At 71.7% G+C, this 114,761-nt stretch carries 101 protein-coding genes, 7 tRNA genes and 1 riboswitch; of the genes, 81 read left to right on the forward strand and 27 right to left on the reverse strand.

The features are described 5' to 3' along the window. Positions 1-10: 10 nt before the first annotated feature. From BLW14_RS26515 to BLW14_RS26535, 5 genes are all read right to left on the reverse strand, one after another. A tRNA-Val gene (locus tag BLW14_RS26515) sits at positions 11-82 on the reverse strand. 22 nt (positions 83-104) lie between these two features. Continuing rightward, positions 105-176 (reverse strand) — tRNA-Val (locus tag BLW14_RS26520). Between the two features lie 37 nt (positions 177-213). Then, positions 214-285: transfer RNA gene (locus BLW14_RS26525), tRNA-Val, on the reverse strand. Between the two features lies 1 nt (position 286). Then, positions 287-360 (reverse strand) — tRNA-Cys (locus tag BLW14_RS26530). A 37-nt stretch (positions 361-397) separates the two neighbouring features. Further along, positions 398-470: transfer RNA gene (locus BLW14_RS26535), tRNA-Gly, on the reverse strand. A gap of 163 nt (positions 471-633) precedes the next feature. Between BLW14_RS26535 and BLW14_RS26540 the strand changes: the two genes are divergently transcribed. From BLW14_RS26540 to BLW14_RS26550, 3 genes are all read left to right on the forward strand, one after another. Continuing rightward, entirely contained in the window at positions 634-1,671 is a 1,038-nt protein-coding gene (locus tag BLW14_RS26540; protein ID WP_093709675.1) for a chorismate-binding protein, read from the forward strand. Further along, entirely contained in the window at positions 1,668-2,489 is an 822-nt protein-coding gene (locus BLW14_RS26545) for an aminotransferase class IV (protein WP_093709676.1), read from the forward strand. Before BLW14_RS26540 ends, BLW14_RS26545 begins: the two co-directional genes overlap by 4 nt. Before the next feature lie 75 nt (positions 2,490-2,564). Further along, positions 2,565-3,401, forward strand: a complete 837-nt coding sequence (locus tag BLW14_RS26550) for a GNAT family N-acetyltransferase (protein WP_093709677.1) — start codon at positions 2,565-2,567, stop codon at positions 3,399-3,401. Between the two features lie 16 nt (positions 3,402-3,417). Here BLW14_RS26550 and BLW14_RS26555 read toward each other — a convergent pair whose 3' ends face one another. After that, positions 3,418-3,933, reverse strand: coding sequence for a DsbA family protein (locus tag BLW14_RS26555; protein ID WP_093709678.1), 516 nt, complete (start codon positions 3,931-3,933; stop codon positions 3,418-3,420). A gap of 172 nt (positions 3,934-4,105) precedes the next feature. Here BLW14_RS26555 and BLW14_RS26560 point away from each other — a divergent pair, with 172 nt between their 5' ends. From BLW14_RS26560 to BLW14_RS34610, 3 genes are all read left to right on the forward strand, one after another. Then, positions 4,106-4,567, forward strand: a complete 462-nt coding sequence (locus BLW14_RS26560) for a hypothetical protein (RefSeq protein WP_177154105.1) — start codon at positions 4,106-4,108, stop codon at positions 4,565-4,567. Between the two features lie 237 nt (positions 4,568-4,804). Beyond that, positions 4,805-5,776, forward strand: coding sequence for an acetylxylan esterase (locus BLW14_RS26565; RefSeq protein WP_093709679.1), 972 nt, complete (start codon positions 4,805-4,807; stop codon positions 5,774-5,776). A 157-nt stretch (positions 5,777-5,933) separates the two neighbouring features. Continuing rightward, positions 5,934-6,089 (forward strand): hypothetical protein, encoded by a 156-nt coding sequence (locus BLW14_RS34610; RefSeq protein ID WP_165946260.1) that lies wholly within the window; start codon positions 5,934-5,936, stop codon positions 6,087-6,089. Positions 6,090-6,093: 4 nt separating this feature from the next. On the opposite strand, the gene BLW14_RS26570 is transcribed toward BLW14_RS34610, so the two are convergent. Both BLW14_RS26570 and BLW14_RS26575 read right to left on the reverse strand, forming a co-directional pair. After that, entirely contained in the window at positions 6,094-6,669 is a 576-nt protein-coding gene (locus tag BLW14_RS26570; protein WP_093709680.1) for a CGNR zinc finger domain-containing protein, read from the reverse strand. Positions 6,670-6,862: 193 nt separating this feature from the next. Next, the gene (locus BLW14_RS26575) at positions 6,863-7,276 is read right to left on the reverse strand and encodes an SsgA family sporulation/cell division regulator (RefSeq protein ID WP_003987206.1); all 414 of its coding nucleotides are present in this window, start codon (positions 7,274-7,276) and stop codon (positions 6,863-6,865) included. Between the two features lie 189 nt (positions 7,277-7,465). Here BLW14_RS26575 and BLW14_RS26580 point away from each other — a divergent pair, with 189 nt between their 5' ends. Both BLW14_RS26580 and BLW14_RS26585 read left to right on the forward strand, forming a co-directional pair. Beyond that, positions 7,466-7,957, forward strand: coding sequence for a TIGR02611 family protein (locus BLW14_RS26580; RefSeq protein WP_093709681.1), 492 nt, complete (start codon positions 7,466-7,468; stop codon positions 7,955-7,957). Positions 7,958-8,012: 55 nt separating this feature from the next. Continuing rightward, positions 8,013-8,084, forward strand: a tRNA-Val gene (locus tag BLW14_RS26585). A 57-nt stretch (positions 8,085-8,141) separates the two neighbouring features. Here BLW14_RS26585 and BLW14_RS26590 read toward each other — a convergent pair. After that, positions 8,142-10,622: an SCO7613 C-terminal domain-containing membrane protein gene (locus tag BLW14_RS26590; protein ID WP_093710854.1), complete on the reverse strand. Its 2,481-nt coding sequence runs from the start codon at positions 10,620-10,622 to the stop codon at positions 8,142-8,144. 140 nt (positions 10,623-10,762) lie between these two features. Here BLW14_RS26590 and BLW14_RS26595 point away from each other — a divergent pair. After that, positions 10,763-10,834, forward strand: a tRNA-Val gene (locus tag BLW14_RS26595). A gap of 69 nt (positions 10,835-10,903) precedes the next feature. Here BLW14_RS26595 and BLW14_RS26600 read toward each other — a convergent pair. Then, positions 10,904-11,629 carry a 3'-5' exonuclease gene (locus BLW14_RS26600; RefSeq protein ID WP_093709682.1) on the reverse strand — a complete coding sequence of 242 codons (726 nt, stop codon included), beginning with the start codon at positions 11,627-11,629 and terminating at the stop codon, positions 10,904-10,906. Positions 11,630-11,818: 189 nt separating this feature from the next. Here BLW14_RS26600 and BLW14_RS26605 point away from each other — a divergent pair, with 189 nt between their 5' ends. From BLW14_RS26605 to thrS, 3 genes are all read left to right on the forward strand, one after another. Further along, the gene (locus BLW14_RS26605) at positions 11,819-12,385 is read left to right on the forward strand and encodes a DUF4365 domain-containing protein (protein WP_093709683.1); all 567 of its coding nucleotides are present in this window, start codon (positions 11,819-11,821) and stop codon (positions 12,383-12,385) included. Continuing rightward, positions 12,385-13,572 (forward strand): serine/threonine-protein kinase, encoded by a 1,188-nt coding sequence (locus tag BLW14_RS26610; RefSeq protein WP_093709684.1) that lies wholly within the window; start codon positions 12,385-12,387, stop codon positions 13,570-13,572. Before BLW14_RS26605 ends, BLW14_RS26610 begins: the two co-directional genes overlap by 1 nt. A 101-nt stretch (positions 13,573-13,673) precedes the next feature. Beyond that, the gene (thrS, locus tag BLW14_RS26615) at positions 13,674-15,650 is read left to right on the forward strand and encodes a threonine--tRNA ligase (protein WP_093709685.1); all 1,977 of its coding nucleotides are present in this window, start codon (positions 13,674-13,676) and stop codon (positions 15,648-15,650) included. A gap of 98 nt (positions 15,651-15,748) precedes the next feature. Here the strand turns inward: thrS and BLW14_RS26620 are convergent, their stop codons facing one another. Then, positions 15,749-16,426 carry a potassium channel family protein gene (locus BLW14_RS26620; RefSeq protein ID WP_093709686.1) on the reverse strand — a complete coding sequence of 226 codons (678 nt, stop codon included), beginning with the start codon at positions 16,424-16,426 and terminating at the stop codon, positions 15,749-15,751. Positions 16,427-16,492: 66 nt separating this feature from the next. On the opposite strand from BLW14_RS26620, the gene BLW14_RS26625 reads away from it, so the two are divergent. Next, the gene (locus BLW14_RS26625) at positions 16,493-17,053 is read left to right on the forward strand and encodes an HIT family protein (RefSeq protein WP_018524199.1); all 561 of its coding nucleotides are present in this window, start codon (positions 16,493-16,495) and stop codon (positions 17,051-17,053) included. Positions 17,054-17,122: 69 nt separating this feature from the next. On the opposite strand, the gene BLW14_RS26630 is transcribed toward BLW14_RS26625, so the two are convergent. Both BLW14_RS26630 and BLW14_RS26635 read right to left on the reverse strand, forming a co-directional pair. Next, positions 17,123-18,778 (reverse strand): hypothetical protein, encoded by a 1,656-nt coding sequence (locus tag BLW14_RS26630; protein ID WP_093709687.1) that lies wholly within the window; start codon positions 18,776-18,778, stop codon positions 17,123-17,125. A gap of 154 nt (positions 18,779-18,932) precedes the next feature. Continuing rightward, positions 18,933-21,140, reverse strand: a complete 2,208-nt coding sequence (locus BLW14_RS26635; RefSeq protein ID WP_093709688.1) for an elongation factor G-like protein EF-G2 — start codon at positions 21,138-21,140, stop codon at positions 18,933-18,935. A gap of 377 nt (positions 21,141-21,517) precedes the next feature. Here BLW14_RS26635 and pgsA point away from each other — a divergent pair, with 377 nt between their 5' ends. The 15 genes from pgsA to BLW14_RS26710 all read left to right on the forward strand — a co-directional run bounded on the left by pgsA (position 21,518) and on the right by BLW14_RS26710 (position 36,703). After that, on the forward strand, positions 21,518-22,168 hold the full coding sequence (gene pgsA / locus BLW14_RS26640) for a phosphatidylinositol phosphate synthase (RefSeq protein ID WP_093709689.1): 651 nt from the start codon (positions 21,518-21,520) through the stop codon (positions 22,166-22,168). After that, positions 22,165-23,100 carry a phosphatidylinositol mannoside acyltransferase gene (locus BLW14_RS26645; RefSeq protein WP_093709690.1) on the forward strand — a complete coding sequence of 312 codons (936 nt, stop codon included), beginning with the start codon at positions 22,165-22,167 and terminating at the stop codon, positions 23,098-23,100. Before pgsA ends, BLW14_RS26645 begins: the two co-directional genes overlap by 4 nt. Beyond that, a complete protein-coding gene (locus BLW14_RS26650) occupies positions 23,097-24,257 on the forward strand; it encodes a glycosyltransferase family 4 protein (RefSeq protein ID WP_093709691.1) in 1,161 nt (386 codons plus the stop codon). The genes BLW14_RS26645 and BLW14_RS26650 overlap by 4 nt, the downstream gene beginning before the upstream one ends. Before the next feature lie 41 nt (positions 24,258-24,298). Continuing rightward, positions 24,299-24,847, forward strand: coding sequence for a LemA family protein (locus BLW14_RS26655; RefSeq protein WP_093709692.1), 549 nt, complete (start codon positions 24,299-24,301; stop codon positions 24,845-24,847). Positions 24,848-24,996: 149 nt separating this feature from the next. Continuing rightward, positions 24,997-25,917: a pyridoxal 5'-phosphate synthase lyase subunit PdxS gene (gene pdxS / locus BLW14_RS26660; protein ID WP_018524206.1), complete on the forward strand. Its 921-nt coding sequence runs from the start codon at positions 24,997-24,999 to the stop codon at positions 25,915-25,917. A 6-nt stretch (positions 25,918-25,923) separates the two neighbouring features. Beyond that, on the forward strand, positions 25,924-26,517 hold the full coding sequence (gene pdxT, locus BLW14_RS26665; RefSeq protein WP_093709693.1) for a pyridoxal 5'-phosphate synthase glutaminase subunit PdxT: 594 nt from the start codon (positions 25,924-25,926) through the stop codon (positions 26,515-26,517). 61 nt (positions 26,518-26,578) lie between these two features. After that, complete coding sequence (locus BLW14_RS26670) at positions 26,579-27,331, forward strand: YebC/PmpR family DNA-binding transcriptional regulator (protein ID WP_026242824.1); 753 nt, start codon at positions 26,579-26,581, stop codon at positions 27,329-27,331. A 125-nt stretch (positions 27,332-27,456) separates the two neighbouring features. Beyond that, positions 27,457-28,023: a crossover junction endodeoxyribonuclease RuvC gene (gene ruvC, locus BLW14_RS26675; RefSeq protein ID WP_093709694.1), complete on the forward strand. Its 567-nt coding sequence runs from the start codon at positions 27,457-27,459 to the stop codon at positions 28,021-28,023. Then, a complete protein-coding gene (gene ruvA, locus BLW14_RS26680) occupies positions 28,020-28,646 on the forward strand; it encodes a Holliday junction branch migration protein RuvA (RefSeq protein ID WP_093709695.1) in 627 nt (208 codons plus the stop codon). The genes ruvC and ruvA overlap by 4 nt, the downstream gene beginning before the upstream one ends. A 76-nt stretch (positions 28,647-28,722) precedes the next feature. Then, entirely contained in the window at positions 28,723-29,796 is a 1,074-nt protein-coding gene (gene ruvB, locus BLW14_RS26685; protein ID WP_093709696.1) for a Holliday junction branch migration DNA helicase RuvB, read from the forward strand. Positions 29,797-29,961: 165 nt separating this feature from the next. After that, positions 29,962-30,444, forward strand: a complete 483-nt coding sequence (gene yajC / locus BLW14_RS26690; RefSeq protein ID WP_093709697.1) for a preprotein translocase subunit YajC — start codon at positions 29,962-29,964, stop codon at positions 30,442-30,444. A gap of 148 nt (positions 30,445-30,592) precedes the next feature. Next, positions 30,593-32,335 carry a protein translocase subunit SecD gene (gene secD / locus BLW14_RS26695; RefSeq protein ID WP_093709698.1) on the forward strand — a complete coding sequence of 581 codons (1,743 nt, stop codon included), beginning with the start codon at positions 30,593-30,595 and terminating at the stop codon, positions 32,333-32,335. Position 32,336: 1 nt separating this feature from the next. Further along, positions 32,337-33,446 carry a protein translocase subunit SecF gene (gene secF, locus BLW14_RS26700; RefSeq protein ID WP_093709699.1) on the forward strand — a complete coding sequence of 370 codons (1,110 nt, stop codon included), beginning with the start codon at positions 32,337-32,339 and terminating at the stop codon, positions 33,444-33,446. Continuing rightward, positions 33,443-33,994 carry an adenine phosphoribosyltransferase gene (locus tag BLW14_RS26705; RefSeq protein ID WP_093709700.1) on the forward strand — a complete coding sequence of 184 codons (552 nt, stop codon included), beginning with the start codon at positions 33,443-33,445 and terminating at the stop codon, positions 33,992-33,994. Before secF ends, BLW14_RS26705 begins: the two co-directional genes overlap by 4 nt. Positions 33,995-34,144: 150 nt before the next feature. Next, complete coding sequence (locus BLW14_RS26710) at positions 34,145-36,703, forward strand: RelA/SpoT family protein (RefSeq protein ID WP_093709701.1); 2,559 nt, start codon at positions 34,145-34,147, stop codon at positions 36,701-36,703. 222 nt (positions 36,704-36,925) lie between these two features. On the opposite strand, the gene BLW14_RS26720 is transcribed toward BLW14_RS26710, so the two are convergent. The 3 genes from BLW14_RS26720 to BLW14_RS26730 form a co-directional block, all read right to left on the reverse strand. Further along, positions 36,926-37,531 carry an ALF repeat-containing protein gene (locus BLW14_RS26720; protein WP_093709702.1) on the reverse strand — a complete coding sequence of 202 codons (606 nt, stop codon included), beginning with the start codon at positions 37,529-37,531 and terminating at the stop codon, positions 36,926-36,928. A gap of 200 nt (positions 37,532-37,731) precedes the next feature. Beyond that, the gene (locus BLW14_RS26725) at positions 37,732-38,961 is read right to left on the reverse strand and encodes a DUF349 domain-containing protein (RefSeq protein WP_093709703.1); all 1,230 of its coding nucleotides are present in this window, start codon (positions 38,959-38,961) and stop codon (positions 37,732-37,734) included. 173 nt (positions 38,962-39,134) lie between these two features. Continuing rightward, positions 39,135-39,935, reverse strand: a complete 801-nt coding sequence (locus BLW14_RS26730; protein ID WP_093709704.1) for a peptidylprolyl isomerase — start codon at positions 39,933-39,935, stop codon at positions 39,135-39,137. A gap of 149 nt (positions 39,936-40,084) precedes the next feature. On the opposite strand from BLW14_RS26730, the gene BLW14_RS26735 reads away from it, so the two are divergent. From BLW14_RS26735 to BLW14_RS26750, 4 genes are all read left to right on the forward strand, one after another. Continuing rightward, positions 40,085-40,780 (forward strand): MBL fold metallo-hydrolase, encoded by a 696-nt coding sequence (locus BLW14_RS26735; protein ID WP_093709705.1) that lies wholly within the window; start codon positions 40,085-40,087, stop codon positions 40,778-40,780. Positions 40,781-40,793: 13 nt separating this feature from the next. Beyond that, entirely contained in the window at positions 40,794-42,056 is a 1,263-nt protein-coding gene (gene hisS, locus BLW14_RS26740) for a histidine--tRNA ligase (protein ID WP_093710855.1), read from the forward strand. Positions 42,057-42,333: 277 nt separating this feature from the next. After that, positions 42,334-42,969 (forward strand): vitamin K epoxide reductase family protein, encoded by a 636-nt coding sequence (locus tag BLW14_RS26745; protein WP_018524222.1) that lies wholly within the window; start codon positions 42,334-42,336, stop codon positions 42,967-42,969. Positions 42,970-43,052: 83 nt separating this feature from the next. Next, positions 43,053-44,429, forward strand: coding sequence for a replication-associated recombination protein A (locus BLW14_RS26750; protein WP_093709706.1), 1,377 nt, complete (start codon positions 43,053-43,055; stop codon positions 44,427-44,429). A 24-nt stretch (positions 44,430-44,453) separates the two neighbouring features. Here the strand turns inward: BLW14_RS26750 and BLW14_RS26755 are convergent, their stop codons facing one another. Then, positions 44,454-45,155 carry a DUF2470 domain-containing protein gene (locus BLW14_RS26755; RefSeq protein ID WP_177154106.1) on the reverse strand — a complete coding sequence of 234 codons (702 nt, stop codon included), beginning with the start codon at positions 45,153-45,155 and terminating at the stop codon, positions 44,454-44,456. 188 nt (positions 45,156-45,343) lie between these two features. Between BLW14_RS26755 and rpsD the strand changes: the two genes are divergently transcribed. Beyond that, positions 45,344-45,958: a 30S ribosomal protein S4 gene (gene rpsD / locus BLW14_RS26760; RefSeq protein WP_093709707.1), complete on the forward strand. Its 615-nt coding sequence runs from the start codon at positions 45,344-45,346 to the stop codon at positions 45,956-45,958. A gap of 28 nt (positions 45,959-45,986) precedes the next feature. On the opposite strand, the gene BLW14_RS26765 is transcribed toward rpsD, so the two are convergent. Next, on the reverse strand, positions 45,987-48,218 hold the full coding sequence (locus tag BLW14_RS26765) for an ATP-binding protein (RefSeq protein ID WP_093709708.1): 2,232 nt from the start codon (positions 48,216-48,218) through the stop codon (positions 45,987-45,989). A gap of 215 nt (positions 48,219-48,433) precedes the next feature. Between BLW14_RS26765 and BLW14_RS26770 the strand changes: the two genes are divergently transcribed. The 14 genes from BLW14_RS26770 (at position 48,434) to nusB (ending at position 61,660) form a co-directional block, all read left to right on the forward strand. Next, on the forward strand, positions 48,434-48,874 hold the full coding sequence (locus BLW14_RS26770; protein ID WP_093709709.1) for a DUF948 domain-containing protein: 441 nt from the start codon (positions 48,434-48,436) through the stop codon (positions 48,872-48,874). A 7-nt stretch (positions 48,875-48,881) separates the two neighbouring features. Continuing rightward, positions 48,882-49,235 (forward strand): DUF6167 family protein, encoded by a 354-nt coding sequence (locus BLW14_RS26775; protein WP_093709710.1) that lies wholly within the window; start codon positions 48,882-48,884, stop codon positions 49,233-49,235. After that, on the forward strand, positions 49,235-51,904 hold the full coding sequence (alaS, locus tag BLW14_RS26780) for an alanine--tRNA ligase (RefSeq protein WP_093709711.1): 2,670 nt from the start codon (positions 49,235-49,237) through the stop codon (positions 51,902-51,904). The genes BLW14_RS26775 and alaS overlap by 1 nt, the downstream gene beginning before the upstream one ends. 8 nt (positions 51,905-51,912) lie before the next feature. Beyond that, positions 51,913-52,386, forward strand: coding sequence for a Holliday junction resolvase RuvX (gene ruvX / locus BLW14_RS26785; RefSeq protein WP_177154244.1), 474 nt, complete (start codon positions 51,913-51,915; stop codon positions 52,384-52,386). A gap of 95 nt (positions 52,387-52,481) precedes the next feature. Further along, positions 52,482-54,242: an endolytic transglycosylase MltG gene (mltG, locus tag BLW14_RS26790; RefSeq protein WP_177154107.1), complete on the forward strand. Its 1,761-nt coding sequence runs from the start codon at positions 52,482-52,484 to the stop codon at positions 54,240-54,242. Then, positions 54,239-55,066, forward strand: a complete 828-nt coding sequence (locus BLW14_RS26795) for a shikimate dehydrogenase (protein WP_093709714.1) — start codon at positions 54,239-54,241, stop codon at positions 55,064-55,066. The genes mltG and BLW14_RS26795 overlap by 4 nt, the downstream gene beginning before the upstream one ends. Positions 55,067-55,211: 145 nt before the next feature. Beyond that, positions 55,212-56,396 carry a chorismate synthase gene (aroC, locus tag BLW14_RS26800; RefSeq protein ID WP_093709715.1) on the forward strand — a complete coding sequence of 395 codons (1,185 nt, stop codon included), beginning with the start codon at positions 55,212-55,214 and terminating at the stop codon, positions 56,394-56,396. Next, positions 56,393-56,935 carry a shikimate kinase gene (locus BLW14_RS26805; protein WP_093709716.1) on the forward strand — a complete coding sequence of 181 codons (543 nt, stop codon included), beginning with the start codon at positions 56,393-56,395 and terminating at the stop codon, positions 56,933-56,935. The genes aroC and BLW14_RS26805 overlap by 4 nt, the downstream gene beginning before the upstream one ends. Then, complete coding sequence (gene aroB / locus BLW14_RS26810) at positions 56,932-58,026, forward strand: 3-dehydroquinate synthase (protein ID WP_093709717.1); 1,095 nt, start codon at positions 56,932-56,934, stop codon at positions 58,024-58,026. The genes BLW14_RS26805 and aroB overlap by 4 nt, the downstream gene beginning before the upstream one ends. After that, entirely contained in the window at positions 58,023-58,463 is a 441-nt protein-coding gene (gene aroQ, locus BLW14_RS26815; RefSeq protein ID WP_018524238.1) for a type II 3-dehydroquinate dehydratase, read from the forward strand. The genes aroB and aroQ overlap by 4 nt, the downstream gene beginning before the upstream one ends. 125 nt (positions 58,464-58,588) lie before the next feature. Further along, on the forward strand, positions 58,589-59,443 hold the full coding sequence (locus tag BLW14_RS26820) for a Pro-rich N-terminal domain-containing protein (protein ID WP_093709718.1): 855 nt from the start codon (positions 58,589-58,591) through the stop codon (positions 59,441-59,443). A 59-nt stretch (positions 59,444-59,502) separates the two neighbouring features. Then, positions 59,503-60,609, forward strand: a complete 1,107-nt coding sequence (locus BLW14_RS26825) for an aminopeptidase P family protein (RefSeq protein WP_093709719.1) — start codon at positions 59,503-59,505, stop codon at positions 60,607-60,609. Between the two features lie 50 nt (positions 60,610-60,659). Further along, the gene (efp, locus tag BLW14_RS26830; protein WP_018524241.1) at positions 60,660-61,226 is read left to right on the forward strand and encodes an elongation factor P; all 567 of its coding nucleotides are present in this window, start codon (positions 60,660-60,662) and stop codon (positions 61,224-61,226) included. A gap of 2 nt (positions 61,227-61,228) precedes the next feature. Continuing rightward, positions 61,229-61,660, forward strand: a complete 432-nt coding sequence (gene nusB / locus BLW14_RS26835) for a transcription antitermination factor NusB (protein WP_018524242.1) — start codon at positions 61,229-61,231, stop codon at positions 61,658-61,660. A gap of 167 nt (positions 61,661-61,827) precedes the next feature. On the opposite strand, the gene bldD is transcribed toward nusB, so the two are convergent. Further along, a complete protein-coding gene (gene bldD / locus BLW14_RS26840; protein WP_018103903.1) occupies positions 61,828-62,328 on the reverse strand; it encodes a transcriptional regulator BldD in 501 nt (166 codons plus the stop codon). A 222-nt stretch (positions 62,329-62,550) separates the two neighbouring features. Here bldD and pyrR point away from each other — a divergent pair, with 222 nt between their 5' ends. The 14 genes from pyrR to BLW14_RS26910 all read left to right on the forward strand — a co-directional run bounded on the left by pyrR (position 62,551) and on the right by BLW14_RS26910 (position 79,206). Continuing rightward, entirely contained in the window at positions 62,551-63,135 is a 585-nt protein-coding gene (gene pyrR / locus BLW14_RS26845; RefSeq protein WP_018524243.1) for a bifunctional pyr operon transcriptional regulator/uracil phosphoribosyltransferase PyrR, read from the forward strand. Positions 63,136-63,220: 85 nt separating this feature from the next. Next, entirely contained in the window at positions 63,221-64,258 is a 1,038-nt protein-coding gene (locus tag BLW14_RS26850) for an aspartate carbamoyltransferase catalytic subunit (protein WP_256333023.1), read from the forward strand. Between the two features lie 2 nt (positions 64,259-64,260). Further along, on the forward strand, positions 64,261-65,547 hold the full coding sequence (locus tag BLW14_RS26855; protein ID WP_093709720.1) for a dihydroorotase: 1,287 nt from the start codon (positions 64,261-64,263) through the stop codon (positions 65,545-65,547). Further along, entirely contained in the window at positions 65,544-66,119 is a 576-nt protein-coding gene (locus tag BLW14_RS26860; protein ID WP_093709721.1) for a PH-like domain-containing protein, read from the forward strand. Before BLW14_RS26855 ends, BLW14_RS26860 begins: the two co-directional genes overlap by 4 nt. Further along, complete coding sequence (carA, locus tag BLW14_RS26865) at positions 66,116-67,255, forward strand: glutamine-hydrolyzing carbamoyl-phosphate synthase small subunit (protein ID WP_093709722.1); 1,140 nt, start codon at positions 66,116-66,118, stop codon at positions 67,253-67,255. The genes BLW14_RS26860 and carA overlap by 4 nt, the downstream gene beginning before the upstream one ends. Then, positions 67,248-70,556 (forward strand): carbamoyl-phosphate synthase large subunit, encoded by a 3,309-nt coding sequence (gene carB / locus BLW14_RS26870; RefSeq protein WP_093709723.1) that lies wholly within the window; start codon positions 67,248-67,250, stop codon positions 70,554-70,556. Before carA ends, carB begins: the two co-directional genes overlap by 8 nt. Before the next feature lie 56 nt (positions 70,557-70,612). Next, positions 70,613-71,722, forward strand: coding sequence for a quinone-dependent dihydroorotate dehydrogenase (locus BLW14_RS26875; protein ID WP_093709724.1), 1,110 nt, complete (start codon positions 70,613-70,615; stop codon positions 71,720-71,722). Next, entirely contained in the window at positions 71,719-72,558 is an 840-nt protein-coding gene (gene pyrF, locus BLW14_RS26880) for an orotidine-5'-phosphate decarboxylase (RefSeq protein WP_093709725.1), read from the forward strand. The genes BLW14_RS26875 and pyrF overlap by 4 nt, the downstream gene beginning before the upstream one ends. 245 nt (positions 72,559-72,803) lie before the next feature. Continuing rightward, positions 72,804-73,127 (forward strand): integration host factor, encoded by a 324-nt coding sequence (locus tag BLW14_RS26885; RefSeq protein ID WP_018524251.1) that lies wholly within the window; start codon positions 72,804-72,806, stop codon positions 73,125-73,127. A gap of 38 nt (positions 73,128-73,165) precedes the next feature. Beyond that, positions 73,166-73,780: a guanylate kinase gene (gmk, locus tag BLW14_RS26890; protein ID WP_093709726.1), complete on the forward strand. Its 615-nt coding sequence runs from the start codon at positions 73,166-73,168 to the stop codon at positions 73,778-73,780. A 94-nt stretch (positions 73,781-73,874) separates the two neighbouring features. Beyond that, complete coding sequence (gene rpoZ / locus BLW14_RS26895) at positions 73,875-74,147, forward strand: DNA-directed RNA polymerase subunit omega (protein ID WP_003970369.1); 273 nt, start codon at positions 73,875-73,877, stop codon at positions 74,145-74,147. Between the two features lie 144 nt (positions 74,148-74,291). Then, entirely contained in the window at positions 74,292-75,494 is a 1,203-nt protein-coding gene (gene coaBC / locus BLW14_RS26900; protein WP_093709727.1) for a bifunctional phosphopantothenoylcysteine decarboxylase/phosphopantothenate--cysteine ligase CoaBC, read from the forward strand. A 241-nt stretch (positions 75,495-75,735) separates the two neighbouring features. After that, on the forward strand, positions 75,736-76,944 hold the full coding sequence (metK, locus tag BLW14_RS26905; RefSeq protein WP_093709728.1) for a methionine adenosyltransferase: 1,209 nt from the start codon (positions 75,736-75,738) through the stop codon (positions 76,942-76,944). Positions 76,945-77,073: 129 nt separating this feature from the next. Continuing rightward, entirely contained in the window at positions 77,074-79,206 is a 2,133-nt protein-coding gene (locus BLW14_RS26910) for a primosomal protein N' (protein WP_093709729.1), read from the forward strand. A 188-nt stretch (positions 79,207-79,394) separates the two neighbouring features. Here the strand turns inward: BLW14_RS26910 and BLW14_RS26915 are convergent, their stop codons facing one another. Continuing rightward, the gene (locus tag BLW14_RS26915; protein WP_093709730.1) at positions 79,395-79,871 is read right to left on the reverse strand and encodes a hypothetical protein; all 477 of its coding nucleotides are present in this window, start codon (positions 79,869-79,871) and stop codon (positions 79,395-79,397) included. 243 nt (positions 79,872-80,114) lie between these two features. On the opposite strand from BLW14_RS26915, the gene fmt reads away from it, so the two are divergent. The 4 genes from fmt to BLW14_RS26935 all read left to right on the forward strand — a co-directional run bounded on the left by fmt (position 80,115) and on the right by BLW14_RS26935 (position 84,569). Continuing rightward, a complete protein-coding gene (fmt, locus tag BLW14_RS26920) occupies positions 80,115-81,047 on the forward strand; it encodes a methionyl-tRNA formyltransferase (protein WP_093709731.1) in 933 nt (310 codons plus the stop codon). A 121-nt stretch (positions 81,048-81,168) separates the two neighbouring features. After that, entirely contained in the window at positions 81,169-82,602 is a 1,434-nt protein-coding gene (locus BLW14_RS26925; RefSeq protein WP_093709732.1) for an RsmB/NOP family class I SAM-dependent RNA methyltransferase, read from the forward strand. A 114-nt stretch (positions 82,603-82,716) separates the two neighbouring features. Then, positions 82,717-83,400, forward strand: coding sequence for a ribulose-phosphate 3-epimerase (gene rpe, locus BLW14_RS26930; protein WP_093709733.1), 684 nt, complete (start codon positions 82,717-82,719; stop codon positions 83,398-83,400). Between the two features lie 152 nt (positions 83,401-83,552). Next, positions 83,553-84,569: a sugar-binding transcriptional regulator gene (locus BLW14_RS26935; protein ID WP_093709734.1), complete on the forward strand. Its 1,017-nt coding sequence runs from the start codon at positions 83,553-83,555 to the stop codon at positions 84,567-84,569. Between the two features lie 75 nt (positions 84,570-84,644). On the opposite strand, the gene BLW14_RS26940 is transcribed toward BLW14_RS26935, so the two are convergent. Continuing rightward, complete coding sequence (locus tag BLW14_RS26940; protein ID WP_093709735.1) at positions 84,645-85,667, reverse strand: terpene synthase family protein; 1,023 nt, start codon at positions 85,665-85,667, stop codon at positions 84,645-84,647. Between the two features lie 306 nt (positions 85,668-85,973). On the opposite strand from BLW14_RS26940, the gene BLW14_RS26945 reads away from it, so the two are divergent. From BLW14_RS26945 to BLW14_RS26960, 4 genes are all read left to right on the forward strand, one after another. Continuing rightward, positions 85,974-87,440: a GuaB1 family IMP dehydrogenase-related protein gene (locus tag BLW14_RS26945; RefSeq protein WP_018524260.1), complete on the forward strand. Its 1,467-nt coding sequence runs from the start codon at positions 85,974-85,976 to the stop codon at positions 87,438-87,440. Between the two features lie 135 nt (positions 87,441-87,575). After that, complete coding sequence (locus BLW14_RS26950) at positions 87,576-88,031, forward strand: Lrp/AsnC family transcriptional regulator (RefSeq protein WP_093709736.1); 456 nt, start codon at positions 87,576-87,578, stop codon at positions 88,029-88,031. Between the two features lie 287 nt (positions 88,032-88,318). Further along, complete coding sequence (locus BLW14_RS26955; protein WP_093709737.1) at positions 88,319-89,116, forward strand: carbon-nitrogen hydrolase family protein; 798 nt, start codon at positions 88,319-88,321, stop codon at positions 89,114-89,116. Between the two features lie 53 nt (positions 89,117-89,169). After that, positions 89,170-90,870, forward strand: a complete 1,701-nt coding sequence (locus BLW14_RS26960; protein WP_093709738.1) for a flavin monoamine oxidase family protein — start codon at positions 89,170-89,172, stop codon at positions 90,868-90,870. 61 nt (positions 90,871-90,931) lie between these two features. Here BLW14_RS26960 and BLW14_RS26965 read toward each other — a convergent pair whose 3' ends face one another. The 3 genes from BLW14_RS26965 to BLW14_RS26975 form a co-directional block, all read right to left on the reverse strand. Beyond that, positions 90,932-93,709, reverse strand: coding sequence for a CDP-glycerol glycerophosphotransferase family protein (locus BLW14_RS26965; RefSeq protein ID WP_093709739.1), 2,778 nt, complete (start codon positions 93,707-93,709; stop codon positions 90,932-90,934). Positions 93,710-94,346: 637 nt separating this feature from the next. Continuing rightward, on the reverse strand, positions 94,347-95,714 hold the full coding sequence (locus tag BLW14_RS26970; protein WP_093709740.1) for a uracil-xanthine permease family protein: 1,368 nt from the start codon (positions 95,712-95,714) through the stop codon (positions 94,347-94,349). Between the two features lie 152 nt (positions 95,715-95,866). Next, entirely contained in the window at positions 95,867-97,093 is a 1,227-nt protein-coding gene (locus BLW14_RS26975; protein ID WP_093709741.1) for an MFS transporter, read from the reverse strand. Positions 97,094-97,213: 120 nt separating this feature from the next. Between BLW14_RS26975 and BLW14_RS26980 the strand changes: the two genes are divergently transcribed. Continuing rightward, positions 97,214-98,407: an ROK family transcriptional regulator gene (locus tag BLW14_RS26980; protein ID WP_093709742.1), complete on the forward strand. Its 1,194-nt coding sequence runs from the start codon at positions 97,214-97,216 to the stop codon at positions 98,405-98,407. Between the two features lie 40 nt (positions 98,408-98,447). On the opposite strand, the gene BLW14_RS26985 is transcribed toward BLW14_RS26980, so the two are convergent. Further along, the gene (locus tag BLW14_RS26985; protein ID WP_093709743.1) at positions 98,448-100,793 is read right to left on the reverse strand and encodes a chitinase C-terminal domain-containing protein; all 2,346 of its coding nucleotides are present in this window, start codon (positions 100,791-100,793) and stop codon (positions 98,448-98,450) included. Between the two features lie 274 nt (positions 100,794-101,067). Then, positions 101,068-101,198: riboswitch (FMN riboswitch) on the forward strand. Positions 101,199-101,355: 157 nt separating this feature from the next. Here BLW14_RS26985 and ribD point away from each other — a divergent pair. From ribD to BLW14_RS27035, 10 genes are all read left to right on the forward strand, one after another. Next, entirely contained in the window at positions 101,356-102,456 is a 1,101-nt protein-coding gene (gene ribD, locus BLW14_RS26990; protein WP_093709744.1) for a bifunctional diaminohydroxyphosphoribosylaminopyrimidine deaminase/5-amino-6-(5-phosphoribosylamino)uracil reductase RibD, read from the forward strand. Further along, entirely contained in the window at positions 102,457-103,074 is a 618-nt protein-coding gene (locus BLW14_RS26995; protein WP_093709745.1) for a riboflavin synthase, read from the forward strand. Next, positions 103,071-103,715 carry a nicotinamide mononucleotide transporter family protein gene (locus BLW14_RS27000; RefSeq protein ID WP_093709746.1) on the forward strand — a complete coding sequence of 215 codons (645 nt, stop codon included), beginning with the start codon at positions 103,071-103,073 and terminating at the stop codon, positions 103,713-103,715. Before BLW14_RS26995 ends, BLW14_RS27000 begins: the two co-directional genes overlap by 4 nt. Continuing rightward, positions 103,712-105,010 (forward strand): bifunctional 3,4-dihydroxy-2-butanone-4-phosphate synthase/GTP cyclohydrolase II, encoded by a 1,299-nt coding sequence (locus BLW14_RS27005; RefSeq protein ID WP_093709747.1) that lies wholly within the window; start codon positions 103,712-103,714, stop codon positions 105,008-105,010. The genes BLW14_RS27000 and BLW14_RS27005 overlap by 4 nt, the downstream gene beginning before the upstream one ends. Positions 105,011-105,050: 40 nt before the next feature. Then, on the forward strand, positions 105,051-105,536 hold the full coding sequence (ribH, locus tag BLW14_RS27010) for a 6,7-dimethyl-8-ribityllumazine synthase (protein ID WP_018524272.1): 486 nt from the start codon (positions 105,051-105,053) through the stop codon (positions 105,534-105,536). 34 nt (positions 105,537-105,570) lie between these two features. Beyond that, entirely contained in the window at positions 105,571-105,843 is a 273-nt protein-coding gene (locus BLW14_RS27015) for a phosphoribosyl-ATP diphosphatase (protein ID WP_093709748.1), read from the forward strand. Positions 105,844-105,906: 63 nt separating this feature from the next. Continuing rightward, on the forward strand, positions 105,907-106,755 hold the full coding sequence (hisG, locus tag BLW14_RS27020) for an ATP phosphoribosyltransferase (RefSeq protein WP_018524274.1): 849 nt from the start codon (positions 105,907-105,909) through the stop codon (positions 106,753-106,755). Between the two features lie 23 nt (positions 106,756-106,778). After that, entirely contained in the window at positions 106,779-107,243 is a 465-nt protein-coding gene (locus BLW14_RS27025; protein WP_093709749.1) for a PH domain-containing protein, read from the forward strand. Positions 107,244-107,630: 387 nt separating this feature from the next. Next, the gene (locus BLW14_RS27030) at positions 107,631-108,992 is read left to right on the forward strand and encodes a hemolysin family protein (protein WP_093709750.1); all 1,362 of its coding nucleotides are present in this window, start codon (positions 107,631-107,633) and stop codon (positions 108,990-108,992) included. Then, complete coding sequence (locus BLW14_RS27035; protein WP_093709751.1) at positions 108,989-110,086, forward strand: hemolysin family protein; 1,098 nt, start codon at positions 108,989-108,991, stop codon at positions 110,084-110,086. Before BLW14_RS27030 ends, BLW14_RS27035 begins: the two co-directional genes overlap by 4 nt. Before the next feature lie 59 nt (positions 110,087-110,145). Here the strand turns inward: BLW14_RS27035 and BLW14_RS27040 are convergent, their stop codons facing one another. Together BLW14_RS27040 and BLW14_RS27045 are read right to left on the reverse strand one after the other, a co-directional pair. Further along, the gene (locus BLW14_RS27040) at positions 110,146-112,050 is read right to left on the reverse strand and encodes an AAA family ATPase (protein WP_177154109.1); all 1,905 of its coding nucleotides are present in this window, start codon (positions 112,048-112,050) and stop codon (positions 110,146-110,148) included. A 395-nt stretch (positions 112,051-112,445) separates the two neighbouring features. Continuing rightward, positions 112,446-113,027 carry a uridine kinase family protein gene (locus BLW14_RS27045; protein WP_093709753.1) on the reverse strand — a complete coding sequence of 194 codons (582 nt, stop codon included), beginning with the start codon at positions 113,025-113,027 and terminating at the stop codon, positions 112,446-112,448. 189 nt (positions 113,028-113,216) lie between these two features. Here BLW14_RS27045 and BLW14_RS27050 point away from each other — a divergent pair, with 189 nt between their 5' ends. Next, positions 113,217-114,569, forward strand: coding sequence for a peptidase C39 family protein (locus BLW14_RS27050; RefSeq protein WP_093709754.1), 1,353 nt, complete (start codon positions 113,217-113,219; stop codon positions 114,567-114,569). Positions 114,570-114,761 lie beyond the last annotated feature (192 nt).

The following is a 114,761-nucleotide window of genomic DNA, read 5'->3' on the forward strand; positions in this document are numbered from 1 at the left end:
TTCGTGACAGTGCGCGATACTGGGATTGAACCAGTGACCTCTTCCGTGTCAGGGAAGCGCTCTCCCGCTGAGCTAATCGCGCAGGTGAACCTGCGTGTACTGCGTGCGCGATACTGGGATTGAACCAGTGACCTCTTCCGTGTCAGGGAAGCGCTCTCCCGCTGAGCTAATCGCGCGGGTGATCCTCGCGGACCGACGATCCTTGCGGATCAGTGGACGATACTGGGATTGAACCAGTGACCTCTTCCGTGTCAGGGAAGCGCTCTCCCGCTGAGCTAATCGTCCTTGGAGGTGGAGACGGGATTTGAACCCGTGTAGACGGCTTTGCAGGCCGTTGCCTCGCCTCTCGGCCACTCCACCAGGGGCGGGAGACCGGTGAAGATCCCCACCTTCTGCGAGCGGACGACCAGGTTCGAACTGGCGACCTCAACCTTGGCAAGGTTGCGCTCTACCAACTGAGCTACGTCCGCTTGTCATTCCCGGTCCGCTTGCGCGTCCCGGCGACGTGTTGAACTCTAGCGGATTCCGGGGCCAGTACAAAAACGCGTTTGTGCAGCGTGCTGAGGTGCGCTCGCCCCGGCGCGGCTCACCGCGCGCCGCCCTACACTCACGAACGTGCACGACCTCGCTCCCATGGCCCGCTTCGGCGGCCTCTTCGCCTCCGGTCTGCGGGACGTGACCAGCGATCCCGCGGCCCTCGACTCGTCCGGATTCTGGGCGGTGTGCGCCGGTTTCGAGGGCTCCCTGCTCTGTGCCCGCTTCGACACCGTGCGCCCCGAGGCCGTGCCCGCCCCGGTCCCCGGCGCCTGGCGCGGCCCCGCGGCCGGCGACTGGACCACCTCGCTCGACCGGAACGCCTACACCGAAGGCGTACGACGCATCCGCGCGTACATCGCGACCGGCGAGGTCTACCAGGCCAACCTCTGCCGCGTCCTGAGCGCTCCGCTGCCCGACGGGGGCGCGGCGGACGTGGACGCCCTCACCGCCCTGCTGGCGCGCGGCAACCCCGCCCCCTACGCAGGAACGATTCGGCTCCCCGCGCACGGCGTCGAGATCGCCACCGCGTCCCCCGAACTCTTCCTCCGCAGGGACGGCCGCACGATCGAGTCCGGGCCCATCAAGGGCACCGGCCGCACCGAGGCCGACCTGCTCGACAAGGACCACGCCGAGAACGTGATGATCGTCGACCTGGTCCGCAACGACCTGGGCCGGGTCTGCGCCACCGGATCGGTCACCGTCCCCGACCTGTGCGCCGTCGAGAAGCACCCCGGCCTCGTCCACCTCGTCTCCACCGTGCGCGGCCGCCTCGCCGACGGCGCCGGCTGGCCGGAGATCCTCGCCGCCGCCTTCCCGCCCGGCTCGGTCACCGGCGCGCCCAAGTCCAGCGCCCTGCGGATCATCCGCGAACTGGAGACCGCCCCGCGCGGCCCGTACTGCGGCGGCATCGGCTGGGTGGACGCCGACCGGGGCACCGCCTCGCTCGCCGTCGGCATCAGGACCTTCTGGACCGACCGCACCGGACCCGCCCCCCTCCTGCGCTTCGGCACCGGCGCCGGCATCACCTGGGGCTCCGATCCGGAACGCGAATGGGACGAGACCGAACTCAAGGCGTCCAGGCTGCTCGCTGTAGCGTCGGGCGCATACGAAGCAACCGGAAGGACCGCACCATGAGGATCTGGGTCAACGGCGAGCTGCGCCCCGCCGACGACGCCCGGGTGTCCGTGCTCGACCACGGACTCACGGTCGGCGACGGCGTCTTCGAGACGCTCCGGGTCACCCGGGGCCGCCCCTTCGCCCTCACCCGCCACCTCGACCGCCTCACCCGGTCCGCCCGGGGCCTCGGCCTTCCCGACCCCGACCTCGACGAGGTGCGCCGCGCCTGCGCCGCCGTCGTCGACGCCAACCCGGTGGAGCTCGGCCGGCTGCGGATCACGTACACCGGCGGCATCTCGCCGCTCGGCTCCGACCGGGGCGACGAGGGCCCCGGCCTGGTCGTCGCGCTCGGCGGGGTGAGCCGCCGCCCCGACACCACGGCCGTCGTCACCGTGCCGTGGACCCGCAACGAACGCGGCGCGCTCACCGGCCTCAAGACCACCTCGTACGCGGAGAACGTCGTCGCCCTCGCCCGCGCCCACGAGCACGGCGCGTCCGAGGCGCTGTTCGCCAACACCGCGGACCGGCTCTGCGAGGGCACCGGCTCCAACGTCTTCGTCGTCCTCGACGGGCAGCTCCACACCCCGCCCGTCGCCTCGGGCTGCCTCGCCGGCATCACCCGGGCGCTCGCGGTGGAGTGGACCGGGGCGCAGGAGACCGACCTGCCGTTCGACGTCCTGGACCGGGCCGAGGAGATCTTCCTGACCTCCACCCTGCGTGACGTCCAGGCCGTGCACCGGGTCGACGGCCGCGAGCTGCCCGGCGTGCCCGGACCGGTGACCGCGAAGGCGATGCGCGTGTTCGACGAGCGGGCCGCGGACGACATCGACCCGTGATCGTCGCGGCCGCCGCCCGCCCGGTCTCGGCAAATTCGGGTGACAGGCCCACGCACGGGGGATAGAACCCCTCTGATGACGACGACACTGCGGCCGTCCGGGCCGATCCAGCCAGGCGCCGACGGCGCACAGCGGCGCGCGTACGACGTGTGCGACAACGGGCGCCCCGTCGGCTCCGTGACGCTCACCCTCGAACCGGGGGCGGGCGGGGCCACGGGGGCCGTCAAGGACCTGCGGATCGACGAGGCCGTCCGCCGCCGGGGCAGGGGCACCATCGCCGCGCTGGCCGCGGAGGAGATCCTGCGCGGGTGGGGCTGCACACAGGTGTTCACCGAGGTGGCCGCCGGTGACATGGCAGGGCAGCGGATGGCCGACGCCCTCGGCTACACCGAGCGCAGCCGGCACATGCTCAAGACCCTGCCCGAGCAGCCGCCGGTCCTGCCCGCCGGTCTCACCGGGCGCCCGATGACGCCCGAGGAGTTCGCGGTCTGGGAGGGCGAGGCGGTCGCCGGGTATGCGGAGAGCCTGATCAGCCGGGGCTTCCCCCGGGAACGGGCGCTGGAGATGTCCCGCGCCTCCCACGCCCGCTACCTGCCGGACGGCCTCGCCACCGAGGGGGCGCGGCTGGACCAGCTGATCAACGAGGGCGGGATCGTGGGCAACGTCTGGGTGTCGCCGTTCGAGATGCACCCCGGTCTGCGGGTCGCCTACGTCTTCGACGTGGAGGTGCGCGAGGCCTTCCGGGGACGCGGCTACGGGCGGGCGCTGATGCTCCAGGCCGAGCGGATAGCCCTGGAGGCGGGCGAGACGCGGATCGGCCTGCACGTCGTCACGGCCAACACCCCGGCCCTGCGGCTGTACGAGTCGCTCGGCTACGAACTCACCAGGTCCTACCCGGCCAAACCGTTGTAGGGCGCCCGCCCGGGCCTCAGCCCTCCCCGGCGAGCAGCCGGTCCGCGATCTCCTCGATCCGCTCGCGGAGCCCCTCCTGGCTCTTGCCGCCGTCCAGCCGTTCCCCGTCGATGACGTACGTCGGCGTGCCGGTCACCCCGATCGCCTTGCCCTCGGCCTGGTCCGCGTCGACGATCAGCATGTGCCGGCCGTCGATGAGCGCGGTGTCGAACTCCTCGGCATCGAGACCCAGCTCCCCGGCCACCTCGACCAGCAGCTTCTCGCCCCGCGCCCCGAGGCCGTCGGTTCGGGCGAGGACCGCCTCGATGTAGGACCATCCGCTGCCCTGGACCACGGCCTCCTCGGCGGCCTGCGCGGCGGCGTACGCGTGCTTGTGCTTCTCCAGCGGGAAGTGCCGCAGCCGGATCTCCAGCCGGTCGCCGTACCGGGCCCGCAGGGCGTGCACATCGGTGAGGGCGAGATGGCAGTCGGGGCACTGGAGCTCGCACCAGACGTCGAGGACGACCGGTGCGGCGGTGGAGGAATCGCTCATGGGGCCAGTCTCGCAGGGCGCGCGCCCCCGCCTCCTCCCGGCACCGCCCGTACGGCACCTGGGGAGGAGCCCGGCCCCTGAGATCTCCCTGATACGGACCCGGGGCATGGCCGCCCGCCGGGTGACCGGTGCAGGATGGAAGGGACGTATCCCCCCGCGCCAGGAGGCACCGATGCTTGCCGAGACCATTTGCTCCGCGGTGTCCGCGGCGGGCCTGGGCATCGCGGCCGTCACCGCGTACCGCAAGCGGTTCCTCACCGCGACGAGGATCGCCGCCTACTCGCTGGTGCCGGTCGGCCTGGTGCTGACGGGCGTCGTGAAGTGGGTGTCGGACATCGCCTTCAAGCCGAGCGTCTGGCTGGGCTTCGGCCTGCTGGGCGTGGCCTGGCTGCTGTTCATGATCACGCGTGCGGTCGAACGCAGGGGCGGCGGCAGCCGCAAGGAGCGCCGGGCGGCTGCCCGCGCCGCCCGGGACGAGGCAGTGGCCCCGGGGGCATCGGCCCCCTCGCTCGGCGCCGGCTCGTCGGCCGCGGGCACGCGCCCGCGGAGCAAGCAGGAGAAGCAGTCGGCCGCGTCCGGATCCGGTGACGACTTCAGCGACATCGAGGCCATCCTCAAGAAGCACGGCATCTGACCCCGGAGCCGTCCGGACCCGTCCGGAGCGCCGAGCCCCGCCGCACCCCCGCGGCGGGGCTCACGTCGTCTCACCAGGTGAATCGTTTCGCGGGGGACTCCTTGACCATGCCTCGCGAGGCCGCATAGCGTCCCGCTGGGCCGTGAATCCATTCGCTCCGGCCCCACGAAACCGGGGGCGGGACGCGTGGCGCGTGCGGCGGACGGCCCCCTTCCGCATGCCCGAGACGGAGACGCCATGGCCCTGTTCGACCTGCCCCTGGACCAACTGCGCACCTACCGCCCCGACCCCGACGAGCCGGAGGACTTCGACGCGTTCTGGCAGCTCACCCTCGAAGAGGCCGCCGCCCACCCGCTGGACGCCGAGTTCGCGCCGTACGACGGTGCGCTGGCCGCCGTCGACTCGTACGACGTGTCATTCGCCGGCTGGGGCGGGCACCGGATACGTGCCTGGCTGAACGTCCCCGCGGGCGCCGAGGGCCCCCTGCCGACCGTCGTGCACTACCTCGGCTACAGCGGCGGGCGCGGGCTGCCCCACGACCACCTGGTGTGGCCCTCGGCCGGCTGGGCCGCGCTGATCGTGGACACCCGGGGTCAGGGCGCCGTCAACCACCACTCGGCGGGTGCCACCCCGGACCCGTACGGCGCCGCAAATCCGCAGGCGCCCGGCTTCATGACCAACGGCATCCTCGACCCGGAGACGTACTACTACCGCCGCGTCTACACCGACGCGGTGCGCGCCGTCGAGGTCGCGCGCAGCCACCCGGCCGTCGACCCCGCCCGCATCGTCGTGAACGGCGCCAGCCAGGGCGGCGGCATCACGCAGGCCGTGGCGGCCCTCAGCCCGCACGTGAAGGCCGCGTTCGTCGACGTTCCGTTCCTGACGCACTTCCGGCGTGCCGTGGAGATCACCGACGAGGACCCGTACCAGGAGATCGTCCGTTTCCTCGCCACCCAGCACGGCGCGGGCGCCCAGGTGTTCCGCACCCTGTCGTACTTCGACGGCGTCAGCTTCGCCGCCCGGGCAACCGTGCCCGCGCTCTACTCGGTCGCCCTGATGGACGCGATCTGCCCGCCCTCCACGGTCTTCGCCGCCTACAACCGCTGGGCCGGGCCCAAGGAGATCGAGATCTACCCCTGGAACGGCCACGAGGGCGGCACCGGCGTCCACCGCCAGGCCCAGCTGCGGAAGCTGCGCGAACTCCGCTGAGCCGCCGGACCGAGGCGGGGGGAGCGGAGGGTTGGAAAGCATGTCGGGCGATCGGACGCCGGAGCGATTAACGACGCCCCCATGACGGGTGAACTCCCCTCCTGAAGAGGCATGTTGGTACGCGGCACCCTTCGGACTGCGTCATGATCGTCCCGAAATGGTGGACACCTCCCGGGGCGACGCCCCCGCACCCCCTGGCGAAGAGCCGCGCGGCTGCCTCTTCGCGCTTTCCCAGCCCCCTCTGATGATCTTCCTCACGGTCATCGGCACCCTGCTGCTGATGGCCGCGTTGCACGATCTCTTCATGCTGTGAGCGGTCAGCCGGCCGCTTCCCTGCGGCGCGCCCGGTACGCGGCCACGTGCAGACGGTTACCGCAGGTGCGGCTGGAGCAGTAGCGGCGGGAGCGGTTGCGCGAGAGGTCGACGAAGGCGTGCCGGCAGTCCGGTGCCTCGCACCGCCGCAGCCGCTCCGTCTCGCCCGCCACGATGATGAAGGCGAGGGCCATGCCGCAGTCCGCCGCCAGGTGATCGGCGATCGAGGCGTCCGGCGAGAAGTAGTGCACGTGCCAGTCGTAGCCGTCGTGGGCGGTGAGCTGCGGCGTGGTGCCGGCGGCCGCGACCAGGGCGTTCACCAGCCCGGCCGCGGTCCGCGCGTCCCCGGCCGCGAAGACCTCCGCGAACCGGGCGCGCACGTCGTGCACGGCCCGCAGGTCCTTCTCGTCGAGCGCGCCGACCCCGCTGACCCGGTGGCGTACGGCGAACGTGTGGAGCGCCGCGGTGTCGGGCAGCCCGTCGGCGGGTGCCCCGTCCCCTTCCGGTTCGCTCTCCGGCGCGGTGTTCACCAGATCGACCACTAGGTCGAGGGCGATCCGGGTGTCGTGGGGGATCAGCACGCTTTCGCTCCCTGGCCTCCGGCGGACGGGTGCCCGCCGATGCCGGACGACTCTACTGGCTCGGCCGGAACGCGGACCGGCGCCGGTCACCACGGTGGATCCGTGGTCACCGGCGCCGGTGTCAGCCGTATGAGGTTGTCCGCGCGACGCCGTCTCCCCGAGTCGGACGGCGTCGTGCAGCTCTCGGCCTGGCTCAGTTCTCGGCCAGGATGTGTGAGAGCTCCGTATCGAGGTCGAAGTGACGGTGTTCGGTGCCCGGTGGAACCGCGGCGTCGGTCCGCTTGAGGAACGACTCCAGGGCCCGTGCCGGGGCCTCGAGCAGTGCTTCGCCCTCTGGGGAGCTCAGCGCGATACAGACGACGCCCTGGCCGTGACTACGGGATGGCCAGACGCGGACGTCTCCGGTGCCGGTGGGCCGGTGCAGCCCCTCGGCAAGGAGGTCACGGGCGAAAACCCACTCGACCGTCTCCTCCGCTCCGGTGTGGAAGGTGGCGTGCACGGCATACGGATCGGCCGTGTCATACCGCAGGCCCGCGGGTACAGGCAGTGAGGACTCGCTCGACACAACGAGGCGCAGGTGCAGCTCGCAGCTGACCGTGGTGTTCATAAGCGCCAGGGCCTTTCGCTCAGTGTGCGCTCGGGGATTCGCACGTCGGCGAAATCGACATGCCACCTACGGTGCCGTTGTAAACCCCTCTGACCGTTTTGTGTTTCTTCGGGTAGCTCGTACAGCGGTGTGTAACTTTGGGTCATGCGGCCATTCCAGTGACGCGCGGCGGTCCGGTAGGTTGAGCCCATGAATGCGGAGAGTGACGAGCGGGACGGTGCCGCCGCGGCGGCGGAACCGGCTTCCGCGGCGGGGGAAGCGCCCCGCGACGCGACGGGGGACGTCATACCGGGAGTGACCAAGGAGGACCCGCCGCTCGGTTCCAGGGCGCCCGGCTTCATCAAGGCGTCCAGGGCGCTCCACCTGAGCTGGCAGGTCGGCGTCTTCGTGGTCGGCCTCGCGGTCGTGGTGGCCGGCATCATCATGCTGCCGCTGCCCGGTCCCGGCTGGCTGGTGATCTTCGGAGGCATGGCGATCTGGGCGACCGAGTTCGTCTGGGCCCAGCTGGTGCTGCGCTGGACCCGGCGCAAGGTCACCGAGGCCGCCCAGCGGGCGCTCGACCCCAAGGTCCGCCGGCGCAACATCATCCTCACGGTCGTCGGGCTCGTGATCATCGCGGTGCTCGTCGGGATCTACGTGTGGAAGTTCGGGATAGTCATGCCCTGGAAGATCCACGAGTGACCCCCGAGGTGGTCACGGGGCACCGCTGACATGGGGTAATGTTCGGCGTGCGCCCGGGCGATTAGCTCAGTGGGAGAGCGCTTCGTTCACACCGAAGAGGTCACTGGTTCGAACCCAGTATCGCCCACCCCGGACCGACGGCCCGGAAGCTTTCGAAGCTTCCGGGCCGTCGGCGTTCGCATGCTCAGTGCATCCGCCCCAGCGCCTCCTTCACCCGCCGGGCGTCGCGCAGCCGCTTCTCGTACGTCGCCCCCACCGCGAGCAGCAGCACCCCGGCCAGTGCCGGCGCCACCCATCGCGGCAGCGCGCCCACGACCTGCACCACGTACGGCGTCAGCTCGTGCAGCGCGTCCAGCGCCAGCACCGTGCCCCCCAGCACCAGCAGCGCCTGCAGCCGCAGCCGCGCACCCGTCAGCGTGATCACCAGGGCCGCCACCCCCAGGAGCAGCGGACGCGTCCAGTGCGGGTCCGCCCAGGCCGCGGCCAACGACGGCACCAGCGTCATCGAGAGCCCCGCCCCGTACGCCGTCCACGACGAGGCCGACGGGTCCCGGCGGCGGCGCAGCACCCCGACCACCAGCGCCGGCACGGTCACCGGCAAGGTGTACGCCTCCGGGGCCGACACCCCGGACAGCGAGAGCCGCACCCAGGCCGCCAGGACGAACAGCCCCGTCGCCAGGTACCCCGCGAACGGACGGCGCTCCGGCCGCAGCGCCGTCCCCGCCGCCAGCACCCCGCACAGCGCGAGCACCAGCGCCAGGAAGCGCGCGTCACCCGCCGCCGCCGCGACCGCCGCCGCACCCGCCGCCGCGCCGGTCACCTCGACGGGCAGCGCCACCGGGTGCCCCTTCAGCCGGGCGCCCAGCAGCACCGTCACCGCCGGGACCACCAGCAGCAGCGGAGCGGTCTCGTACACCGCCAGCTCCAGCGAGGCCCCAAGCGCCGCCGGCAGCACCGCGGCGCACACCACGGCAGCACACGCCGACGCCCGCACGGCCACCGCCGACGCACCCTCCTGCCGGTCCAGCGCGACCGCCAGCACCAGGAACACCGCCACCAGCAGACCGAACGCCGTGTACGTGGCCGCCTCGGTCGCCAGCGCCAGCAGCCCGGCCCCCACCGCACCGCCCGTCCCGACCACCCCGGCCGTCCGCGCCACGCCCGGCGCACCGCCCCGCAGCGCGCCCACCACGACACCGAACGCCGCCACCACCAGGACCAGCTGCACCGCGAGCGCCGCCGCGAAGGAAAGGTCCAGAGCCGCCGGCAGCACCATCAGCCCCGCCCAGCCCAGTCCCACGGCCGCCGAGCCCGCCGCACCGCGCCAGGCCGGCCCGGGCGCCGTCACCGGCCCGGCCCACCGCGGCAGCCCCTCCCACCACCGGAACGCCGCGCCGCAGGCCACGGCCGCGAGCAGCAGCACCACCGGGGCGTACGCCATCTCCGCCCACGGCAGGTCCGTCGCCCCCACCGCCCCCCGGACCCCGTCGCGCGGAACGCCCGACCACAGCGCGCCCAGCCGGGCCACCGGGCCCGCCGCGACCACAGTCACCGGGGGCAGCGACACCAGCACCGCGCCGGCCGTCACCGACCCGGACGCCCATCGGAGCCCCCGGACCGCCCCGGCCCCCAGCGGAGCCCGTACGGCGAAGAGCAGCACCCCGGCGCACAGCAGGTACGCCGGCACCGGCCAGCCGTCGGGCAGTCCGGCGGCGGGCACTCCGCCCACCGCTGCCACGGCCGCCAGCCCGGCGACCACACCCCCGGCCACCGCGAACGGCAGCCGAGCACCACGGGCACCCGCAACGGCGAGCGCCGCACCCGCCAGCAGCAGTGCCCCCGGCGCCACCGCGTCCGCCGGCCCGGACGCCGTCAGCGACTCCCCGAGCGCCAGCAGCAGCCCGGCCCCGCCCGTCGCACACAGGGCGACACACGCCATCAGCCGCACCGAAGCCCGCCCTGCCCGCAGGGCCACCACACCGTCCAGAGCGGCCGTCGCCAGCAACGCCCCGGAGAACCACAACGGGCCGCCGCCCGCCGCCCACGTCCACAGCACCAGCGGCAGCTGCGCGGCGAACACCGCCAGCGGCAGCGGCAGCCGCAGCCGGTCCAGCAGCAGCCCGTAGACCGCCCACAGCACCGCGAGCACCGCAGCGGCGGTCCCCGCGTACCCCGCACCGTCCGCACCCAGCATCGCCGCCACGTACAGCGCGTACGCGTCGAGCACCATCAGCACCGAGGTCAGGGCCGCCAGCGCCTCCGCCGTCGAGGACAGCTTCCGCCGCAACAGCAGCGCCGGCGCGCCCAGCCCCGCGGCCGTCAGGGCCGTCAGGACCGCGCTGCGCCCGCCGATCCCCATGTCACCCCAGCTCACCAGCGTGAACGCCAGCGCGGCGACCGTCAGCAGCAGCCCGCCGAGGACGAGCAGCACGTTCTGCACGCCGCGCGCGGGAGCCGGGGCGACCGGCGGGCCGAACGCCCCCGCCGCGGGGCCCGCGGACTCCGGCCGCGGGCCGGGACCGGCGGCGGGCGGCGCCGTGGCGGTGCTCAGCACCTGCACCAGCCAGGCGCGTCGGGTCAGCAGCTGGGCCCGGCGGGCGTCGAGCCGGACCAGTTCACTATCGAGGAGCGCCAATTCCTCGGCGGGCGGCGGCACATGTTCCATGGACGCGAGTGTGCTGCGCGCCACGCCCGGCGGACATGGGCACACGTACTCAGATCCCCGCCTGAGTACGAGCACGGCGCGGGCCGGACGGCATGGTTTGAACCACGGCCGCCCGGCCCTGTATGGTTCAACCCGTTCCCGGGCGATTAGCTCAGTGGGAGAGCGCTTCGTTCACACCGAAGAGGTCACTGGTTCGAACCCAGTATCGCCCACCCCGGGAGAGGCCGGTCCGTCAGCACCACCGACGGGCCGGCCTCTGCGTGTCCGGCCGCTCCCGCCCGTCACGCCGCCGTACGCAGCTCCGGGCGCAGCGGCCAGGCCGGGTTCACCGTCTCCGGTGTCCCGCTCCGCGCGAACCACGCCTGGAGCCCCCGCGCCTGCGCCGCGTGCCACACCGCCTGGAGCGTGTGCAGCTCCGCCGGCGTCAGCCGCTCCAGCCTGGCCGTGAACCGGCGTCCCACCGCCCGGACCAGCTCCAGCGAGGCCGCCGCGTCCGCCGCCGCGTCATGCGCGCCGTCCAGCAGCACCCCGTACAGCTCGCACAGGTCCGTGAGCGTGCGCCGGCCCTTGCGGTAGCGGTCCAGATGCTTGTCCAGCACCCGGGGATCCAGCACGCACAACGGCGACGCCTCCAGATACGCGCCCAGCGACGAGGCGCGATGCCGCTTCAACTCCCGGTCGAGCAGCGTCAGGTCGAACGGCGCGTTCATCACCACCAGCGGCCGGCCCGCCGCGCACTGCTCCGCCAGCGCCCGGGCCATCTCCTCCACCGCCGGCGCCGGCCACCGGCCGTTGCGCTGCAGATGGTCGTCGGTCAGCCCATGGATCTCCGTCGCACCCGGGGGCACCGGCACCCCCGGGTTCACCAGCCAGCGGGTGACCCGCACCGGGCCGTCCGCCCGGTCCTGGACGACGAGGGCGGCCGAGACGATCCGGTCCTCCTCGACGTCCACACCCGTGGTCTCCGTGTCGAAAGCGGCCAGCGGTCCTTCGTACCAATGAGTCATCCCCGAACTCCTCGCGCACGCGCGGCAGATGGCGTGATACCCCTGCCCGGTTCGGTGATACCCGCACCCTTTGCCTGATACGCCGTTTGCGGGCTGCTCCATACGGTGACAACACAAGTACCGGCAGCGGAAGTTGACCGCCCGGCATCTCTCATCCCCATCGGTACGGCCCGGAAGGCTTACGGAGCCATGGCGCTCGCGCAGCCCGAACCGAGCGGGCTGCTGCCCCAGCGGACGGCACCGCTGCGCGGAGCACTCGCCACCACCGCCTGCATGGAGACCCTCCAGGTGGGCTACCTCCACGCCGTCGCCGCCGCGGCGGGCTGCTCGCTGTCGCAGCCCTTCCCCGACAACGGCATCGACTGGCACGTCAGCCACGGCGCCCCCGGCCATGTCGTCGACGACGAGGTGACCATCAAGGTCCAGCTGAAGTGCACCTACCAGATACCGTCCCGGCCACCCGGCCGGACCTTCTCCTTCACGCTGGACAACGCCCACCTCGTGAAGCTCGCCCGGACACCCGTCTCGGTGCACAAGATCCTCGTCGTGATGCTCGTACCGCGCAGCCAGGACGACTGGCTGCGCGCCGGACCCGACAGCCTCGACCTGCGGCACTGCTGTTACTGGACCAACCTGGCCGGCCACCCCGTGACCGGCCGCCACCGGACCACCGTGCGGCTCCTGACCTCGCGCGTCTTCGACGACCGGGCGCTCTGCGAGATCATGACCCGCGTCGGGGCGGGAGGGAGACCCTGATGCACGAGCCCGTAGACCTCCACGGCGAGGCCGCCGCACCCTCCTGGGCGCTGCCCGACCCGGCCCACGTCGAGCCGGCCGTCCTGGGCGCCCTGCTCGCCCGGCACGGCTGGCAGCGGCGCGGCGGGGGAGAGGGCCCGTACAGCCGCTGGACGCCGCCCGGCGGCGCCGCCAGCCTGCTCGTCCCCCGCACCAGGGCCTTTCCCGACAGTGAGGACCTGCTGGGCGAGGCCCTGACCGCGCTCGCCCGCAGTGCCCACCCTTCCGCCCGCGAGGTCCTGGTCGCCCTCACCGTCCCCAGCGACGAGATCCGCTGGCGGCGCGAGGTCCCGGAACCCGCCGCCGGGGCGGCCGACTGGCTCGGCGCCGAACGGCTGCACGGCGCCGCCCGGCAGATCCTGCTCGCCGGCGCCCTCGCCGTACGCGGCCGGGCCGGCTACCACGGCGCCCGCCGCCGCAGGCGCGCCCTCGCCGCCCTCGGCCCCGTCCTCGTCGGCCCCGCCCCCGGTGGCCGCACACTCACCGCGTTCGTCCCCGTCGCACCGGGCCGACCCGTCGCCGTACGCCTCCACCACGCCCTGCACGCCACCCGCGAGGCCGTCGACTACCAACGGGCCACCGGCGGCATGGAAGCCTTCGACAACGCCGTCGCGGCGGGCGTCAGCCGCGAACTCACCGAGGCGCTCGTCGCCCTCGTCCGCGGCTCCGAGGGCGCCGCCGTCGCCCTGGACTGGGCGCCCGCAGCCGGAACGCCCGACGGCTGCCCCGCCCGCCCCGAGCCCGTCGAGTTCTCCCCGGGCGACCTGCCCGCCCTGCGCCGCGCCAGTGCGCGCTACCTGCGCGACGAGCCCGCCGTCACCGTACGGATCACCGGCGCCGTCGTCCGGCTGCGCCGGTCCGGGCCGCGCGGGGCCGGGATCGCAAGGCTGCGGGTGCTCGCCGGCGCCGAGGTGCCGCACGTCAGGATCGAGCTGGACGAGGAGGCGTACCGGATCGCGGGCCAGGCCCACCTGGTCGGGCTGCCGGTACGGGTGGAGGGGCGGCTGGAGAGCCGGGGCGGCTTCCGGCGGCTGACCGGGGCCTCGCACGTCGTCCCCGTGCAGGTCGACGACGAGGAGCGCGACCGGCTGATGAAGTCCCTCCAGGAGAACGTGGACTCGTTCGAGGAGGCGTGCGCGGGGGAGTAGGCCGGAAACCGGCCCTTTCGCAATGGGGGCCCTCGGCTCGGTACGATTCCCTCTGCACGCGCCAGAGGAGTGCGGTGCGCCCCCTGAGTCAGGAGAGACCGGTGTCAGACGTCCGTGTGACCATCCAACGCGATTCCGAGCGGGAAGAGCGCGTGGTGACGACGGGCACTACGGCGGCCGACCTCTTCCCCGGTGAGCGCACCATCGTCGCGGCCCGCGTCGGCGGCGAGCTGAAGGACCTCGCGTACGAGCTCAAGGACGGCGAGACCGTCGAGCCCGTCGAAATCTCCTCCGAGGACGGCCTCAACATCCTGCGCCACTCCACCGCGCACGTCATGGCCCAGGCCGTGCAGGAGCTGCACCCCGAGGCCAAGCTCGGCATCGGCCCGCCGGTCAAGGACGGCTTCTACTACGACTTCGACGTCGAGAAGCCGTTCACGCCCGAGGATCTCAAGGCCATCGAGAAGAAGATGCAGGAGATCCAGAAGCGGGGCCAGAAGTTCTCCCGCCGGGTCGTGACGGACGAGGCCGCCCGCGAGGAGCTGGCAGACGAGCCGTACAAGCTGGAGCTCATCGGCATCAAGGGCTCCGCCTCCTCGGACGACGGCGCGGACGTCGAGGTGGGCGGCGGCGAGCTGACCATCTACGACAACCTCGACCCGAAGACCGGCGAGCTCTGCTGGAAGGACCTCTGCCGGGGTCCGCACCTGCCGACCACCCGGTTCATCCCGGCGTTCAAGCTGATGCGGAACGCCGCCGCGTACTGGCGGGGCAGCGAGCGCAACCCGATGCTCCAGCGCATCTACGGCACCGCCTGGCCGACCAAGGACGAGCTGAAGGCGCACCTGGAGTTCCTGGAGGAGGCCGCCAAGCGGGACCACCGCCGCCTGGGGGCCGAACTGGACCTCTTCTCCTTCCCGGACGAGATCGGCCCCGGCCTCGCCGTCTTCCACCCCAAGGGCGGCGTCATCCGCCGGGCCATGGAGGACTACTCGCGCCGCCGCCACGAGGAGGAGGGCTACGAGTTCGTCTACTCGCCGCACGCCACCAAGGGCAAGCTCTTCGAGAAGTCCGGCCACCTGGACTGGTACGCCGACGGCATGTACCCGCCCATGCAGCTCGACGAAGGGGTGGACTACTACCTCAAGCCGATGAACTGCCCGATGCACAACCTGATCTTCGACGCGCGCGGCCGTTCGTACCGTGAACTGCCCTTGAGGCTGTTCGAGTTCGGCACGGTGTACCGGTACGAGAAGTCGGGTGTCGTGCACGGCCTGACCCGCTCGCGCGGCTTCACGCAGGACGACGCGCACATCTACTGCACCCGTGAGCAGATGGCGGAGGAGCTGGACCGGACGCTCACCTTCGTCCTGAACCTGCTCCGTGACTACGGGCTCACCGACTTCTACCTGGAGCTGTCCACCAAGGACGAGACCAAGTTCGTCGGGTCGGACGAGACCTGGGAAGAGGCCACCGAGACGCTGCGCCAGGTCGCCGAGAAGCAGGGCCTGCCCCTGGTTCCGGACCCGGGCGGGGCCGCGTTCTACGGCCCGAAGATCTCGGTGCAGGCGCGGGACGCCATCGGGCGGACCTGGCAGATGTCGACCATCCAGCTCGACTTCAACCTGCCGGAGCGGTTCGACCTGGAGTACACCGGTCCGGACGGCTCCAAGCAGCGCCCGGTCATGATCCACCGTGCCCTGTTCGGCTCCATCGAACGCTTCTTCGCGGTGCTCCTGGAGCACTACGCGGGTGCGTTCCCGGTCTGGCTGGCCCCGGTCCAGGCGGTCGGCATCCCGATCGGCGACACCCACATCCCGTACCTCCAGGAGTTCGCGGCGGAGGCCCGGAAGGAGGGCCTGCGCGTTGAGGTGGACGCGTCGTCGGACCGGATGCAGAAGAAGATCCGCAATCACCAGAAGGCCAAGGTGCCGTTCATGATCATCGTCGGCGACGACGACATGAACGCGGGCACGGTGTCGTTCCGGTACCGCGACGGTTCGCAGGAGAACGGCATCGCCCGTGACGAAGCGATCGCCAAGCTCGTTGACGTGGTGGAGCGTCGCGTGCAGGTGTGAGTGTTCCCCGCACGAGCGGGGGTGACCCGCGGGATCACCGCAAGCTTGGCAACGAGCTTTACTGCTCCCCGCGCAAGCGGGGATGAGCCCCCGGTGAGCTACGAGCTCGCCGGGGGCTCCTTCTCGTCCTCCCGCCGGAACGCCTGGATCAGCCAGGACGAGAACGCACCCGTCACCGCGCCCAGCAGCCCCAGGCCGCAAGCCATCAGGCCCGCCGCGATGATCCGGCCCGCCGTCGTGACCGGCACGGCGTCCCCGTAACCCACCGTCGTCAGCGTCGCGCACGCCCACCAGACGGCGTCCCCGAACGTGCGGATCGAGGCGCCCGGGGCGTCGTGCTCCCAGTGGTAGACGCTGAGGGCCGCCGAGAAGCCGAGGAGCACGGCCGTCATCCCGGCGTACGCGATCACCCGCGCGTACAGGCCGAGGCGCGGCCGGTCCCGCTTCTTCTGGACGGCCGTATAGACCTGCACCATCCGCAGCGGGCGCAGCAGCGGCAGGATCAGGACGAGGGTGTCGAGCCAGTGGACGCGCGGGAAGCGGTGGCCCAGGCGGCTGAGCCGGAGGCGTACCGCGTAGTCGACGATGAACAGCAGCCAGGTCGCGCCGACGAGGGCGAGGGACAGGTCGTGCCAGGGCTGGGCGTCGCGCGGGGCGAGGACGCGGAAGGCGTACCCGGCGAGGAAGACGAGTGAGGCGGAGAGGAGCGGGATCTCGGTGCGTCGCTCCCATTGGGTGAGGGCGGGAGGGGGCGGGGCCGGGGTGCGCGCGCTCATCGGCCCAGCATCGCGGTACGTGAGCGGGATCGGCCCCGGCGACACGCTCCGCGCAGGTGACGCAATATGCTGGCCGGCATGACGAGTGAGCCGGAGCAGCAGATCGGAGTGGGGACGCCCGACGCGTTCCAGCGCCTGTGGACGCCCCACCGGATGGCGTACATCCAGGGGGAGAACAAGCCGACCGGCCCGGACGCGGGGGACGGCTGTCCGTTCTGCGGGATTCCGGCGCTGTCGGACGAGGACGGGCTCGTCGTCGCGCGCGGTGCGAAGGTCTACGCCGTGCTGAATCTGTATCCGTACAACGGCGGGCATCTGCTGGTGGTGCCGTACCGGCATGTCGCGGACTACACGGAGCTGGACGGTCCGGAGACGGCGGAACTGGCCGATTTCACGAAGCGGGCGATGACCGCGCTGCGGGCGGCTTCGGGTGCGCACGGTTTCAACATCGGGATGAACCAGGGCGAGGTCGCGGGGGCGGGGATCGCCGCGCATCTGCACCAGCACCTGGTGCCACGGTGGGGCGGTGACGCCAACTTCATGCCGGTGGTGGGGCACACCAAGGTGCTGCCGCAGCTGCTGGCGGACACGCGGAAGATGCTGGCGGACGCCTGGCCGGCCGCTTGATTCGTTCCCGCTCGCAGTGCGGGGCGCCCCGGATTCCTTCCGGGGCGCCCCGTTCGCGTACGCGGGTGGTCATGCGTCGTAGAGGTCGGCCTTGCCGGGGGTGGGCTGCTGGACGAGGCCGCTCAGGACCGACGAGCGGTTGTTGAAGCGCTCGGTGTCCACTCCGTGCTCCTCCAGGACCTTGATCGCCGCGTTGTGCACGACGCGCAGGACGGGGGTGGCGGCGCGCATGGCGTCGTCGGCCATGAAGCGGTGGCGCCAGGGCTTCTCGGCCCAGGCGTGGCGGAGCCCGAAGGGTTCGGGCAGGGCGATCTTGCCGCCGAGGTAGTCCAGGACCGGCGGGTACCAGGTGAAGGGGGCGCGCAGTGCGAGCCGGGTGACCTCGTGGGCGTCGACGAGGGCGAGGGTGATGTCGCGGGTCTCCCAGAACCGGACGGTCTTGTTGACGGTCCTGGTCTTTGCGGCGGGCTTGCTGGTGAAGAGGGAGTGGACGGGGCCGAGGGCGTGTCCGGTGACCTCGATGCGCAGGGTCTCGAAGAGGACGGTGACCGTGATCATCATGGTGATGACGAGCTGGCCGTCCCAGAGGGTGAACTGGACGCCGAGGTAGTGCCGGTCGCCGCCGCCGAACTGCTGGTGGTTGCAGATCCGCTGTATCTCGTGGGGCTTGATCTGGAAGGTGGCGACGTCCTCGCCCTCGCGGCGGGTGACGGCGTCGGCGTTCTCCCCGACGGGGGTGACGATCCAGTGGGTGACGGAGGGGGTGGGGAAGCCGCCGGTGTTGAGGGGGCCGCGTTCGAGCAGTTTCAGCTGGTCGTGGATGACGCGGATGACGTCCCAGCTGCGGAACTGGTGGATCTCCTTGCCGGGGTCCTTGGGGACGAGGTCCTCGGCGAGCTGCCAGCTGCCCCAGCGGGTGCCCATGCCGAGGATGCCCTTGGGTCCGGCGTAGAAGACGGAGTTGGACTGCTGTTCGGCGGAGAGCTTCTCCAGGCCTTGCCGCAGGGCCTCGCGGGCGGTCTCGCTGGGATTCTTCGGGACGGCTTCGGGGATCTTGGCGACGACGCCGCCGCCGGAGAGCAGGCCCTCCCAGCGGGCGCGCATGTCCTGGGCGGACTTCTCCGCGATGCGTTTGGCGATGTACCAGCCGATGACGGGGGCGACGACCATGGCGCGGAGGTAGAGCCCGAGGAATCCGGTCATCGGGAGCTTGATCAGGAGGAAGATCACGCCGATGCCGACGAGGGGGAGCAGGCTGTTGCCGAGGGCGGTGAGGAGCTTGTCCTTGGTCTTGGCGAAGCTGTCGCGGACCCGGAAGGCGATGACCCACATCAGCATGCCGGGCAGGAACAGGAAGCCGAACAGGGCGGTGACGGCGGTGAGTCTGGTGTCGCGGGCCTTGCGCAGGCGGCTCGCGGAGAGGCAGTGCTCGACGACGGTCTGCGGGTCGCTGCCGAAGGACTGGATGAGCGCTTTACGGGCTCCGCCGAGCATGCGTTCCTGGACGGCGCGGGAGAACGCCTCGCCGAGGTTCGGCTTGAAGTAGTCGGAACGGCCCTTCTTCACCTCGGACTTGTGCCACTCGCTGTTGGCCTTGAGGAGGTCCTCCACCGGGCTGTCGCGGTACGCCGCGGAGGCGAGGGCGTTGGTCGCCACCGCCGCGCCTGCCGACCCCTGGAGCGGAATCTGCGCTCCGGGAGAGAAATCGAATCCGTTGCTGGCCACTGTCGCCCCCACTCGCCACCGAAGAACCGCTCCTGCGGCTGTTTCCCAACTGCCGTGCCCGGCACACTTTCTGAGCTGGGGTCTCAGCGTATCGTCCGGATACGTCCGTCGTCCGGCCCTGTGGACAACGTCCTGGGGGAGCGGCTCTTTCGCGTCACCCCTGCTGGGCGTGGACGCGGCCGGCGAGCTGGGCGGGCATGGGCTCGTGGCGGGCGTACGCGCGGTCGAAGCGGCCGGTGCCGTGGGTCAGCGAGCGCAGGTCGACCGCGTACCGGCCGATCTCCAGTTCGGGGACGTCGGCGCGTACGAGGGTGCGTCCGGTGCCCGTCTGTTCGGTGCCGGTGACCCGGCCGCGGCGGCCCGAGAGGTCGCTCATCACGGGGCCGACGTAGTCGTCGGGAACGAGGACGCGGACCTCGGCGACGGGCTCCAGGAACCGGACGTGCGCCTCGGCGGCGGCCTCGCGCAGGGCCAGGGCGCCGGCGGTCTGGAAGGCGGCGTCGGACGAGTCCACGGAGTGGGCCTTGCCGTCCCGCAGGACGACCCGGATGTCGACGAGCGGGTGCCCGGCGGCGACGCCCCGGGCGGCCTGGGCGCGGACGCCCTTCTCGACGGAGGCGATGAACGGTCGGGGCACGGCGCCGCCGACGACCCGGTCGACGAATTCGATGCCGGAGCCGGCGGGCAGGGGTTCGACATCGATCTCGCAGACGGCGTACTGACCGTGGCCGCCGGACTGCTTCACGTGGCGGCCGTGTCCGGTGGCGGGTCCCGCGAAGGTCTCGCGGAGTGCGACGCGGTGCGGGACGGTGTCGACCTGGACCCCGTAGTGGTCGCGCAGCCGGTCAAGGGCGACGTCGAGGTGCGCCTCGCCCAGGCACCACAGGACGAGCTGGCCGGTGTCCGGGTTCTGTTCGAGGCGCATGGCCGGGTCCTCGGCGACGAGGCGGGCCAGGCTGTGGGAGAGCTTGTCCTCGTCGGCCTTGCTGTGGGCGCGGAGGGCCAGCGGCAGCAGGGGGTCGGGGGTGGTCCAGGGTTCGAGGAGCAGCGGGTGGCCGGTGCCGGAGAGGGTGTCGCCGGTCTCGGCGGTGTCGAGGCGGGCGACACAGGCGAGGTCCCCGGCGACGCACGCGTCGAGGGGACGCTGCTGTTTCCCGAAGGGCGAGGTGAGGGCGCCGACGCGGGTCCGGTCCTGGTGGCAGGGGCGGTCCTCGTGGGCGGGGCCGTCGAGGCCGTGGCCGTAGACGTGCACGGTGTCGTCGGGGCGCAGGATGCCGGAGAAGACGCGGACGAGGGAGAGCCGGCCGACGTAGGGGTCGGAGGAGGTCTTGACGACCTCGGCGACCAGGGGGCCGTCGGGGTCGCTCGTCAGGGCGGGGAGCGGGGAGCCGTCCGGGGTGGTGACGGTGGGCAGCGGGTGTTCGAGCGGGGTCGGGAAGCCGCGGGTGATCAGGTCGAGGAGTTCGACGGTGCCGATGCCCTGGCGGGCGCCGTCGGCCGCGGGCGCGGCGGCGAGGACGGGGTGGAGGGAGCCGCGGGCCACGGCGCGTTCCAGGTCGCGGACGAGTGTCTCGGTGTCGATGGTCTCGCCGCCGAGGTAGCGGTACATCAGGGTCTCGTCCTCGCTCTCGGCGATGATCCCCTCGATGAGCCGGGCCCGGGCCTCGGCGAGGGGTGTCCGCTCGTCGCCGGCGGGCGGGTGCTCGGCGCGCTCGCCGCCGGAGTAGTCGAGGATCCGCTGCGAGAGCAGGCCGGTGAGGCCGGTGAGCGGGGCGTGCCCGTCGGCGGCCTCCGGGCCGAGCACGGGCAGGTAGAGGGGGAGTACGGCGTCGGGGTCGTCGGCGCCGAAGAGTTCACCGCAGAGCCGGGTCATCGCGTCGAACGGGGTGCGGGCGGTGTCGAGGTGGGTGACGACGATGGCGCGGGGCATGGAGACGGCGGCGCACTCCTCCCACAGGGCACGGGTGGTGGCCGCCACGGCCTCCGCCTCCTGGGCCGCCGATACGACGAAGAGGGCCGCGTCCGCAGCGCGCAGCCCGGCCCTGACCTCCCCGACGAAGTCGGCGTAGCCGGGGGTGTCCAGCAGGTTGATCCGGTGGCCGTCCCAGTCCAGCGGAACCAGGGAGAGCCGGACGGACCTGTTCCGGCGGTGCTCGATCTCCTCGTGGTCGGAGACCGTGGTGCCGTCCTCGACCCGGCCAGGCCGGTTGATCGCGCCGGCGGTCTGCGCGAGCGCCTCGACGAGGGTGGTCTTGCCGGAGCCGCTGTGGCCGACCAGTGCCACGTTGCGCAGGTCGCGGGGACGGCCGGCCCGCGGTGCTCCTCCGGCGGCTCCGGTGTGCGCGTGTACCTTGTCGCCCATGGTCGTGCCTCCTGTCGGCCGGTACGGGCACGCACTCAGGGGCCGGCGCGGCGGCTGCGGCGACGCCCGCGGTATTCCGAGCTTGGCACTCCCCGCGGACCGCGTCCATACGGGTGTCCGGGGTGCCCGGACGGTGCCGGTCCCCCGGCGTGACTACGATGGGCGCGGAGGGTGCTGAGGGCCCTGGCCGGGCTCGCGGCGCCCGGCACGCACGTCTGCGGCGTTGCCGAAACGCCTTCATGGCTCCGCCATGGAGACGCTCCGGCGCCTTGCAGCCGCGCGGACCGGACACCGCCCCCCGAGCCAACCAAGACCTTCAGCACCCTCCAGCCGGTGGCCGACGGGGCCAAGCGGCCCACCTACCCCTCGGGAAGGCCATGCTGAACAAGTACGCGCGTGCCTTTTTCACGCGTGTCCTCACGCCGTTCGCCGCACTGCTGCTCCGCCTGGGCGTGAGCCCGGACGCGGTCACCCTGATCGGTACGGCCGGGGTGATGGCCGGTGCGCTGGTCTTCTTCCCGATGGGGGAGTTCTTCTGGGGCACGATCGTCATCACGATCTTCGTGTTCTCCGACCTCGTCGACGGGAACATGGCACGCCAGGCCGGCATCTCCAGCCGGTGGGGCGCGTTCCTGGACTCCACGCTCGACCGGGTCGCAGACGGCGCGATCTTCGGCGGCTTCGCCCTCTGGTACGCCGGCAGCGGCGACGACAACGTCCTGTGCGCGGTCGCGATCTTCTGCCTGGCGAGCGGTCAGGTGGTCTCGTACACGAAGGCGCGCGGTGAGGCGATCGGTCTGCCGGTGGCGGTCAACGGGCTCGTGGAGCGTGCCGAGCGCCTGGTGATCTCGCTGGTGGCGGCCGGTTTCGCGGGGCTGCACAAGTTCGGCGTGCCGGGCATCCAGGTGCTGCTGCCGATCGCGCTGTGGATCGTCGCCGTCGGCAGCCTGGTGACGCTGGTCCAGCGCGTCGTCACCGTCCGCCGCGAGGCCGCGGAGGCGGACGCGGCCGACGCGGCCTCGCGGTGAGCGGCGCCGGCGCCGACGCGCGGCCCGGCGCGAAGGAGCGGCTGAGCGACGCGCTGTACGGGCTGGGCTGGGCGGCGGTCAAGACGCTGCCCGAACCGGCCGCCCGGGCCCTCTTCCGCACGCTCGCCGACCAGGTGTGGAAGCGCCGCGGCAAGAGCGTGCTGCGCCTGGAGGCGAACCTGAAGCGGGTCGTGCCGGACGCCGCCCCGGCGAGGCTCGCCGCCCTGTCGCGCGCCGGGATGCGCTCGTACATGCGGTACTGGATGGAGTCGTTCCGGCTGCCCACCTGGAGCCCGGAGCGGATCAAGGCGTCCATCGACGTGACGGACGCGCACCGGCTGACGGACGGGCTCGACTCGGGGCGCGGGGTCATCCTCGCCCTGCCGCACCTGGGGAACTGGGACCTGGCGGGGGCGTGGGTCACCACCGACCTGAAGGTGCCGTTCACGACGGTAGCCGAGCGGCTGAAGCCGGAATCGCTGTACGACCGGTTCGTCGCCTACCGCGAAGGCCTGGGCATGGAGGTGCTGCCGCACAACGGCGGCGCCGCGTTCGGAACGCTGGCCCGGCGGCTGCGGTCGGGCGGTCTGGTCTGCCTGGTCGCGGACCGCGATCTGTCGGCGTCGGGGGTCGAGGTGTCGTTCTTCGGCGACACGGCCCGGATGCCGGCCGGCCCCGCGCTGCTCGCCCAGCAGACCGGCGCGCTGCTGCTGCCGGTGACGCTCTCGTACGACGACACGCCGGTGATGAAGGCGCGCATCCATCCGGCGGTCGAGGTGCCGGAGTCAGGTGACAGGACGGGGAAGACGTCCGTCATGACACAGGCTCTGGCCGACGCGTTCGCCCTGGGCATCGCCGAGCATCCGGAGGACTGGCACATGCTCCAGCGGCTCTGGATCGCCGACCTCGAACCCCGCGGAGACCAGCAGTGAAGATCGGCATCGTCTGCCCGTACTCCTGGGACGTACCGGGCGGAGTGCAGTTCCACATCCGCGACCTGGCCGAGCATCTGATCCGGCTCGGCCACGAGGTGTCCGTGCTGGCGCCCGCCGACGACGAGACGCCGCTGCCTCCGTACGTGGTCTCCGCGGGCCGGGCCGTACCGGTCCCGTACAACGGCTCGGTGGCCCGGCTGAACTTCGGGTTCCTGTCGGCGGCGCGGGTGCGGCGGTGGCTGCACGAGGGCACCTTCGACGTCATCCACATCCACGAGCCGACCTCGCCGTCGCTGGGGCTGCTGACGTGCTGGGCGGCGCAGGGCCCGATCGTCGCCACGTTCCACACGTCCAACCCGCGCTCCCGGGCGATGATCGCCGCGTACGCGATCCTGCAGGCCGCGCTGGAGAAGATCAGCGCGCGGATCGCGGTCAGCGAGTACGCCCGCCGCACCCTCGTCGAGCATCTCGGCGGGGACGCCGTGGTCATCCCGAACGGCGTGGACGTCGACTTCTTCGCCCGCGCCGAGCCCAGGCCCGAGTGGCAGGGCGGCACGATCGGCTTCATCGGCCGCATCGACGAGCCCCGCAAGGGCCTGCCCGTCCTGATGCGCGCGCTTCCCGCGATCCTCGCCGCCCGCCCCGACACCCGGCTGCTGGTGGCGGGCCGGGGAGACGAGGAGGAGGCCGTCGCCTCGCTGCCGAAGGAGATGCGCGCGCGTGTGGAGTTCCTCGGCATGGTGAGCGACGAGGACAAGGCGCGGCTGCTGCGCAGCGTCGACGTGTACGTGGCGCCCAACACCGGCGGCGAGAGCTTCGGGATCATCCTGGTCGAGGCCATGTCGGCGGGCGCACCGGTCCTCGCCAGCGACCTGGACGCCTTCGCGCAGGTCCTGGACCAGGGCGCGGCGGGCGAGCTGTTCGCCAACGAGAACGCCGACGCGCTGGCCGGGGCGGCGATCCGGCTGCTGGGCGACCCGGAGCGGCGCGCCGAGCTGAGCGAGCGCGGCAGTGCCCATGTCCGGCGCTTCGACTGGTCGACGGTCGGGGCGGACATCCTGGCGGTGTACGAGACGGTGGCGGACGGCGCGGCCTCGGTCGCGGCGGACGAACGCACGGGTCTGCGCGCCCGGTTCGGGCTGGCGCGGGAGTAGCGGGCCGGGCGGGCTCCCGCTCCCCGGTAGCCTTGCCGCCCGTGACCGTAACCCTCATCATCTGGGCCGCCGTCGTGCTCGTCGCGATCGGCCTGTACCTCAGCTGGACCGCGGGCCGCCTAGACCGGCTGCACACCCGTATCGACGCGGCCCGGGCGGCCCTCGACGCGCAACTGCTGCGCCGGGCCTCGGTCACCCAGGAGCTCGCCACCTCCGGGGTCCTCGACCCCGCCGCGTCGATCGTGCTGTACGAGGCGGCGCACGCCGCCCGGCAGTCGCCCCAGGACCATCGCGAGGTCGCCGAGAGCGAGTTGAGCGCCGCCCTGCGCGCGGTGTTCGGCGAGAGCGCGCAGGTGGAGGCGGTGCGCGAGATCCCCGGCGGTCAGGAGGCGGCGTCCGAACTGGCGGCCGCGGTACGGCGGGTGCCGATGGCGCGCAGGTTCCACAACGACGCGGTCCGGGCGGCGCGGGCGCTGCGGCGCCACCGCACGGTGCGCTGGTTCCGGCTGGCGGGGCACGCGCCGTTCCCGCTGGCGTTCGAGATGGACGACGAGCCGCCGGTGGCCCTGGCGGACCGCCCCGGCAGCTGACGGACAGTGGCCCCTTCCCGTACACGGGGGCGCGGGCCAAAACGATCCACCGGCCTCTCATTGGCCCTTGCTGTGGACTGGTTCCGGGGAGTTTGCTCGGAGTGCGTCATTCGGCGCTCCCGCATTCGCTCCCCCCAGTGAGGTCATCCGTGTCCACGCTTCCCAGCACCCCGCAGTCCGCCGACAACCCGGCCACCGGCACCGCCCGCGTCAAGCGCGGCATGGCCGAGCAGCTCAAGGGCGGCGTGATCATGGACGTCGTCAACGCCGAGCAGGCGAAGATCGCCGAGGACGCGGGCGCCGTGGCCGTCATGGCCCTGGAGCGGGTGCCGGCCGACATCCGCAAGGACGGCGGCGTGGCCCGGATGTCGGACCCGAACATGATCGAGGAGATCATCGAGTCGGTGTCCATCCCGGTGATGGCCAAGTCCCGCATCGGTCACTTCGTCGAGGCACAGGTCCTTCAGTCCCTCGGCGTCGACTACATCGACGAGTCCGAGGTGCTGACCCCGGCCGACGAGGTCAACCACAGCGACAAGTTCGCGTTCACCACCCCGTTCGTCTGCGGCGCCACCAACCTGGGCGAGGCGCTGCGCCGTATCGCCGAGGGCGCGGCCATGATCCGCTCCAAGGGCGAGGCCGGTACGGGCAACGTCGTCGAGGCGGTCCGCCACCTGCGCCAGATCAAGAACGAGATCGCCCGGCTGCGCGGCTACGACAACAACGAGCTGTACGCCGCCGCCAAGGAGCTGCGCGCCCCCTACGAGCTGGTCAAGGAGGTCGCCGAGCTGGGCAAGCTGCCCGTCGTGCTGTTCTCCGCGGGCGGCGTGGCCACTCCGGCCGACGCGGCGCTGATGCGCCAGCTCGGTGCCGAGGGCGTCTTCGTCGGCTCCGGCATCTTCAAGTCCGGCGACCCGGCCAAGCGCGCCGCCGCCATCGTGAAGGCCACCACCTTCTACGACGACCCGAAGATCATCGCGGACGCGTCCCGGAACCTGGGCGAGGCCATGGTCGGCATCAACTGCGACACGCTGCCCGAGACCGAGCGCTACGCCAACCGCGGCTGGTAGTCACCGATGAGCGACACCCCTGTGATCGGAGTCCTGGCCCTCCAGGGCGACGTGCGGGAACACCTGATCGCCCTGGCCTCGGCGGACGCCCTGGCCAGGCCGGTCCGGCGTCCCGAGGAACTGGCCGAGGTCGACGGGCTGGTCCTGCCCGGCGGCGAGTCCACCACCATGTCCAAGCTGGCCGCCCTGTTCGGCATGCTGGAGCCCCTGCGCGAGCGGATCGCGGCCGGGATGCCGGTCTACGGCACCTGCGCCGGGATGATCCTGCTCGCCGACAAGATCATCGACCCCCGCTCGGGCCAGGAGACGCTGGGCGGCATCGACATGATCGTGCGGCGTAACGCTTTCGGGCGGCAGAACGAGTCCTTCGAGGCGGCCGTCGAGGTCGCCGGGATCGACGGCGGACCCGTGGAGGGGGTCTTCATCCGGGCCCCCTGGGTCGAGTCCGTGGGCGCCGCGGCCGAGGTCATCGCGGAGCACGGCGGCCACATCGTGGCCGTACGGCAGCAAAACGCCCTCGCCACGTCATTCCATCCGGAACTGACCGGGGACCACCGCCTCCACGCGTACTTCACCGAGATGGTGCGCGCGGCCGGGTGACTCGATCCCGGTAGGATCTCTCGGGTTCGTACGGAATTTGGTGACGCGAAGGAGAAGGCAGATGTCCGGCCACTCTAAATGGGCTACGACGAAGCACAAGAAGGCCGTGATTGACGCCAAGCGCGGCAAGCTCTTCGCGAAGCTGATCAAGAACATCGAGGTCGCGGCCCGCACCGGCGGTGTGGACCCCGAGGGCAACCCGACCCTCGTGGACGCGATCCAGAAGGCGAAGAAGAGTTCGGTCCCGAACAAGAACATCGACTCCGCGGTCAAGCGCGGCGGCGGTCTCGAAGCGGGCGGCGTCGACTACCAGACGATCATGTACGAGGGTTACGGGCCCAACGGTGTCGCGGTGCTCATCGAGTGCCTCACCGACAACCGCAACCGTGCCGCGTCCGACGTACGGGTCGCCATGACGCGCAACGGCGGCTCGATGGCCGACCCGGGTTCCGTCTCGTACCTCTTCAACCGCAAGGGCGTCGTCATCGTCCCCAAGGGCGAGCTGACCGAGGACGACGTGCTCGGTGCCGTCCTGGAGGCGGGCGCCGAGGAGGTCAACGACCTCGGCGACAGCTACGAGGTCGTCAGCGAGGCCACCGACATGGTCGCGGTCCGCACGGCGCTCCAGGAGGCGGGCATCGACTACGACTCGGCCGAGGCCAACTTCCTGCCCACCATGCAGGTCGACCTCGACGAGGAGGGCGCCCGCAAGATCTTCAAGCTGATCGACGCGCTGGAGGACAGCGACGACGTGCAGAACGTCTTCGCCAACTTCGACGTCAGCGACGAGGTCATGGCGCAGGTCGACGCCTGAGCCGCGTTCTGACAGGGCTGTTGTGGACGGGCCGGCGGGGACACACCCCGCCGGCCCGCCGCATTGTCGGTGCCGACCGATAGCCTGCTGGAACAGTTGACCGATCGGCAGGGAGGGGGCGGACCGTGCGGGTGCTCGGCGTGGACCCAGGTCTGACCAGGTGCGGGGTCGGCGTCGTCGAAGGCGTCGCGGGGCGGCCCCTGACCATGCGCGGCGTGGGCGTCGTGCGCACCCCCGCCGACGCGGAGCTCGGCGACCGGCTCGTGGCGATCGAGCGCGGCATCGAGCAATGGCTCGACGAGCACCGCCCCGACTGCGTCGCCGTGGAACGGGTCTTCGCCCAGCACAACGTGCGCACGGTGATGGGCACCGCCCAGGCCAGCGCCGTCGCCATGCTCTGCGCGGCCAGGCGCGGCCTCCCGGTCGCCCTGCACACCCCGAGCGAGGTCAAGGCCGCCGTCTCCGGCAGCGGACGCGCCGACAAGGCACAGGTGGGTGCCATGGTGACCCGGCTCCTGCGGCTGGACGCCCCGCCGAAACCGGCCGACGCCGCCGACGCCCTGGCGCTCGCCATCTGCCACATCTGGCGCGCCCCCGCCCTCAACCGCCTCCAGCAGGCGCACGCGGCCGCCGCCCGCACCCCGCGCGTCCCGCGCACCGCAGCCGTTCCCGTCCGGAAGGTCCCCCGATGATCGCCTTCGTCAGCGGCCCCGTCGCCGCGCTCGCCCCGACCACGGCCGTCATCGAGGTCGGCGGCATCGGCATGGCCGTCCAGTGCGCCCCGAACACCCTGGCCTCCCTGCGCATCGGCCAGGAGGCGAGGCTCGCCACCTCCCTCGTCGTCCGCGAGGACTCGCTGACCCTGTACGGCTTCGCCGACGACGACGAACGGCAGGTCTTCGAGCTGCTCCAGACCGCCAGCGGCGTCGGGCCCCGGCTCGCCCAGGCCATGCTCGCCACGCACACCCCGGACGCCCTGCGCCTCGCCGTCGCCACCGGTGACGAGAAGGCCCTCACCGCCGTGTCCGGCATCGGCAAGAAGGGCGCCCAGAAGCTCCTGCTGGAACTGAAGGACCGGCTCGGCGACCCGGTCGGCGCCCACGCCCCCGGCCAGGGCATCGGCACCGCCGTCTCCTCCTCCTGGCGCGACCAGCTCCAGGCCGCCCTCATCGGCCTCGGCTACGCGACCCGCGAGGCGGACGAGGCGGTCGCCGCCGTCGCACCGCAGGCCGAGGAGGCCCTCGCCGCCGGCGGGACGCCGCCCGTGCCGCAGCTGCTGCGTGCCGCCCTCCAGACCCTCAACCGGGCACGCTGAGCGGCGCGGGCCACCCTTCTCCGCCCGGCCGGCCACCCCCGGCCGGGCACCGATACATCCGAGGCGGACAGACGAGATGAACTGGGACGACACCGGCGCCGGCATGGACGACCGGCTCGACGAGCGGCTGGTCGACGCCGGCGCGGACGGCGACGACACCGCGGTCGAGGCGGCGCTGCGACCCAAGGACCTCGACGAGTTCGTCGGCCAGGAAAAGGTGCGCGAACAGCTCGACCTCGTCCTCAAGGCCGCCCGAGCCCGCGGCGCCACCGCCGACCACGTGCTGCTCTCCGGCGCGCCGGGCCTCGGCAAGACCACCCTGTCCATGATCATCGCGGCGGAGATGAACGCCCCGATCCGGATCACCTCGGGCCCCGCCATCCAGCACGCCGGCGACCTCGCGGCGATCCTCTCCTCGCTCCAGGAGGGCGAGGTGCTGTTCCTGGACGAGATCCACCGCATGTCCCGGCCCGCCGAGGAGATGCTGTACATGGCCATGGAGGACTTCCGGGTCGACGTGATCGTCGGCAAGGGCCCCGGCGCCACCGCCATCCCGCTCGAGCTGCCCCCCTTCACCCTCGTCGGGGCGACCACCCGGGCCGGCCTCCTGCCACCCCCGCTGCGCGACCGCTTCGGCTTCACCGGCCACATGGAGTTCTACGCCCCCGCCGAACTGGAACGGGTGATCCACCGCTCCGCCCGCCTGCTCGACGTCGAACTGGACGCCGAGGGCGCCGCCGAGATCGCCGGGCGCTCCCGGGGCACGCCCCGTATCGCCAACCGGCTGCTGCGCCGCGTGCGGGACTACGCCCAGGTCAAGGCCGACGGCCGGATCGACCGGGAGATCGCCGCGGCGGCCCTCGGGGTGTACGAGGTCGACGCCCGGGGTCTCGACCGGCTGGACCGGGCGGTGCTCGGCGCGCTGCTGAAGCTGTTCGGCGGCGGCCCGGTCGGCCTGTCCACGCTCGCGGTGGCCGTGGGGGAGGAGCGCGAGACCGTCGAGGAGGTCGCAGAGCCCTTCCTCGTACGGGAGGGACTGCTGGCCAGGACGCCGCGCGGGCGGGTCGCCACACCCGCGGCGTGGGCCCATCTGGGAATGGTGCCGCCGCAGCACGGCGTAACGGGACAACAGGGCCTGTTCGGGGCGTGATGAGTCACAGGTTGACCGGAAGCGGAACCACGGTGCCATGCTGGGCGTTGTTCCATCGATGCGGACTCGCTTAGACTCCGCCGATGCCGCCCTTAAAGGGTCGGTGTGCCCACCCCCGTAGACCAGGCCGCTTTCCAGTGCGGTCGTGCGAAGGAAACTCGTCCCGTGAATCCCGTGACTCTCCTCCCCTTCATCGTGCTCATCGGGGCCATGTTCCTGATGACGCGGTCCGCCAAGAAGAAGCAGGCGGCGGCTGCGGCCATGCGCAATGAAATGCAGCCCGGCACCGGCGTCCGGACGATCGGGGGCATGTACGCCACCGTCAAGGAGCTTCACGACGACACGGTCCTCCTCGAGGTCGCTCCCGGCGTACACGCCATCTACGCCAAGAACGCCATCGGCGCCGTCCTCGACGACGCGGAGTACAACCGCATCGTGCACGGTGACACTCCGGAGCTGGACGTCGACGGCGCGGTCGTTCCCGACGACGCCTCCTCGCTGACCGGGCTCGACGACGCCGAGTCCGACGACGCCAAGACCGACCTGGTCAAGAAGACCGACTCGGACAAGGGCGACGAGGACGAGGCCAAGGCCGAGGACGAGAAGAAGTCCGACGGCAAGGCCGACGGCGAGGCCGACGCGAAGTAGCACACACGACGCGGGGCGGCCGTGAGCCGACAGGCATCCGGCCGGCCCCGGTCCGTGCGCTCCTTCGCGGGGGCGGGCCCCCACTAAACTTCGTGGCCGCTCGGGCGCATACCCGGCGCGGGGCGGTTGGACAGGGAGAAACGACAAGGTGGCAGCACCGAAGAAGGGCCGGGGCGCGGCCGGCGGTCAGGGGAAGCCAGGGCGTGCCCTGGCGCTGATCCTGATCGTCATGGCCGCCCTCACGGGCGGGATGTTCCTGGCCAAGCAGCCGACGCCGCGACTCGGCATCGACCTTGCGGGCGGTACCTCCATCACGCTGGAGGCCAAGGCCGAGCCGGGCCAGGAAAAGGCGGTCAACAAGACCAACATGGACACCGCGGTCGAGATCATGGAGCGCCGCGTCAACGGTCTTGGTGTCTCCGAGGCCGAGGTCCAGACCCAGGGCACGCGCAACATCATCGTCAACATCCCCAAGGGCACGAACTCCGCCCAGGCCCGGGCACAGGTCGGCACCACGGCCAAGCTGTACTTCCGGCCCGTGCTGACCGTCACCCAGGGCACTCCCACCCCCGAGCCCAGCGCCTCGCCCTCCGGCAAGGCCAGCGGCTCCCCCTCGCCGAAGGCGTCCGCCTCCGCCTCCGAGAAGGCGACGGACGGCGACAAGGCCGCCAGCCCCTCCTCGAAGCCGTCCGCGTCCGCCACCACTCAGGGCCGCGCGGTCACCGGCGCCCTGAAGGCCGACTCCTCGCCGTCGCCGAAGGCCAGCGAGTCCGCGTCCGCCGAGGACCAGGCGGCCGCAGCGAAGCTCCAGAAGCAGTTCCAGGAGCTCGACTGCTCCAACAAGGCGTCGCGCGCCAAGGCCGCCCAGGGCAGCAAGGCAGGCGACACGGTCGTCGCCTGCGGCCAGGACGACAACATGAAGTACGTCCTCGGCCCGGCCGAGGTCTCCGGCACCGAGGTCAAGAGCGCCAAGGCCGCCTTCGACCAGCAGCGCGGCATGTGGATCGTCCAGATGGAGTTCACCGGCAAGGGCTCCAAGCAGTTCCAGACGATCACCAAGAAGCTCTCCGCGCAGCAGGAGCCGCAGAACCAGTTCGCCATCGCGCTGGACGGCGAGGTCGTCTCCGCCCCCCGCGTCAGCGAGCAGCTGAGCGGTAGCGCCGAGATCTCCGGCAGTTTCCAGCAGGACACCGCCGAGGCCCTGGCCAACCAGCTCTCCTACGGTGCGCTCCCGCTCTCCTTCAAGGAGCAGAGCGTCACCACCGTCACCGCCGCCCTCGGCGGCGAGCAGCTGCGGGCCGGGCTCATCGCCGGCGCCATCGGCCTCGCCCTCGTGGTCATCTACCTGGTGGCCTACTACCGAGGCCTGGCGTTCATCGCCCTGCTCAGCCTCCTGGTCTCCGGCATCCTCAGCTACACGATCATGTCGCTGCTCGGCCCGGCCATCGGCTTCGCGCTGAACCTTCCGGCCGTCTGCGGTGCCATCGTGGCCATCGGTATCACCGCCGACTCGTTCATCGTGTACTTCGAACGCATCCGGGACGAGATCCGCGAGGGCCGCACGCTGCGGCCCGCGGTGGAGCGCGGCTGGCCGCGTGCCCGGCGCACCATCCTGGTCTCGGACTTCGTGTCGTTCCTCGCCGCGGCCGTCCTGTTCGTGGTGACCGTCGGCAAGGTCCAGGGTTTCGCGTTCACGCTGGGTCTCACCACCCTGCTCGACGTCGTCGTGGTGTTCTTCTTCACCAAGCCGCTCATGACGATCATGGCGCGCAAGAAGTTCTTCGCCAGTGGTCACCCGTGGTCCGGTCTGGACCCGAAGCGTCTCGGTGCCAAGCCGCCGCTGCGCCGCTCCCGCCGTACCAACGCCCCCACCGAACCGAAGGAGGCGTGAGATGTCGCGACTCGGGAATCTCGGCGCCCGTCTCTACCGAGGCGAGGTCGGCTACGACTTCATCGGCAAGCGCAGGATCTGGTACGGCGTCTCGGTCCTGATCACCATCACGGCGATCGTCGGCCTGGCCGTCAGCGGCCTGAACATGGGCATCGAGTTCAAGGGCGGTGCCGTCTTCACCACCCCGAAGACGAGCGTGTCCGTCGACCACGCCGAGGAGGTGGCGTCGGAGGCATCCGGCCACCAGGCCATCGTCCAGAAGCTCGGCAACGGCGGTCTGCGCATCCAGATCACCGAGGTCGACACCGCCAAGTCGGACCAGATCAAGGACAAGCTCTCCGAGGAGCTGTCCGTCCCCTCGGAGAAGATCGCCGCCGACCTGGTCGGCCCCAGCTGGGGCGAGCAGATCGCGAACAAGGCCTGGACCGGCCTCGGCGTCTTCATGGTCCTGGTCGTGATCTACCTGGCCATCGCCTTCGAGTGGCGGATGGCCGTCGCGGCCCTGGTCGCGCTGATCCACGACATCACCATCACGGTCGGCGTCTACGCCTTGGTCGGCTTCGAGGTCACCCCGGGCACCGTGATCGGTCTGCTCACCATCCTCGGTTACTCCCTCTACGACACGGTCGTCGTCTTCGACAGCCTCAAGGAGGGCACGAAGGGGATCACCAAGCAGACCCGGTGGACGTACAGCGACGTCGCCAACCGCTCCATCAACAGCACGCTGGTCCGTTCGATCAACACCACCGTCGTGGCGCTGCTGCCGGTCGCCGGTCTGCTGTTCATCGGCGGCGGTGTCCTCGGTGCCGGCATGCTGAACGACATCTCGCTCGCCCTCTTCGTCGGCCTCGCGGCCGGTGCGTACTCCTCGATCTTCATCGCCACCCCGCTGGTCGCCGACCTCAAGGAACGCGAGCCGCAGATGAAGGCCCTGAAGAAGCGGGTCCTCGCCAAGCGCGCGGCCGCCTCCGCCAAGGGCGAGGCCACCGAGGCGGAGCAGGCCGACGAGGACCTGACCGACACGGACGACGCCGCGCCCGCCGGTGCGGTCGTCGGCCAGCGCCAGCAGCCCCCCAGGGGCCACGGCCGCACCTCGGAGAAGCGTCGATGACCAGCACCGCCGAGAGCACGAGGGAACTCCTGCTCAGCCGCATCCGTGACGTGGCGGACTACCCGAAGCCGGGCGTGATGTTCAAGGACATCACGCCGCTGCTGGCGGACCCGGTCGCGTTCACGGCCCTGACCGACACCCTCGCGGAGCTGTGCCTGCGGCACGGCGCCACGAAGATCGTCGGCCTGGAGGCCCGCGGCTTCATCCTGGCCGCACCCGTCGCGGTCCGGGCCGGCCTGGGCTTCGTACCCGTCCGAAAGGCCGGGAAGCTGCCGGGAGCCACGCTCAGCCAGGCGTACGAGCTGGAGTACGGCACCGCGGAGATCGAGATCCACGCGGAGGACCTGTCGCCGGAGGACCGCATCATGGTCATCGACGACGTCCTGGCCACCGGCGGCACCGCCGACGCCTCCCTGGAGCTCATCCGCCGGGCCGGCGCCCAGGTCGCCGGAGTCGCCGTCCTCATGGAGCTGGGCTTCCTGGACGGCCGGGCCCGGCTGGCCGACGGCCTGCGCGGGGCTCCGCTGGAGGCCCTGATCACGGTCTGAGGACCGCCCGCACCACCGTCGAGGGGCACCCGGGAACATCCGGGTGCCCCTCGACGTTGTCAGGGCTCTCACGGTCCCCGGGGGAGGACGAGCCGTCGGGTCGTTACGATGGCCCTTCCGGGTGTGTCCGGATCCGCACGAGGAGCGCTCTTGCCAGACGAGGCCCAGCCAGTCGCCGCCCCGCAGCCCGACAAGCCCGAGGCGGCCCCCGTCACGCCCGCGACGCAGCAGCCCGCGGAGAAGCCGAAGCCCCCGGCGCCCCAGCCCGGCACGGGCGCGGCGTCCGCCGAGGCCGGCGGACCCGTACCCGCTTCGCCCGCCCAGCCGGCCGAGCCCGCCCCGACCGCGCCCAAGCCGCCGGCCAAGCCCGCGGCCGGGTCCCCGGCCCCGACCGGCCCGGCGTCCCGCTCGGGCGGCTCCTCCAACCGCGTCCGGGCCCGGCTCGCCCGCCTCGGCGTCCAGCGCTCCAGCCCGTACAACCCGGTCCTCGAACCGCTGCTGCGCATCGTCCGCGGCAACGACGCCAAGACCGAGACGTCCACGCTGCGCCAGATCGAACGGGCGTACCAGGTCGCGGAGCGCTGGCACCGCGGCCAGAAGCGCAAGAGTGGCGACCCGTACATCACGCACCCGCTCGCCGTGACCACGATCCTCGCCGAGCTGGGCATGGATCCGGCCACCCTGATGGCGGGGCTGCTGCACGACACGGTGGAGGACACCGAGTACGGCCTGGACACCCTGCGCCGCGACTTCGGCGACCAGGTCGCCCTGCTCGTCGACGGCGTCACCAAGCTCGACAAGGTCAAGTTCGGCGAGGCCGCGCAGGCCGAGACCGTGCGCAAGATGGTCGTCGCCATGGCCAAGGACCCGCGCGTCCTGGTCATCAAGCTCGCCGACCGGCTGCACAACATGCGCACCATGCGGTATCTCAAGCGGGAGAAGCAGGAGAAGAAGGCCCGCGAGACGCTGGAGATCTACGCCCCGCTCGCCCACCGCCTGGGCATGAACACCATCAAGTGGGAGCTGGAGGACCTCGCCTTCGCGATCCTCTACCCCAAGATGTACGACGAGATCGTGCGGCTCGTGGCCGAGCGCGCCCCCAAGCGCGACGAGTACCTCGCCATCGTCACCGACGAGGTCCAGGCCGACCTGCGCGCCGCCCGTATCAAGGCCACCGTCACCGGACGCCCGAAGCACTACTACAGCGTCTACCAGAAGATGATCGTGCGGGGCCGCGACTTCGCCGAGATCTACGACCTTGTGGGCATCCGGGTCCTCGTCGACACCGTCCGCGACTGCTACGCGGCGCTCGGCACCGTCCACGCGCGATGGAACCCGGTCCCCGGCCGGTTCAAGGACTACATCGCGATGCCCAAGTTCAACATGTACCAGTCGCTGCACACCACGGTGATCGGTCCCAGCGGCAAGCCCGTCGAGCTCCAGATCCGTACGTTCGACATGCACCGCCGCGCCGAATACGGCATCGCCGCGCACTGGAAGTACAAGCAGGAGGCCGTCGCCGGCGCCTCCAAGGTCCGTACCGACGTCCCCAAGAACACCGGCCGGGGCCAGGACACGGTCAACGACATGGCGTGGCTGCGCCAGCTCCTGGACTGGCAGAAGGAGACCGAGGACCCCAGCGAGTTCCTGGAGTCGCTCCGCTTCGACCTCTCGCGCAACGAGGTCTTCGTCTTCACGCCGAAGGGCGACGTCATAGCGCTGCCGGCCGGGGCGACCCCGGTGGACTTCGCGTACGCCGTCCACACGGAGGTCGGCCACCGCACGATAGGCGCACGGGTCAACGGACGGCTCGTGCCGCTGGAGTCGACGCTCGACAACGGCGACCTGGTGGAGGTCTTCACCTCCAAGGCGGCCGGTGCCGGGCCCTCCCGCGACTGGCTGGGCTTCGTCAAGTCGCCCCGGGCCCGCAACAAGATCCGAGCCTGGTTCTCCAAGGAGCGGCGCGACGAGGCGATCGAGCAGGGCAAGGACGCCATCGCGCGGGCCATGCGCAAGCAGAACCTGCCGATCCAGCGCATCCTGACCGGCGACTCGCTGGTCACCCTGGCGCACGAGATGCGCTACCCCGACATCTCCTCGCTGTACGCCGCGATCGGCGAGGGCCACGTCGCCGCCGCGGGTGTCGTGCAGAAGCTGGTCCAGGCCCTCGGCGGCGAGGACGCGGCCAACGAGGACCTGGAGGAGAGCACCCCGCCCTCCCGCAGCCGCAACAAGCGCCGCTCCAACGCCGACCCCGGCGTCGTCGTCAAGGGTGTCGACGACGTGTGGGTCAAGCTCGCCCGCTGTTGTACGCCCGTGCCCGGCGACCCCATCATCGGCTTCGTCACCCGGGGCAGCGGCGTCTCCGTGCACCGCGCCGACTGCGTGAACGTCGACTCGCTCTCGCAGCAGCCGGAACGGATCCTGGAGGTCGAGTGGGCGCCCACGCAGTCCTCGGTCTTCCTCGTCGCCATCCAGGTCGAGGCCCTGGACCGGTCCCGGCTGCTGTCGGACGTCACCCGGGTGCTGTCCGACCAGCACGTCAACATCCTGTCCGCCGCCGTGCAGACCTCACGCGACCGGGTCGCCACCTCGCGCTTCACGTTCGAGATGGGCGACCCCAAGCACCTGGGCCACGTCCTGAAGGCGGTACGGGGTGTGGAGGGCGTGTACGACGTCTACCGGGTCACCTCCGCCCGCAGGCCGTAGGGCGTGTCCGCGAAGTCCCGTCTGGCCCGCGACGCCCGGAACGCTCTCTCGCCGCACCGGCCGAGATCCCGAGTACGTCCTGTACGAGGGATCGCGGCCGGCACGCCGAGAAATGGGGTCTCCCCTGTTCGAGCGAAGCCGAGAACTCGGGGATGCACCAGACGCCGCGGGCCACGCCCTTCGGGCGTACGACGGGTTTTTGCGGACACGCCCCAGGGGGCCCTACGCGTCGACCTCGTACTGGCCGTACTCCAGGAAGTAGCGCATCTCCTCGGGCGTGCCCTGGATGGCCTCGATGACGGCGGCACGCATCGCGTCGCTGATGCCGGGCCGGGCGAGGATGGTGAAGAGGGCGACCTGGTCGTCCTCGGCCTGGGCGAGGCGGTAGCCGGTCTCCAGCCACTGGCGGGTCTTGACCGGGTCGTCGCTGTCGAGGAGCGCGTTGATCTCCTTGGTGACGCGCTTGCCGGAGTCCGGGTCGGCGAGGATGCGGAACAGCGCGACGCGGTCGTCCATCGCCTGCGCCGCCGCGTAGCCGGTCTTCAGCCACTCGCGCATCCGCGCCACGTCATGGCTGTCGAGGAGCGCGTTGACCTCCTTGATGACGCCCTTGCCGGAGTCCGGGTCGGCGAGGATGCGGAACAGGGCGACGCGGACGTCGTCGTCGGACATCTCGTCCACCGGGACGTCGGGGCTCCAGACGGCCGGCGCGACGGCGGTGGCGGTGGCCGGGGACGCGGTCCCGGCGGCGAAGGCCGGGCCGGACAGCAGGAGGACGGGGGCCAGGGCGGCGGCCGCGGCGGTCAGCGCCACGCGGGACGATCTCATCGAAAACCTGCCTCAACTAAGGGAACGTACAAGGGAATCCGGCTGGCCTCGCGGCCTGCCGGCGGGAAGAGCATCACCCCTGGGAGCGTCCCGATTCATTGCCTGATCCCGGCAGTCGTCGCCCCCTCGTCGCTGCCCTGCGCATGACGAAAGGGCCCTCCCGCGTGTATGCGGAAAGGCCCCTTCGACGGTGCGGGCTGTCAGCCGCCGAACTCCTCCAGGCCCTTGAGCGCCTGGTCGAGCAGGGCCTGCCGGCCCTCCAGCTCACGGGCCAGCTTGTCCGCCCGGGCGTTGTTGCCCGAGGCACGGGCCGTGTCGATCTGTCCGCGCAGCTTGTCCACGGCAGCCTGGAGCTGACCGGTCAGACCCGCGGCGCGGGCCCGCGCCTCCGGGTTCGTCCGGCGCCACTCGGACTCCTCGGCCTCCTGGAGCGCGCGCTCCACCGCCTGCATCCGCCCCTCGACCTTCGGACGGGCGTCACGCGGCACGTGACCGATGGCCTCCCAGCGCTCGTTGAGGGCCCGGAACGCGGACCTGGCCGCCTTCAGGTCCGTCACCGGCACCAGCTTCTCGGCCTCGTCGGCGAGCTCCTCCTTGAGCTTGAGGTTCTCGCCCTGCTCCGCGTCCCGCTCCGCGAAGACCTCGCCGCGGGCGGCGAAGAAGACGTCCTGGGCACCGCGGAAACGGTTCCACAGGTCGTCCTCGGCCTCGCGCTGGGCGCGGCCCGCCGCCTTCCACTGGGTCATCAGGTCGCGGTAGCGGGCGGCCGTCGTCCCCCAGTCCGTCGACCCGGAGAGCGCCTCGGCCTCGACGACCAGCCGCTCCTTGACCTTGCGGGCATCCTCGCGCTGGGCGTCCAGCGAGGCGAAGTGGGCCTTGCGGCGCTTGGAGAACGCCGAGCGGGCGTGCGAGAAACGGTGCCACAGCTCGTCGTCGGACTTGCGGTCGAGCCGGGGCAGGCCCTTCCACGTGTCCACGAGGGCGCGCAGCCGCTCGCCCGCGGAACGCCACTGCTCGCTCTGCGCCAGCTCCTCGGCCTCGGCGACCAGGGCCTCCTTGGCGTGCTTCGCCTCGTCGGCCTGCTTCGCCTTCTGTGCCTTGCGCTCCTCGCGCCGCGAGTCGACCGTCGCGACGAGCGCGTCCAGCCGCTTGCGCAGCGCGTCCAGGTCGCCGACGGCGTGGTGCTCGTCGACCTGGCCGCGCAGGTGCTCGATGGCGGTCGTCGCGTCCTTCGCGGACAGATCGGTGGTCTTCACCCGCCGTTCGAGGAGGCCGATCTCGACCACAATGCCCTCGTACTTGCGCTCGAAGTAGGCCAGGGCCTCCTCCGGTGAACCGGCCTGCCACGATCCGACGACCTGCTCGCCGTCGGCTGTACGCACGTACACGGTGCCCGTCTCATCGACACGGCCCCACGGGTCGCTGCTCACAGCGCCTCCTCCACCTGATGCCCGCGAGGGGATCACCCCCCTGGCATCGTCCACAGTTTCCTGGGGCGGGCAGCGCCCGCCCTGCACGACGCCAATCTAGGCGACGGGCCGCCCGGCTGTCCGCACTCGGCGAGGCCGGATTTATTCGGCCCCACCGCGCGTACGCACCGGGATCACACCTTGTCGACGGTGAGCTTCGAGATGTCCACGGCCTTCTTCGGCGCACCGTCGGCGCCGCCGCCCTCCACACCGGCCTTGCCGATGGCCTCGACGGCCTTGAGGGACTTCGCGTCCATCGTGCCGAACGGCGTGTAGCTGGGCGGCAGTTTGCTGTCCTTGTAGACGAGGAAGAACTGGCTGCCGCCGGTGTGCGCCTGGCCGGTGTTGGCCATCGCCACCGTGCCCGCCGGGTACGTCACCGAGCCGTCCGCGCCCGCCTTGCCCAGCGCGGTCAGGTTCTCGTCGGGGATCGTGTATCCGGGGCCGCCCGTACCGTCGCCCTTGGGGTCGCCGCACTGAAGGACGAAGATGCCGTCCGTCGTCAGCCGGTGGCACTTCGTCCCGTCGAAGAACTTCTTGTCGGCCAGCGACTTGAACGAGTTCGTGGTGTGCGGGGTCTTCGACGCGTCCATGGTGAACGCGATGTCGCCCTGGCTCGTCTTGAGCGACATCGTGTACCGGGCCTTCTTGTCGATCTTCATCGCCGGCTCCGGCTTCGCCTCCTCCGTGGGCGAGGCGGAGGGCGAGGCCTCGGCGGACGGGCTCTGACTCGCCGCGGCGTCCGTCTTGTCCTTGTCGTCGTCCCCGCCGGCGGCGAGGTACGTGGCACCGCCGATGACCGCCACCACGGCGACCGCCGAGGTGATGACGAGCGTCAGCCGCCTCGTCCGGCGGCGCGCCTCCTCCCGGCGCTGCTGCTGCCGCTCGTACTTCTCCCTGGCGAGCTGCCGCCGCCGCTGATCGCTGGTGACCACCGGGTGTTCTCCCTTGTACGTCGTGTGTTCGAGCCTGGGTTGCCCCGTACCGTATATGGGTTAGCTGTGGAATGAGGAGCGCCGGTAGGCTCTGAACTGCTGCGACCTCGCAGCCGCCCCTTTCTGTAGGACGACCATTAAGGACGATCGTGCTGATTGCCGGGTTCCCCGCCGGGGCCTGGGGGACCAACTGTTATCTGGTCGCCCCCGCCGCGGGTGAGGAGTGCGTGATCATCGACCCGGGCCACCAGGCCGCCTCCGGAGTCGAGGAGACGCTGAAGAAGCATCGGCTGAAGCCCGTCGCCGTCGTCCTCACCCACGGACACATCGACCACGTCGCCTCGGTCGTCCCGGTGTGCGGCGCGCACGACGTCCCCGCCTGGATCCACCCCGAGGACCGCTACATGATGAGCGACCCGGAGAAGGCCCTCGGCCGCTCCATCGGGATGCCGCTCATGGGCGAGCTGACGGTGGGGGAGCCGGACGACGTCCAGGAGCTGACCGACGGCGCGCGGCTGCGGCTCGCGGGCATGGAGTTCGGCGTCTCGCACGCGCCCGGCCATACCAAGGGGTCGGTGACGTTCAGGATGCCCGAGACCCCCGAGGTACCCCAGGTCCTCTTCTCGGGCGACCTGCTCTTCGCCGGCTCCGTCGGACGCACCGACCTGCCCGGCGGCGACCACGCCGAGCTCCTCGAGTCGCTGGCCCGTGTGTGCCTGCCGCTCGACGACTCGACCGTGGTGCTGTCCGGCCACGGCCCCCAGACGACCATCGGCCGCGAGCGTGCCACCAATCCGTTCCTGACCGGAATGAACGGTGTGGACGCGCCCCGGCGAGGAATGTGACGAGAGCGGAATCGTGAGCACCTTCAAGGCCCCCAAGGGCACGTACGACCTGACCCCGCCGGACTCCGCGAAGTACCTCGCGGTGCGTGAGGCCATCGCCGCGCCGCTGAAGAACTCCGGCTACGGCTACATCGAGACCCCGGGTTTCGAGGACGTGGCCCTGTTCTCCCGCGGCGTCGGCGAGTCCACCGACATCGTGACCAAGGAGATGTACACCCTCACCACCAAGGGCGGCTCCCAGCTCGCCCTGCGTCCCGAGGGCACCGCGTCCGTGCTGCGCGCCGCCCTGGAGGCCAACCTCCACAAGCTCGGCAACCTGCCGGTCAAGCTCTGGTACTCCGGCTCGTACTACCGCTACGAGCGCCCGCAGAAGGGCCGCTACCGCCACTTCTCGCAGGTCGGGGCCGAGGCCATCGGCGCCGAGGACCCGGCGCTGGACGCCGAGCTGATCATCCTGGCCGACCAGGCGTACCGTGCGCTGGGCCTGCGCGAGTTCCGCATCCTGCTGAACTCGCTGGGCGACAAGGAGTGCCGTCCCGTCTACCGCGACGCGCTCCAGGGCTTCCTGCGCGAGCTGGACCTGGACGAGGAGACCCGTCGGCGCATCGAGATCAACCCGCTGCGGGTCCTCGACGACAAGCGCCCCGAGGTCCAGAAGCAGCTGACCGGCGCCCCCGTGCTGCGCGACTTCCTGTGCGACGCCTGCAAGGCGTACCACGAGGAGGTGCGCGACCTGCTCAACGAGGCGGGCGTGATCTACGAGGACGACGAGAAGCTCGTCCGCGGCCTCGACTACTACACGCGCACCACCTTCGAGTTCGTCCACGACGGCCTCGGCTCGCAGTCGGCGGTGGGCGGCGGCGGCCGCTACGACGGCCTCTCCGAGATGATCGGCGGCCCGGCACTCCCGTCGGTCGGCTGGGCGCTCGGCGTGGACCGCACGGTCCTCGCGCTGGAGGCCGAGGGCATCGAGCTGGAGCTGCCCTCCACCACCAGCGTCTTCGCCGTCCCGCTGGGCGAGGAGGCCCGCCGGGTCCTGTTCGGCGTGGTCACGCGGCTGCGCCGGGAGGGCGTGGCCGCGGACTTCGCGTACGGCGGCCGGGGCCTGAAGGGTGCGATGAAGAGCGCCAACCGCTCGGGCGCCCGGTTCACGATCGTGGCCGGTGAGCGCGACCTGGCCGAGGGCCACGTCCAGCTCAAGGACATGGAGTCCGGCGAGCAGACGCCCGTCCCGGTGTCCGATGTCGTCGAGACGGTGCGCGCGCGCCTGGCGTGAGGCGTTCCCGGGGGCGGCGGGTCCGCCTCCGGGACCACGTCAACGTGATGGGTGCGGATTCATCCCGCACGGTGATTCCGTCCGCGCTCTCGGTGACGCCCGGGTGACGGCCCGGCGGGCGGTGATCGCCCTCGTCGCGGCTGCGGGGCGGGGATTCCGCTCCCGCGCCGCCCCGTATTCACGCGCACGTCTTTATGTGCATCGAACGGAAGAGCGGCCCGGCCGTGCGGCACAATGACCCTGCCCCAGCAGGCCACCCAGTGACGGAAACGGCGATATGACGACTGCAGCGGTTGACCATCCCTCCTCCGACCAGGACGAGCGCGGCGGGAAGCGGACCATCGGCGGCAGTCGCGCGCTGGCCATCCTGCTGATGATCACGGGTGCCGCCGGTACGCTCGCCGCATGGGTCATCACGCTGGACAAGCTCAAGATGATGGAGGACCCGTCCTTCGTCCCGGGCTGCAGCCTCAACCCCGTGGTGGCCTGCGGCAACATCATGAAGAGCGAGCAGGCGTCCGCCTTCGGCTTCCCCAACCCCTGGCTCGGCATGGTCACCTACCCGGTGATCATCGGCATCGGCCTGGCCCTGCTCGCCGGGGCGCGCTTCCGCCCCTGGTACTGGCTCGGCATGAACGCGGGCACGCTGTTCGGCGTCGGCTTCTGCACCTGGCTCCAGTACCAGTCGCTGTACAACATCAACTCGCTGTGCCTGTGGTGCTGCCTGGCCTGGGTCGCCACCATCCTCATGTTCTGCTACGTCACCACGCACAACATCCGGCACGGGATCATCCCCGCGCCCTCCTGGCTGCGCAACGGACTCACCGAGTTCCACTGGGTGCCCCCGGTGCTGTGGATCGGCATCATCGGCATGCTCATCCTCACCCGCTGGTGGGACTTCTGGACCAGCTGACCCGCTGACCTGAGCCTTCCACGGCTCCGGGCCGGACGACCGGCCCGGAGGCGTTGTCAGTGGGGTGGCATAGGCTTCGAGACGTGGAGCCCGACCTCTTTACCGCAGCTGCCGAAGACCGCCAGGAGAAGGATCCGTCCAGCAGCCCTCTCGCTGTCCGGATGCGTCCGCGTACGCTCGACGAGGTCGTGGGCCAGCAGCACCTGCTGAAGCCGGGCTCGCCGCTGCGCCGCCTGGTCGGCGAGGGCAGCGGGGGACCGGCCGGACCCTCGTCGGTGATCCTCTGGGGCCCGCCCGGCATCGGCAAGACCACCCTCGCGTACGTGGTCAGCAAGGCGACGAACAAGCGGTTCGTCGAGCTCTCCGCCATCACCGCGGGCGTCAAGGAAGTGCGCGCCGTGATCGACGGCGCCCGCCGCGCCACCGGTGGCTACGGCAAGGAGACCGTCCTCTTCCTCGACGAGATCCACCGCTTCTCCAAGGCCCAGCAGGACTCCCTGCTCCCCGCCGTGGAGAACCGCTGGGTCACCCTGATCGCCGCGACCACCGAGAACCCGTACTTCTCGATCATCTCCCCGCTCCTCTCGCGCTCGCTGCTGCTGACGCTGGAGCCCCTGACCGACGACGACCTGCGCGGTCTGCTGCGCCGCGCCCTCACCGACGAGCGCGGGCTCGGGGGCGCGGTGACGCTGCCGGAGGACGCGGAGGAGCATCTGCTGCGCATCGCGGGGGGCGACGCGCGCCGGGCGCTGACCGCCCTGGAGGCGGCTGCCGGGGCCGCGCTGTCCAAGCAGGAGCCGGAGATCACGCTCCTCACGCTGGAGGAGACGGTCGACCGGGCCGCCGTGAAGTACGACCGGGACGGCGACCAGCACTACGACGTGGCGTCCGCGCTGATCAAGTCGATCCGGGGCTCCGACGTCGACGCGGCCCTCCACTACCTGGCCCGCATGATCGAGGCGGGGGAGGACCCCCGGTTCATCGCCCGCCGGCTGATGATCTCGGCAAGCGAGGACATCGGCCTCGCCGACCCCACCGCCCTGCCCACCGCGGTCGCCGCGGCCCAGGCGGTGGCCCTGATCGGCTTCCCGGAGGCGGCGCTCACCCTCAGCCACGCCACCATCGCCCTTGCGCTGGCCCCCAAGTCCAACGCGGCCACGCTGGCGATCTCCGCCGCCCGTGAGGACGTCCGCAAGGGGCTGGCCGGCCCGGTCCCGGCGCATCTGCGCGACGGCCACTACAAGGGCGCGGCCAAGCTCGGCCACGCCCAGGGCTACGTCTACCCGCACGACGTCCCCGGCGGCATCGCCGCCCAGCAGTACGCGCCGGACGCCGTGAGCGACAAGCGCTACTACCTCCCCACCCGCTACGGCGCCGAGGCACGGTACGCGGATGTGGTGGACCGGGTCAGGGAGCGGCTCGGCCGGACGGACACCGAGGACGGGGCGGGACCGGCCTGACCCGGACCGGTCAGGGGACGCCCCTCAGTGCGCCGCCGCCGCGAAGAGGGTGTGCATGGCCTGGCTGAGTTCCACCACGTCCCGCACCGGCTCGGGGAACTCGAAGCGGGCGTCGAAGCAGCCCCCCTCCTGCTCGCAGAAGCGCACCCGCAGCCCGAACCGGTCAAGGACCAGCGGCACCACGGCCGGCCGGTGCTCGGGGCAGGAGCACACGGCCCGCTGCCCGAGCAGTTCGCACAGCGACGCCAGCTCCTCCGTGTGGGACGAGTAGAGGTGCTGGAGCAGGTCGGCCTCGTGGAGGGCGAGCGGGTCGGGGGCCGCGTCGCGGAAGCCGTCCGCGTCGACGCACTCCACCCCCCACAGGTCGTCGATGTGGGCCTCGCCCGTCTCCAGGCGCAGCATCATCCGCCCGGGGCCCGCCATGCCGGGCACGGAGGTCAGCCGGCCGCTGACCCGGGCACGGCCGCGGATACGGTGGGGGACGGAGACCGGGGCGACATCCGTGATCTCCAGCACGGCCGGCAGCTCGTCGTCCTGGGCGTGCGCGGAGGCCCGTACGGCCGGGGAGTCCGCGGGGAACTCCAGGAACAGGTCTCCGTCGGGCCCCACGCCCCGGGACAGCGGCATGAGCTGGTCCGAGCCGGCGGATTCGAGCCCGGGCACGAGCAGTACGGCGGAGCAGGTACTCTGTACGAGAGTTCGTGTGCGCTCGGCTGCTGACGGCATCCGTGTGATTTCAAGCCCGCTGGGACGCGGCTGACCACGATCTGATCGGTCCTCCGTCATCTCGACGCCATCAGGCGCGTCGATGCTGTCTGTGCTGTCCGTGACGTGTGTGGTGTTCCCAGGGCGAGACATGCGATCTCCTTGAGTAAGGTGAGCCTAACCTAACCTACAACGGAGGTCTGGAGAACGTGCCTAATCAGTCGCGTCCCAAGGTCAAGAAGAGCCGTGCGCTCGGCATCGCGCTGACGCCGAAGGCGGTCAAGTACTTCGAGGCCCGCCCCTACCCGCCGGGCGAGCACGGCCGCGGCCGCAAGCAGAACTCGGACTACAAGGTCCGTCTGCTCGAGAAGCAGCGTCTGCGTGCGCAGTACGACATCAGCGAGCGCCAGATGGCGCGTGCCTACGACCGCGCCAAGAAGGCCGAGGGCAAGACGGGCGAGGCGCTGGTCGTCGAGCTCGAGCGCCGCCTCGACGCGCTGGTCCTGCGCTCCGGTATCGCGAAGACGATCTACCAGGCCCGCCAGATGGTCGTCCACGGCCACATCGAGGTCAACGGTGGCAAGGTCGACAAGCCGTCGTTCCGCGTCCGCCCGGACGACGTCGTCCAGGTCCGCGAGCGCAGCCGCTCCAAGGTCCCCTTCCAGGTGGCCCGCGAGGGTGGTTACGACACCGACGGCGAGACCCCGCGCTACCTGCAGGTGAACCTGAAGGCCCTGGCCTTCCGCCTTGACCGGGACCCGAACCGCAAGGAAATCCCCGTGATCTGCGACGAGCAGCTCGTCGTCGAGTACTACGCCCGCTGATCCAGGCGTAGCCGCTCTTCACAGGAGCTCAGGCCCGCCCCTTCCCGGTCCCCGGGGAGGCGGCGGGCTTTCGCGTTCTGCCGGGCGGGGGCACCGCGGCCCCGGCCGGCTCCCCGCCCCCGCCCTCCTCCGGCTCGCGCCCGCCGGGCCGCGCCAGGAGCGCCCGGGCGACCGCCGCGTCGGGCCCCAGCTCCCCGCCCGCGCCCAGGGCCGCCGCGTACCGCGTCCCGCCCAGCTCGCGCCGGGCCAGCTCCTCGCAGCGGGCCCTCGGAGCCCCGTAGTGCGCCGAGCCGAACAGTGGCAGCCCCACCGATGGCCAGATCCGGTCGGCAGCCCCCTGGAGCAGCGCCGCCTCGGCCGCGTCGCCCTCGGTCACCGTGACGAGGGCCAGCAGTTCCAGGGCGAGGACGGTGCCGAGCAGGTCGTGGAACGCGTGGCTGATGGACAGCGACTCCTCCAGCAGCTCCCGGGCCCGCTCCGGGCGCCCGCGGTGGAGGGCCGCGTAGGCCAGGACGTACAGCGCGTAGCTCAGGGCCCACCGCTCGCCGTGGTCCTCGCAGATGTCCCGGACCTCCTCGCAGATCGCGGCGGCCTGCTCCGGGTCGCCCAGGAAGCCGGTGGACATGGCCAGCTCGACCTGGGCCATCAGCACGTTGCTGTTCAGCTCGCCCAGCTCACGGTAGCGGCCGAGCGCGTCGTCCAGCAGGTCCCGGGCGCGTTCCATGTCGTCGGTGACCAGAGCCAGGCAGCCGGTGCGGTGCACGGCGTACGCGGCCGCGGTGGCGTCGCCCGCGGCCTCCGCCTCCTCCCGGCACTCCGTCAGGGCGGAGATCGCGCCCACCGGGTCGCCCTGGAGGACCGCGACGTAGCCGAGCACCCAGAGGGCCTTGAGCCGCGAGGCGTCGTACGGGGTCTCCTCCTCCAGGACGTGGTCCAGCCAGTGCCGGCCCTCGGACAGCCGCCCGCAGCCGACCCACAGGAACCAGAGCGTGGCCGCCAGGTACTGGGCGAGGTGCGCCTCCTGCGGGGTCTCCAGCGAACACTCCATGGCCCGGCGCAGGTTCGGCAGCTCGCTCTCCACCCGGGCCGCGACCTCCGCCTGCCGGGGGCTGAACCAGTCCAGCTCGCACCAGGTCGCGAGCCCCAGGAACCAGTCCCGGTGCCGGCGGCGCAGCCGGTCGGTGTCCCCGGTGGCGGCCAGCCACTCGGCGCCGTACTCGCGGACCGTGTCCAGCATCCGGTAGCGGGTGCCCACGGGGGAGTCCTCGCGCAGCACCACGGACTGCGCCAGCAGCCCGGAGAGCACGTCGAGCACCGAGTCGGCGGGCAGGTCGGGGCCGCTGCAGATGTACTCGACGGCCTCCAGGTCGAACTGCCCGGCGAAGACCGAGAGCCGGGCCCACAACAGCCGCTGCGGCGGGGCGCACAGCTCATGGCTCCAGCCGATGGCCGTGCGCAGCGTCTGGTGCCGGTCCAGGGCGCCCCGGGCACCGCCGGTCAGCAGCCGGAAGCGGTCGTCGAGGCGTTGCAGCACCTGCTCGGTGGACAGGGCCCGGAGCCGTCCGGCCGCCAGTTCCAGGGCCAGCGGGATGCCGTCCAGCCGGCGGCACAGCTCCTGGGCCGGGCCGCGGCTGCGGTCGGTCAGCCGGAAGTCCGGGCGCACCCCGGCGGCCCGTTCGGCGAACAGCCGGAGGGCGTCCTCGTCCGTCATGGTGGCGAGCGGGTGGACGGCCTCGCCGTCCAGTTCCAGCGGCAGCCGGCCTGCCGCGAGCACCCGCAGCCGCGGGGCGCGCCGCAGCAGCTCCCGTACCAGGGCGGCGCAGTCGTCCACCAGGTGTTCGAAGCCGTCGAGGACCAGCAGGAGGTCGCGGTCGGCGCAGTGCTCGACGAGGGCGGCGCGGGGCGGCCTGGCGGTGTGGTCGTTGAGGCCCAGGGCGTCGGCCACGGCGTGCTCCAGCAGCCCGGCGTCGTGGACGGTGGACAGCTCCACCAGCCACACCCCGTCGCAGTACCGTTTCTCCAGCAGCGCCGCGGCCCTGGTGACCAGCCGGGTCTTGCCGACGCCGCCCACCCCGGTGACCGTGACGAGCCTGGAGTCCTCCAGCGACCGCGCCAGGGCGGCCAGTTCGTTCTCGCGGCCCACGAAGTCGTTCAGCTCGGCGGGCAGATTGCCCGGGTGCGGGAGCGGGCCGGTGTCGCGGGCGGCGTCCGGGGTACCGGGGTCGTCGTCGGGCGAGTAGGGGCGCTGAGGGCGTCGCATGAAACACGCAGAGTACTGGCTTGAAAGCACTCCGTACAATCTCGTCTCCCGGAGCCCGTCGCCCGGCCGGTCGGGCGGTGCGGGGTGTGAGCCCCGGCGCGATAGGCTCGGGGGAAGGTGACCGGCCACCACGCGGGCCCTCGCCGCAGAGCAAGCGAACAAGACAGAGACAGACGACAAGCCAGAGAGCGCGGTGCACTGTGTCCGGTGGTGAGGTGGCCGGGATCCTGGTGGCGGTCTTCTGGGCGATCCTGGTTTCGTTCCTCGCCGTCGTGCTGGTGAGGCTCGCCCAGACGCTCAGGGCGACCACCAGACTCGTGGCGGACGTGACCGAACAGGCCGTCCCCCTGCTCGCGGACGCCTCCGCGACCGTACGCTCCGCGCAGACCCAGCTCGACAAGGTCGACGCCATCGCGACGGACGTACAGGAAGTCACCTCCAACGCCTCGGCGCTCTCCACCACCGTCGCCTCCACCTTCGGCGGCCCCCTGGTCAAGGTCGCGGCGTTCGGCTACGGCGTACGGCAGGCCATCGGCCGCCGCTCCGCCCCCGAACCGGAGACGCGCTCCAGGCGCGCGGTGATCGTCGGCCGGACCGTGCCGTCGGCGCGCGGCAGGAAGCGCAACGGCCGAAATTCCCGCGGATCTAAGGACTGACGCAGCGATGTTCCGCCGTACGTTCTGGTTCACCGCCGGCGCAGCCGCCGGGGTGTGGGCCACCACCAAGGTCAACCGGAAGATCAAGCAACTGACCCCCGAGAGCCTCGCGGCGCAGGCCGCGGACAAGGCGATCGTCGCCGGTCACAAGCTCAAGGACTTCGCGCTGGACGTCCGCGAGGGCATGGTCAGGCGCGAGGCCGAACTCGGCGAGGCGCTGGGCCTGGAGGCCCCGGACGCCCCCGAGCTCCCCGTGCGGCGCCACCTCGCCGTCGAGGCGGCCGAGCCGGAGACGCACCGGCCCCCCGCCACGTACCGCAAGCTCCCCTACCACTCGTACAACCGGAATGAGGACCACTGATGGAGTCGGCAGAAATTCGTCGCCGCTGGCTGAGCTTCTACGAGGAGCGCGGTCACACCGTTGTCCCTTCGGCGTCGCTCATCGCGGACGACCCGACTCTGCTGCTGGTCCCCGCCGGCATGGTGCCCTTCAAGCCCTACTTCCTCGGTGAGGTCAAGCCGCCCGCCCCGCGCGTCACCAGCGTGCAGAAGTGCGTGCGTACGCCGGACATCGAGGAGGTCGGCAAGACCACCCGGCACGGCACGTTCTTCCAGATGTGCGGCAACTTCTCGTTCGGGGACTACTTCAAGGAAGGCGCCATCGAGTACGCCTGGGAGCTGCTGACCAGCTCCGTGGCGGACGGCGGCTTCGGGCTCGACCCCGAGCGCCTGTGGATCACCGTCTACCTGGACGACGACGAGGCCGAGGCCATCTGGCGCGACAGGATCGGCGTCCCGGCCGAGCGCATCCAGCGCCTGGGCAAGAAGGACAACTTCTGGTCCATGGGCGTCCCCGGCCCGTGCGGACCCTGCTCCGAGATCAACTACGACCGCGGCCCCGAGTTCGGCGTCGAGGGCGGCCCGGCCGTCAACGACGAGCGGTACGTGGAGATCTGGAACCTGGTCTTCATGCAGTACGAGCGCGGTGCCGGCGACGGCAAGGACGACTTCCCGATCCTCGGCGACCTGCCCTCCAAGAACATCGACACCGGTCTCGGCCTCGAACGCCTCGCGATGATCCTGCAGGGCGTGCAGAACATGTACGAGACCGACACGCTCCGCGTCGTCATGGACCGCGCCACCGAGCTGACCGGTGTGCGCTACGGCGCGGCCGACGCCACCGACGTCTCGCTGCGCGTGGTCGCCGACCACATCCGCACCTCCGTCATGCTCATCGGTGACGGCGTCACCCCCGGCAACGAGGGTCGCGGCTACGTGCTGCGCCGCATCATGCGCCGCGCCATCCGCAACATGCGCCTGATGGGCGCGACCGGCTCCGTCGTCAACGAGCTGGTCGACGTCGTGATCAACACGATGGGACAGCAGTACCCGGAGCTGATCACCGACCGCAAGCGCATCGAGACCGTCGCGCTCGCCGAGGAAGCCGCGTTCCTGAAGGCCCTCAAGGGCGGCACCAACATCCTGGAGACCGCGGTCACCGAGACCAAGGCCTCCGGCGGCACGGTCATCGCCGGCGACAAGGCGTTCCTGCTCCACGACACCTGGGGCTTCCCGATCGACCTGACCCTGGAGATGGCCGCCGAGCAGGGGCTCTCCGTGGACGAGGCGGGCTTCCGCCGCCTGATGCAGGAGCAGCGGGACAAGGCCAAGGCCGACGCCAAGGCCAAGAAGACCGGCCACGCCGACCTGTCCGCGTACCGCGAGGTCGCCGACAACTCCGGCGTCACCGAGTTCACCGGCTACACCATGACCGAGGGCGAGTCGACGATCGTCGGCCTCCTCGTCGACGGCGTCCCCTCGCCCGCCGCCACCGAGGGCGACGAGGTCGAGGTCGTCCTCGACCGCACCCCGTTCTACGCCGAGGGCGGCGGCCAGCTCGCGGACCAGGGCCGCATCCGGCTCGACAGCGGCGCCGTCATCGTGGTGCGCGACGTCCAGCAGCCGGTTCCGGGCGTCTCCGTGCACAAGGGCTCCGTCCAGGTGGGCGAGGTGACGGTCGGCGCGTCCGCGTACGCGAGCATCGACTCCACCCGCCGCCGCGCCATCGCCCGCGCCCACAGCGCCACGCACCTCACGCACCAGGCGCTGCGCGACGCGCTCGGCCCGACGGCCGCGCAGGCCGGGTCGGAGAACTCCCCGGGCCGCTTCCGCTTCGACTTCGGTTCGCCCGCCGCCGTCCCCGGCACGGTCCTGACCGACGTCGAGCAGAAGATCAACGAGGTCCTGGCCCGCGAGCTCGACGTGCAGGCCGAGGTCATGTCGATCGACGAGGCGAAGAAGCAGGGCGCCATCGCGGAGTTCGGCGAGAAGTACGGCGAGCGGGTCCGCGTCGTCACCATCGGCGACTTCTCCAAGGAGCTGTGCGGCGGTACGCACGTCCACAACACCGCCCAGCTCGGGCTGGTCAAGCTGCTCGGTGAGTCCTCCATCGGTTCCGGCGTGCGCCGCATCGAGGCCCTGGTCGGCGTCGACGCGTACAATTTCCTGGCCAAGGAGCACACGGTCGTCGCCCAGCTCCAGGAGCTGGTCAAGGGCCGCTCCGAGGAGCTCCCGGAGAAGATCGCGGGCATGCTTGGCAAGCTGAAGGACGCCGAGAAGGAGATCGAGAAGTTCCGCGCGGAGAAGGTCCTCGCGGCCGCCGCCGGTCTCGTGGACTCCGCGAAGGACGTCCGTGGCGTCGCCCTGGTCACCGGCCAGGTCCCGGACGGCACGTCGGCCGACGACCTGCGCAAGCTCGTCCTCGACGTGCGCGGCCGCATCCAGGGCGGCCGCCCGGCCGTCGTCGCGCTTTTCACGACGGCCAACGGGCGTCCGCTGACCGTCATCGCGACCAACGAGGCGGCCCGCGAGCGCGGCCTCAAGGCCGGCGACCTCGTCCGTACCGCCGCGAAGACCCTCGGCGGCGGTGGCGGCGGCAAGCCGGACGTCGCCCAGGGCGGCGGCCAGAACCCCGACGCGATCGGTGACGCCGTCGCCGCCGTCGAACGCCTCGTCACCGAGACGGCGTGACCACGGACATGCCGCAGATGCGCCGCGGTCGCCGGCTGGCGATCGACGTCGGTGACGCCCGGATCGGGGTCGCCTCGTGCGACCCCGACGGGATCCTCGCGACGCCGGTGGAGACCGTGCCGGGACGCGATGTCCCGGCCGCCCACCGGCGGCTCGGCCAGATCGTCGCGGAGTACGAGCCGATCGAGGTCGTCGTCGGTCTGCCGCGCTCCCTGGGCGGCGGCGAGGGCCCCGCGGCCGCCAAGGTCCGCGCCTTCGCCGATGTGCTCGCCCGAGCGGTCGCACCCATTCCGGTGCGGTTGGTGGACGAGAGGATGACCACAGTGACGGCCAGTCAGGGGCTGCGCGCCTCGGGCGTGAAGTCCAAAAAGGGCCGTTCCGTCATCGACCAGGCTGCCGCTGTGGTGATCCTGCAGAACGCTCTGGAGTCGGAGCGCTCTTCGGGTCGTCCGCCGGGCGAAGGCGTCGAAGTGGTGGTCTGATCGCAATACGGTAACGTTCCGCGCGATGCGGCGGTGTTCGAACAAACACCGCACAGCAAAGAGGCGGAACAGCGTCTCGCGGCTCAAGGGGATCGATGACTGAGTATGGCCGGGGCCCCGGCTCCGAACCGTGGCATCCCGAGGACCCCTTGTACGGGGACCAGGGATGGGGCGGCCAGCAGGCTGCCCACGGCCAGGCCCAGTACGACAGCCAGAACCAGTACGGCGACGGCACGAACCAGTACGGCGCCCAGCCGCAGTACCCGCAGGGCCAGTACGACCCGTACCAGCAGCAGCCGCACGACCCCTACGCGCAGCAGGACCCGTACTCCCAGCAGCAGGACCCGTATGCCCAGCAGCAGTACCAGCAGCAGGCGTACGGGCAGCAGCAGCCGCAGGACCCGTACGGCGGGCAGCCGCAGCAGCCCCAGCCCGGCTACGACACCGGCTGGGACACGGGCCAGCAGGCGATGCCGCCGTACGAGGGCCAGCCCGTCGCCACGTACGGCTACGGCGAGACGAACGACTACTACGGCACCCCTGAGGCATACCCGCCCCCGCAGCCCCCGGGCCGCCGCGAGGCCGCACCGTCCCAGGCACCGGAGCAGACTCCGGACTGGGAGCCGGAGGAGCCGCCGGAGGAGACCCACCCCTTCTTCACGGGCGTGGACGAGAAGGACGGCCGCAAGGCGCCCCGGGACGACGACTACGACGACGACGAGGACGACCGCGACAGCGGCGGGGGCGGCGAGCGCCGGGGCAAGGGCAAGAAGAAGAAGGGCCGCAGCGGCTGCGCGTGCCTGGGCGTCTCCCTCGTCCTGATCGTCGGCGTCGGCGGAGCGGGCTACTTCGGCTACTCGTTCTACCAGGACAAGTTCGGTCCCGCCCCCGACTACTCGGGCAGCGGCTCGGGCTCGGTCGAGGTGGAGATCCCGAAGGGCGCGTACGGGTACGACATCGGCAACATCCTCAAGAAGGCGGGCGTCGTGAAGAGCGTCGACGCCTTCGTCTCGGCGCAGAGCGAGAACCCGAAGGGCAAGGGCATCCAGGCGGGGGTGTACCTCCTGCATTCGCAGATGTCGGCGTCCGAGGCCGTGAAGATGATGGTCGACCCGAAGAGCCAGAATCTTCTGATCATCCCGGAGGGCACGCCGAACCGGCTGGTGTACGCCTCCATCGACAAGAAACTGGACGTCGCCAAGGGAACGACCGCCAAGGTGGCCAAGAAGGAGTCGGGCAGCCTCGGCCTGCCGGGCTGGGCACAGAACCACAAGGGTGTCCTGGACCCCCTGGAGGGCTTCCTCTACCCGGCCGCGTACCCGGTCACCAAGGGCATGAAGCCGGAGGCCGTCCTCAAGTCGATGGTTTCCCGCGCCGACGAGGAGTACAAGAAGAGCGACGTCGAGGCCAACGCCAAGAAGCTGAAGCTCGACAGCCCCTGGCAGCTGATCACCGTCGCCAGCCTCGTCCAGGCCGAGGGCAAGTACAAGCACGACTTCGACAAGGTCGCGCGGGTCGTCTACAACCGGATGAAGCGCGACAACCCCCAGACCTGGGGGCTCCTGGACTTCGACTCGACTGTCAACTACGCGAAGAAACAGAGCACCCTGGACACCGGAGCCGTCTCGGACCTGCGGGAGTTCAAGCACCCGTACAACACGTACTACATCCACGGCCTGCCCCCCGGACCCATCAACAATCCGGGTGACGCGGCGCTCCAGTCGGCGATCAAGCCCACTCCCGGGCCCTGGAACTACTTCGTCTCGGTGACCGAGGACAAGACGGTCTTCGCCGTGACCAACGAGGAGCACGAGCGGAACCGGGAGAAGTACAAGGAAGAACAGGCGAAGCAGTGAGCGATCAGCACCGCGCCGCCGTCCTCGGCTCGCCCATCGCCCACTCGCTCTCCCCGGTCCTGCACCGGGCCGCGTACGCCGAACTCGGCCTCGGCGACTGGTCGTACGACCGCTTCGAAGTCGATGAGCAGGCGCTGCCCGGGTTCATCGAAGGGCTGGACGGGAGCTGGGCGGGGCTCTCGCTCACCATGCCGCTCAAGCGCGCGGTCATCCCGCTGCTGGACGGCATCAGCGACACCGCCGCCTCCGTCGAGGCCGTGAACACAGTGGTCTTCGGCGAGGACGGCCGCCGCACCGGCGACAACACCGACATCCCCGGCATGGTCGCCGCCCTGCGCGAACGCGGCGTCGAGAAGGTGGAGTCCGCCGCCATCCTCGGGGCCGGGGCGACCGCCTCCTCCGCGCTGGCCGCGCTGTCCGGGATCTGTGCCGGACCCGTCACCGCGTACGTCCGCAGCGCGGCCCGCGCCGACGAGATGCGCGGCTGGGGCGAACGGCTCGGCGTCGACATCCGGATCGCCGACTGGGCCGAGGCCGACCGGGCGCTGACCGCGCCCCTCGTCATCGCGACCACCCCCGCAGGCGCGGCCGACGCGCTGGCCGGGGCCGTACCGGAGCGGCCCGGCACACTCTTCGACGTGCTGTACGAGCCGTGGCCGACCCGGCTCGCGTCCGCCTGGGCCGAACGCGGCGGCGCAGTCGTCGGAGGTCTCGACCTCCTCGTGCACCAGGCCGTCCTCCAGGTCGAGCAGATGACGGGCCGCTCGCCCGCGCCGCTCGCCGCCATGCGCAAGGCCGGGGAAGAGGCGCTGGCCGCCCGCTGATGCCCGCCCGGCCCCGCCGCGTCGTCCGTCTGCTGGACCGGCGGCGGGCCGAGGGGCGCGTCCGTGGGAGGATCGGGGGCGGCGGGCCAGGGCCGCGCACCCGGTCGCGCCGCTGGGTTTTCAGGCGCGAGCATGAGGAGCACCGTTGAGCAGGTTGCGTTGGCTGACCGCGGGGGAGTCGCACGGCCCCGCACTGGTGGCGACGCTGGAGGGCCTTCCCGCCGGCGTCCCGGTCACCACGGAGATGGTGGCGGACGCGCTCGCCCGGCGGCGGCTCGGTTACGGCCGCGGTGCGCGGATGAAGTTCGAGCAGGACGAGGTCACCTTCCTCGGCGGCGTCCGGCACGGCCTCACCATGGGCTCCCCGGTCGCCGTGATGGTGGGCAACACCGAGTGGCCCAAGTGGGAGCAGGTCATGTCGGCCGATCCGGTCGACCCCCAGGTGCTGGCCGAGCAGGCCCGTAACGCCCCGCTGACCCGGCCCCGGCCCGGCCACGCCGACCTCGCCGGCATGCAGAAGTACGGCTTCGACGAGGCCCGGCCGGTCCTGGAGCGCGCGAGTGCCCGGGAGACCGCCGCCCGCGTGGCCCTCGGTGCCGTCGCCCGGTCCTACCTCAAGGAGACCGCGGGCATCGAGATCGTCAGCCACGTCGTGGAGCTGGCCGCCGCCAAGGCGCCGTACGGGGTCTACCCCGTCCCCGCCGACGTGGAGCGGCTCGACGCCGACCCGGTGCGCTGCCTCGACGCCGACGCGAGCAAGGCGATGGTCGCCGAGATCGACCAGGCCCACAAGGACGGCGACACCCTCGGCGGTGTCGTCGAGGTGCTGGCGTACGGCGTGCCCGTCGGGCTCGGCTCGCACGTTCACTGGGACCGCCGGCTCGACGCCCGCCTCGCCGGCGCGCTCATGGGCATCCAGGCCATCAAGGGTGTCGAGGTCGGCGACGGCTTCGACCTCGCCCGGGTGCCCGGCTCCAAGGCGCACGACGAGATCCTGGCCACCGAGGACGGCATCAAGCGCGCTTCCGGCCGGGCCGGCGGCACCGAGGGCGGGCTCACCACCGGCGAGCTGCTGCGCGTCCGCGCCGCCATGAAGCCGATCGCGACCGTGCCGCGCGCCCTGGCCACCGTCGACGTGGTGACCGGCGAGGCCGCCAAGGCCCACCACCAGCGCTCCGATGTCTGCGCCGTGCCGGCCGCCGGCATCGTCGCCGAGGCGATGGTCGCCCTGGTCCTGGCCGACGCCGTCGCTGAGAAGTTCGGCGGCGACAGCGTCACCGAGACCCGCCGCAACGTCCGGTCGTACCTCGACAACCTCCAGATCCGATGAGCGGTCCCCTGGTCGTCCTCGTCGGACCCATGGGTGTCGGCAAGTCCACGGTCGGCGAGCTGCTCGCCGGCCGGCTGGGCACCGGCTACCGGGACACCGACGCGGACGTGGTGGCGACGGCCGGCAAGCCCATCGCGGAGATCTTCTACGACGAGGGCGAGGACCACTTCCGCGCGCTGGAGCGGGACGCCGTCCGCGCCGCCGTCGCCGAGCACACCGGCGTCCTCTCGCTCGGCGGCGGGGCCGTCCTCGACGAGTCGACCCGCGCGCTGCTCGCCGACCGGCCGGTCGTCTACCTCTCGATGGACGTCGACGAGGCGGTCAAGCGGGTCGGGCTCAACACCGCCCGCCCGCTGCTCGCGGTCAACCCACGCCGGCAGTGGCGCGAGCTGATGGAGGCCCGCCGGCACCTCTACACCGAGGTCGCCCGCACGGTCGTCGCCACCGACGAGCGCACACCCGAAGAGGTCGCCCAGGCGGTCCTCGACGCACTGGAGCTGCCGGACGGGGCCCCGTCCGGCCGGGAGAACACACCATGACCCAGCAGGCACCCACCCGCGTCCGCATCGCAGGCAGCGCGGGCACCGACCCGTACGAGGTACTGATCGGCAGGCAGCTCCTCGGCGAGCTGCCCGGGCTCATCGGTGAGCGGGCCAAGCGCGTCGCGGTCCTCCACCCCGAGGCGCTCGCCGAGACCGGCGAGGCGGTCCGCCAGGACCTCGCCGAACACGGCTACGAGGCCATCGCGATCCAGCTGCCCAACGCCGAGGAGGCCAAGACCGTCGAGGTCGCCGCCTACTGCTGGAAGGCGCTCGGCCAGACCGGCTTCACCCGCACCGACGTCATCGTCGGCGTCGGCGGCGGCGCCACCACCGACGTCGCGGGCTTCGTCGCCGCGTCCTGGCTGCGCGGGGTGCGCTGGATCGCCGTACCGACGACCGTGCTCGGCATGGTCGACGCGGCCGTCGGCGGCAAGACCGGCATCAACACGGCCGAGGGCAAGAACCTCGTCGGCGCCTTCCACCCGCCGGCCGGCGTCCTGTGCGACCTGGCCGCCCTGGAATCGCTCCCGGTCCACGACTACGTCTCCGGCATGGCGGAGATCATCAAGGCGGGCTTCATCGCGGACCCGACGATCCTCGACCTGATCGAAGAGGACCCGCAGGCCGCCCGTACGCCCGCCGGACCGCACACCGCCGAACTGATCGAGCGCTCCATCCGGGTCAAGGCCGACGTGGTCTCCAGCGACCTCAAGGAGTCCGGACTCCGCGAGATCCTCAACTACGGCCACACCCTGGGCCACGCGATCGAGAAGAACGAGCGCTACAAGTGGCGCCACGGCGCCGCCGTCTCGGTCGGCATGGTCTTCGCCGCCGAACTCGGCCGCCTGGCCGGCCGCCTGGACGATGCCACCGCCGACCGGCACCGCGCGATCCTGGAGTCCGTCGGGCTGCCGCTCACCTACCGCGGTGACCAGTGGCCCAAGCTGCTGGAGAACATGAAGGTCGACAAGAAGTCCCGCGGCGACCTGCTGCGCTTCATCGTCCTGGACGGCCTCGGCAAGCCCACCGTCCTGGAGGGCCCCGACCCGGCCGTGCTGCTCGCCGCCTACGGGGAGGTCTCCGCGTGACGCGCCGGGTCCTGGTGCTCAACGGCCCCAACCTCGGCCGGCTCGGCTCCCGCGAGCCCGACGTCTACGGCTCCACCTCGTACGCCGGACTGGTCGAGGCCTGCCGCACGCTCGGCAAGGAGCTCGGCTTCGACGCCGACGTGCGCGAGACCAACGACGAGGGCGAGCTGATCCGCTGGCTCCACGAGGCCGCCGACGGCTCGATCCCGGTCGTCATCAACCCGGGTGCCTTCACGCACTACTCGTACGGCATGCGGGACGCGGCCGCCCAGCGCACCGCGCCGCTGATCGAGGTGCACATCTCGAACCCGTACGCGCGGGAGGAATTCCGCCACACCTCGGTGATCGCCCCGGTCGCCACCGGGACCGTGGCCGGATTCGGCATCGGCTCCTACCGGCTCGCGCTGCGCGCCCTGGCGGACGAACTCACCGACTGAACAGGGCTGTCCAGGGGTACCGGGCACCTCAGACCCTCCCCGGCCGTTGTCCGTGTGGCGGCCGGGGAAGGTACGGTTGCCGTTGCACCAGCGCCAGTTGCCTGTACGAGACGGAGTTGCACCGGATGCAGCACGCAGTGGGGGCCCCGCTGCCTCCGCCCCAGGGTCCCGGAAACGGTCCCGTCGGCTGGCCGCACCAGGCCCAGCACCCCGGCCCGCCGCCCCAGCCCCCGGCCGGCCCGCCCGCCGGGCACCCCGTACCGCCGCCCGCGGGCCCGCCCGCGCCGCAGGGCCAGGGGTGGAACGGACCGGCGCCGCAGCAGGCCCCGCCCCCCGTCTCCCGCGAGACCACCGGGCACATCCAGCTCCCGCCGGGCAGGCCCGTACCCCTGCCCGCCCCGCCCGCCGAACCCGGCACGGGCAATGCGACGCTCGCGGTGCTCCTGATCGGCCCGGCGGGCGCCGGCAAGACCACAGTGGCCCGGCTCTGGGCGGCCCGCCGCCGGGTGCCCACCGCCCACGTCAGCCTCGACGACGTCCGCGAATGGGTCTGCTCCGGCTTCGCGGACCCGCAGGCCGGGTGGAACGACCAGTCGGAGGCCCAGTACCGCCTGGCCCGCCGCACCTGCGGATTCGCCGCCCGCAACTTCCTGGCCAACGGGATCTCCTGCATTCTCGACGACGCCGTCTTCCCGGACCGGCCCGTCGTCGGTCTCGGCGGCTGGAAGCGCCACGTCGGCCCCGGGCTGCTGCCGGTCGTGCTGCTGCCCGGCCTGGAGGTCGTCCTGGAGCGGAACGCCGAGCGCAGCGGCAACCGCCGCCTCTCCGACGAGGAGGTGGCCCGCATCCACGGCCGGATGGCCGGCTGGTACGGCTCCGGGCTGCCGATCATCGACAACTCGACGTACGACGTGGAGACCACCGCCCGGGTCCTGGACGACATACTCGCCCGCTCCCTGGCCAGCCCTCCCACCTGGTGAGATCCCCGGTCGGGTGCGCTGACCGGGCGGGCCCGCCGCCCCGCTCGTACGCTCGACGCATGTCAGAGGTGTACGCCGTCCGACGCGGGCTGCTCCGCGACCGGTGCGCCGCAGTCGGATCCGCGGCCGCCCTGGTGTCCCGTCCCGCCAACGTCCGCTACCTGGCCGGGGGAGCGCCCCCGGGTGCCGTGCTGCTGCTCGGCCCCGGCGAGGACGTCCTCCTCTGCCCCCGCCCGCCGACCGGCGACCCGGCCGACGGGCGCACCGACGAACACCTGCGCGTCGACCTGCTGCCGGTGGCCGGCGGGGATCCGGTGGTCGCCGCGGCGGACCTCGCCACCGCGGCCGGCGCGGAGTCGCTGGCCGTCGAGGAGCACGACCTGACGGTCGCCCGGCACCGGGCGATGGCCTCGGTCGCCCCGAAGCTCCGGCTGGCCGATCTCGGCGCCACCGTCGAGCAGTTGCGCATCGTGAAGGACGAGGAGGAGATCGGCTGCCTGCGCATCGCGGCCGAGATCACCGACCAGGCGCTGGGCGAACTCCTCGAATCGATCCTCGTCGGCCGCACCGAACGGCATCTGGCGCTGGAGCTGGAGCGCCGGCTGGTGGACCACGGCGCCGACGGCCCCGCCTTCGCGACCTCCGTGGCGACGGGCCCGAACTCCGGCCGGGGCCGCCACCGGCCCACGGACCGACGGGTCGAGGAGGGAGATTTTCTCTCCGTCTGCCTGGGCGCGAACTACCACGGCTACCGCTGCGAGATCGGCCGGACCTTCGTCATCGGAACGGCGCCCGCCGACTGGCAGATCGAGCTGTACGAGCTGGTTTTCGCCGCTCAGAGGGCCGGCCGCGAGGCTCTGCTGCCCGGCGCCGAGTACCGCGACGTCGACCGCGCCGCCCGCCATCTCCTGGACTCCGCGGGCCACGGCGAGGGCCTCGCGCCCTTCACGGGCCACGGGGTGGGGCTCGAAATCGACGAGGACCCGCAGCTGGCACCCGCCGCCATGGGTAAACTGGACGCTTGTGTGCCGGTCACCGTCGAACCGGGGGTCCACCTCCCGGGCCGGGGCGGGGTCCGGATCGATGACACGCTCGTCGTGCGCCCCGAGGCGGACGGCGGACCCGAGCTACTCACCATTACGACCAAGGAACTGCTCGCGCTCTAGCGCGCGTCCTCGGTCGTTCCACCAGCTTCAGTCCAGGAGATTCCGCAACCGTGGCTTCCACGAACGACCTCAAGAACGGCATGGTGCTCAAGCTCGACGGAGGCCAGCTCTGGTCCGTCGTCGAGTTCCAGCACGTCAAGCCCGGCAAGGGCCCGGCCTTCGTGCGCACCAAGCTCAAGAACGTGCTGTCCGGCAAGGTCGTCGACAAGACGTTCAACGCCGGCGTGAAGGTCGAGACGGCCACCGTCGACCGGCGCGACATGCAGTTCTCGTACATGGACGGCGAGTACTTCGTCTTCATGGACATGGACACGTACGACCAGCTCATGGTCGACCGCAAGGCCGTCGGTGACGCAGCCAACTTCCTGATCGAGGGCTTCACCGCCTCCGTCGCCCAGCACGAGGGCGAGGTGCTCTACGTCGAGCTGCCGGCCGCCGTCGAGCTGACCATCCAGCACACGGACCCGGGCGTCCAGGGTGACCGCTCCACCGGTGGCACCAAGCCCGCCACCCTGGAGACCGGCTACGAGATCGGCGTGCCGCTCTTCATCAGCACGGGCGAGAAGATCAAGGTCGACACCCGCTCCGGCGACTACCTCGGCCGGGTGAACAGCTAACCGTGGCTGCCCGGAACACGGCCCGCAAGCGCGCCTTCCAGATCCTCTTCGAGGCCGACCAGCGCGGCGAGTCCGTGCAGACGGTCCTCGCGGACTGGGTGCGGCACTCGCGGTCCGACACCCGTCAGCCGCCGGTCACCGAGTACACGATGGAGCTCGTCGAGGGGTACGCGCAGTACGCGGACCGGATCGACGACCTCATCGTCACCTACGCCGTGGACTGGGAGCTCGACCGCATGCCGGTCGTCGACCGGAACATCCTGCGGCTCGGTGCGTACGAGCTGATCTGGGTCGACGCGACCCCGGACGCGGTGGTGATCGACGAGGCGGTGCAGATCGCCAAGGAGTTCTCCACCGACGACTCCCCGTCCTTCGTGAACGGCCTGCTGGCCCGTTTCAAGGACCTCAAGCCGAACCTCCGCCGGGAGCAGTGAGAGACCCGGCGGCGTTCCGCCGACGAAGGGCCCATGGCTGAAGCCGTGGGCCCTTCGGCATGTCCGGGCCCGGCCGAGCTGTGGCACGGCGTACGAAAAGCCGGGCCCGGCGGGGCACCTCTGAGGGGCCCCGCCGAACCCGGCGGCACGTTTCTTCGAGGGGCTGCTCAGCCCTCGTCGTGGGCGACGGCGCGGCGCGCGTCCGCGTCGAGCACGCCCCAGCTGATCAGCTGCTCCGTCAGCACGGACGGCGACTGGTCGTAGATCACGGCCAGCGTGCGCAGGTCGTCCTGGCGGATCGACAGCACCTTGCCGTTGTAGTCGCCGCGCTGGCTCTGGATCGTCGCCGCGTAACGCTGGAGGGGGCCGGCCTTCTCCGGCGGCACGTGGGCCAGGCGCTCCAGCTGGAGGACGAGCTTCGGCGGCGGCTCGGCGGCACCGCCGGGCGTCGTGCCCGGCAGCAGCTCCTGGACCGGGACGCCGTAGAAGTCCGCCAGCTCGGCAAGGCGCTGCACGGTCACGGCACGGTCGCCGCGCTCGTACGAACCGACCACGACGGCCTTCCAGCGGCCCTGGGACTTCTCCTCCACGCCGTGGAGGGAGAGGCCCTGCTGGGTGCGGATGGCGCGGAGCTTGGCCCCGAGCTGTTTTGCGTATTCGCTGGACATAAGGCTCCCCGGACGCTGGAACGTTCGCGGCTCGGCCGCGTGGCTGGTAACTCACTGTGAGGTTACGCAGCGTTACTTGGCCGCGTCAAGCTGAGATGGTCCGTACCGGCTCTCCCCGGGGGTGGGGCAGAGGTCCCGTACGGGCCCTGGTAACGTGGATGACGCAATTTTCGACGTCCTTTAAGGTCCGTCCCGTGAGGCGGAGAAGGAGGTCCGTTTCTTATGGACGCACAGCACGACGCCACCGGCAATGCGGCACGCCCCGTTCTGGAGGCTCCCGACATCGCCCGGGTACTCACCCGTATCGCCCACGAGATCGTCGAACGCGCCAAGGGCGCCGACGACGTGGTGCTCCTCGGCATCCCGACCCGCGGGGTCTTCCTCGCCCGCCGGCTCGCCGCCAAGCTCGAAGAGATCACCGGCTCCACGATGCCGGTCGGCTCCCTCGACATCACCATGTACCGCGACGACCTCAGGCTGCGCCCCGCGCGCGCCCTGGCCCGCACCGAGATCCCCGGCGAGGGCATCGAGGGCCGCCTGGTCGTCCTGGTCGACGACGTCCTCTTCTCCGGCCGCACGATCCGCGCCGCCCTCGACGCGCTCGGCGACATCGGCCGGCCCCGCGCGGTGCAACTCGCGGTCCTCGTCGACCGCGGCCACCGCGAACTGCCGATCCGCGCCGACTACGTCGGCAAGAACCTCCCCACGTCGCTGCGGGAGACGGTCAAGGTCCAGCTCGCCGAGGAGGACGGCCGCGACGCCGTGCTGCTCGGGGTCGAGCAGGCCGCCCCCGCGGTCGAGCGTTAGCTCCCCGTCCGTACGGCCGCCCGCCGTACGGCGGCTTCCGCGCGCCCGCATGCCTGAAACCTCCAGCCACCCGGAGAACACCCAGATGAAGCGTCACCTCATCTCGGCCGCCGACCTCACCCGCGACGACGCCGTCCTGATCCTCGACACCGCCGAGGAGATGGCCCGGGTCGCGGACCGGCCGATCAAGAAGCTCCCGACCCTGCGCGGCCGTACCGTCGTCAACCTCTTCTTCGAGGACTCGACACGAACCCGCATCTCCTTCGAGGCGGCCGCCAAGCGGCTCTCCGCCGACGTCATCAACTTCTCCGCGAAGGGCTCCTCCGTCTCCAAGGGCGAGTCGCTCAAGGACACCGCTCTGACCCTGGAGGCGATGGGCGCCGACGCCGTCGTCATCCGCCACGGCGCCTCCGGCGCCCCGTACCGGCTGGCCACCTCCGGCTGGATCGACGGCGCGGTCGTCAACGCCGGCGACGGCACCCACGAGCACCCCACCCAGGCCCTCCTGGACGCCTTCACGATGCGCCGCCGGCTCGTCGGCGCCGACGCCGGACTCGGCAAGGACCTCGACGGCCGCCGGATCACCATCGTGGGCGACATCCTGCACAGCCGGGTCGCCCGCTCCAACGTCCACCTGCTCAACACGCTCGGCGCCCACGTCACCCTCGTCGCCCCGCCCACGCTGGTCCCGGTCGGCGTCGAGCAGTGGCCCTGCGACGTCAGCTACAGCCTCGACGACGTGCTGCACCGGTCCGACGCTGTGATGATGCTGCGTGTGCAGCGTGAGCGGATGAACGCCGCGTACTTCCCGACCGAGCGCGAGTACTCGCGCCGCTACGGCCTGGACGGCGAGCGCATGGCGAAGATGCCGGAGCACGCCGTCGTCATGCACCCCGGCCCCATGGTCCGCGGCATGGAGATCACCGCGGAGGTCGCCGACTCCGACCGCTGCACGGTCGTCGAGCAGGTCGCCAACGGCGTCTCCATCCGCATGGCCGTGCTCTACCTGCTGCTCGGCGGCTACGAGTCGGCCCACCCGTCGCCCACCACCACCCTTGATCGAAGCGCTGCGCGCCTCCCTGGCAGCACCCCCACCGCCGCCCGTACCGAGGAGAACAAGTAACCATGAGCAAGATCCTTATCCGCGGTGCGAAGGTACTCGGCGGCGACCCGCAGGACGTCCTCATCGACGGCGAGACCATCGCCGCCGTCGGCACCGGCCTCGACGCCGGTGACGCCACCGTGATCGAGGCCGCGGGCCAGGTCCTGCTGCCCGGCCTCGTCGACCTCCACACCCACCTGCGCGAGCCCGGCCGCGAGGACTCCGAGACCGTCCTCACCGGCACCAGGGCCGCCGCGGCCGGCGGCTTCACCGCCGTGCACGCCATGGCCAACACCTTCCCGGTCGCCGACACCGCCGGCGTCGTCGAGCAGGTCTGGCGGCTCGGCAAGGAGTCCGGCTACTGCGACGTGCAGCCCGTCGGCGCCGTCACCGTCGGCCTGGAGGGCAAGCAGCTGGCCGAGCTGGGCGCCATGCACGACTCCGCCGCCGGGGTGAAGGTCTTCTCCGACGACGGCAAGTGCGTCGACGACGCGGTCATCATGCGCCGCGCCCTGGAGTACGTGAAGGCCTTCGACGGCGTCGTCGCCCAGCACGCCCAGGAGCCCCGCCTCACCGAGGGCGCCCAGATGAACGAGGGCGTCGTCTCGGCCGAGCTGGGCCTCGGCGGCTGGCCCGCCGTCGCCGAGGAGTCGATCATCGCGCGCGACGTGCTGCTCGCCGCCCACGTCGGCTCCCGGGTGCACATCTGCCACCTGTCGACCGCCGGCTCCGTGGAGATCGTGCGCTGGGCCAAGTCCAAGGGCTGGAACGTCACCGCCGAGGTCACCCCGCACCACCTGCTCCTCACCGACGAGCTCGTCCGGTCCTACAACCCGGTGTACAAGGTGAACCCGCCGCTGCGCACCGAGGCCGACGTCATGGCCCTGCGCGAGGCCCTCGCCGACGGCACCATCGACTGCGTCGCCACCGACCACGCCCCGCACCCGCACGAGGACAAGGACTGCGAGTGGGCCGCGGCCGCCATGGGCATGGTGGGCCTGGAGACCGCGCTCTCCGTCGTCCAGCAGACGATGGTCGAGACCGGGCTGCTCGACTGGGCCGGTGTCGCCGACCGCATGTCGGCGCGCCCCGCGGCCATCGGACGGCTCGAAGGACACGGCCGCCCCGTCTCGGCGGGTGAGCCTGCCAACCTCACGCTGGTCGATCCGGCATACCGTGGAGAGGTGGACCCCGCGGGCTTCGCCTCCCGCAGCCGCAACACCCCGTACCAGGGGCGCGAGCTGCCGGGCCGAGTGACCCACACCTTCCTGCGGGGCCGTGCCACGGTCGTCGACGGGAAGCTCGCGTGACAACACAGACCCTGTACCAACTGGCCGCCGGGCAGAAGTCGGCGGAAGTGACCGACTGGTCGGCCCGGATCAGCTGGGTGATCGGACTCGTCGTCCTCGTCGTGTTCGTCTACTGGCTGATGCGCCAGGGGTGGAAGTGGCGCGGAAACCTCCAGTCCGACCTGCCCGCCCCGGCCACCGCGCCCGAGGGCTTCGGGGACGGCGAGAAGCTGCTCACCCTCTCCGGCCGCTACCACGCGTCGACCACGGCCGGGCAGTGGCTCGACCGGATCGTCGCCCACGGCCTCGGCACCCGCAGCCGCGTCGAGCTCACCCTCACCGCGGACGGCCTCGACGTCGTACGGCCCGGCGCGGCGGACTTCTTCGTCCCCGCCGCCGACCTGCGCGGCGCCCGCACCGAAAAGGCACTGGCGGGCAAGGTCCTGCCCGAGGGCGGCCTCCTCGTCATCACCTGGGCGCTCGGCGACCGGCTGATCGACTCCGGATTCCGCTCCGACCACTCGGCCGAACACCCCGCGTGGGTCGACGCCGTCAACCACCTCACCAGCACTACGGAAGGCATCGCACGATGACGACCTCCACCCGGGGAGCCCAGGTTCCCGCCGTACTCGTCCTGGAGGACGGCCGCATCTTCCGCGGCCGCGCCTACGGGGCTGTGGGGGAGACCTTCGGCGAGGCGGTCTTCTCCACCGGCATGACCGGCTACCAGGAGACGCTGACCGACCCCTCGTACCACCGCCAGGTCGTCGTGATGACCGCCCCGCACGTCGGCAACACCGGCGTCAACGACGAGGACCCCGAGTCGAAGCGGATCTGGGTCTCCGGCTACGTCGTCCGCGACCCCGCCCGCACCCCCTCCAACTGGCGCTCCCGCCGCACCCTCGACGAGGAGCTGGCCAACCAGGACGTCGTCGGCATCAGCGGCGTCGACACCCGCGCCCTCACCCGCCACCTCCGGGAGCGCGGCGCCATGCGCGTGGGCATCTTCTCCGGCGCTGCCGTCACCGACGAGGCCGCGATGCTGGCCCGCGTCCAGGAGGCCCCCGAGATGAAGGGTGCCGACCTGTCCGCCGAGGTCGCCACCAAGGAGGCGTACGTCGTCCCCGCGCTCGGCACCAAGAAGTTCACCGTCGCCGCGGTCGACCTCGGCATCAAGGGCATGACCCCGCACCGGATGGCCGAGCGCGGCATCGAGGTGCACGTCCTGCCCGCCACCGCCACCCTTGAGGAGATCTACGCGGTCGCCCCCGACGGCGTCTTCTTCTCCAACGGCCCCGGTGACCCGTCGACGGCCGACCACCCGGTCGCCCTGATGCAGGGCGTTCTGGAGCGCGGGACCCCGCTCTTCGGCATCTGCTTCGGCAACCAGATCCTGGGCCGCGCGCTCGGCTTCGGCACGTACAAGCTGAAGTACGGCCACCGCGGCATCAACCAGCCCGTGCAGGACCGCTCGACCGGCAAGGTCGAGGTCACCGCGCACAACCACGGCTTCGCCGTCGACGCCCCCCTCGACAAGGTCTCCGACACCGCCTACGGGCGCGCCGAGGTCTCCCACGTCTGCCTGAACGACCAGGTCGTCGAGGGCCTCCAGCTCCTCGACCGGCCGGCCTTCAGCGTCCAGTACCACCCCGAGGCGGCCGCCGGCCCGCACGACGCCGCGTACCTCTTCGACCGCTTCGTTTCCCTGATGGAGGGCCAGCGTGCCTAAGCGCTCCGATATCCAGTCCGTCCTGGTCATCGGCTCCGGCCCGATCGTCATCGGGCAGGCCGCCGAGTTCGACTACTCCGGCACCCAGGCATGCCGCGTGCTCAAGGCCGAGGGCCTGCGCGTCATCCTGGTGAACTCCAACCCCGCGACGATCATGACCGACCCGGAGATCGCCGACGCCACGTACGTCGAGCCGATCACCCCCGAGTTCGTCGAGAAGATCATCGCCAAGGAGCGCCCCGACGCGCTGCTCCCGACCCTCGGCGGCCAGACCGCGCTGAACACGGCGATCTCCATGCACGACAACGGTGTGCTGGAGAAGTACGGTGTCGAGCTCATCGGCGCCAACGTCGAGGCCATCAACAAGGGCGAGGACCGCGACCTCTTCAAGGGCGTCGTCGAGGCCGTCAAGGCGAAGATCGGCTACGGGGAGTCCGCCCGCTCGGTCATCTGCCACTCCATGGACGACGTCATCGCCGGCGTCGACACCCTCGGCGGCTACCCCGTCGTCGTCCGTCCCTCCTTCACCATGGGCGGCGCCGGTTCCGGCTTCGCCCACGACGAGGAGGAGCTGCGCCGCATCGCCGGCCAGGGCCTCACGCTCTCCCCGACCACCGAGGTGCTCCTGGAGGAGTCCATCCTCGGCTGGAAGGAGTACGAGCTGGAGCTGATGCGCGACCGCAACGACAACGTCGTGGTCGTCTGCTCCATCGAGAACTTCGACCCGATGGGCGTCCACACCGGTGACTCGATCACCGTCGCCCCGGCGATGACGCTCACCGACCGCGAGTACCAGCGGCTGCGCGACATCGGCATCGCGATCATCCGCGAGGTCGGCGTCGACACCGGCGGCTGCAACATCCAGTTCGCGATCGACCCGTCCGACGGGCGCGTCATCGTCATCGAGATGAACCCGCGCGTCTCCCGCTCCTCGGCGCTCGCCTCCAAGGCCACCGGCTTCCCGATCGCCAAGATCGCCGCCAAGCTGGCCGTCGGCTACACGCTCGACGAGATCCCCAACGACATCACCGAGAAGACCCCGGCCTCCTTCGAGCCGACCCTCGACTACGTCGTCGTCAAGGCCCCGCGGTTCGCCTTCGAGAAGTTCCCCTCCGCCGACTCCACCCTCACCACCACCATGAAGTCGGTGGGCGAGGCCATGGCCATCGGCCGGAACTTCACCGAGGCCCTCCAGAAGGCCCTGCGCTCCCTGGAGAAGAAGGGCTCGCAGTTCACCTTCACCGGCGAGCCCGGCGACAAGGCCGAGCTGCTGGCCGAGGCGGTCCGCCCGACCGACGGCCGGATCAACGCCGTCATGCAGGCGATCCGGGCCGGCGCCACCCAGGAGGAGGTCTTCGACGCCACGAAGATCGACCCCTGGTTCGTCGACCAGCTCTTCCTGATCAAGGAGATCGCCGACGAGCTGGCCGCCGCCGACAAGCTCGGCCCCGAGCTGCTCGCCGAGGCCAAGCGGCACGGCTTCTCGGACGTCCAGATCGCCGAGATCCGCGGCCTGCGCGAGGACGTCGTCCGCGAGGTGCGCCACGCGCTCGGCATCCGCCCGGTCTACAAGACGGTCGACACCTGCGCCGCCGAGTTCGCGGCGAAGACGCCGTACTTCTACTCCTCCTACGACGAGGAGAGCGAGGTCGCGCCCCGCACCAAGCCCGCGGTCATCATCCTGGGCTCCGGGCCCAACCGCATCGGCCAGGGCATCGAGTTCGACTACTCCTGCGTCCACGCCTCCTTCGCGCTCAGCGACGCCGGCTACGAGACCGTGATGGTCAACTGCAACCCGGAGACGGTCTCCACCGACTACGACACCTCCGACCGCCTGTACTTCGAGCCGCTGACGCTGGAAGACGTGCTGGAGATCGTGCACGCCGAGTCCCTGGCGGGCCCGATCGCGGGCGTCGTCGTCCAGCTCGGCGGACAGACCCCGCTGGGCCTGTCCCAGGCGCTCAAGGACAACGGCGTGCCCGTCGTCGGCACCTCCCCGGAGGCGATCCACGCCGCCGAGGACCGCGGCGCCTTCGGCCGCGTCCTGGCCGAGGCCGGCCTGCCCGCCCCCAAGCACGGCACCGCGACCACCTTCGCCGAGGCCAAGGAGATCGCCGACGAGATCGGCTACCCCGTCCTCGTACGCCCGTCGTACGTGCTCGGCGGGCGCGGCATGGAGATCGTGTACGACGAGACCCGGCTCTCCGCGTACATCGCCGAGTCCACCGAGATCAGCCCCACCCGGCCGGTCCTGGTCGACCGCTTCCTCGACGACGCCATCGAGATCGACGTCGACGCCCTCTACGACGGCACCGAGCTCTACCTCGGCGGCGTCATGGAGCACATCGAGGAGGCCGGCATCCACTCCGGCGACTCCGCCTGCGCGCTGCCCCCGATCACCCTCGGCGGCCATGACGTCAAGCGGCTGCGCGCTTCCACGGAGGCCATCGCCAAGGGCGTCGGCGTCCGCGGGCTGATCAACATCCAGTTCGCGCTCTCCGGCGACATCCTCTACGTCCTGGAGGCCAACCCGCGCGCCTCGCGGACCGTCCCCTTCACCTCGAAGGCGACCGCGGTCCCGCTCGCCAAGGCCGCCGCCCGGATCTCGCTGGGCGCGACCGTCGCCGAGCTGCGCCAAGAGGGCCTGCTGCCGAAGACCGGCGACGGCGGCACGCTGCCGCTGGACGCGCCGATCTCCGTCAAGGAGGCCGTCATGCCGTGGTCGCGCTTCCGCGACATCCACGGCCGCGGCGTCGACACCATCCTCGGCCCGGAGATGCGCTCCACCGGCGAGGTCATGGGCATCGACTCGGTCTTCGGCACCGCGTACGCCAAGTCGCAGGCCGGCGCCTACGGGCCGCTGCCCACCAAGGGCCGCGCCTTCATCTCGGTGGCCAACCGCGACAAGCGCTCGATGATCTTCCCGGCCCGCGAGCTGGTCGCCCACGGCTTCGAGCTGCTGGCCACCTCCGGCACCGCCGAGGTCCTCAGGCGCAACGGCATCAACGCCACGGTCGTGCGCAAGCTCTCCGAGGGCGAGGGCCCGAACGGCGAGCGGACCATCGTCCAGCTGATCCACGAGGGCGGTGTCGACCTCATCGTCAACACCCCCTACGGGACCGGCGGCCGCCTCGACGGCTACGAGATCCGCACCGCGGCCGTCGCCCGCTCCGTGCCCTGCCTGACCACGGTCCAGGCGCTCGCCGCGGCGGTCCAGGGCATCGACGCCCTCAACGGCGGAGACGTCGGCGTCCGTTCCCTCCAGGAACACGCGGAACACTTGACCGCGGCCCGCGACTAGGAAGCCCACAAGGGGGACACCGGAAACGGTGTCCCCCTCTTCATGAGGACACCGTGATGTACAAGTTCTTCTTCCAGCTGGTCTTCAAGCGCATGGACCCCGAGCGCGCCCACTACCTGGCCTTCCGCTGGATCCGCCTGGCCGCACGCGTCCCCGTGCTGCGCACCTTCGTGGCCGCCGCCCTCGCCCCCCGGTACAAGGAGCTGCGCACCGAGACCCTGGGCCTGCGGATGCACGGCCCCTTCGGGCTCGCCGCCGGCTTCGACAAGAACGCGGTCGCGATCGACGGCATGGCGATGCTCGGCTTCGACCACGTCGAGATCGGCACCGTGACCGGCGAGCCGCAGCCCGGCAACCCGAAGCAGCGCCTGTTCCGCCTGGTCGCGGACCGCGCGCTGATCAACCGCATGGGCTTCAACAACGAGGGCTCGGCCGCCGTCGCCGCCCGGCTGGCCGCGCGCAACCCGGTCTTCCGCACCACCGTCGGCGTCAACATCGGCAAGACCAAGGTGGTCACCGAGGCCGACGCCGCCGCCGACTACGTGAAGTCCACCGAGCGTCTCGCCGCCCACGCGGACTACCTCGTCGTCAACGTCTCCTCGCCCAACACCCCCGGCCTGCGCAACCTCCAGGCCACCGAGTCGCTGCGCCCGCTGCTCACCGCCGTGCGCGAGGCGGCCGACCGCACCGTCACCCACCGCCGCGTCCCGCTGCTCGTCAAGATCGCCCCGGACCTCGCGGACGAGGACGTCGACGCGGTCGCCGACCTCGCCGTCGAACTGGGCCTGGACGGCATCATCGCCACCAACACCACCATCGCCCGCGACGGCCTCGGCCTGCAGTCCCCGGCGGCCCTGGTGAAGGAGACCGGCGGCCTGTCCGGCGCGCCCCTCAAGGAACGCTCGCTGGAGGTCCTGGGCCGCCTGTACGGGCGCGTGGGGGACCGGATCACCCTGGTGGGCGTCGGCGGCATCGAGAACGCCGAGGACGCCTGGCAGCGCATCCTGGCCGGCGCCACCCTCGTCCAGGGCTACAGCGCCTTCATCTACGAGGGCCCGTTCTACGCCCGCGCCATCCACAAGGGCCTGGCCGCGCGCCTGGCCGCCTCCCCGTACGCCACGCTCGCCGACGCCGTCGGCGCGGAATCCCGGAAGGCAGCGAAATGACTCTGGAACCCTTCGGCGCCCGGCTGCGCCACGCCATGGACACCCGAGGCCCGCTCTGCGTCGGCATCGACCCGCACGCCTCCCTGCTCACCGCCTGGGGGCTGAGCGACGACATCGCGGGCTTGGAGCGCTTCACCCGTACGGTCGTCGAGGCGCTGGCCGACCGGGTCGCCGTGCTCAAGCCGCAGTCCGCGTTCTTCGAGCGCTTCGGCTCGCGGGGCGTCGCCGTCCTGGAGAAGGCCGTCGAGGAGGCCCGCGCGGCCGGCGCCCTGGTCCTGATGGACGCCAAGCGCGGCGACATCGGCTCCACCATGGGCGCCTACGCGGCGACCTACCTGGACAAGGACTCGCCGCTGTTCTCGGACGCGGTCACCGTCTCGCCGTACCTCGGCTTCGGCTCGCTGCGGCCCGCGCTCGACGCGGCGGCGGTCTCCGGCGCCGGCGTCTTCGTCCTCGCGCTGACCTCCAACCCGGAGGGCGCCGAGGTGCAGCGCGCCACTGCCGCCGACGGCCGTCCGCTGGCCCAGTTGATGCTCGACCACATGGCCGCCGAGAACGCGGGCGCCGAGCCGCTCGGCTCGGTCGGCGCGGTCGTCGGGGCCACGCTCGGGGACGCGGGCGTGGATCTGGCGATCAACGGACCGCTGCTCGCCCCGGGCATCGGCGCCCAGGGGGCGACGCCGGCGGATCTGCCGGGTGTCTTCGGGGACGCGGTCCGCAATGTGGTGCCCAGCGTCAGCCGGGGCGTGCTGCGCCACGGCCCGGACGTGGCGGGGCTGCGCGGGGCCGCGGAACGCTTCGCGGACGAGGTCCGCGCGGCCGTCTCGGACCGCTGACACTGCCACGTAACCGTGGGTTGACGGAATCCTGAGAAAAAAACTCGGTGGTTATGCCCGAAAAGTCCTGGTCGGCAGAGGCTGACCAGGACTTTTCGTCTGTTCTCGCTGACTCCGGCGGCCTTGGCCGCTAGTCTCCGTCGAGAGCCGACGAGCACGGGTTGTTCGCGGCTCAGCAGGTGAGGGGCGTTCCCGCCGCCTCACTGGTCCGTATCCGACAGATCGACATCCGAGGTGACGTAGGCGTGGCTCTTCCGCCCCTTACCCCTGAACAGCGCGCAGCCGCGCTCGAAAAGGCCGCCGCGGCTCGCCGGGAGCGGGCCGAGGTCAAGAATCGACTGAAGCACTCCGGCGCCTCCCTCCACGAGGTCATCAAGTCGGGCCAGGAGAACGACGTCATCGGCAAGATGAAGGTCTCCGCCCTGCTGGAGTCCCTGCCCGGTGTGGGCAAGGTCCGTGCCAAGCAGATCATGGAGCGGCTCGGCATCTCCGAGAGCCGTCGCGTGCGGGGTCTTGGCTCCAACCAGATCGCATCCCTGGAGCGTGAGTTCGGCGGCAGCGCCGCCTGACGTTCTCAGGCACCCCTGAGAAGCTGGATAATCGCTTCATGGCTGCAACATCCCGGGGGACGTCCCCCGTACCCCCGGACGTACGTCCGCGGCTGACCGTGCTCTCCGGCCCCTCGGGGGTCGGCAAGAGCACGGTCGTCGCGCATATGCGCAAGGTCCACCCCGAGGTGTGGCTCTCGGTGTCGGCGACGACCCGCAGGCCCCGCCCCGGCGAACGCAACGGCGTCCACTACTTCTTCGTGGACGACGAGGAGTTCGACAAGCTCATCGCCAACGGCGAACTGCTGGAGTGGGCCGAGTTCGCCGGCAACCGCTACGGCACCCCGCGCCGCGCCGTGCAGGAGCGACTGGAGGCGGGCGAGCCGGTGCTCCTGGAGATCGACCTCCAGGGCGCCCGGCTGGTCCGCCAGTCCATGGCCGACGCCCAGCTGGTCTTCCTCGCGCCGCCGAGCTGGGATGAGCTGGTGCGCCGGCTCACCGGCCGGGGGACCGAGGCGCCCGAGGTGATCGAACGCCGGCTCGGCGCCGCCAAGGTCGAGCTGGCCGCCGAATCGGAGTTCGATACGACGCTTGTCAACACCTCCGTCGAGGATGTGGCACGTGAGCTGCTAGCCTTGATGCTGGAGGCTTCCGGCCACCGCGTCGGCGAGTGACCACCGGCAGCGGGGGCCGCGCCGGCAGAGCCGGCGACCGAGCCCCTGACTGTCAAAGATTTCTTTGATCTTCATCCCCTTCGGAAGGCAGAGCGTGTCCTCTTCCATCACCACGCCCGAGGGCATCATCAACCCGCCGATTGATGAGCTCCTCGAAGCAACCGACTCGAAGTACAGCCTCGTGATCTACGCCGCCAAGCGCGCGCGCCAGATCAACGCGTACTACTCGCAGCTCGGTGAGGGCCTCCTCGAGTACGTCGGCCCGCTCGTCGACACCCACGTGCACGAGAAGCCGCTCTCGATCGCGCTCCGCGAGATCAACGCGGGCCTGCTGACGTCCGAGGCCATCGAGGGCCCCGCGCAGTAAGCAGCGGCGACGCACTTCACCCCGGGCCCGGCGGACATCCGCCGGGCCCGAGGTGTGTCCGGGCCGACCGCCCCGCGCCCCGGGCCGTGAGGCAGCATGGGGACGTACGTACGCAGGGTGCGTAACCGAGTGCGGGGAGACGCAGTGGACAAGCCGAAGGTCGTTCTGGGGGTCAGCGGCGGCATCGCCGCGTACAAGGCGTGCGAGCTGCTGCGCCGGCTGACCGAGTCCGGCCACGACGTACGGGTCGTCCCCACCGAGTCCGCCCTGCACTTCGTCGGCGCGGCCACCTGGTCGGCGCTCTCCGGCCATCCGGTCTCCACCGAGGTCTGGAACGACGTTCACGAGGTGCCGCACGTACGGATCGGGCAGCACGCCGACCTCGTCGTCGTCGCCCCGGCCACCGCCGACATGCTGGCCAAGGCCGCCCACGGGCTCGCCGACGACCTGCTCACCAACACCCTGCTCACCGCCCGCTGTCCGGTCGTCTTCGCCCCGGCCATGCACACCGAGATGTGGGAGCACCCCGCCACCCAGGAGAACGTCGCGACCCTGCGCCGCCGCGGCGCCGTCGTCATCGAGCCCGCCGTCGGCCGCCTCACCGGCGTCGACACCGGCAAGGGCCGGCTCCCCGACCCGGGCGAGATCTTCGAGGTCTGCCGCCGGGTCCTCGCCCGCGGCACGACCGCTCCCGACCTGGCGGGCCGGCACGTGGTGATCAGCGCCGGCGGTACGAGGGAGCCCCTCGACCCCGTCCGCTACCTCGGCAACCGCTCCTCCGGCAAGCAGGGCTACGCGCTCGCCCGCACCGCCGTCGCCCGCGGCGCCCGGGTCACCCTCGTCGAGGCCAACACCGGACTGCCCGACCCGTCCGGCGCCGACGTCGTCCACACCGGCACCGCCATCCAGCTGCGCGAGGCCGTGCTGAAGGCGGCACGGGACGCAGACGTCGTGGTCATGGCCGCCGCCGTCGCCGACTTCCGGCCCGCCCAGTACGTCAGCGGGAAGATCAAGAAGAAGGACGGCCAGGAGCCCGCCCCCATCACCCTCGTCCGCAACCCGGACATCCTCGCCGAGGTCGCCGCCGAGCGCGCCACGCCCGGGCAGATCGTCGTCGGCTTCGCCGCCGAGACCGACGACGTGCTGGCCAACGGCCGTGAGAAGCTGCGCCGCAAGGGCTGCGACCTGTTGGTGGTCAACGAGGTGGGGGAGCGCAAGACCTTCGGCTCCGAAGAGAACGAGGCCGTGGTGCTCGCCGCCGACGGGGCCGAGACTCCGGTGCCCCACGGGCCCAAGGAGGCACTCGCCGACACGGTCTGGGACCTCGTCTCGGCCCGCCTCGGATGAATTCCCGGTGACACGCCGGGGCCGGCACGACCCGTGCGACACGGGCGCGGACCGTGTGGGCGACGGGCTTCCGGGGCCTTCCGGCCCTGGTGGGACACGTCACAGCACGGTCAAAGGGCGAGACACGTTGTCCGGCGCCCCGGCCCGACCGATAAACTGCACTCCGGACCGTGCCCGGGCGCAGCTCCCGGACCGTCCGGCCAATGATCAGCCAGCAGCCGCTGCAACCCCAGGGAGCGATGTGTCCCGCCGTCTCTTCACCTCGGAGTCCGTGACCGAGGGCCACCCCGACAAGATCGCCGACCAGATCAGCGACACCATTCTCGACGCGCTCCTGCGCGAGGACCCGTCCTCCCGCGTCGCCGTCGAGACCCTGATCACCACCGGTCTGGTGCATGTCGCGGGTGAGGTCACGACCAAGGCCTACGCCGACATTCCGACGCTGGTCCGCAACAAGGTCCTGGAGATCGGCTACGACTCCTCCAAGAAGGGCTTCGACGGCGCCTCCTGCGGCGTCTCGGTGTCCATCGGGGCCCAGTCACCGGACATCGCCCAGGGCGTCGACACCGCGTACGAGAAGCGGGTCGAGGGCGATGAGGACGAGCTCGACAAGCAGGGCGCCGGCGACCAGGGCCTGATGTTCGGCTACGCCTGCGACGAGACCCCCGAGCTCATGCCGCTGCCGATCTACCTCGCGCACCGGCTCTCCCGTCGCCTGTCCGAGGTCCGCAAGAACGGGACCATCCCGTACCTGCGCCCCGACGGCAAGACCCAGGTCACCATCGAGTACGACGGCGACAAGGCCGTCCGTCTCGACACCGTCGTCGTCTCCTCGCAGCACGCCAGCGACATCGACCTCGACTCGCTGCTCGCGCCCGACATCCGCGAGTTCGTCGTCGAGCACGTGCTGAACCAGCTCATCGAGGACGGCATCAAGCTCGACACCGAGGGCTACCGCCTCCTCGTCAACCCGACCGGCCGCTTCGAGATCGGCGGCCCGATGGGCGACGCCGGCCTGACCGGCCGCAAGATCATCATCGACACCTACGGCGGCATGGCCCGCCACGGCGGCGGTGCCTTCTCCGGCAAGGACCCGTCGAAGGTGGACCGCTCGGCCGCCTACGCGATGCGCTGGGTCGCCAAGAACGTCGTCGCCGCCGGCCTCGCGGCCCGCTGCGAGGTCCAGGTCGCCTACGCGATCGGCAAGGCCGAGCCGGTGGGCCTCTTCGTCGAGACCTTCGGCACCGCCGCGGTCGAGACCGAGAAGATCGAGCACGCCATCGGCGAGGTCTTCGACCTCCGCCCGGCCGCGATCATCCGCGACCTCGACCTGCTGCGCCCGATCTACGCCCAGACCGCCGCGTACGGTCACTTCGGCCGCGAGCTTCCCGACTTCACGTGGGAGCGCACGGACCGGGTGGACGCGCTGCGCGCCGCCGCGGGTCTGTAGGGACGGCCCAGGCAGTCTCCCGCCGGAGCCCGGACGCCGTCACGGTGTCCGGGCTCCGGCGTTTCGATGCCCGGGGGTTACGGGGAAGGGCGGGCGCCGTTGTCCGAGGCGTCTGGTAGGGATGGAGCTGTGAGCAGCGAGAACGAGCGGTCCGACGAGCCCGGGCCCGGGGCGCCGGAACAGCTGGCGCTGATCCGGGAGACCGTGCGCCGGGCCGACGTGCCGCGCGCCAAACCGCGCACCTGGCGCGGGGCGGCCCTCGCCGAGGAGCTGCCCGTCGCCCGCGTCCTCGTCAACAAGGGCGCGCTCCACCTCGACCAGTACTTCGACTACGCCGTCCCCGAGGAACTGGACGCAGACGCGCAGCCCGGGGTGCGGGTGCGGGTCCGGTTCGGTGCCGGGGGCCGCAACGTGCGCGGCGGCCGGCGCGAGGGCGGCGGGCTCATCGACGGCTTCCTCGTCGAGCGGCTGGCCGAGTCCGACTACAACGGGGCGCTCGCCGCGCTCGCCTCCGTCGTCTCCCCGGAGCCGGTCCTCGGCCCGGACCTCCTCGCCCTCGCCCGCGCCGTCGCCGACCGGTACGCGGGCAGCCTCGCGGACGTCCTCCAGCTCGCCGTCCCCCCGCGCAACGCGCAGGCCGAGTCCAAGCCGTCGCCCGCGCCCCTGCCCGCCCCCGCGCGGCCCGCACCCGGCAGCTGGGAGCGGTACGAGCAGGGGCCCGCCTTCCTGTCCGCGCTGGCCACCGGCGGCGCCCCCAGGGCCGTGTGGACCGCGCTGCCCGGACCGCACTGGCCCGCCGAGATCGCCACGGCCGTCGCCGCGACCCTCTCCTCCGGGCGCGGCGCCCTCGTCGTCGTCCCCGACGGGCGGACCGCCGCCCGGGTCGACGCCGCGCTCACCGCCCTGCTCGGCGAGGGGCGGCACGCGCTGCTCACCGCTGGCTCCGGGCCCGGCCGGCGCTACCGGGAATGGCTCGCCGTGCGGCGCGGGTCCGTCCGGGCGGTGGTGGGGACCAGGGCCGCGATGTTCGCGCCGGTCGCCGATCTCGGGCTCGTCGTCATCTGGGACGACGGCGACTCCAGCCACAGCGACGACCGCGCCCCCTTCCCCCATGTCCGCGAGGTCCTGGAGCTGCGGGCCACGCACGGGCGGTGCGCGTTCCTGCTCGGCGCCCTCAGCTGCACCGTGGAGGCCGCGCAGCTCGTCGAGAGCGGCTGGGCGCTGCCGCTGCGCGCCGGCCGGGAGCAGCTGCGGGCGGCGGCGCCCGTCATCCGTACCGTGGGCGACGGCGAACTCGCGCGGGACGGGGCGGCGCGGGCCGCCCGGCTGCCCAGCCTCGCCTGGCAGACCGTCCGGGACGGGCTGCGCACCGGTCCGGTGCTGGTCCAGGTGCCCCGCCGGGGTTACGCCCCCAGGCTCGCCTGCGAGCGCTGCCGGGAGCCCGCCCGGTGCCGGGAGTGCGCGGGGCCGCTGGAGGCGCCCGACGAGCGGGACCTGAACTGCGCCTGGTGCGGGCGGGCCGAGACGTCCTGGCACTGCGTGGCCTGCGGCGGGCGGCGGTTGCGCGCCCAGATCATCGGTGCCCGGCGCACGGCGGAGGAGCTGGGCCGGGCGTTCCCGGCCGTGCCGGTCCGGACGTCCGGGCGCGACCATGTGCTCGACGCGGTGCCGGACCAGCCCGCGCTCGTCGTCAGCACGCCGGGCGCCGAGCCGGTCGCGGAGGGCGGGTACGCGGCGGCGCTGCTGTTGGACGGCTGGGCGATGGTCGGCCGCCCCGACCTGCGCGCCGGCGAGGAGGCCCTGCGCCGCTGGACGGCTGCCTCCGCGCTGGTCCGGGGGCGGCCCGAGGGCGGCACGGTGGTCGTCGTCGCCGAGCCGACGCTGCGGCCGGTGCAGGCGCTGGTTCGCTGGGACCCGGTGGGGCACGCCCGGCGGGAGCTGGCGGAGCGGGCCGAGCTGGGCTTTCCGCCGGTGTCCCGGATGGCGTCGCTGACCGGGCCGCCGGAGGCGCTGGCGGCGTTCCTCGCGGGGGCGGAGCTGCCCGCGGACGCGGAGGTGCTTGGCCCGGTACCGGTGCCGGCCGCGGAGCCGGGGCGGCCCCGGCGGGCGTTCGAGGCGCCGGCGGGGGAGGTCTGGGAGCGGGCGCTGGTGCGGGTGCCGCCCGGGAGTGGGGCGGCGTTGGCCGGGGCGTTGCGCGCTGCGCGCGTGGCGCGGGGTGGGGGTGCGGTGCGGGTGCGGGTGGATCCGGTGGACATCGGCTGAGGTCTTTGTCCTCAAGCGCCGGACGGGCTGGGTTCGCGCGGGCACGACCGAGGCTGCGGGTGCGCCTCGGCCGGGGCTTGTCCTCAATCGCCGGACGGGCTGGAATTGCGGCCGCGGGCGCTTTCTGGCTGATTGCGAGTGGGGGTCCGTGCCGCGAAGGCAGCACGGACACCCCCACTCGGCCCCGGTCAGCCGTTGCGGGGCCCCGGGAATGGGTTGGGACGGTCCGTCGGGGGTTGGGGGGTGCGGGCGGCCGGGACGGTGGGGGCGCGTTGGGGGACCACCTCCGCGGTCTCGGCCGCCGTCGGCTGGGGGGTCGTCCGCCGGGTGCCGTAACGGCGGTGGACGGCCTGCTTGGTGACCCCGAGCGCGGAGCCCACCGCGTCCCAGGAGAAGCCCAGCGAGCGGTCGAAGTCCACGGCCGCCGTGACCAGCGTCTCGACGCTGTCCCGCAGTTCCTGGGCCAGTCTGACCGTGGGGGCCGGGGCCCTCCCGTAGACGACGAAGCCCGCGGACGGGCCGGAGCGGCGCGGACGGTAGACGTTGCCCAGCTGTGCGGTGAGCGTGCGCAGTGCGTCCACCTGCCGCCGGACCCGCTCGATGTCCCGCACCAGGAGGTGCAGGCTGGCCCGCGCTTGGGCGTCATGGGTTGCGTGGTCGGCCATGAAGAAGCCTCTCGAACCGGCGTTGAAAGGGATCGGGCCGCACCAGGGCGGCTCGCTTCGGTCAATCTCTCTTGACCAACGCCGCACCCGTGGATCTGGTCACGCTCAGGGGGCGTATGGGCACGTGCAAGGGGCGCGCAAGTGCGCGTACGCCCCCCGGGCCCCGGGCCCATAGACTTGTGCGTTGCTCGTCACCGTAACGTTTCGGCCTGAGAGTCCGGCCTGAGAGGCAGTCAGCCACCCATGAAGCTCGTCTTCGCCGGCACCCCCGAGGTAGCCGTTCCCGCCCTGGACGCCCTGATCGCCTCCGGCCGCCACGAAGTGGCCGCCGTCGTGACGAGGCCCGACGCGCCCGCGGGGCGCGGCCGGCGGCTGGTGGCCAGCCCGGTCGCCCAGCGTGCCGAGGAGGCCGGGATCGAGGTGCTCAAGCCCGCGAGGCCCCGGGACGAGGACTTCCTCGCGCGACTGCGGGAGATCGCGCCGGACTGCTGCCCGGTCGTCGCGTACGGCGCGCTGCTGCCCAAGGCTGCGCTCGGCATCCCGGCCCGTGGCTGGGTCAACCTGCACTTCTCGCTGCTGCCCGCCTGGCGCGGCGCGGCCCCCGTGCAGCACGCGGTGATGGCCGGCGACGAGGTCACCGGCGCCTCCACCTTCCTCATCGAGGAGGGGCTCGACTCGGGGCCGGTCTACGGCGTCCTCACCGAGGAGGTCCGCCCGACCGACACCAGCGGCGACCTGCTGACCCGGCTGGCGTTCGCCGGTGCCGGGCTGCTCGCCGCGACCATGGACGGCATCGAGGACGGCACCCTGCACGCCGTGGAGCAGCCCGCCGACGGGGTCACCCTGGCCCCCAAGATCACCGTCGAGGACGCCGAGGTGCAGTGGTCCGCGCCCGCCCTGCGCGTCGACCGTGTCGTCCGCGGCTGCACGCCCGCCCCCGGCGCCTGGACGCTGTTCCGGGGCGAGCGCCTGAAGCTGGTCCAGGCGACCCCGGCCGTGGACCGGTCCGAACTCGCGCCCGGTGAGCTGTCGGTGGGCAAGAACAACGTGTTCGCCGGCACCGGGTCGCACGCGGTGGAGCTGCTCTGGGTGCAGCCGCAGGGCAAGAAGCCGATGCGCGCCGCGGACTGGGCGCGCGGGGTCCGCATCGTCCCCGGCGAGCTGCTCGGGAACTAGGCCCGTCCGGCGGATCAGGGTCGGACAGGCCCTGGCGGACAGCGCCGGCGGGCGGGCGGCACGGCACGGGGACGTAGGCTTGCAGGGTTCGTCCTCTCACCTCCAGCGGAGCACCTTTCACGTGAACGACCAGCCGCGTCGCCGTCCCGCCAAGCCGCACCGCCGCCCCAAGAAGGACCCGGTCCGCTTCCTCGCCTTCGAGGTCCTGCGGGCCGTCGACGAGCGCGACGCGTACGCGAACCTCGTCCTGCCCCCGCTGCTGAAGAAGGCCCGCGCCAAGGGCGACTTCGACCACCGGGACGCGGCCCTGGCGACCGAGCTGGTCTACGGCACGCTGCGCCGGCAGGGGACGTACGACGCGATCGTCGCCGCCTGTATCGACCGGCCGCTGCGCGAGGTCGACCCGCCGGTCCTGGACGTGCTGAACATGGGCGTGCACCAGCTCCTCGGTACCCGCATCCCGACCCACGCGGCGGTCTCCGCGAGCGTGGAGCTGGCCCGGGTGGTGCTGGGGGAGGGGCGGGCCAAGTTCGTCAACGCGGTGCTGCGCAAGGTCTCCGCGGACGACCTCGACGGCTGGGTGGCGAAGGTGGCCCCCTCGTACGAGGACGACGCCGAGGACCACCTCGCGGTCGTCCACTCCCACCCGCGCTGGGTCGTCTCGGCGCTCTGGGACGCGCTCGGCGGCGGCCGGGCCGGTATCGAGGACCTGCTGGAAGCGGACAACGAGCGCCCCGAGGTCACCCTGGTCGCCCGCCCCGGCCGCTCCACCACCGCCGAACTCACCGAGGAGCTCGGCGAGGAGAACGCGCTGCCCGGCCGCTGGTCGCCGTACGCCGTACGGATGGCCGAGGGCGGCGAGCCCGGCGCGCTGACCGCCGTGCGCGACGGCCGGGCCGGGGTCCAGGACGAGGGCAGCCAGCTCGTGGCGGCGGCCCTCGCTGCCGCCCCGCTGGAGGGCCGCGACTCCCGCTGGCTGGACGGCTGCGCGGGCCCCGGCGGCAAGGCCGCCCTGCTCGCCGCCCTCGCCGCGGACCGCGGCGCCGCCCTGCTGGCCGCCGAGAAGCAGCCGCATCGCGCCCGCCTCGTGGAACGCGCGCTGGCCGGCAACCCCGGCCCGTACCAGGTGGTCACCGCCGACGGCACCCGGCCGCCGTGGGGGCCCGGGACCTTCGACCGCATCCTCATGGACGTGCCCTGCTCCGGTCTCGGCGCGCTCCGCCGCCGTCCCGAGGCCCGCTGGCGCCGCCGTCCGGAGGACCTGGAGGGCTTCGCGCCGCTCCAGCGCGGACTGCTGCGCGAGGCGCTGAAGGCCGTACGCGTCGGCGGCGTCGTCGGCTACGCGACCTGCTCGCCGCACCTCGCGGAGACCCGGGTCGTCGTCGAGGACGTGCTCAAGGGACGCGGCGGGGAGCCGTTCGAGGCCGAGTGGATCGACGCCCGCCCGCTGATGCCGGGCGTGCCCGCGCTGGGCGACGGGCCCGACGTCCAGCTCTGGCCGCATCTGCACGGCACCGACGCCATGTACCTGGCGCTGCTCCGCCGTACCGGCTGATCACGGGCCCCGCAGCGGGGTGAAACGCCGGGAATGCGCGAACCGTAATGATCCCGTGAGGCTTTGGAGCGCACCGAGGCGGGGAAGTGACGCAGAACATGGCAGGCTTGGCCCATGGCCCAGATCAACCCGAGTATTCTCTCCGCCGACTTCGCGCGCCTCGCCGATGAGGCGAAGGCCGTCGAAGGTGCCGACTGGCTCCATGTCGATGTCATGGACAACCACTTCGTGCCCAATCTGACCCTCGGCGTTCCGATCGTGGAATCGCTCAGCAGGGCCACGGACACACCGCTGGACTGCCATCTGATGATCGAGGACGCGGACCGCTGGGCGCCGCAGTACGTCGAGGCGGGCGCCGGGTCGGTCACCTTCCACGCGGAGGCCGCCGCGGCCCCCGTCCGGCTGGCCCGGGAGATCCGCGCCAAGGGGGCCCGCGCGTCCATGGCGCTCAAGCCGGCGACGCCCATCGAGCCGTACGAGGACCTGCTCCCCGAGCTCGACATGCTGCTGATCATGACCGTGGAGCCGGGCTTCGGCGGCCAGTCGTTCCTGGACATCATGCTGCCGAAGATCCGCCGCACCCGTGAGCTGATCTCCAAGCACGGCCTCGACCTGTGGCTCCAGGTCGACGGCGGCGTCTCCGAGTCCACCATCGAGCGGTGCGCCGAGGCCGGTGCCGACGTCTTCGTGGCGGGCTCCGCCGTGTACGGCGCCCAGGACCCGGCCGCCGCGGTGCGGGCCCTGCGGGCCAAGGCCGACGGGGCCATCGGCTCGGCCGGCTGGGCCTGCGCGCACTGAGTCCGCGGCGGCGCGGGCGCGCGGGCAGCGCGTCGGCCGGGCCAAGGGCAGATGAACGGGGTCCGACGGGACCGGTCAGGGATCGCCGTATCTGACAGGATGAACGGTGTATCAAGAGCGTGAACAGCAGTGAGGAGAACGCGGTGTCTGCAATGTCGGCGGGCCGGTCCGCCCTGCGGATGGGGCCCGCGGAGCTGGTCCAGGCGGCGGCCATGGCCCGCCGCTTCTACCTCGAGGGCAAGTCCAAGATCCAGATCGCCGAGGAGTTCGGCGTCAGCCGCTTCAAGGTCGCCCGGGTCCTGGAGACCGCTCTGGAGCGTGACCTCGTACGGATCGAGATCCGCGTCCCGGCGGAGCTGGACGCCGAGCGCTCCGACGCGCTCCGCGCCCGCTACGGCCTGCGCCACGCGGTCGTCGTCGAGTCCCCGGCGGAGGAGCAGGACGACGCTGCGGACCCGGAGAACCTCGGCGAGGTCGCGGCCGACCTGCTCGGCGAACTGGTGACCGAGGGCGATGTGCTCGGGCTCGCCTGGGGCCGCTCCACCATCCACATGGCCGCCGCCCTCGACCGGCTGCCCCCGTGCACGGTCGTGCAGCTCACCGGGGTGTACGACGCCGGCACCGCCGAGCGCGGTTCGGTGGAGGCCGTGCGGCGCGCCGCCCAGGTCTCCGGCGGCGAGGCCCACCCGATCTACGCGCCGATGCTGCTGCCGGACCCGGCGACGGCCGCCGCGCTGCGCAACCAGACCGGGATCGCCCGCGCCTTCGAGTACTTCGACAAGGTGACGGTCGCGGCCGTCTCCATCGGTTCCTGGGAGCCCGGGATCTCGACCGTGCACGACATGCTCTCCGACGAGGAGCGCCGGCACTACGCCTCGCTCGGCGTCGCCGCCGAGATGTCGGCCCACCTGTTCGACTCGGACGGCCGCCGGGTCGGCCGGGACCTCGGCGAGCGCTGCATCACCGTCGAGGCGGACCGGCTGCGCCGGATCCCCGAGGTGGTCGCCATCGCGGGCGGGCAGCGCAAGGCCGCCGCGATCGGCGCGGTGCTGCGGTCCGGCCTGGTCACCAGCCTGGTCACGGACACGGCCGCCGCCGACTACCTCCTCACCGAGTCCGCCGCCCCGCGCCGGCCGGCCCTGGAGCGCGCCGACCCGGACGGCGACTGACCGTACGGCCCGCGGGCACACGGGAGAGGGGCGGGCGGCCGCGGACCGCCCGCCCCTCTCCCGTACAGCCGGTGCTCAGTCCTGGGAGACGCCCAGTACCGTGGACTCCAGATACTGCTCGGGCTGCTCGTACTGGCTGACGTCGGCCGGGTTGTAGCGGGGCGTCTGGCGGGACCAGTCGAGATTGCCGCGCATCCAGCTGCGCATGCCGTCGAGGTACGGCTCCAGCATCGGCGTCAGCTGCGGATAGGCCTCCAGCAGCTCGGACTCCGCCTTGAGGAAGCGCTCGGTCTCGACGGCGATCTCCGCGCAGACGTGCTCCAGCGCCTCCTGCTTGCCGTAGCCGCGGTGGTGGCGGACCAGGTGGACGAGGTTGTGGATGTCGCCGAGCACCTGCTCCTTCTCGTACGAATACACGTCATTGGCCCAGCAGACGTGGTTGCAGGACGCCTCCAGCGCGGTGATGAACCGGGGGTCGTTGTGGATCGAGGAAGGTGCCTCGATGCCCGCGACGATCTCTATCAGGTCCATGCAGACGATGATCGCGCCGGTGTGGCGGCGCTTCTCTATGTACAGCTCCTCCGACGGCACCACGCCCGCCGCCCGGTTCCCGGCCTCCCAGGTGGTGGCGGTGGTGAGGTACTTCTTCAGGTGCCAGGCGAACCTGCGCCGCCAGTGGACCGCCGCGGTCGGCGTCGTACGTTGCCACAGGTCGATGAGGGCGACCACGGCGGCGGGCAGCTCCTCGTTCTCCATGACGCCGGTACGGGTGCCCTCGACCACGGCGAGCATCAGGGCGACGACGTCCCGCACCCGCTCGGGGCTGCGCCCGAGATGGCCGTCGTCGAGCTGGTCGTCGACGAGGAAGAGCCAGACGAACCAGTCGGCCACCAGGTCCAGGTTCTCACTGTCGGCGGTCGGGTAGACCATTCCGACGAACGCGCCGAAGTCCGCCTGCTCGAAGCGCTCCCTGGCCGAATCCCGGTGCACCAGACCGGTGTTGCGGGTCCAGGCGTCCAGATGTTCCCGTACGTGCGCGACGTGCGTGTTCGTCCGCTGGGGGAACGGGCAGTAGATGTCCGGCAGTTCGATCTCCACGGGCGGGTTGTGATCCTCTCCGGTCGTACGGGTGACGGAAGTTGAGCATGCTCCGTCCGTTCCTCCGGGGCGTTGCGGTGACCCACGGGACCTGCGCGTTTGAAGCTACCTGACCCCTTGTCACCAGGTCCAGAGAAGATGATCGGGAATGGTTGAAAGCTGTTCGGGTAAGGTCCCCGGGTAAGGCAGGTTCCACTTGCCCGGGACTCCCGCAGCGGTCCTTTGGAGGAACATACGAGGGCGGGGGTCATTTGCTGTGTCTTCGTGGAAGCGACCTGCGCCATTTCGTATGAAAAAATGAGTGTTATGCGTTTTCTTGAGCCCGGCACCGGTCGCTACACAGAGTCCCCCTCGGTCCCGTACGACCTCACGTACGACGACGTCTTCATGGTTCCGGGCCGGTCGGCGGTCGGATCGCGCCAGGCCGTCGACCTCTCCTCGCCCGACGGCAGCGGCACCACCATCCCGCTCGTCGTCGCGAACATGACCGCCATCGCGGGCCGCCGGATGGCCGAAACCGTCGCCCGCCGCGGCGGCATCGTCGTCATCCCGCAGGACATCCCGATCGAGGTCGTCACCGAGGTCATCTCCTGGGTGAAGACGCGCCACCTGGTCCTCGACACCCCCATCGAGCTGTCGCCGGGCCAGACCGTCGCCGACGCGCTGTCCCTGCTGCACAAGCGCGCGCACGGCGCAGGAGTCGTCGTCGACGCCGACCGCCGCCCCGTCGGCGTGGTCACCGACCACGACCTGACCGGAGTGGACCGCTTCACCCAGCTCTCCGAGGTCATGTCCAAGGACCTGGTCCTGCTGGACGCGGACATCGACCCGCGCGACGCCTTCAACAAGCTCGACGGCGCCAACCGCAAGCTCGCCCCCGCCGTCGACGCGGACGGCCGCCTCGTCGGCATCCTCACCCGCAAGGCCGCCCTGCGCGCCACGCTCTACACCCCCGCCACCGACGCGGACGGCAAGCTGCGGATCGCCGCCGCCGTCGGCATCAACGGCGACGTGGCCGGCAAGGCCAAGCAGCTCCTCGACGCGGGCGTCGACACCCTCGTCGTGGACACCGCGCACGGCCACCAGGAGTCCATGATCAGCGCCGTGCGCGCGGTCCGGGCGCTGGACCCGCAGGTCCCGATCGTGGCGGGCAACATCGTCGCCGCCGAGGGCGTGCGCGACCTCATCGAGGCCGGCGCGGACGTCATCAAGGTCGGCGTCGGACCCGGTGCCATGTGCACCACCCGGATGATGACCGGTGTGGGCCGGCCCCAGTTCTCCGCCGTACTGGAGTGCGCCGCCGAGGCGAAGAAGTACGGCAAGCACGTCTGGGCCGACGGCGGCGTCCGCCACCCGCGCGACGTGGCCATGGCCCTCGCGGCCGGCGCGTCCAACGTGATGATCGGCTCCTGGTTCGCCGGTACGTACGAGTCCCCGGGCGACCTCCAGCAGAGCGCCGACGGCCGCTTCTACAAGGAGTCCTTCGGCATGGCGTCCGCGCGCGCCGTGAAGAACCGGACCTCCGACGAGTCCGCGTACGACCGGGCCCGCAAGGCGCTCTTCGAGGAGGGCATCTCCACCTCGCGGATGTTCCTGGACCCGGCGCGCCCCGGCGTCGAGGACCTGATCGACTCGATCATCGCGGGCGTCCGCTCCTCCTGCACGTACGCGGGCGCGGCCTCCCTCGCCGAGTTCGCCGAGAAGGCCGTCGTCGGCATCCAGAGCGCGGCCGGCTACGCCGAGGGCAAGCCGCTGCACGCCAGCTGGAGCTAGGGCCTGTCCCATCCGGCCCTGATCCGCCGGACAACCCCTGACCCGTGGTCTACTGCCGGGGGGCGGCACGCGCCGTCCCCCGGCATCGTCATGCCCGGCTCCGCCCGCGCCCCGCAGAGAAGTGACCCGTACGACGTGCGACTGAACGACCTCGACGAACGCATCGTCCACGCCCTGGCCGAGGACGCCCGCCGCTCCTATGCCGACATCGGCTCGATCATCGGCCTGTCCGCGCCCGCCGTGAAACGCCGCGTGGACCGGCTGCGCGCGGAGGGAGCCATCACCGGGTTCACCGTGCGGGTCGACCCGGCGGCGCTCGGCTGGGAGACCGAGGGGTACATCGAGATCTACTGCAGCCGCAACACGTCCCCGGACTCGATCAAGCAGGGCCTCGCCCGGTATCCCGAGGTCGCCTCGGCGTCCACGGTCACCGGCGACGCGGACGCGCTCGTCCAGGTCTTCGCGGCGGACATGCGGCACTTCGAGCAGGTGCTCGAGCGGATCGCGGGGGAGCCGTACGTGGAGCGGACGAAGTCCGTGCTGGTGTTGTCGCCGCTGCTGCGGCGGTACTCGTCGGGGTCGCCGGGGTAGCGGGTCCCTGCGGGGCGGCCGGATCATCGGCCGGTGACGTCGGGTGGGCCGGGTCCTCCGGCGACGGTTCCGTCCTCAAACGCCGGACGGGCTGGATCGGGGGGCCCGGTCGCGAAGCGCGGGCCGGGCTGGAATGGGCGCTGGTGTCGTGCAACGAATCGCCGCGCCCCGCGCGATCCGCGCAACGGATCGGCCGTCGGTGCGCAACGGTCGCGCCTTGTCCGGGCCCAACGGCGGAACGTACCGTTTCTACGTCCCCGCCCCGCCCGTATCGACCGAGGTCAGCCATGCCGTCGTTGCGCACCGCCCTGCTCCAGAGCTCCGGACGCCCCGGCTCGGTGGCCGGCTCCGTCGAGCTGCTGGCGGACGCCGCGCGCCGCGCCGCCGCCACCGGTGCCCGACTCCTCGTCTGCCCCGAGCTGTACCTGACCGGGTACGCCATCGGCGACGACGTCCCCCGGCTGGCCGAGGCCGCCGACGGGCCCGCCGCCCGCGCCGTCGCCGAGATCGCCGTACGGCACGGGATCGCCGTCCACTACGGCTACCCCGAGCGCGAGGGCGACACCCTGTACAACTCCGCGCAGCTCATCGGCCCCGACGGCACCACGCTCGCCAACTACCGCAAGACCCACCTCTTCGGGGACTTCGAGCAGCACTGGTTCACCCCCGGCGGGCAGCCCGTGGTCCAGGCCGAGCTGGACGGCGTCCGGATCGGCCTGCTGACCTGCTACGACGTCGAGTTCCCGGAGAACGTACGGGCGCACGCCCTGGCCGGCACCGATCTGCTGCTGGTCCCGACCGCGCTGATGCACCCCTTCTCGTTCGTCGCCGAATCCCTCGTCCCGGTCCGCGCCTTCGAGAGCCAGCTGTACATCGCGTACGTCAACCGCACCGGTCCGGAAGGCGAGTTCGACTTCACCGGGCTGAGCTGCCTGGCCGGGCCCGACGGCACGGCCCGCGCCCGTGCGGGGCGCGGCGAGGAACTCGTCACCGGCGACGTCGACCCCGCCCTGCTGGCAGCCTCCCGCGCCGCCAACCCGTATCTGCGCGACCGCCGCCCCGGCCTGTACGGCTCTCTCGTCTGAGCCCGGCCCCGCCCCTCCACGTCTTCGCCTTTCCCGCAAGGAGTCCGTACCCCATGACCGCTGTGCCCCCCGCCGTCCAGCACACCGAGGAAGCGGCCCCGCCGATCACCATGTTCGGGCCGGACTTCCCGTACGCGTACGACGACTTCCTCGCCCATCCGGCGGGCCTCGGCCAGATACCGGCGACCGAGCACGGCACCGAGGTGGCCGTCATCGGCGGCGGACTCTCCGGCATCATCACCGCGTACGAGCTGATGAAGATGGGCCTGAAGCCGGTCGTCTACGAGGCCGACCGCATCGGCGGACGGCTGCGCACCGTCGAGTTCGAGGGCTGCGCCACGGACGGCGAACCGCTCACCGCCGAGATGGGCGCGATGCGCTTCCCGCCCTCCTCGACCGCCCTCCAGCACTACATCGACCTCGTCGGCCTGGAGACGAAGGCCTTCCCCAACCCGCTCTGCCCGGCCACGCCGTCCACCGTCGTCGACCTCAAGGGCGAGTCGCACTACGCGCGGACCATCGACGAACTCCCGCAGGTCTACCGCGATGTGATGGACGCCTGGAACCGCTGCCTGGAGGAGGGCGCCGACTTCTCCGACATGAACCGGGCGATGCGCGAGCGCGACGTCCCCCGGATCAGGGAGATCTGGTCCCGGCTCGTCGAGAAGCTCGACAACCAGACCTTCTACGGCTTCCTCTGCGACTCCGACGCCTTCAAGTCCTTCCGGCACCGAGAGATCTTCGGCCAGGTCGGCTTCGGCACCGGCGGCTGGGACACCGACTTCCCCAACTCCATCCTGGAGATCCTGCGCGTCGTCTACACCGAGGCCGACGACCACCACCGCTCCATCGTCGGCGGCAGCCAGCAGCTCCCGCTGCGCCTGTGGGACCGCGAGCCGCAGAAGATCGTGCACTGGCCGCTCGGCACCTCGCTTTCCTCGCTGCACGGCGGCGCGCCGCGCGGCGCGGTCACCCGGCTCAACCGCACGGCCGGCAACCGGATCACCGTCACCGACGCCTCCGGCGACATCCGCACATTCCGGGCGGCCGTCTTCACCGGGCAGTCCTGGCTGCTGCTCTCCAAGATCGCCTGTGACGACGCGCTCTTCCCGATCGACCACTGGACGGCGATGGAGCGCACCCACTACATGGAGTCGTCCAAGCTGTTCGTGCCCGTCGACCGGCCCTTCTGGCTGGACAAGGACGGGGTCACCGGGCGCGACACCATGTCGATGACGCTGACCGACCGGATGACCCGGGGCACGTACCTGCTGGACGACGGGCCGGACCGGCCGGCCAGCATCTGCCTCTCGTACACCTGGTGCGACGACAGCCTGAAGTGGCTGCCGCTCTCGGCGACCGAGCGCATGGACGTCATGCTGAAGTCGCTCGGCGAGATCTACCCGAACGTCGACATCCGCAGCCACATCACCGGCAACCCGGTCACCGTCTCCTGGGAGAACGAGCCCTGGTTCATGGGCGCGTTCAAGGCGAACCTGCCCGGCCACTACCGCTACCAGCGGCGGCTGTTCACCCACTTCATGCAGGACCGGCTGCCCGCCGACAAGCGGGGCCTGTTCCTGGCCGGCGACGACATCTCCTGGACGGCCGGCTGGGCCGAGGGCGCCGTGCAGACCGCGCTGAACGCGGTGTGGGGCGTCATGACCCACTTCGGCGGTGAGACCGACGCGACCAACCCCGGCCCCGGGGACCGATTCGACGAGCTGGCGCCGGTCGAGCTTCCCGAGGACTGAGCCGGAACGAACGACCCCCCGGCCACGAGTCCGTGGCCGGGAGGTCGGGCATGTACCGCGCTCAGCTGTCGGCCGGCGCCGCGGCGTGCGGACCGCCGACGAGCATCCGGTCCACGACCCGCGCCGTCGCGAGACCGTCCCCGGGCTCGCAGAAGTCCTTCCGGAATCGGGCGTACTTCTCCTGGTGCTCCGCCGCGACGGTGTCGACGTCGCGCAGTGCCTTGACCAGTTCCGGGGAGGTCCTCAGCAGCGGGCCGGGCGCCCGGGTGGTGAAGTCGAAGTACAGGCCGCGCAGCGAGTCCCGGTAGTGCTCCAGGTCGTAGGTGAAGAACAGCATGGGCTTGCCCGAGTGCGCGAAGTCGAACAGCGCCGAGGAGTAGTCGGTGATCAGGACGTCGGCGACGAGGTAAAGATCTGCGATGTCCGGGTAGCGGGTGACGTCCCACACGAAGCCCCGGCCGACGCCCGGGATGCTGGAGTGGACCCTCGGGTGCTTGCGGAAGAGCAGCACGTGGTCGTGGCCGAGTTCCTTCTGGGCCGCGGCCAGGTCGATGCGCAGATCGAGTTTGTACATCTTGTTCTCGTGCCGCTGGTCCTCCCGCCAGGTGGGGGCGTAGAGCACCACCTTCTTGCCCTCGGGCAGGCCGAGCCGCTCCCTGACCCGCGCGGCCCGCGCCTCGCGGTCGGGGGCGTGGAAGACGTCGTTGCGCGGATAACCGCTCTCCAGCATGTCGCGTTCGATGGAGTACGCCCTGCGCATGATCTCCGTGGTGTACGCGTTCGGCGACACCACGAAGTCGAACTGCCGATAGCTGTGCGGCAGGCCGGCGATATAGGCGGGACTCGACTGGGGAGACCCCTGCAGGTCCTTGCCGATCTTCTTCAGCGGCGTGCCGTGCCAGGTCTGCACGACCCGTTGCCCGGGGCGGGTGACGAACCAGTCGCCCACCGCCGAATTGACGACGACATAGCGGCTGCGCGCCAGTGCCTCGTACCACTCGCGGCTGCCCCAGCTCACGACCCTCGCTTCCGGCGGCATCTCGGGCAGCCCCGCGTCCTGGGTCCAGATGTGCTCGACCTCGGTCCCCCGGCGCACCAGCTCCTCGTAGACCGCGCGCGGGGAGTCGGAGAACTGCTTGCCGTTGAGGCTGATGTAGAGGACCGCGTCGCGCAGGGGGAGCTCGCGCTGCTCGTGGAAGTATTTCTCGCGCAGAATGCGCTGCCGGTAGGCGCCGTGCTCGTCGGGGCCGAGCATCCGGTCCGGCTCGATGAAGATGCGGTCGAAGTAGCGGCGGTCCACGGTGTAGCCGCGCAGCGATCCCGGCAGGGACATGGGCAGCTCCCGCACCTGTTCCGGATGCAGGGTCACCGGGACGTCCCGGGACTTGTCCCAGGCGTTCGAGTCGCGGAAGAAGAGGTACCAGCGGCCTGGGCACAGAGGCAGCTCGGGACCGTGCGTCTGGGGAGCCGCCTCGGCGTTGATCCGAAGTGTGAACCGCCCGTCGGTGAGCTCGACCGGCAGTTCCTTCTCCTCGAAGCGGACGCCGTGGCGCAGGACGAACTTCTTCCCGGCCGTCTTCCCACCGGGATACGTGCCTTCGAGCACCAGCTCTCCCGGCCCCGTCACGGTCATCGTGTCGACGACGGGTTGTACGGCTCGGGTCGCCAGCGTCAGCCTGCCGGCCCCGTCACGGTGGACGGCCAGTTCACGGCCGGGGGCGAGGCCGTGCCTCGACGTCGTGAAGCCTTCGACGAGCAGCGCGTCGTGGCCCTGCCCGTCGTCTCCGCGCAAGGTCACTTCGAATTGCCGGGTCCTGGACCCCGACAGGTCGTTCCCGGCCAGCTGGGCAAGGCCGAACACCGCTTGGTGGCGTCGGAACGCGTCGGAGGAACCGGACAGCGCGGTGAGCGGACTGTCGAACTCGTTGTCGCCCTCGGCGATGCGCACGGCGATGGGGGCCTCGGCCCCGCGCCGTGCCCTGGTGACGAGTCGCACTTCGCCGTCCGCGACGGTGCAGGACTCGACCTCGACAGCGGGCCGCTGCACCGTGATGGTCACGGCATCGTCGGTGAAGCCGACCACGAGACGTGAGCCGTCCGCCAGATGACGGACCTGGTCGTGCCCGGCCGTGCCCGCGTCGCGCGGGCGCACCCGGGCGCCGTAGAGCCTGCCCGGTCCCGGAATCACGATGCGGAGGAACCACTGGCCGGCGCCGAGGTCGGCGAGCTCGCGCAGCCGGCGAGCGGGGACGACGACCTCGAAGCCCGACTGGTCGTAGCAGTGCAGCGCCTGTTTGGAGGCGACGGTGGCCTGCTCGTCCGTGGTGCGGCGTATGCGCAGCCTGATGCGGCGGCCGGTCTCGCCGTTCTCCAGCCACGCGAACCGGCCGATGACGCGGCCCGACGGACGGGGCAGGTTCGCGACGAACGCGTACCCTCCCCACACCAGATCGTCGCCGCGCCAGTCGACCGAGGTCAGCTGCGCCGTCATGGGGAGGTCGCGAGGCTTGAGGGCGGTTATACGGTCGGGCAGCTCAAGGCTCTGCAGTCCCGGCAGCACCAGACGGGGGCGCCTGACGCCTGCCACGAGAAAGGCGCTCGGGTCCCGGCGCCGGCTCCGGACCACCTCGACGAGGTCGTCGGCACGCCCCTCGGCGGCGAGGTACCACATGACGCGCGCAGCCGGACGGAGGCGGGTGAGCGCCCCTTCGCCGTGGGTGTCGAGCAGTTGCCGCGCCGTGGCGTGCAACTCCTCGCGGTCGGCCTGCGAGCTCTCGGGGAAGAAGCGCAAGGTCCTCTGCACTTCTGCCGATGCGAGATCGGCGAGAGACTGCGCCATGAATAACGCCCTTCTTCAATGTGGCAGTTGACTTCGCGTCGTCACGCGTCAACCGAGCCTGCCTGCGATTGGTGCGTATTTATCGTACGCAACCAAGAAGAGGCCCCTGCCGAAGTCGCGTGCCACGGGCCGGGCCCGAGGGCGAGACCATCCGCGGCTGCGGAGACGTAAAGCCCCGTACCGGCAACATCAAACCAATTGCCTTCATTGGGAATTCCGTGCGCTTCGGGCGTGTTTCGCCTGGATTGTCCCGAACGGGTTTGCGGCGGAGCGGGGCGTCGGCCGCGCTTGCAGACGCCCCAAGTTGGGTGCAGTTGTACGAAACTTGTGAATAATTTCTGTGAGGTAAATTACATCCTTCTGAACTGGAGAAGGCGATTCGGGGTGCGGTCGGCTCCCCCTTGGCCCGGTCGCTTGCATCTGGTTACGGACTTTCTTCCGCAAAGTGCCTTATGTCCGGAATCTATGCTCTGTCGAGTCGATATTCCTGGCAGGGAAATCCCGAAAGCGTGGCGCATGGCAAACCGTGCCAATAAAGCCAGGAGTTGAATTGGCTGCGGCTTTCGGTGAATCTCGGATGCGAAAGCTCGCGATGTGATGCGTATTCATGGGGTGAGTGGAAGAACCGCATTCGCATTCACTCTTGAACCGGACGGTCCGATTCGGTGAGCGGCGGCTCGCTCTTCATGTGGGCGGGTGCCAGGGCCCGAAGGGCGTGGTAACCGATGACGACGATCAGCGTTCCCAGCGCGATGCCGCTGAGCTCGAAGTTGTCGGTGAGCGTCAGGCTGACGTTGCCGATGCCCACGATGAGCCCCGCGGCCACGGGTACGAGGTGGAGCGGGTTGGACAGGTCGACGCGGGAGCGGACCCAGATCTGGGCGCCCAGCAGGCCGATCATGCCGTAGAGGATGACGGTGATCCCGCCGAGGACTCCGCCGGGGATGGCGGCCACGACGGCACCGAACTTGGGGCAGAGCCCGAACAGGATCGCGAAACCGGCGGCGCACCAGTACGCGGCCGTCGAGTAGACGCGGGTGGCGGCCATGACGCCGATGTTCTCGGCGTACGTGGTCGTGGCGGGACCGCCGACGGACGTCGAAAGGACGGTGGCCGCGCCGTCGGCCATGATCGCCGTGCCCAGCTGGTCGTCCAGCGGGTCGCCGGTCATCTCGCCCACGGCCTTGACGTGTCCGGCGTTCTCGGCGATGAGCGCGATGACGACCGGCAGGGCGACGAGAACCGCGGAGAGGGAGAAGCTCGGGGCGTGGAAGGTGGGGAAGCCGACCCAGTCGGCCTTGCTCACCCCCGAGAGGTCGAGGCGCCAGTGGTCGACCGACTCCGTTCCTCCGGCGGGGGAGTGGATCTTGCCGAAGACGCGGTCGAGGATCCAGGAGACCAGGTAGCCGAAGGCCAGGCCGAGGAAGATCGCGATGCGGGACCAGAAGCCGCGCAGCACGACGAGGGCGAAGCCCGTGAAGAGCATGGTGAGCAGCGCCGTCCACTGGTCCTGGGGCCAGTACGTGCCGGCGGTGACGGGGGCCAGATTGAACCCGATCAGCATGACCACCGCACCCGTGACCACGGGCGGCAGGATCGCGTGGATGATGCGGGCGCCCAGGGCACGGACAGCCGCCCCGCACAGGAACAGGACCGCGCCGACGACCAGGAGCGCGCCGGTGAGCGTCGCCGCGTCGCCGCCCTGGGTCTTGATGACCGCGGCCACGCCGATGAACGACAGGCTGCTGCCGAGATAGCTGGGGATGCGGCCACGGGTGATGAGAAGGAAGAGGATGGTGGCCACACCTGACGCCATGACGGCGAGGTTGGCGTCCAGACCCATCAGGATCGGGGCGACGAAGCAGGCCCCGATCATGGAGACCACGTGCTGTGCGCCGAGGCCGGCCGTGCGCCCCCAGGCGAGCCGCTCGTCCGGCCTCACGACCTCGCCGGGTGCGAGGCTCTTGCCGTCGCCGTGCAGGGTCCAGCGCACGCCGAGGCCCATGGTTGCTCCCTGTGTGTAGGTGCATGAGCCCGTATCGGCGGGACACGGCGCTCATCGCGGAAAAGATCAGCGCCATGCTAGTGGGGCCCGGCCCCCGCCCCTCGGCCGGACCCACCCGTTCCGCTTAGCCGGTCGCCTGGGGCCGGGGCAGGTCAGGGGCGGCGTTCGGCCGCCGGTACGTCGACGACCGCGCTCCCGGCCACCGGCTTGCGGTCACCGGCCCGCAGCACCCCGGCCCCCAGCACCAGACCGAACGCCAGCACCGACACCAGGCCGAACGACACCACCAGCGAGGTCGCCTCGGCCAGCGAACCGATCGCCGACGGGGCGATGAGGCCGGAGGTGTACGTGATCGTCGCGACGCCCGCGATGGCCTGGGCCGGCCTGGGCCCGCTGCGTCCCGCCGCCGCGAACGCGAGCGGGACCACCACGGCGATCCCGAGCCCCATCAGCCCGAAGCCGCACATCGCGAGGGCCACGTGCGGCGCGGTGACCACCAGCACCCCGCCGAGCGTGGCCAGGACGCCGCCGGCCCGTACGGTGCGCACCGCGCCGAAGCGGTCGACGACCCGGTCGCCGGCGATCCGGGCGACCGCCATGGTCAGCGCGAACGCGGTGGTGGACGCGGCCGCGAGACCGGCCGAGCTGTCCAGCGTGTCGCGGAGGTAGACCGCCGACCAGTCGAGGCTGGCCCCCTCGGCGAACACCGCGCAGAAGCCCACGGCACCGATGACCAGGGCCGACTTCGGCGGCAGCGCGAACCGCGGCGGCGGCTCATCGTCCGGCTCGCTGCGCAGGTCCAGCACCCACTGGCAGGCGGCCAGGCCCACGAGGGTCAGGATCACTGCCGCCGTCACGTGGTGCAGCCGGGCGTCCGCGCCCACATGGGCGGCCACGGTGCCCGCCGCCGAGCCGATCAGGGCGCCCACGCTCCACATGCCGTGCAGCCCGGACATGATCGACTTGTCGAGACGGTTCTCCACCTCGACCCCGAGCGCGTTCATCGCGACGTCGGACATGCCGGCCGACGCCCCGTACACGAACAGCGCCGCGCACAGCGTGAGCAGGTTGGGGGCCAGCGACGGCAGGATCAGGGCCAGGGTCCACAGGGACAGCAGCCCGCGCAGCGCGGTCCGCGCGCCGAAGCGGTGGCTCACCGCCCCGGCCAGCGGCATGGCCACCGAGGCGCCGATCGCGGGGAACGCCAGGGCGATGCCGAGCTGCCCGGCGCTGACGCCCGCGTGGTCCTGGATCCAGGGGACCCGGGTGGCGAAGCTGCCGGTCACCGCCCCGTGCACGGTGAAGACCGCCGCGACGGCGTATCTGGCCCGCCGCACCTCGCCGATGCCGAAGGCCGTAGCCGTGGATTCCGTTGTCATACCGCCGTGTCCCTCCCCTGAAGCCTTCTCCACGATGCGGGCAGTAAACTATCAGGAACCCTGCCTGATAAATAGACCGTCCGCGCTACGGGCTCGGCGGTGATCTGGAAGGATTCCGGTATGCCCGCATCACCGAGCACCGCCCGGGCCATCAACGACCGGCTCGCCCTGCGCCATCTCCAGCAGGACGGCCCCCTGACGGCCACGCAGTTGAAGACCCTCACCGGGCTCTCCCGGCCGACCGTGGCGGACCTCGTCGAACGGCTCCGGGACGCGGGTCTCATCCATGTCGTCGGAGAGACAGGGGCCGACCGCCGGGGGCCCAACGCCCGGCTCTACGGCATCGTCGCGGACCGCGCGCTGCTGGCCGGGCTGGACGTGCGCACCGACAGCGTCGCCGTCGTCGTCGCCGATCTGCTGGGCGCGACACTGGCCGAGGCGACGCTGCCCATCGGCAGTGAGACCGAGGGGGACGACGCCGTGGAGCAGGCCGTCGCCCTGCTGGCGACCACGGTCGGCAGCGCGGGGAGCGCGCCCCTGCACAGCGTCGGCATCGGCGCGCCCGGGCTCATCGACCCGGTCACGGGGGAGCTGCGGGACAGCTCCGGCCTGCCCGCCTGGCACCGCAGCCTCGTCCGGGCGCTCCAGGAACGGCTGCCGGCGACGGTCCTCGTCGAGAACGAGACGAACCTCGCCGCCGTCGCCGAGCACCGCGCCGGCGCGGCCCGCGACCACGACACGTTCGTCCTGCTCTGGCTCGGCCACGGGGTGGGGGCGGCGGTCATGCTCGACGGGAAGCTGCGCCGGGGGGCCTCGGGCGGCGCGGGCGAGATCGGCTTCCTGCCGGTGCCGGGCACGACCGGCACGCCCTCGGCCGTCAACTGCGACGGGGGATTTCACTCGTTGGCGGGTTCGGTCCCGCTCTGCGAACTGGCCGCCGGTCACGGCATCGCCGTGACGGCGGGGGGCCAGGAGCCCGGCGCGGCGGCGGCCGTCCGGGCGGCGCTCGCGGGGGAGGGCGACAGCGAGGGCTTCCTTGCCGCTGCCGCCGACCGGATCGCGCTGGGCGCGGCCGCGGTGGCGTCGGTGCTCGACCCGGGGCTGGTCCTGCTCTCCGGGGAGGTGGGGCACGCGGGGGGCGAGGCGCTGGCCGCCCGGGTGGCGGGGCGGCTGGAGTCGATGTCCCCGCTGCGGACGGAGGTCCGGGCGGGGCTCCTCGGCGGTACGGCGGTCCGCCGGGGGGCGTTGCTCGCGGCGCGGGAGGCGGCGCAGGACGCGTTGTTCGCGCCACGGTCGAGCCCGTCCGGCGGCTGAGGACGGAACCGGTTCGCCGGACGGGCTCGAGAGGCAGGGTTCAGCAGGCGCCGAGGTCCTGCCAGACGCCCCACTCACCCGTGGAGCCGGGCTTCTCGCCCTTCGTCCACCACTTCGCCTTCCACTGGTGGCCGTCCTGGCTCACCGTCGTACCGGCGCCGTACTCCGCGCTCGCGCTCCACGCCGCCGCGGCGCAGGTGCCGCCCGACGGGTCCGGGCTGGGGCCGGTCGAGCCCGAGGGGTCCGGCGTCGGGGTCGAGCCCGTGCCCGGCTCGACGACCGTGGTGCCGCGGGCCAGGTCCGCCGCCAGGGCGTAGGACTTGCCACCGAACGTCACGGTCCAGTTGGACGGGGTGGACGTCGGCAGGTAGTACACGAAGTCCACCTGGACCGACGCGCCGGGCGCCAGGCTCTGCCAGGACGGCAGCTTCAGGGAGACGCGGTTGTAGTCGCCCTTCAGTCCGCCCACGTTGTTCGCGGCCGAGTGGTCGCTGCGCACGATCGTGGTGCCGAAGCCCGACTGGTCCTTGGCGTTGGCGGGCGCCGAGGTGGAGTAGTCGAACTGGAACTCCGTGCCGCCGGGCAGCGTCGCCTTCGTGTTGTTGGTGATCGTCAGCTTGGGGCTGATCGGGTAGTTCGAGTCGCCCAGCGGGAACTGTCCGAAGGAGACGTCGATGTCCAGCGCCTGCGTCGGCAGGTCGATGGTGGAGCGCTTCGCCCCGTACGGCGCGGCCTTCTTGAAGGCGTCGTACATCGTCGAGGTGAGCGTGGAGCCGGGCTCGTACTGGCCCTTGGCCGCGTTCCAGCCGTAGTCGCCGGCCAGCTCCCAGATCATCGTGCCGCCGATGCCCTTGTCGGCCACGTAGGCCGCCTTGGCCTGCACGGACTGCTCGTCCTCGGTGGAGAGGAAGACCTTCTTCTCGGCGTTCCACAGCCACGGCGCGACCAGCGTCGAGTCGTAGTTGCGGACGTAGGCGCCGGTCAGCTCGGTGTCCGCGGGGAACCCGTAGTCCGTGACGTAGTCGCCGACGATGCCCTTCTCCAGGTTCTTGGCGTGCCACATCGGGTTTGAGCCGGCGGGCGCCTCCTTGCCGTTGGTGTCCTCGTCGTGCCAGAGGTTGTCGATGCCGACGGCGCCGTCACCGCACTTGGTCAGCCCCGCGCCCGCCGGGCAGTCGGTCGAAGCCGCCTTGCCCCACAGGCCGTTGGTGCCGCCCTGCACGTTCTTGAAGCCGCGGGTGTAGTACGGGAGCCCGATGTTGATCCGGCCGGACGGCATCGAACCGCGGAAGTAGTGGTACGCCCAGTCGGTGTTGAGGTAGCCGGTGCCGCCGTACTGCGAGGTGGAGTAGACGCTCGCCTGGGCGAGTTCCGCGTCCTTGCCGTCGTCGAAGAGCGCGGCGTTGGGGCCGACGTACTCGTTCCAGGCGCCGTGCAGGTCGTACGACATGATGTTGACGTAGTCCAGGTACTTCTGGACCTGGAAGGTCTCCATGCCGCGCAGCAGGTAGCCGGACGAGGGGGCGGCGACGCTGAGCAGGTAGTGGTGGCCGTCGGCGGCGGAGGCCCGGTCGAGCTTCTCGCGCAGGGTCTTCATCAGCGCGGCGTAGCTCTTGACCAGGCCGGCCCGGCGGGCGTTGGACAGCGTCCAGTCCAGCGGGTTCCCGGCGTCCTTCATGGTGGTCGGGTACTCGTAGTCGATGTCGACGCCGTTGAAGCCGTACTTCCGGATGAAGTCGACGGTCGAGTCCGCGAAGGTGTTGATCCCGGTCTGGTTGACCGAGCCGTCGGCGTTCGTGGCCATCGAGTAGAAGCCGCCGGAGTCGACGCGCTTGCCGCTGTCGTCGAAGTAGCCGCCGGTCTCGGCCCAGCCGCCGACGGAGACCATCGTCTTGACGTTCGGATGCTGCTTCTTGAACTTGCTCAGCAGGTTGAAATGGCCCTTGTAGGAGAGGTCCGGGTCCATTTCTGCGCCCTTGACGCCCGGCCAGGTCATGCCGGTGGAGGCGTTTTCCGGCCCGTCCGCGCCGACGGAGATCCTGTTCGATCCGTCGACGTGGGCGAAGGCGTAGTTGAGGTGGGTGACCTTGTCCCAGGGGATGTCGGAGGCGAGGTAGGCGGGCTTGCCGTCCTTGCCGGTCCGCCAGTTCGTGAAGTAGCCGATGACGCGCCGCGGGTGGTCGGCGCCCATCTTCTCGCGGCCCTCGGAGTCGTAAACGGAGCAGTAGGGGACGGCGACGCCCGGCGTCTCGTAGAGCCCGTCGGGGCGACAGGACTCCTGGTCGGCGGCTTGCGAGGGGGTCGCGGCGAGCGAGCCGATCAGCAGCGCGGCGACGGAGACGCCGGCGGCGAGGAGCGAGGCTCTCGCACGGGTGGGGGACAGCACGTTCGGTTCCTCCTGGGGAGGTCGGCAGAACACAACTGACAAGGGGGTGGGTCGTGTTGGGTCCCGGGCGTGCGCACACCAGGAAACCGCTCCTCGGAGGTGACGCAGAGATTAAGAGGACTAGACCAGTGCGTCAATAGGTCTGGACCAATCGGATCCATTCCTCTGCGAGTGTCCGAAAAGAGCCCTTGTCACGGGCTGTCTGTGAGCCACTCCACAGCGTTCACCCCTATGGTCCATGCCCGGTCGTGGCACACTGATCGTGTACCAGCAGCAGCGCACTCCGGGGTCGGTGCAATTCCGAACCGGCGGTTATAGTCCGCGACCCGTCCGCATCCAGCGGCCGGTTGACCAGGTGGGATTCCTGGACCGACGGTTAAAGTCCGGATGGGAGGCAGTGCGCGGCGGGCCGTTTCACGGGTACGCCGCCGTCGGCGGATGGATTCCGGACCACCGGACCATCCGTGTTTTCCGGCTTTCGGCGTCCCTGTCGTGCGTTCCCGCTTCTTCTGTCGTCATCGACAGGCCCCGGAGTCCGTGCCCGAAGAGGCAGGAGGACCCGGTGGACACCGCAGCCGACACCACCGCCATGCGCCGAGCCATCGCGCTCGCCGCCCGCGGTCTCGGCTCCACCAGCCCCAACCCGGTCGTCGGATGCGTCGTCCTCGACGCCGCCGGTCAGACCGCGGGCGAGGGCTTCCACCAGCGCGCCGGCGGCCCGCACGCCGAGATCCACGCCCTGCGCGCGGCCGGCGACCGCGCCCGCGGCGGCACCGCCTACGTCACCCTCGAACCCTGTAACCACACCGGCCGCACCGGCCCCTGTGCCCAGGCGCTCATCGAGGCCGGCGTCGCCCGGGTCGTCTACGCGGTCGGCGACCCGAATCCGCAGGCCACCGGTGGTGCCGAGACCCTTCGCGCGGCCGGCGTCCGGGCCGAGGCGGGCCTCCTCGCCGCCGAGGCCGAGGCCGGCAACGCCGCCTGGCTGACCTCGGTGCGCCGGGGCCGCCCGCACGTCACCTGGAAGTACGCGGCCAGCCTGGACGGCCGGGTCGCCGCCGCCGACGCCACCAGCCGCTGGATCAGCTCCGCAGAGTCCCGCGCCGACGTCCACCGGCTGCGCGCCGAGGCCGACGCGGTCGTCGTCGGCTCCGGCACCGCCCGCGCCGACGACCCCCAGCTCGGGGTGCGCGGCGTCGACGGCGCGGTCCAGCCCCTACGGGTCGTCGTCGACACCCGCGCCACCGTCGTCCGGCCCGGCGCCCGGGTCCTGGACGCCTCCGCGCCCACCCTGGTCGCGGTCGCCGAGGACGCCGACGCCCGCCACCTGCCCGACGAGGCGGTCCTGCGCCTCCCGCGTGCCCACGGCGGCTCCGGCCTCGACCTGGAGGCCCTGCTCGCCGCCCTCCACGAGCGCGGCGTGCGCTCCGTACTCCTCGAAGGCGGCCCGGTCCTGGCCGGCGCCTTCGTCGCCGCGGGACTCGTCGACAAGGTCGTCGGCTATCTCGCCCCCGTCCTCCTCGGCGCGGGCCCCGCGGCCCTCGCCGACGCCGGAATCCCCACCCTCGCCCAGGCGTTGCGCCTCGATGTGACGGAGACCGTCCGCATCGGCCCCGATCTGCGCGTCACCGCCGTTCCCGGCCCCGCCCGGAAGGAAAACTGAGTGTTCACCGGAATTGTCGAAGAACTCGGTGAGGTCACCGCCGTCGAGCAGCTCGACGACGCCTCCCGCTTCCGTCTGCGCGGCCCCGTCGTCACCGAGGGCGCCAAGCACGGCGACTCGATCGCCGTGAACGGCGTCTGCCTGACCGTCGTGGAGCTCGGCGAGCACGAGTTCACCGCCGACGTGATGGCCGAGACCCTGAACCGCTCCAGCCTCGGTGCCCTGACGACCGGCTCCCGCGTCAACCTCGAACGCCCCATGGCGCTCGGCGGGCGGCTCGGCGGCCACATCGTCCAGGGCCACGTCGACGGCACCGGCCGCATCATGGAGCGCCGGCCCTCCGAGAACTGGGAGATCGTGAAGATCTCGCTCCCGGCCGCCCTCACCCGGTACGTGGTGGAGAAGGGCTCGATCACCGTCGACGGCGTCAGCCTGACCGTGGTGGAGGCCGGACCCGACTACTTCACCATCAGCCTCATCCCCACCACCCTCGCGCTGACCACGCTCGGCATCAAGGGGCCCGGCGACCCGGTCAACCTCGAAGTGGACGTCATCGCCAAGTATGTCGAGCGGCTGCTCGGCGACTCCGCGCCGCGGACCGGGGAGGAGGCGGAATGAGCGCCCTGCACTGGCTGAACTCCGAGGCCTTCACCGTCCTCGACCAGCGCATCATCTGGTCCGACATGATCGGCAACACCGTCGGCCTGATCGCCCTCGCGCTCGGCTGGCTGCGCTCGATCTGGACCTGGCCCGCCCAGCTCCTGTCCGGCGTGGTCCTGGTCGCCGCCAACGTCTCCGTCCAGCAGGCGGGCAGCGTCGGCAAGCAGGTCATCGTCATCGCCGTCGCCGTCTGGGGCTGGCAGCAGTGGACCCGGGGCCGGCAGCGGGCCCAGGACGGCTCCATAGCGGTCCGCTTCGCCACCTGGCGCGAACGCGGCTACCTGGTCGGCGGGGCCGCCCTCGGCACCCTCGCGGTCGGCGGCCTGTTCACCGCCTTCCCCTCGCTCTCCTGGAGCCCGTGGGCGGACGCCTACATCTTCGCCGGCACCCTGGTCGCGATGCTCGCCCAGGCCCGCGGCATGGTCGAGTTCTGGTTCGCCTGGCTCCTCGTCGACCTGGTCGGCGTCCCGCTGAACTTCCACAGCGGCCTCGCCTTCTCCGGTCTGATCTACGTCGTCTACGGCGCCCTCGTCCTGTGGGGCATGCGCGACTGGTGGCTGCGTACGCGGACACCCGCTCTGAAGGGAGCCACGGCATGACTGCCCAGCCCACCTGGCTGCACCCGGAACACGGGACCCCCGTCGAGGACCTCGCGCTCGACCCCGTCGAGCAGGCCATCCGCGACATCGCGGGAGGCCGGCCCGTCGTGGTCGTGGACGACGAGGACCGCGAGAACGAGGGCGACCTCGTCATCGCCGCCGAGAAGGCCACCCCCGAGATCATCGCCTTCATGATGAGCGAGTGCCGCGGCCTGATCTGCGCGCCCATGGAGAGCGACGAGCTGGAGCGGCTCGACCTGCCCCAGATGGTCGGCCACAACACCGAGTCGATGCAGACCGCGTTCACCGTCTCCGTCGACGCCTCCGCCGCCCACGGCGTCTCCACCGGCATCTCCGCCGCCGACCGCGCCACCACGCTCCGCCTGCTCGCCGGCGGCACGGCCGGCCCCGGCGACTTCGTGCGCCCCGGCCACGTCTTCCCGCTGCGCGCCCGCTCCGGCGGGGTGCTCGTGCGCAACGGCCACACCGAGGCCGCCGTCGACCTGGCCCGGCTCGCCGGCCTGCGGCCCGCCGGGGCGATCGTCGAGATCGCGGGCGAGGACGGGGTCATGCTCCGGCTGCCCCAGCTGGTGCCGTTCGCCCGCAAGCACGGCCTCACGATCATCTCCATCGAGGACCTGATCGCGTACCGCCGCAGCAACGAACCCACCGTCCGCCGCGAGGCCGAGGTCCGGCTGCCGACCCGCTTCGGCGCGTTCACCGCGTACGGCTACCGCTCGACCGTGGACGGCGTCGAGCACGTCGCGCTGGTCCACGGCGACCTCGGGGACGGCGATGACGTCCTGGTCCGGGTCCACTCCGAGTGCCTGACCGGCGACATCTTCGCGTCCGAGCGCTGCGACTGCGGCCCCCAGCTGCACGCCTCCATGGAGCGGATCACCGACGAGGGGCGCGGCGTCGTCGTCTATCTGCGCGGCCACGAGGGCCGGGGCATCGGCCTGCTCTCCAAGCTGCGCGCGTACGAGCTCCAGGAGCGGGGCGTCGACACGCTCGACGCCAACCTGGAGCTCGGCCTGCCCGCCGATGCCCGGGACTACGCGGCCGGCGCCCAGATCCTCAAGGACCTCGGCGTCCACAGCCTGCGGCTGATGACCAACAACCCCGACAAGACCGCCGCGATCACCCGGCACGGGCTGACCGTCACCGGCCGCGAGCCGATGCCCGTCCAGGCCGGTGAGCACAACCTGCGGTACCTGCGCACCAAGCGCGACCGCATGGGACACGACCTGCCCTGGCTCGACGCGGCCACCGCGTCGACCTGCGGCAACCAGTAGCACCACCAGCAGTCACCCGTACAGAGAAGCCAGGAGAGACATGAGCGGCAAGGGCGCACCCGAACTGTCCGTACGCAACTGCGGTGACCTCCGTGTGGCGGTCGTCGCCGCACAGTGGCACGAGAAGGTCATGGACGGACTCGTCGACGGCGCCCTGCGCGCCCTGCACGAGCTGGGCATCGACGAGCCGACCCTGCTGCGGGTCCCCGGCAGCTTCGAGCTCCCGGTCGTCGCCAAGGTGCTCGCCGGACGCGGGTACGACGCGATCGTCGCCCTCGGCGTGATCATCCGCGGGGGCACCCCGCACTTCGAATACGTGTCCCACGGCGTCACCAACGGCCTCACCCAGGTCGCCGTCGACACCGGCGTCCCGGTCGGCTTCGGCGTCCTCACCTGTGACACCGAGGAGCAGGCACTCGACCGCGCGGGGATCGAGGGCTCCAACGAGGACAAGGGGCACGAAGCGGTCACCGCCGCCGTCGCCACCGCCGCCACACTGCGCTCGGTCAGCGAACCCTGGCGCTGAGTGCGGGCCCGGCACCCCGTATTCTGAGCACATCATGGCGAACAAAACCTTCGAAGAGCTCTTCGCCGAGCTGCAGCACAAGGCCGCCAACGGCGACCCCTCCACCTCCCGCACCGCCGAGCTGGTGGACAAGGGGGTCCATGCCATCGGCAAGAAGGTCGTCGAGGAGGCCGCCGAAGTCTGGATGGCCGCCGAGCACGAGAGCAAGGACGCCGCCGCCGAGGAGATCTCGCAGCTGCTGTACCACGTCCAGGTGATGATGGTCGCGCGCGGGATCTCCCTCGACGACGTCTACGCCCACCTCTGAGCCAGGCCCCGCACGCTCCCGTACGTCATCCCGCCACACCTTTCGCAAAGGAAACCCGACCTCATGCTGCGCATCGCCGTCCCCAACAAGGGTGCTATCTCCGGGCCTGCGATGGCGATGCTCCATGAGGCCGGCTACAAGCAGCGCAAGGAGTCGAAGGAACTCGTCCTCGTCGACCCCGCCAACGAGGTCGAGTTCTTCTACCTGCGCCCCCGCGACATCGCCATCTACGTCAGCTCGGGCCGCCTCGACATCGGCATCACCGGCCGCGACCTGCTGCTCGACTCCGGCGCCGAGGCCGAGGAGATCCTCCAGCTCGGCTTCGCCCGTTCCACCTTCCGCTACGCCACGAAGCCGGGCACCGTCACGGACCCCGCGGACTTCGGCGGCCTGACGATCGCCACCTCCTACGAGGGCATCGTCGCCAAGCACCTCGCCGAGTCCGGCGTCGACGCCTCCGTCGTCCACCTCGACGGCGCCGTCGAGACCGCCATCGAACTCGGCGTCGCCCAGGTCATCGCGGACGTCGTCGAGACCGGCACCAGCCTGCGCAACGCCGGCCTCGAAGTCATCGGCGAGCCCATCATGACCTCCGAGGCCGTCGTCATCCGGCGTACCGGCGCCCCCGGCGACGAGCCCAAGGTCCAGCAGTTCCTGCGCCGCCTCCAGGGCGTCCTGGTGGCCCGCAGCTACGTGATGATGGACTACGACTGCCGCGTCGAGCACCTGGAGCGCGCCGTCGCCCTCACCCCGGGCCTGGAGTCGCCGACCATCTCCCCGCTTCACCACGAGGGCTGGGTCGCCGTCCGCTCCATGGTCGCCGCCGCCGAGGCGCAGCGGATCATGGACGACCTGTACGACCTCGGCGCCCGCGCCATCCTCACCACCGCGATCCACGCCTGCCGGCTCTGACGGCGGGACGGAAGAAGAGCACGATGTCAGCCCCCACACCCCCGCCCGGCCCCCCGGCCCTGCCGGTCACCTTCCGGCCGACCCGCACCCGGGTGGTCCTGCTGACCGTCGGCGCGGCGATGTTCGCCGTCATCACCGTCGTCGCCTTCACCCTCGAACAGCTCAGCGGGGGAGAGCGGGTGAGCTTCGTCTTCACCGCGCTGCTCTTCTTCGCCGTCCTGGCGCTGCTCAGCCGCCCCAAGGTCGTCGCGGACGAGGAGGGCGTGACGGTGGTCAACCTCACGCGCACCCGGCGCCTCTCCTGGGCGCAGATCGTCCGCGTCAACCTGAGGGTGGGCGACCCGTGGGTCTTCCTCGACCTCAGCGACGGCACCAGCATGCCCGCCCTCGGCATCCAGCCCGGCATCGCCAAGCAGCGGGCCATCCAGGACGCCCGCGCCCTGCGCGCCCTCGCCGAGAACCACGGCACGGGCGCGGACAACGGCTAGAGGGCGGCTTGCCGGTCAGGGCCGGGTCCACGACGCCCGGCACTTCCCCAAGCTCTGAGCCGCGTTCGAGCAGGGGAGGCCCCATCCCCCGCCGCGTTGCCGAAACGCCCGAACAGCTCTGCCGTCAGGACGCTCCGGCGCCTTGCGATGCACCGCACCAGGCGCCGCGCCCTGTCCGGCCCTGACCGACAAGCCGCCCCAGCCCCTTGCCCCGTACCGCCTCCCGTTGATTACTCTGGAAGGCGGTGGCGCCCCGTGCGCGCCCCGCCCCGCCCGAAGGCCCACGCGGCCGGCGGGGATTTTCCTGCGACCCGAGGAGTGACTCCCTCCAGCAATGGACGGATCGTCCGGTAGTACCTGCGCCGCCCCCTCCGCGGAGGCGGCGGCATGACAACCCCCCTCTTGCTGCTCAGCGCGGCATTCCTTCTCATCCTCGCCAACGGCTTCTTCGTGGCGGCCGAATTCGGCCTCGTCACCGTGGAACGCGCGGACGCCGAGCGCGCCGCCGCCGAGGGCGACCGGCGGGCCCGCTCGGTCACCGACGCCCTGCGCGAGCTGTCCTTCCAGCTCTCCGGCACCCAGCTCGGCATCACCATCACCTCCCTGGTGGTCGGCATGCTCGCCGAACCGGCGCTCGCCCAGCTGCTGGACGGACCCCTGGCCCTGACCGGCCTGCCCGACGGCGTGGTCCCCACCGTCAGCGTGGTGACCGGCATGCTGCTCGCAGCCGCCGTCCAGATGGTCATCGGCGAACTCGTCCCGAAGAACTGGGCGGTCTCCCGCCCGCTCACCGTCGCCCGGTTCGTCGCCGGACCGCAGGCCCGCTTCACCCGCCTCTTCCGGCCGGTGATCGGCGCCCTGAACACCGCGGCCAACCGGCTCGTACGCCTCCTCGGCGTCGAGCCCACCGAGGAGCTGGCCTCCGCCCGCACCCCCGGCGAGCTGGTCTCCCTCGCCCGGCACTCCGCCGAGGCGGGCACCCTCGAACAGGACACCGCCGACCTCTTCGTACGGACCCTGTCGCTCGCCGGGCTCACCGCCCAGCACGTGATGACCCCGCGCGTGAAGGTCAGCGCCCTCCAGACCTCCGCCACCGCGGCGGACGTCCTCAACCTCACCCGCGCCACCGGCCTGTCCCGCTTCCCCGTCTACCGGGAGCGCATCGACGAGGTCGTCGGCATGATCCACCTCAAGGACGCCCTGGCCGTCCCGGCCCCCGACCGGCTCCGCACCACGGCCGGGCGGATCGCCGTGCCGCCGCTCCTGGTGCCCGAGACGCTGCCCGTCGAACAGCTGCTCCAGCGGCTGCGCAAGGAGCAGCCGATCGCCGTCGTCGTCGACGAGTACGGCGGCACCGCCGGGGTCGTCACCCTGGAGGACATCATCGAGGAGCTCGTCGGCGAGGTCCGCGACGAGCACGACGCCGAGGGCGCCGACCGCCCCGAGCTGGCCCCCGCCCCGCCCGAGGACGGCAGGCCCGCCTGGGACGCCGAGGGCAGCTGCCGGGTCCTCACCCTGCGCCGCATAGGACTCGACGTGCCCGACGGCCCGTACGAGACGGTCGCCGGGCTCGTCGCCGATCTGCTGGGCCGCATCCCCGCGCCCGGCGACCGGGCCGAACTCCCCGGCTGGCGGATCGCGGTCCGCCAGGTCGGCCACTACCGCGCCGAGAAGGTCCGCTTCGTACGCGTGGCCGAGCCGGCCGGTGCGGACACCTCGGAGACCGCCGTACTGGAGGCAGCCCGATGAGCCTCGTCCAGCTGGTCTTCGCCGCACTCCTGGTCCTGGCCAACGGCTTCTTCGTCGGCGCGGAGTTCTCCCTCGTCTCCGTGCGCCGCAGCCAGGTCGAACCCCTCGCCGCGGCCGGTTCCGGCCGCGCCCGCCAGGTGATGTACGGCCTGGAGAACCTGCCCCAGATGATGGCGGCGGCCCAGTTCGGCATCACCGTCTGCTCCCTGACCCTGGGCGCCGTCGCCGAACCCACCGTCGCCCACCTCCTGGAGCCGGTCTTCGCCGCGGTGCACCTGCCCGAGGGTCTGATCCACCCGCTCGGTTACGTCCTCGCGCTCGTTCTCGTCGTCTTCCTCCACCTCGTCATCGGCGAGATGGTCCCGAAGAACCTGGCGATGGCCGCGCCGGAGAAGACCGCGCTCTGGCTCAGCCCCGGCCTCGTCGGCTTCGCCCGGCTCTGCCGGCCGGTCACCGCCGCGCTCGGCGCCTGCGCCCGGCTCGTGCTCCGCCTCTTCGGCGTCGAACCGAAGGACGAGGTGGAGGCCGTCTTCACCAGCGAGCAGCTCAACCGGCTCGTCGAGGACTCCGGTCAGGCCGGCCTCATCGAACCCGAGGCGCAGGAACGCCTGGAGGACGCCCTGGAGCTGGGCAGCCGCCCGGTCACCGACGTCCTGCTGCGCCGGGCGTCGCTGGTGACCGTCGACCCGTCCGTGACCCCGCGCCGGATCGAGGAGCTGACGGTCCGCACGGGCTTCTCGCGCTTCCCGGTCTGCGCCGAGGGCGGCGGCCCCTTCATGGGCTACCTGCACGTCAAGGACGTCCTGGACCTGGAGGACCGCGAGCGCGCGGTGCCCCAGCAGCTGTGGCGCCCGATGGCGACCGTACGGGCCGAACTCCCGCTGGACGACGCCCTCACCGTGATGCGGCGCGCCGCCACGCACCTGGCCCAGGTCGCGGACGCCTCGGGGCGGGTGCTCGGCCTGGTGGCGATGGAGGACGTCCTGGAGACGCTCGTCGGCGAGGTACGCGACCCGGCGCACCGGGTCGCGGAGCCGCGCCGCACGGAGGAGCGGACGACGGACCCGGAGGGAGCGGGCGCCCTGGTGGGCTGAGCCGTCCCCGTACCCCTGCCGCCCGTCACCGGAACGCTCCGGTGACGGGCGGCGCGGTTTCAGATGCCCGGCGGTTCCTGCTGCCCCCGGCCGACCGGCCCGCGCCCCGACAGCACCTCGCCGTACGCCTGCATCAGGTCCGGCAGCCGCAGCGTCGCCAGGTCGTCCCGGGACGGCACCGTCGTACAGCCGGAGAGCCGCAGGTCGCGGTAGGCGCAGCTCTTCTCGTACAGGGTCCGCAGGAAGCGGCCGTTGCCCAGCTCGTCCAGCCAGCCCTGGCCGACGACATGGCCGCTGATCGAGCGCAGCTCCTCCAGCGACTCCTCGTCCCAGACGTCGCCGTTCTCCGCGGCCAGCACCTCGCCGATCGCGGTGAGTTCCAGCGGCCGGTAGCTGGGGAAGTCCACCCGGGTCGTGAAGCGCGAGGAGAGCCCGGGGTTGGTGGAGAGCAGCCGGTCCATGCCCTCCGGATAGCCGGCCAGGATGACGACGAGATGGTCCCGGTTGTCCTCCGCCCGCTTGAGCAGCACCTGGAGGGCCTCGTCGCCGTACGCGTCACCCTTGCTGTACCCGGTGTTGGAGAGGCTGTACGCCTCGTCGACGAAGAGCACCCCGCCGAGCGCGGAGTCGATCAGCTCGTTCGCCTTCACCGCGGTCTGGCCCAGGAACTCGCCCACCAGATCGGCCCGTTGCGCCTCCACGAGGTGGTCACCGCCGAGCAGGCCGAGCGCGTAGAACACCCGGCCCAGGATGCGGGCCACCGTCGTCTTGCCGGTGCCGGAGGGCCCGGAGAAGACGAAGTGCCGCTTCGGCGGCTGTACGGGCAGGCCTTGGCCCGCCCGCAGCCTCGCCATGTTGAGTTGCGCCGACAGGGCCTTCACCTGCCGTTTCACCGGCTCCAGCCCGACCATCCGCTCCAGCTCGGCCAGCGCCTCGGCCAGCAGCCCCGGGTCGCTGGGCCCGGCCGGGAAGGGCTGCGCCGGCGCCGAGGTCTTGGCCCGTACGCCGCCGGGGAGCGGGGACACCCCGACGCCCGGCGGGTCGGCGGGCTCACCGCCCGGCGACAGCTCCCGGCCGTCCCCCTGGTCGGCCCCCGGTGACGGCACGGACTCCGTGAGGCCCTCCGCGTAGAACCCGTCGGCCTCCACACCGGTCAGGGACACGGCCGCGAGACCGGACATGTCGTCGGGGCCGTCGAGCCCGTCGTAGTCCGCGATGGCGGCGAGGCGCGCGGAGGTGTCCATGAAGGCGGGGTCGATGCGGTGCACGGCGCGGTACAGCGGCAGGGCGGCGGCGCTGCGGCCGGTTCCCTCGTGGGCGCGGGCCAGCCAGTAGCGCAGCTCCTTGCGCTGGGGCTGCTCGCTGCGGCAGCGCATCAAGGCGGTCGCGAGCATCGGCTCGGCCTGCCCGTACATCTCCAGCCGCACGCGCGCCATCCCGCCGAACAGACCGGCCTCGATACCCAGCATCGGGTCGTCGATCAGCTGCTCGGTGTGGCGTACGAGCTGCTCCCAGTCCTTGACCAGATAGGAGCGGCAGGCGTGCAGGAAGCGGACCTGGGGATCGGTCTCGACCGGTGGCAGCGCGGCCAACGCCCGGTCCAGCTCGGCGACATGGCGGCCGTCCAGCCAGTGCGAGGCGTGCGCGAGCAGCAGGTCGCGGGGGCTCTCCAGGACCGGTTGCACCCACCAGCCCAGCCAGTACCAGGAGTTGAGCGTGCGCCGGTGGCGGCCGCGCTGTTCGCCGAAGCGGTCGCGGTGTCGGTGCATGTGCAGCAGGGCCGACGCCGTGTCGACGCGCAGCGCGTGCAGCCCCAGCCAGGCGTCCGCCATTCCGGGGTCCTGGCGCACGGCGGCCCGGAACTCCTCCTCGGCCTGCGGGTAGGCGCCCATCGTGTAGGCGTCCACGCCCCGCAGCCAGGCGAGGTCGGCGGGGGCCTGTGCGCCCTGCGTGCCGAAGTCCATCAGGTCCCCCACAAACGTGCCCCCAGGATGTCCCGCCGCCCGAACGCCCGCCGAGGCGCGCCGAACCACTGTGCCGAGGACGGGAATTGACCGCACCGAGAGGCATCGTACCTGTGCGGTGCGTATCCGACGAAGGGTGCCGCAGGCCCCGGACGCGTCGTGACCCACGGTGAGGGCGAGAGGGTGGGGGAGGTGCGGGGAGCACAGGACGAAGCCCCCGATCACGGGGGAACAACCGGGGGCTTCGCGTCTGTGGGGGCTCCGAAAAGCCGCACATTGAGAACGTAAGACCTGTACCGCCCCCGGGTCAAGCGTAGTTGAGGTGGTTCCGAGCCGATTTCCGGCTGCTCAGTACGGGGACGCGAGTCGGTCACACCGGGTGACGAAACGGTTCGTCACCGCTCCTGCACGGGTCCCTCGTGCCACTCGTCCCCCACCGGCAACTGCCGTACCAGGGCGTCCGCCCAGGGGCGCGACGGGTCGGCCGAGAAGTGCGCCGTCTCGGCCGCTGTCCAGCCGTCCCAGAAGGAGCGCAGCGCGGGCCCGTCGCGCCGCCGGCCGCGTTCCCAGGACTCCTCGGGGCCGAGGTCCATCCACAACAGCCGTGCCAGCAGGGGCCGCAGGGCGCGCCGGCCGGCCCCGACCCCCTCGACGACGATCACCGGAGCCGGCTCCAGGGTCCTGACCGGTCCGAAAGCGCGTGCAGTCCAGTCGTACGGCGCGTAGCGCGCGGGCTCGCCGCGCGACAGCGGTCCCGTCACCTGCTCGCGCAGCCGGTCCGTCCAGGCGAACAGCTCCTCGTGCGTCGCGAGGTCGTCCAGGTGCAGTACGGGTGCGTCGCCGAGTGCCGCCGCGAGCCGGCCGGCGAAGGTGCTCTTGCCCGATCCCGCGTGCCCGTCGACCGCGATCAGCCGTACCGGCCCGCAGGACGGCGGGAGGGCGCGCAGCCGGGCGGCGAGGGGAGCGAGGTCGTCCATGCGCCCAGCCTACGAGCCGGGGAGTGCGGTAGCCCGTTCGGCCCAGCCGCAGGTCACGTCAGTGGTAGAGACCAATATTGATCGATCGGCACGGGTCGAATCGCTGGCCGAACCGGGACGCGAACCGCGATAGTTGGCGCACTGTCGTGCACCGCAGCCCCATTCCGCCGACGACCGGGGGTCTCGCCCATGCCCAGTCCCACCTCACGCCGTACCGTGCTCGCCGCCGCCATCGCCGCGGCCGCCGGCGCCGGAGCGCTGTCGTCCGCCGCCTCCGCGTCCGCCGCCCCGCGTCGCGACAGGCCGGCGCCGCCCTCCGTGGACAACCACGCCTGGACCACGTACGCCGACTGGCGCTTCGGCCACGCCGCCGGGACCCGCGCGGTCGCCGGCCGCCGCGCGGGCCTCGCCATCGCGCACCCGCTGGGCCGTACGGACTACACCGACCCGCACACCGGCACCACCGCCACGTGGGAGTACGCGACCTGGACCTCGCCGGTGCACCGCTCGTCCGTCCCCGCGACCGAGGTCATCGCCTCCTGGAACGCGGACACCCCGGCCGGTACCTGGATCCGGATCGAACTGTCCGGCCGCTACTCGGACGGCACCGAGACCCCCTGGTACGTGATGGGCCGCTGGGCCGCCGGTGACGGGGACATCCGGCGCACCTCGGTGGACGACCAGGGCGACGGCAAGAGCTCCATCTGGACGGACACCTTCTCGGTCGACGACGCCGCGAGCGGCTTGCGCCTGCTGTCGTACCGCCTCCGGCTGACCCTGTACCGCACCCCGGGCACCCGGCTCACGCCGACGGTGTGGCGCGTGGGCGCGATGGCCTCGGACATCCCGGACCGCTTCACGGTGCCGGCGAGCACCCCGGGCCTGGTCCGCGAACTCGCGGTGCCCCGCTACTCGCAGAACGTCCACGTCGGGCAGTACCCGGAGTACGACAACGGCGGCGAGGCGTGGTGCAGCCCCACCTCATCGCAGATGATCATCGAGTACTGGGGCCGCAGGCCCTCCGCCGCCGACCTCGCCTGGGTCGAGCCCGGCATACAGGATCCCCAGGTCTGCCACGCCGCGCGCTACACGTACGACAACCAGTACGAGGGCTGCGGCAACTGGCCCTTCAACGCCGCCTACGCGGCCACGTATCGCGACATGAGCTCCGCCGTCACCCGCCTCGGGTCCCTGAAGGACGTGGAGACCCTGGTCCGCGCGGGCATCCCCGTCATCACCTCGCAGTCCTTTCTCAAGGAGGAGCTGACCGGCGCGGGCTACGGCACCTCCGGCCACCTGATGACGGTCATCGGCTTCACCGCGGACGGCGACGTCATCGCCAACGACCCCGCCTCCCCGAACGACGACGCGGTCCGCCACGTCTACAAGCGTCACGAGTGGGAGACGATCTGGCTGCGCACGAAGCGGTACGACGCGAACGGCAACGTCAAGAGCGGCACGGGCGGGGTCTGTTACGTCTACTGGCCGGCCCAACCGAGCCCGGCGCAGCGCTGGGCACTGAGGTCGTTCGGGCTGGTGTGAGCCGGACCGCGGTCGCGGCGTAGGAGGCACGCCGGCTCCGACGATGTGGTGTGCGGCACATCCGGGGCCGCGCCCGCCTTCCCGTCCGTACGGTTTGCGCACGTCGCGGGGGCGGCGGCGGCCCGGGACACACCGGGCCGTCCCGGGGCAGTGACGGACATCTCTACCCAGGGGCGCGCCGGGCTGGCACTG

The sequence above is a fragment of the Streptomyces sp. 2131.1 genome (genome assembly GCF_900105515.1).
Lineage (GTDB): Bacteria > Actinomycetota > Actinomycetes > Streptomycetales > Streptomycetaceae > Streptomyces > Streptomyces drozdowiczii.

Coding starts and splice junctions, on each gene's coding strand:
- BLW14_RS26915 (WP_093709730.1), bottom strand. CDS start 79,871: ATGGCCGACCACGCAACCCATGACGCCCAAGCGCGGGCCAGCCTGCAC.
- carA (WP_093709722.1), top strand. CDS start 66,116: ATGACGACCTCCACCCGGGGAGCCCAGGTTCCCGCCGTACTCGTCCTG.
- BLW14_RS27015 (WP_093709748.1), top strand. CDS start 105,571: ATGGCGAACAAAACCTTCGAAGAGCTCTTCGCCGAGCTGCAGCACAAG.
- BLW14_RS26825 (WP_093709719.1), top strand. CDS start 59,503: ATGTCAGAGGTGTACGCCGTCCGACGCGGGCTGCTCCGCGACCGGTGC.
- pyrF (WP_093709725.1), top strand. CDS start 71,719: ATGACTCTGGAACCCTTCGGCGCCCGGCTGCGCCACGCCATGGACACC.
- mltG (WP_177154107.1), top strand. CDS start 52,482: ATGACTGAGTATGGCCGGGGCCCCGGCTCCGAACCGTGGCATCCCGAG.
- fmt (WP_093709731.1), top strand. CDS start 80,115: ATGAAGCTCGTCTTCGCCGGCACCCCCGAGGTAGCCGTTCCCGCCCTG.
- BLW14_RS26705 (WP_093709700.1), top strand. CDS start 33,443: ATGACCAGCACCGCCGAGAGCACGAGGGAACTCCTGCTCAGCCGCATC.
- ruvA (WP_093709695.1), top strand. CDS start 28,020: ATGATCGCCTTCGTCAGCGGCCCCGTCGCCGCGCTCGCCCCGACCACG.
- gmk (WP_093709726.1), top strand. CDS start 73,166: ATGGCTGCAACATCCCGGGGGACGTCCCCCGTACCCCCGGACGTACGT.
- BLW14_RS26620 (WP_093709686.1), bottom strand. CDS start 16,426: ATGAGCGCGCGCACCCCGGCCCCGCCCCCTCCCGCCCTCACCCAATGG.
- ruvB (WP_093709696.1), top strand. CDS start 28,723: ATGAACTGGGACGACACCGGCGCCGGCATGGACGACCGGCTCGACGAG.
- BLW14_RS26965 (WP_093709739.1), bottom strand. CDS start 93,709: ATGGCGCAGTCTCTCGCCGATCTCGCATCGGCAGAAGTGCAGAGGACC.
- BLW14_RS26755 (WP_177154106.1), bottom strand. CDS start 45,155: ATGCCGTCAGCAGCCGAGCGCACACGAACTCTCGTACAGAGTACCTGC.
- BLW14_RS27030 (WP_093709750.1), top strand. CDS start 107,631: ATGACAACCCCCCTCTTGCTGCTCAGCGCGGCATTCCTTCTCATCCTC.
- BLW14_RS26850 (WP_256333023.1), top strand. CDS start 63,221: ATGAAGCGTCACCTCATCTCGGCCGCCGACCTCACCCGCGACGACGCC.
- BLW14_RS26765 (WP_093709708.1), bottom strand. CDS start 48,218: ATGCGACGCCCTCAGCGCCCCTACTCGCCCGACGACGACCCCGGTACC.
- BLW14_RS26635 (WP_093709688.1), bottom strand. CDS start 21,140: ATGGGCGACAAGGTACACGCGCACACCGGAGCCGCCGGAGGAGCACCG.
- BLW14_RS26605 (WP_093709683.1), top strand. CDS start 11,819: ATGGCGCTCGCGCAGCCCGAACCGAGCGGGCTGCTGCCCCAGCGGACG.
- BLW14_RS26980 (WP_093709742.1), top strand. CDS start 97,214: ATGCCCGCATCACCGAGCACCGCCCGGGCCATCAACGACCGGCTCGCC.
- BLW14_RS26960 (WP_093709738.1), top strand. CDS start 89,170: ATGACCGCTGTGCCCCCCGCCGTCCAGCACACCGAGGAAGCGGCCCCG.
- BLW14_RS26580 (WP_093709681.1), top strand. CDS start 7,466: ATGAATGCGGAGAGTGACGAGCGGGACGGTGCCGCCGCGGCGGCGGAA.
- BLW14_RS26545 (WP_093709676.1), top strand. CDS start 1,668: ATGAGGATCTGGGTCAACGGCGAGCTGCGCCCCGCCGACGACGCCCGG.
- BLW14_RS27050 (WP_093709754.1), top strand. CDS start 113,217: ATGCCCAGTCCCACCTCACGCCGTACCGTGCTCGCCGCCGCCATCGCC.
- alaS (WP_093709711.1), top strand. CDS start 49,235: ATGGAGTCGGCAGAAATTCGTCGCCGCTGGCTGAGCTTCTACGAGGAG.
- BLW14_RS26600 (WP_093709682.1), bottom strand. CDS start 11,629: ATGACTCATTGGTACGAAGGACCGCTGGCCGCTTTCGACACGGAGACC.
- BLW14_RS27045 (WP_093709753.1), bottom strand. CDS start 113,027: ATGGACGACCTCGCTCCCCTCGCCGCCCGGCTGCGCGCCCTCCCGCCG.
- BLW14_RS26945 (WP_018524260.1), top strand. CDS start 85,974: ATGCGTTTTCTTGAGCCCGGCACCGGTCGCTACACAGAGTCCCCCTCG.
- secF (WP_093709699.1), top strand. CDS start 32,337: ATGTCGCGACTCGGGAATCTCGGCGCCCGTCTCTACCGAGGCGAGGTC.
- BLW14_RS26720 (WP_093709702.1), bottom strand. CDS start 37,531: ATGAGATCGTCCCGCGTGGCGCTGACCGCCGCGGCCGCCGCCCTGGCC.
- BLW14_RS26560 (WP_177154105.1), top strand. CDS start 4,106: ATGCTTGCCGAGACCATTTGCTCCGCGGTGTCCGCGGCGGGCCTGGGC.
- BLW14_RS26565 (WP_093709679.1), top strand. CDS start 4,805: ATGGCCCTGTTCGACCTGCCCCTGGACCAACTGCGCACCTACCGCCCC.
- BLW14_RS26820 (WP_093709718.1), top strand. CDS start 58,589: ATGCAGCACGCAGTGGGGGCCCCGCTGCCTCCGCCCCAGGGTCCCGGA.
- BLW14_RS26775 (WP_093709710.1), top strand. CDS start 48,882: ATGTTCCGCCGTACGTTCTGGTTCACCGCCGGCGCAGCCGCCGGGGTG.
- BLW14_RS27035 (WP_093709751.1), top strand. CDS start 108,989: ATGAGCCTCGTCCAGCTGGTCTTCGCCGCACTCCTGGTCCTGGCCAAC.
- BLW14_RS27005 (WP_093709747.1), top strand. CDS start 103,712: ATGACTGCCCAGCCCACCTGGCTGCACCCGGAACACGGGACCCCCGTC.
- pgsA (WP_093709689.1), top strand. CDS start 21,518: ATGCTGAACAAGTACGCGCGTGCCTTTTTCACGCGTGTCCTCACGCCG.
- BLW14_RS26540 (WP_093709675.1), top strand. CDS start 634: ATGGCCCGCTTCGGCGGCCTCTTCGCCTCCGGTCTGCGGGACGTGACC.
- BLW14_RS26745 (WP_018524222.1), top strand. CDS start 42,334: ATGACGACTGCAGCGGTTGACCATCCCTCCTCCGACCAGGACGAGCGC.
- pyrR (WP_018524243.1), top strand. CDS start 62,551: ATGGACGCACAGCACGACGCCACCGGCAATGCGGCACGCCCCGTTCTG.
- BLW14_RS27000 (WP_093709746.1), top strand. CDS start 103,071: ATGAGCGCCCTGCACTGGCTGAACTCCGAGGCCTTCACCGTCCTCGAC.
- BLW14_RS26575 (WP_003987206.1), bottom strand. CDS start 7,276: ATGAACACCACGGTCAGCTGCGAGCTGCACCTGCGCCTCGTTGTGTCG.
- BLW14_RS26590 (WP_093710854.1), bottom strand. CDS start 10,622: ATGGAACATGTGCCGCCGCCCGCCGAGGAATTGGCGCTCCTCGATAGT.
- BLW14_RS26805 (WP_093709716.1), top strand. CDS start 56,393: ATGAGCGGTCCCCTGGTCGTCCTCGTCGGACCCATGGGTGTCGGCAAG.
- BLW14_RS26610 (WP_093709684.1), top strand. CDS start 12,385: ATGCACGAGCCCGTAGACCTCCACGGCGAGGCCGCCGCACCCTCCTGG.
- BLW14_RS26550 (WP_093709677.1), top strand. CDS start 2,565: ATGACGACGACACTGCGGCCGTCCGGGCCGATCCAGCCAGGCGCCGAC.
- aroB (WP_093709717.1), top strand. CDS start 56,932: ATGACCCAGCAGGCACCCACCCGCGTCCGCATCGCAGGCAGCGCGGGC.
- ruvX (WP_177154244.1), top strand. CDS start 51,913: ATGCCGCAGATGCGCCGCGGTCGCCGGCTGGCGATCGACGTCGGTGAC.
- bldD (WP_018103903.1), bottom strand. CDS start 62,328: ATGTCCAGCGAATACGCAAAACAGCTCGGGGCCAAGCTCCGCGCCATC.
- BLW14_RS26975 (WP_093709741.1), bottom strand. CDS start 97,093: ATGACAACGGAATCCACGGCTACGGCCTTCGGCATCGGCGAGGTGCGG.
- BLW14_RS27040 (WP_177154109.1), bottom strand. CDS start 112,050: ATGGACTTCGGCACGCAGGGCGCACAGGCCCCCGCCGACCTCGCCTGG.
- BLW14_RS34610 (WP_165946260.1), top strand. CDS start 5,934: ATGGTGGACACCTCCCGGGGCGACGCCCCCGCACCCCCTGGCGAAGAG.
- BLW14_RS26935 (WP_093709734.1), top strand. CDS start 83,553: ATGTCGGCGGGCCGGTCCGCCCTGCGGATGGGGCCCGCGGAGCTGGTC.
- hisG (WP_018524274.1), top strand. CDS start 105,907: ATGCTGCGCATCGCCGTCCCCAACAAGGGTGCTATCTCCGGGCCTGCG.
- BLW14_RS26970 (WP_093709740.1), bottom strand. CDS start 95,714: ATGGGCCTCGGCGTGCGCTGGACCCTGCACGGCGACGGCAAGAGCCTC.
- rpe (WP_093709733.1), top strand. CDS start 82,717: ATGGCCCAGATCAACCCGAGTATTCTCTCCGCCGACTTCGCGCGCCTC.
- BLW14_RS26855 (WP_093709720.1), top strand. CDS start 64,261: ATGAGCAAGATCCTTATCCGCGGTGCGAAGGTACTCGGCGGCGACCCG.
- BLW14_RS26875 (WP_093709724.1), top strand. CDS start 70,613: ATGTACAAGTTCTTCTTCCAGCTGGTCTTCAAGCGCATGGACCCCGAG.
- BLW14_RS26955 (WP_093709737.1), top strand. CDS start 88,319: ATGCCGTCGTTGCGCACCGCCCTGCTCCAGAGCTCCGGACGCCCCGGC.
- pdxT (WP_093709693.1), top strand. CDS start 25,924: ATGAGCGACACCCCTGTGATCGGAGTCCTGGCCCTCCAGGGCGACGTG.
- BLW14_RS26625 (WP_018524199.1), top strand. CDS start 16,493: ATGCTGGCCGGCATGACGAGTGAGCCGGAGCAGCAGATCGGAGTGGGG.
- BLW14_RS26555 (WP_093709678.1), bottom strand. CDS start 3,933: ATGAGCGATTCCTCCACCGCCGCACCGGTCGTCCTCGACGTCTGGTGC.
- ribH (WP_018524272.1), top strand. CDS start 105,051: ATGAGCGGCAAGGGCGCACCCGAACTGTCCGTACGCAACTGCGGTGAC.
- BLW14_RS27025 (WP_093709749.1), top strand. CDS start 106,779: ATGTCAGCCCCCACACCCCCGCCCGGCCCCCCGGCCCTGCCGGTCACC.
- BLW14_RS26670 (WP_026242824.1), top strand. CDS start 26,579: ATGTCCGGCCACTCTAAATGGGCTACGACGAAGCACAAGAAGGCCGTG.